Genomic DNA, 112,726 nt, shown 5'->3' with positions numbered 1-112,726 from the left:
GAATGCGCGCCATATCGAGGTCCTGCAGCGTGACACTCATGCCACGATAGGCACACCAAGCCGCAATATCGCCGCCCATGACACCCGCGCCGATGACATGCACCCGCGAGAACTTTGCGCCCTTCAAACCCTGCTTCTTCAGCCCCTCGGACATGAAGAACACACGCCGCAGATTGGTGGCCGTCGGCGAGCCCATCAGCGGCACGAAGGCATCGACCTCCCCGCGCACCATGGCCTGCCAGTCATTGCCGTGCTGCTCGAACAGCTCGATCAGCGCATAGGGTGCGGGATAATTGACGCGATTGGCCTTCTTGCCGACCTCTTCGCGCATCTTGTTGGCGACATAGTCACGCAACAGCGGCCCAGCCATGGCGCGCTTGCCAAAACCCGCCGGCTTTGACTTGCGGTTTTGCAGCACCGCCTTGCGCCCTTCCCAGCGCAGCATGTCGCGATGCCTTACGAGCTTGTCGACGAGATTGAGCCCCCGCGCTGCTCCAGCCTTCAGCATCTTGCCGGTGAGCATGATCTGCATCGCATCGACCGGACCCGCCTGACGGATCGAACGCCCCGTGCCGCCAAAGCCCGGGAAAATCCCGAGATTGACCTCTGGAAATCCGATGCGGGTTTTGTCGTCATTGACCGCGATGCGGTAGTGGCAGGCCAAGGCCAGTTCGAGCCCGCCGCCGAGACAAAACCCGTGAATACCGGCAACGAACGGAATTTTGAGATTCTCGATCCGGGCGAACAGCGCATGCGTGCGCCGCAGCGCCTCGGGCAGCACCGAAAAGTCGCTCATCGCATCGAACTCGGAAACGTCGGCACCCGCGATAAAGCCACTCTCCTTGCCCGAGAGCAGCACCACGCCGACCAGTTCCTTGCTGTTGGCAAGGTCCTCGAACCGCGCCACCAGCGTTTCGAGTTCCATGATGGCTTCGCGGCTCAGCACATTCACCGGTCCGCCAGGCGAGTTGATCGTGAGCCAGCCGATATTCTCGATATCGGTATGAAAACTCCAGTGCTTGGTCTCGGTTGCCTGTGGGGCGATCATGCTTGCTCCTCGGTATTCCCTGTCGATCCGCCGGCTTCTTATTCGGCTGCCGCGCGCGGCTCGGTCTGTTTCAGGATGTCCTTGTCGAAATCATCGACATGCACAGCCCGTTCCGTCGCCTCATCCGCCGCCCGCATGATCCCGGCCTCGTTGTCATTGATGACCCCGGCCTTGACCGCGTCGACGATGGCATCCCGATCGAGCCGCCGTTCGAACACGCCGCGGCGCGACGCCTTGATGAACCGCGCCTCGATATCCTCGGCCTCCGTCACCTTGATGAAGGCATCTTCGAGAACGCCTGTGACATCATTTGGGTCCGTCGTGACATAGACGCCTGTCGTCAACCGGTCGCGGAAAGCACCCGGCCGCAGCACGGCGCGCACGAAGCGATAATTGACCCGATCACTGGCGCGCTTGGCATGCCGCCCCAGCGGGAAGCAGAGAATCCGCATGGCCCAGGCAAAGAAGGGATTGGGGAAGTTGTCGAACACTTCGCCAAAACTCTTTTCGATGGAGGCGATCCGGTCGGCCATGATGGCTTCAACCAGTTCCTTGTCCTCGGCAATCCGCCCCTCTTCGTCAAAACGCTTCAGCGTTGCCGACATGAGGTAAAGGTCGCCCAGAAGATCAGCCATGCGCCCCGAAAGCTTCTGCTTGCGCTTCAGCGCACCGCCCAGCACCACCGTGGTCCAGTCGGCCACCAGCGCAAAATCCTGCGAATAGCGATGCAGCTTCCGATACCACCCAGCCATCGGCCCATCATTGGGCGAAGAGGCAAAGGCGCCATTGGTGAGGCCATGCAGAAAACTCGCCACGATATTGCGCAGCATGAACGCCGTATGCCCGCCAAAGGCCTTGTCGAACGCGTCGATGCCCGCCTTGCGATCCCGATTCTGCGCCGCCTCAACTTCCTTGAGCAGGTATGGATGCGCACGCAACACGCCCTGCGCAAAAGTCATCAGCGTGCGCGTCAAAATGTTCGCGCCTTCCACGGTGATGGCCACCGGCAGCGCCTGATAGGCACCAAAGAGATAATTCCCCGGCCCATCCTGAATGGCACGGCCACCCTGAATATCGAAAGCATCGTCCATGCTGTCGCGCATGGCTTCCGTCGTCGTATATTTCAGCAATCCCGCTATCACCGCCGGACGCTGGCCTTCATCGACCATCGACGCCGTCAGCCGCCGCGCCGCCTCAAAGCTATAGGCACGCTTGATCATTTCGCCGAGCGGCTCGGCCACGCCTTCCATGATCCCGACCGGAATACCGAACTGCCGGCGCACACGGGCATAGGCCGAGGTGGCGCGCAGCGTCGCCTTGATCGAGATCGAGCCAATGGCCGGCAGCGAAATGGCACGGCCGGTGGCGAGGCACTCCATCAGCATGCGCCAGCCCTGCCCGGCATAATCGGTGCCACCGATGAGATAATCGATCGGCACGAACATATTGGTGCCGCGCACCGGACCATTCATGAAGGCCTGCCGCGCCGGATAGTGCCGGCGCCCGATATCCAGCCCCGGATGATCGCTGGGAATAAGCGCCAGCGTAATGCCGATATCCTCGCCACGCCCCAGCAGATTGTCCGGGTCCTTGAGGATGAAAGCCAGACCCACCAGCGTCGCAATCGGTGCGAGCGTAATATAGCGCTTGTCGAAGGTCAGGTTGACGCCGAGCGTCTCCTGCCCGTTCCACATGCCCTTGGTGACAATGCCGATATCGCGCATGCCACCGGCATCGGAGCCGGAATGCACGCCGGTCAGCGCAAAGCACGGAATGTCTTTACCGGTCGCCAGGCGATGCAGATATTTTTCCTTCTGCGCCGGCGTACCGTATTTTTCGAGCAGTTCGCCCGGCCCCAGAGAATTGGGCACCATGACGGTAATGCCCGCCGCCACCGAGCGGCTGGCGATCTTCGACACGATCATCGACTGCGCCTGCGCGGTAAAACCGAGGCCACCATGCTCCTTGCCGATGAGCATGCCCAAAAATCCCTTGTCGCGCAGGAACTGCCAAAGCTCGGGCGACAGGTCCGCACGGTTGTGGCGGATATCCCAGTCGTCGATCATCTTGCAGGCGGTTTCGGTCTCGTTATCGAGAAAGGCCTGCTCTTCCGCCGAAAGCGTCAGCGGCCGGATTTTCGTCAGCTTGTCCCAGTCCGGCCGCCCCGAAAACAGTTCTGCGTCCCAACCCACAGTGCCGGCATCGAGCGCCTCCTGCTCCGTGCGGCTCACCTTGGGCAGGATGGATTTGACGGCCCCAAAGATCGGCGTGACCAGCACGGCCTTGCGTATCGGCTCAAGGCTGAGCGCCAGCATCACGACGCCGAGGACGATAAGTACCCAGCTCCCAAAGCCCAGACCATAGGTCGCTCCGCTGGTCGCAAACTGCACGCCCGACAGAAGACCAATAGCGATTGCCGCCGCGCCCCATTGCCAGAGCGGGCTCTCGCGCATGGCCAGCGTGGCGAACACCGCAACGGCAATCAAGATAAGCAATAGGGTCACTGCACTGTCCTCCTCGAACGGCGCGACACCAAGATTGGAGGCGTCGCCCGCCATGCCAAACCGCCGGACCGATCTGAGCGGAACCAGCCCTTATGCCTCACGTCACCCTAGACCATGACGCAGCATTTGTTGACTGCACTCTAGCAAGCTTTACGTAAACGTCAACTAAACGCCGCAAACGTCCACTTTGGGCCGATGCGAGGCCTATCCCAGGCTCAGCATGCGCCCTGGTTCTTTAGGCGAGGTTTCCCACCGCAGCATTGGCGTTAAATCGTTCGCGATAGGCCCCGACCCCGAGCCCGGTAATGCGCTGGAACACCCGCCTGAACGCGGCAGGGTCCTTGTACCCGACATCCCAGGCGATCTGTTCCACCGAGTCCCGGCTGAATTCGAGTTTTTCGCGGGCCAGCGCCACGCGCAGGTCCTGCACATATTCGGTCGGCCTGACCCCGGTCGCTTTCTGGAACCGGCGCAAAAACGTCCGCGTTTCGAGCCCAGCCTCAGCGGACATGGCCTCCACGGACACTTCCTTGCCCGCCCGTCCCTGCAGCCAGTGCTGCACCTTCAGGATCGCCTTGTCGCCATGCGTCAGATTGGGCGCAAAGCGTGAATAGTGCCGCTGCTCCCGCCCAGCAGGATCGACCAGCAAAAACTTCGCCGTATCCGCCATCACAGTCGGTCCGAGAATCCGATGCACCAGCCGCAGGCCGAGATCGGTCCAGGCGAGCATGCCGCCGGCAGTGATGATGTCGCCGTCTTCGACGATGATGTCGCCCGGGGTCATATCGACATCGGGAAAGGCGGCCCGAAAGGCATCGGCATAAAGCCAGTGTGTCGTCGCCCGGCGGCCCGAGAGGAGCCCCGCATGGCCGAGCATGAACGCGCCCCCGCAGATGGAAGCCAGGGTCGAGCCGGCCTTGTGACGCTCATGGATCCAGGGCACGAAATCGGTGACCTCGTCGGCTCGAAGGGCATCGGCGAGACGGCCAGGAATAATGACGATCACCGGCTGCCCCCCGGCCTCCGGTGCGCTGTCAAAAGTGCGCGAAAAACCCCCTTCGCCCAGCTTCCAGTGCGTGGTCCTGATGCGCTCGGGCCCGCCATGCTGGCGCGCATAGTCATTGGCGACCTCAAAGGCATCGGTGAGGCCGTGGACCGAGGCCATGGCGCAGCCGGGGTAGAGCATGAGGCCAATTTCGGTGTGTCGAATGGCGTCCAGTTTCTTTGTCACTTCCGGACCTGATTCTGTCACTTGCGACAATCGTCGCTCGCCTTGGACCACTCTAAGTTCAACTCATCACAGCGAACAAGGGGTTCGCCAAACACTGAGGAGACTAAAATGACCAACACGATCGTTCTTATCCATGGCGCCTGGCTCAATGCTCTTTCCTGGGAAAAGGTGAAGGCCCGCTACGAAGCCCAGGGTTTTAATGTCATCGCCCCCGACTGGCCGTTTGACAATCGCACCCCGGCCCAGCTCCGCGCCGCCCCGGCCAAGGAACTCGCCACCCTGAGCCAGAGCAGGATTCTCGACCACTACGAAGCCATCATCCGCGCTCTTCCCGAAAAGCCGATCCTGATCGGTCACTCGCTCGGCGGTGTCTTCGTGCAGCATCTACTGTCCCGTGGTCTCGGTGTTGCCGGCGTCGCCATCAACCCCGCTCCGACACCCGGCGTGCCGCTCGGACCCCAGGCCATCGTCTCGGCCCTGCCGGTCTTCTCCGATCTCTTCTCGTGGAAGAAGGCCAAGGTGATGAGCCGCGATTTCTTCGCCAGCCGCTTCGCCCAGACCCAGGATATCGCCGATGTCGATGCAAACTACGATCACTACGTCGTCCCGACCCCCGGCCGGGTCTACTGGAACGGCGTCGTCAACCCGATCAAGATCGACTGGGCCAAGCAGAACCGTGCTCCGCTCCTCCTGATCGGCGGCGGCAAGGACCTGATCGCCGATGCCTCGATGACCCGGGCCATCTACAACAAGCAGCGCAAGGCCAGGACGCAGACCGACCTCCACATCTTCGAGGATCGTTCGCACTGGACGCTGATGGACAAGGGTTGGGAACAGGTCGCCGACATGGCTCTCGACTGGGCCGTGGCCCAGGCTGCCGACGGCAAGCCGCAGCTCCGCGCCGTTGCCTGAGGTTTCCGCCTCATGCAACGAACAGGTTAAGGGCCCCGCTCCAGCGGGGCCCTTTGCCGTCAGGCCGGCCCCACGACCATGATGATCTCCAGCACGCCACTTTCGGGAATGGAGATTTTCTTGCGCACCGCATCCTTGAGCGGCAGCAGATAGCCCCCCTCCTTGGGAAAAAGCGAAGTGCGAAACGTGACCTCGCCGATCACCGCCTCGACCGGAATGACGCCCCAGCCATAGGACACAGCCTTGGCCATCTCCCCAACTTGCCGCGCCACCTCTTCCGGCAGCCGCGCAAAGTAGAACGGCGCCGGCCCGCGCCAGTGGATGACTTCGGCCTCGAAACGAAATTCCGACACGTTTTGCCTTCCCTCCGCATTGCTCAGATCAGTGGGGAACGCAGGTACCCCAAAGGCAGTTGTTTGACGCTAACGTAAAGCCGTGAAATAGTTCTTCCTGCATGCTGGCGGAGGAAGCGACGGAACATACCGCGCTGCCGGCATCACGAGGAGGAAACAAGGCATGTCGACCGAGACTCATTCGCCCGACCGCGTTCGTCCCTGGCTCGCCAGCTACCCCGAAGGGATCGAGTGGCAAACCGAGATCGACACGACCCCGGTGCATGAACAGGTTCTGGCCGCCTGTGCGCGCAACCCTTCCGCCGTGGCCCTCGACTTCCTCGGTGGCACCACCACTTTCGGCGACCTGGCGAAGAAGATCGTCGCCTTTGCCGGCGCCCTCCAGTCCCAATATGGCGTCAAGAAGGGCAGCCGCGTCGCGCTCATGCTGCCCAATACGCCCTTTTATCCCATCGCCTATTATGGCGTGCTCCGCGCCGGCGGCACGGTGGTCAATTGCAACCCGCTCTATACCGTTCCGGAACTGAGCCACATCACCAAGAATGCCGGCGCCGATATTCTGATCACGCTCGATCTCAAGCTGATCTTTGAAAAGGCCGAGGCGCTGCTCACCGCCGGCCACGTCAAATCGCTGGTCGTCTGCCATTTCCCCGACGCCCTGCCGCTGGCGAAAAAGGTCCTGTTCTCGCTCTTCAAGCGCAAGGACCTCTCCAATCCCTCGCGGTCCGTGCATGTTGGAAAAATCCGTGCCTTCGATGACCTGATTGCGGCGAAGGAGACCCCGAGCGCCGTCCATATCGACGCCAGGACCGACATCGCGGTGCAGCAATATACCGGCGGCACCACCGGCATCCCCAAGGGCGCGCTGCTGACCCATGCCAATATCGCGGCCAATATGAGCCAGATCGACAAATGGGGCTGCGGGCTCTTCTACCCGCCCTCAAAGGTCGTGGCTGTCCTGCCCTTCTTCCACATCTTTGCCATGACCGTCTGCATGAACGTGCCGCTCTGTAATGGCACGCAGGTGATCATGCTGCCGCGCTTCGAATTGAAGGCCCTGCTCGATCTTCTCATGCGCACCAAGGCCAATGTCCTGCCCGCCGTGCCGACCCTGCTCAATGCCATCGCCCGCGCCGACACGGCCACGGCCGAACACCTGGCAAGCCTCGAAGTCGCCATTTCCGGCGGCGCGGCGCTACCCGATGAAGTCCGCCACGCCTTCGCAAAAAAATCGAAAGCCATCCTCGCCGAAGGCTATGGCCTCACCGAAGCCTCGCCCGTCGTCTGCTGTGCCGCCCTGCGCGTGCCCTCAAAGCCCATGTCCATCGGCCTGCCTCTGCCGGGCACCGATATCCGCTTTGTCGATGTCGACAAGCACAAGGAAGTCGGCATCGGCGAAAACGGCGAATTGCAGGTCAAAGGCGCCCAGGTCATGTCGGGCTACTACAACAATCCCGAAGCATCGGCCGAAGCCTTCGATGACGGCTGGCTGCGCACCGGCGATGTCGGCCATGTCGATGAAGACGGCTATGTCTTCCTCGTCGACCGCATCAAGGACCTGATCATCTGTTCCGGTTTCAACGTCTATCCGCGCACCATCGAGGAAGCGCTGATGACCCATGAAGCGGTCGAGGAAACCAATGTCATCGGCGTGCCCGACGACTATCGCGGCGAGGCGCCGGTCGCCTATGTAAAGCTCCGCGAAGGCAAAACGGTCAGCGAAGCCGACCTCAAACATTTCCTTGGCGACAAGCTCAACAAGATCGAGATGCCCAAGGAAATCATCTTCAAGGACGCGCTCCCCAAGACGCTGATCGGCAAGCTCAGCAAGAAAGAGCTGCGCGAAGAATATGCCCAGAAGAAAGCCAAAAAGCAGTGACTTCCTCCGACGCCGATAGCCCGGATCTTTATTCCATCGCCGATCTCGCCCGCGAATTCGGCATCTCGACCCGGGCCATCCGCTTCTATGAAAGCAAGGGCCTGATCGCGCCCGAACGGCTGGGCGCCACCCGCGTCTTCCGCCGCCGCGATCGCGCCCGGCTGATCCTGATCCTGCGCGGCAAGCGCCTCGGCTTCTCGCTGCGCGATATTTCCGACTATCTCGCGCTCTACGACGCCGACCGTGGCCAGCAGGTCAATCTTCTCGCCGAAAAGGTCGACGAGCGTCTAAAATTGCTTGAACAACAATTGGCAGACCTGCAAACCACGATTGCCGAACTGCAAGAAATCCGCAAACTTGCCCGGACACGAGTCTCCTCTGCGAGTTAGGCCATGTCAGAATTGTTCGCGTCCCTGACAGACGGTATCGGCCATCCCAATCGCTGGCCCTGCGCCATGCTGGTCTGCAGCCAGACCGAAGCCCGTCGCAATGGCGTCGAATGGGCCCCGAGCCACATCATCTCCATCTATGGCCCGGAAAGCCGCTATCTCGGCCTGCCCGATTTCGATCAGACCCGCCAGCTCCATGCCCGCTTCGAGGACGTCGCCGATCCCGCCGCCCCAGGCGCGCCGACCCGCACCCATATCGAAGAGATCATGGCCTTCGTCGATGGCCTGCCAAAAGACGCGCGTCTGATGATCCACTGCCTGCAAGGCAGCACTCGCGGCGCCGCTACCGCGCTCGGCATTCTCTCGCGCTATCTGCCCGCCGATAAAGCGGGCCAAGCGATCTTCAAGACGTTTCCAAACGTCGCGCCCAGCCCACTCGTCATCGCGCTCTGGGACAAGGTCCTTGGCCTCGATGGCAAGCTGATCAAGGCCGGCCGGAAATTCCCGACCTCGGGCCTCCGCCGCGCCGTCGCCTGAACCAGACCATTCAGGCCGTCATCGAAAAGAGATTGCCCGACGCCGCCTGGCCCGCCCCAATGCTGGCCATGTAGGCACCGCGCGCCTGATCGAGACGCCGCACGGCGCTCTCGATCTTGTCGCCGGTCAACGCTTCCTCGCTCCCCAGCATTGTCAGGATGGTCGAGATGCCTTCAGCGACGCGCAGGCCCACTGCGCCGCTGGCGCTGAGGTCCTTTTGCGCGGCCGTGACGAGCTTGGCCAGCGTCTGCCTTAGTGAAACCTGCTTGGTGCGCAGTTCAAGATTGTCGGCCGCGCCCGCCACAACCACGCGATCATAGCCAACGATCACGGACTCAAAGCCATCCTCAACCAGCTGCGAACCGTTGACATAGCTTTGTTTGCCGGTCTCAACCTGTTCAGAACCCACCTTCACGCGCTCGCTGCCCACCACGACCGTTTCGGTTCCGGTTAGCACCTCTTCGGTGCCGGTCTGTTCGGAAACCGTACCGGTCTGCTGGGCCGTCGTTTGTCCGGCGACGAAGCCGAGCTTATCGAGCGCGGTGCCCGATACATCGAGAAAGCCATTGGGCACTTCGGCCAGCGTCAGGCTCTGGGCATTGTCGGTCGACAAGATGAGCTTTCCGCCCGCCCCGATCTGCGCCTCGACATGGTCGATACTGCCCAGTGCCGAAGTCAGTGCCGTCTGGAACGATCCGGCCATGGCGGTATAGGCAAAATTCTGCGTCACCCCATTGGAGGTCACCGCAATATTGGTCCCGGTGAATTTTACCGTGGAAGCGGCCGCGCCATCGACCTGCACCGAAAAGTCGGCTTTTTCATCAAGCCCGGCCGTCGCCGCCGATGCGAAGCCGCTGATGTCTCGCGTGCCTGTCACCTTGGTTTCATAGACCGCGCGCTGCGTATAGACCGGCCGCGTCTCATAGACATTGCGCTCTTCCGTAACGTCCCGATCTTCGAACCGATCGCGCGTCACATAGATTGGGCGGCTGGCATAGAGCGGCTGGCTGGAAAATTTGATGCGCGAGCCATAGCGCGCCTCAAAGCTCACCTCTTCGCGCGCCGCAGGCTGCTGCACCACGGTTTTCAACGCCAACAGGCCCTGCCGCGCGGATTGAAACCGCGACGGTACGCTTGGCTGGTTGTAGCTGTCAGCGGTAATGGCCATGAGGATCCCCGATCTCGATCCTCTATCCCGGCGCTCGCTAAACGAGCCCCAAGAATTTGCCCTGCATTTTATCGACCGACGCGGTCACCCATCCGACGCGCCGACGAAGGCATCCATATCCTCGAGCCGCGCCGCCTCCTGCGCCGGCTTGTCCCACCGGATCCTGCTTATCCGCGGAAACCGCAATGCCACGCCCGATTTGTGCCGCCCGCTCTTTTGCGCCGAGTCAAATGCCACCTCGAAAACCAGCTCCTTCTTCACCTCGCGCACCGGCCCGAAACTGCCCGTGGTATTGGCGCGGATCCACTTGTCGAGCTGCTTCAGCTCTTCATCGGTAAAGCCGAAATAGGCTTTTCCGATCGGCACGATCTCGTTCCCCTTCCAGACCCCAAACGTGTAGTCCGAATAATAGGAACTGCGCTTGCCATGCCCGCGCTGCGCATACATCAGCACCGCGTCAACGACATTGGGATCGCGCTTCCACTTGAACCAGAACCCCTTGGGCCGCCCCGGCACATAGGGCGCCGTCCGGAGTTTGATCATCACCCCTTCATGGCCATGCTCGTCGGCGCCCTGCCGCCGCAGTTTTCCAAGGTCATCCCAATCCCCGAACGGCAGCACCTCGGAGAGATCGAGTCGCGTCTGTGGATTTTTGCCAAACCAGGCCTCGAGCCGCGCTCGCCGCCCCTCCCAGCCCAGCGCCCGAATATCCTCCTCGCCATCAAAGAGCATGTCGTAGACGCGCACAAAGGCCGGTAGCTCCTGCATCTGCTTGGTCTGAGCCACCTTGCGGTTCAGCCGCTGCTGCAGATCGTTGAAACTCCTCGCTTCGAAGTCATGCCCGACCAGCAATTCGCCATCTAGCACCGCCCGACCCATGACATTGTCCACGACATCAGGAAAAGAACCGCTGATCTCGTCGCCAGTGCGCGAAAACATCGACACACCCTGCGCACCCATCACCAGCTGCACGCGAATGCCGTCCCACTTCCACTCGGCCGAAAAATCTCTGGGATCGAGCTTTTCGAAATCCTTCTCCTCGATCGGATTGGACAGCATCAGCGGATGAAACCGCGCAGCATTGTCGATATCCGGCCGCCCCGCCTTGCCTTCGAGCCAGGCAAAAAGATTGGCATAGGGCGGCTTCAGCCCATGCCAGACCTCCTCGATATCCTGCAGCTCGACCCCGCTCATTTCCGCCAAAGCGGTCTTGGCCAACCGCGCCGAAACACCAATGCGCAGCGCCCCGGTCGCCAGTTTTACCAGTGCCCACCGCTCATGAATGGCGGCCTGACTGAGGAGCCCGCCGATCACCCTCGGCAATTCCGCCTTGCTGGTGTGGTTGAGCAAATCGACGAGCTCGGAAAGCCCCGGCAAGTCCCCCTCGGCCTTGTGCGGCCAGATCAGCGCAATGGTCTCCCCGAGATCGCCGACATAATCGTAGCTCAGCGCAAACAGCGTTGGGTCGACCTCGGCCAGCACCGTATCGCGCAGCAAAGCCGGCTTCACATTGCTGATGTCCATTTCGCTTGTGAGAACCGCCAGCGCGATACCGCGATCGGGGTCCGGCACTTCGGAAAAATACCGCTTCAGCGCCTCGATTTTTCGCCTCCGCGACGGCGTCAGGGCGAGGAGTTCCAGAAGATCGGCGAACCGCTTCATTCCCCGCCCTCCCCGCCATCGTCATCGAGCCCCGGCAGTGCCAATGGCTCGGCATTGAGGCCTTGGCTCTTGCACCAATAGACCAGCGCATCCTCGCGCCCATGCGTCACCCACACGGTCTCGGCCCCGCTTTCGAGGATCGAGACATTGAGTTCACCCCAGTCGCAGTGGTCTGAAATCACCAGCGGCAATTCCACCAGCGCCTGCCTTGCCCGTTGCTTGACGCTCATCCAGCCCGAAGCCTGGCACACCACCGGATCGGGAAAGCGCCGGCTCCAGCGATCGCGAATGGCCGAAGGCGGCGCAATGACGATCTGCCCCATCATCTCCGCCCTCCCCATGCCCGTCGCCGGCAGGAGCTCGCCAAGCTCGACGCCCAGCGATTGATAGAGTTCGCAAAGCCTGATCATCGCGCCATGCAAATAGATCGGCTTGTCCCAACCGGCATCGCGCAACAGCGCAATCACCCGCTGCGCCTTCCCCAGCGCATAACAACCAATGAGATGGCTCCGCTCCGGCTGCGCCGCGACCGATTTCAGCAGTCGCGCAATCTCATCCTTGGGGTCAGGATGCTGAAAGACCGGTAACCCAAAGGTGGCCTCGGTAATAAGCAGGTCACAGGAAACCGGCTCATAAGGCTGCGCCGTCCGATCCCGCAGCCGCTTGTAGTCTCCTGTGACCACCGCCCGCTGCCCCTCGGCCTCGATAAGCACCTGTGCCGAACCCAGAATGTGCCCCGCCGGAAACAACGTGACCGTCGCCCCATCAATCTTCAGCGGGTCACGAAAATCCAGCGCCTCAAACCGCCCGGCACAATCCTCGCCATAGCGCACCTTCATGATCTCGATCGTATCTGATGTCGCGAGCACCGCCCCGTGACCCGATCGGGCATGGTCGGCATGCCCATGGGTAATGATCGCCCGCGCCTTCGGCTCGGACGGATCGATCCAGGCGTCGATTGCGGGCACATAGAGATTGCGGTCGATAACTGGCTTGTCCATCAGACTCTCCACAACGGCAAAATCGGCAGCCCGGTTCAGGCAACACGGCAATTTCGGCACGGCAGGTTCTGCCGTGAGGCAACACCAGCGCCCGCCAACCCACAAAATCCCCAGGAGTCGCGGCCTCCCGGCGCTGGCAAGCTCCTTGCATTGATTGAGACACCATCCCTCCTGTCATGGTCTGTCATGATCACCTCCGCCTTGAGCTCCATCTCCCTGATCAATTCCCCGCTCACCATGAGCTCGGGCAAGGTCACCAATCAGATCAAGCCCAGCGCCGAGGAAGAATTCCTCGAAATCGCCCGCATGTCCCCGGCCGAACGCCTGCGCATGCAGATTCTGGAAAGCATGGGCATGAGCGAAGACTCCGTCGCCTCAATGGATCCAGAGGCCCGCGATGCCATCGAGGACGAAATCAGCCGCCGCATGATGCAAGCGCTGACCGGCAAGGACGATGCCGAACCGGGCTCGCTCGTCGACATGATGGCCTAAAACCTTGCCAAGCCGGACGCCAACCGGCAAACCGGGGGCCAGGCCAACATTCGGGAACACGCCATGCGCCGCACGACCCACGCCCCCGGCACCGTCCATCGCTTGACCATCGACAGCAAGGCCCTCGCCGGCAATCGCCTCGGCGACCCGACAGCGCGCCTTGTCGACGTCTACATCCCCGCCGACCACACCGGTGAAGGCCTGCCGCTGCTCGTCGACCTCGTCGGCTACACCGCCGGCGGCCCCGCCCATACCGCCTGGAAGAATTTCGGCGAAAACGTCCCCGAGCGCCTCGATCGCCTGATCGGCGACAAGAAAATGCCGCCCGTCGTCGTTGCCTTCCCCGATTGTTTTTCCCGCCTCGGCGGCAATCAATATGTGAACAGCCCCATTCTCGGAAATTATCAGGACTTCCTCACCGCCGAAATGGTCCCCTTCGTGGAAGAAAAATTCTCCTGCGGCGGCAGTGGCAAGCGCGGCGTCTTCGGCAAGTCCTCGGGCGGCTTCGGCTCGCTGGTCCATGCCATGCTGCACGCCGATTTCTGGTCTGCCGCCGCCAGCCATTCGGGCGATGCCGGCTTTGAAAATCTCTATATCCCGGAATTCCCCAACAGCCTGCGGGCCCTCGCGAAATCAGACAATTCCATCGAAACCTGGATGCGCGCTTTTGAAGCCAAGCAGAAGATCGACGGCAAGGACACGCTCCTGCTCATGATCCTCGCCCAGGCCGCCAGTTTTGACCCCGATCCGGAGCCGAGCACCTTCCTCGGCCTCCGCCTGCCCGTCACTCTGGACACTTGCGAGCTGATCGAAGAGCGCTGGGCCAATTGGCTCAAATGGGATCCGGCCCGGATGGTCGAAACCCACGCAAAATCCGTCGCCAAACTGAAGGGCTTTTACTTCGATTGCGGTACCGAGGATCAATACAACATCCTCTACGGCTCCCGCCGCATCCACCGCACGCTCGAGCAGAAGGGCATCGCCCACCGCTACGAGGAATTCCCGGACAATCATTCCAGCGTCGATTATCGCATGGATATCAGCCTGCCATTTCTGGCCGAGACGCTGTCACGCTAGCCGGCCCGGGCTTCACTCCGGGCCATCCTACCCACACGGTGTCATGCCCGCGAAAGCGGGAATCCCTGTTCCGACACCAGAACGGGTGAGCAAGAATCAGTAGTGCGGCGGCGGCTTTTCGCTCGACGGATCAGCGATATAGCCGCCGCTGCGCACCTGCTCTTCCATGACTTCGATCTTGCGCCGCAGCTGCTCGATCACGGTCCACTGCTCGGTAATGACGGCGTTGAGATCCTCGATGGTCTGATCCTGGAAAGCCACACGGCTTTCGAGGCGCTCAAGCCGCTCGTTCTGATCTTGATCTGCCATGGCCGCTTCCTTGCAAAGACCGGCCCCAGATAGTCCTCGCCACCGCCCTCCGCAAGTTATCCCTACACGGGAGAGTGTTAACCCAATGGGGAACCTCTCACCCTCCAGAGCCATTGACTCCCCGACAATGAACAGCGGGAGCCGCAAATGGCGACCTTGACGGCGAAAGAAAATAGCCTGCATCCGACCGCTCACGCGGTCGATTTCGGCGCCTTGGCACGCCTGGCGCTCTCAGCCGTTCTGCCGCTTGCCGCCTTTGGCGCCGCCAATTTCCTGGCCGAAGCTGCCGGCCTCCAGCCGCACTTCTTCTCGCCTGCCGGGCTTCCGGGCTGGGCCGGTGCCGCCATTCATCTCGTCCTGCTGTTTTCCGTCGGTCTCGCCAGCGGCCTTGCCGCGAACAAGAACGGCAATGTCCTCCCCTGGGGCATCGCGCTCGTCGCTGCCATGATCGCATTCCCTTTTCCCGCTGCCGCGCTCGATTCCCTTGCTCTGGCGCTGGTCATGACCACGGTCCTGCTCCTCGCCCTGGCCACCAGCCTCCGCGTCGCCACGGCCTCCCCTCTTGGCGGCTGGTTGATGCTGCCGCTCCTTGTCTGGGTCGGCTTTGGCGCCGCTCTCGGCCTTGCTGTCGCTGCCGCCTGGAGCCCGCCCTTCGCCTTGATCAACGCGCAAAATCCGGCACCGGCAGCAAGCTAGGTCAGTTACCGCAAAGTGCCTTCTTGCGAGCCGCGCCTCTGCGTTCCATGTGAGGGCAATCTCATCTACTGGAGCGCAAGATGGCTCGCTTGCTCAAGATCGATGTCTTTACCGATGTCGTATGCCCCTGGTGCCTCGTCGGCTCGGCCCGTCTGGACCAGGCCCTCGCCAAACTCCCCGAAGACGTTGAAGTGGTCGTTGAAAACCACCCCTTCTATCTCGATCCCACCGTTCCGCCCGAAGGCGTCGATGTCGGCGAAATGCTGAAGGCCAAGTATGGCCGCGACCCCAAGGAAATGTGGGCGCGCGTTGAAGGCGAAGCCAAGAAAGCTGGCATCGATCTCGACCTCTCCCAGCAGCCGCGCATGTTCAACACTGCCAAGGCGCACACCATCACCCGGCTCTCAAAGCCCAATGGCAATCAGCACGAACTGGCCAATGCCATTGCCGAGGCCTATTTCCTCGACCACCAGCAGATCAACGACGACAACACTCTGGCCGATGTCGCGGTGAAATTCGGCTGGGATCGCGGCGACGCGCTCGACGCCATGAACGACGCCAACGAGCTCTCGATCACCGAACAGCTCGCGACCTCCGCCGCCCAGCAGGGCATTCGCGGCGTTCCCTTCTTCGTCTTCGGCGAGAAATACGCCCTGTCAGGCGCCCAGCCCGACGAGGTTTTTGCCCAGGCGCTCGACAAGACGATTTCCGAACTGTGACCCCAGGCATGTCTCCCGAAAGTGGCCACCGGTTTCGGGACAAAGACATGCTCAAAGACGCCGGGCCTGCTATAGGCTAGGCAAAGTCTGTTCGGGAACACGCCGGTGAAATTCATCCGCATCGGGGCCATTGCCCTCGTCCTCCTGGTCCTCGTGGTTTACACGGGGGCCGTGGGCTTCATGTATTTCAACCAGCGCGCCCTGCAATATGAGGCGACGGGCGAAGTAACGCCCCTCGCCGAAGCCGCACTCCCCAACGCCACGGAAATTTCCATTCCCGTCGATGGCGCCGTCATCAATGGCTGGTACCAGCCGCCCCAGCCCGGCAAGCCGCTGATCGTCTACTACAAGGGCAATTCCGGCAGCTTCTCGGGCGAACACGTCCGCTACGAACGCTTCGTCTCGGAGGGCTTTGGCTTTCTCGCCTTCGATTATCGCGGTTTTCCTATGTCTCCCGGCACCATCACCGAAGCCGGCATTTTAGCCGACGCCATCGCCGCCTATGACTGGGCCGCGACGCAAAACGTTCCCATCGTCATCTGGGGCCGCTCGCTCGGTACGGGCCCGGCGACCTATGTCGCCAGCGAGCGGGACGCCAAGGCGCTGCTGCTCGAAACGCCCTTCCTTTCCGCCGTCACCGTTGCCGCCGAACGCTATCCCATTCTTCCGGTGAACTGGGTCATGCTCGACCAGTTCCGCTCCAATGAGTGGATCGCCGATGTCACCGAGCCCGTCATGGTCGCCCACGGCACCGGTGACCGCACCATCGACGTCTCCAATGGCGAACGCCTCTATGCCCTCGCCCCCAATCCCGACGAACTCTGGATCGTCCCCGAAGCCGGCCACTCCGACCTCTGGAAAGCCGGCATCTGGGACAAGGCCAGGGCCTTCTTCATCCGCGCGGGCGCAGTGAACTGACAAAGCCTATCTAGACCAATGACCGACCAGTCCAGCACAGTTTCCCCCGCCATGTCCGGCCGTCGCACGGCCATCATCGGCGGCCTCATGGTCGCCACCGGCCCCCTGAGCCTCACGCTCTACGCCCCGGCCCTGCCCTCCCTCGTCACCGATCTCGGCACCACCGATGCCGGCGGCAAGCTGACCCTCACCGTCTATTTCGCCGCCTTCGCCCTCGCCCAGCTCATCTGCGGCCCGCTCTCCGATCGTTTTGGGCGCCGCGCCATCGGCATCGCCTTCTTCGCCATCTACGTCCTCGGCGGTCTTGTCGCCACCTTCGCCCCGAGCCTCGAAGTCCTGCTCCTTGGCCGCGTGCTGCAAGGCTTTGGCGTCTCCGCCGGCGTCGCCCTGTCGCGCGCCATGGTGCGCGATCTCTTTGTCGGCCGCGAAGCCATCGGCATCCTTACTCTCATCAACCTCGTGCTGACCGTCGCGCCCGCCGTCGCCCCGACCCTCGGCAGCGTCATCATGCTCGTCGGCACCTGGCACATCATGTTCGTGATCATGGCCGGTTTCGGCCTCGCCATCATCGCCCTGCTCGGCTTTTCCGCCCGCGAAACCCTGCCCGAAGACCGACGCGTCCCCCTAAAACCGTCCACCATCATCGGCAACTACGGCCGCCTGCTGCGCGCCCCAGCCTTCCTCCTGCCCGCCGGCACCCTCGCCGCCGCCTTCGGTGGCTTTTACGCCTCGGCCGCCCTGCTGCCCTTCGTGCTCATCGACCAGATCGGCCTGACGCCCTTCCAGTTCGCCATGGCCATGCTGATCCAGACCGGCTCCTTCATTACCGGCAACCTCATTGCCGCGCGCCTCTCAAAGCATCTCGATGGCTGGCAACTGGTCGCCATCGGCCTCGTGCTGATCGCCCTCGCCGGCCTCGGCTACGCCGTGGGTCCGCGCCTCTGGCCCAATGAGGTCCTGGCCGTAATGATCCCGGTCGGATTCTGGATGCTCTCGCTCGCCTGCCTCAGCCCCAGCGCCACCGCCGCCGCCATGTCCGGCTTCGGCGAAATCGCCGGCTCTGCCGGCGCGCTGACCGGCTTCTTCCAGATGGGCGGCGGTTTTCTGGCATCCCTCGCCGGCACGCTTCTCTTCCCCGAAGCCCGCACGGCCCTCGTCACGCTCATGCCCGGCCTCGCAGCCCTCGCGATCGCTCTCGCGCTGACCGACCTCTGGCGCCTGCGCCGGGCCTAGAGCCAGCGCCCATCGCCCCCTCCATCGTCATTGCCGGGCTTGTCCCGGCAATCCATCTCGCCTCCGCTGGGGACCACCGGTGACAAGTCCCGTGGTGACGATCGTGGGGAAATACAAAACCCCAAAACAAAACGCCGCCCCGAAGGACGGCGTTTTCAAATTTCTTGACGCTTCGCGCTGACTAGCTGCGCGGCGCTGGAGCGGCGATCAAGCCTTCGCGCTGTGCGCGCTTGCGAGCCAGCTTGCGGGCGCGACGAACGGCCTCGGCCTTCTGGCGAGCCTTCTTCTCAGAGGGCTTTTCGTAGTAGTTGCGCAGCTTCATTTCGCGGAAGACGCCTTCGCGCTGCAGCTTCTTCTTCAGGGCGCGCAGCGCCTGGTCTACATTGTTATCGCGAACGACTACTTGCAAAGGTCAACTGCCCCTTCAAAGCTTTGGCAAATTGTTTTGGATAGGAGCGAAACAGCCATAACAACCACTTCGCCGACCAGCCGAGCCGGTCACCGTGGCGCGCTATATAGCTCGCCTCTTGGGACTTGTCCACATGCGAGTCAGGAAATTCGGCGTATTGCCTGAATTTCCGAAGCGGTCTACCGCTTCTTTACTGCTCTCAAGAGGTTGGACCCGTGCTCACCCCCATCGTCCTCCTGCCTGGCCTGCTTTGCGATGCCCGCCTCTGGCGCGACGTAGTCCTGCCCCTGCGCGACACTATCGCGCCCATGGTCGCCGACCTCACGCTCGATGAATCCGTCGCCGCCATGGCAAGCCGCACTCTCGCGGCAGCGCCGCCCAAATTTGCCCTGGCCGGCCTTTCCATGGGCGGCTATGTCGCGCTCGAAATCATGCGCCAGGCGCCCGACCGCGTCACCCACCTTGCCCTTCTCGACACCTCCGCCCGACCAGACAGCGACGAGCGCCGCGAGGCCCGGCGCAAGGGCATCGAGAACGTCAAACTCGGAAAATTCATCGGCGTCTCGCGCAGCCTGCTGCCGAGCCTCGTCGCCAAGCGCAATCTCAACACGCCGCTCGCCGAGGAAGTGCAGGCCATGGCCGAACGCCTCGGCCAGGACGCCTATATCCGCCAGCAGCAAGCCATTTTGGGCCGTCCCGATTCCCGCCCCGACCTCGCCGGCATCAAGGTGCCAACCCTGATCGGCGTCGGCACTGAGGACGTCCTCACGCCCATGGAGCTGGCCGAGGAAATGGCCGCAACCGTCCCCCATGCCGACATCGTCCGCTTCGCCAAAAGCGCCCACCTGCCGACCATGGAAAACCCCAAAGCCGTCGCCGACGCTTTTGGGAACTGGCTCGCCCGCTAGTTAGTCAGGCCGCGTGATCCGGTTAATGTGCCCCATCTTCCGCCCCGGCCGCGCTTCCGCCTTGCCGTAAAGATGCGGCTGGGTATCGCCGTCGATGCCGTCAGGCACCACGTCCACTTCGTCACCGACAAGATTCTGCATCACCACATCGGCATAGCGCCGCGGGTCGCCCAGCGGCCAGCCGGCCACCGCCCGCATGTGCTGCTCGAACTGGTCGGTAAGGCACACAGCCTCCGTCCAGTGCCCCGAATTGTGCACGCGCGGCGCGATCTCGTTGACCACCAGACTTGGCCGCTCTCCACCGAGCACGAAGAATTCCACGCCAAGAACCCCGACATAGTCGAGCGCCACGACAATCACCTTGGCGAGCATTGCAGCTTGCTTGGCAAGGCCCGGCGCAACATCGGCCGGCACGGTCGAAGTGTAGAGAATATGGTGTCTATGCACATTCTCGGCCGGATCGAACGCCCGCACCGAACCATCGGCCCCGCGCGCCACGACCACCGAAATTTCCTTCTCGAAGGGCACGAACCCTTCCAGCACCAGCGGATGCGGTTTCAGCTCGGCAAACGCCGCCTCGGCATCGCCCGGTTCGCGCAGCACCCGCTGCCCCTTGCCGTCATAGCCAAGCCGCGTCGTCTTCAGCACCGCCGGCAGTCCCAGCTCCGCCACCGCCGCCTTCAAATCATCGAGCGAATGCACCGCCCGATAGGGGGCCACTGGAATATTCTTCGAGGCCAAGAATCCCTTTTCGGCCAACCGGTCCTGCGAGATCGCCAGTGCATTGGCGCCCGGCCGCAGCGGCTTCAGGGCGCCCAAGATTTCCGCGGTCGCCGCCGGCACATTCTCGAATTCATAGGTGATGACATCGACCTCAGCCGCAAATTCACGCAGCGCCGCCTCGTCATCATATGCCGCCACCGTCTTGAACGGCGTCACATCAAATGCCGGGCTCTGCGGGTCCGGGCAATAGATATGGCTCTTCAATCCCAGCTTGGCGCCGGCCAAAGCCAGCATGCGGCCAAGCTGCCCGCCCCCCAGAATACCGATGGTGGAACCAGGACGCAGCGAGACGGATGAATCGGACAAGGCTCTACTCGGTATCGGAAGGAAATTGCGGGACGGAGGCTGTCTGCCGCGCGCGATGCGCATCGAGCCGGTCGGCCAGTTCATCATCGTTGAGGGCAAGGACGGCAGCCGCCAGCAGCGCCGCATTGATTGCGCCCGGCTCGCCAATGGCCAGCGTCCCCACGGGCACGCCGCCCGGCATCTGCACGATGGAATAAAGACTATCCATGCCGCTCAGCGCCTTCGAGCGCACCGGCACGCCGAACACCGGCAGCGGCGTCAACGCCGCGATCATGCCCGGCAGGTGCGCGGCGCCCCCGGCCCCGGCAATGATGATCTTAAAACCCTCGGCCTTGGCGTTCATGGCGAAATCGACCATCCGCTCGGGCGTACGATGCGCCGAGACGATCCGCGCCTCATATTCCACTTCGAGATTTTCGAGGGTTTCGGCGGCCAGCCGCATGGTGGGCCAGTCCGATTGGCTGCCCATGACAATGGCAACAGGTGGCTTGAGCATGGCGAGTTCTCCCCCTGCCGCTCCGCAAAGCGCGCATCTAGCCTAAAATGCGGCAGCGCTCAAGGCGTGAGCCGCCAAAAGCGTCAGGCGATAATGTCGGGAAGCAGGAAGCTTTCAAGCTGCACGATGCGATCTTTCAGCGCCAGCTTGCGCTTCTTGAGCCGCTGCACCAGCATCCGGTCGGCAAATTGCGATTGCGTCAAGGTATGGATGGCGGCATCGAGATCCGCATGTTCCTGGCGCTTTGTCGCCAGCTCCAGCCCAAACTGGGCTTCCTGTTCCTTGTCGAGCTGCAACATCCACGAAACCGGCTAGTCGTGCATCAAGTCACACTTGGTTAACGCATCGCATCACGATTTGCATCTCAATTCGATCACCCCCTTTTGAGGCGGTCGACAAAGCGTGAAAGATTTGTGACTATGCCTTCGTCCACGATGTCGAAGGAGTTGTCTATGACCACTGAAGGCCACATCGCAGCGCTGGAAAGGCGCCACCAGGAACTGGACCGGCAGATTCAGGCAGAGATGCAGAATCGCCAATATGATGACCTGATGGTCTCAACGCTGAAACGCAAAAAGCTGGAAGTAAAAGACGAAATCACCCGCTACAATGTGATGGAGCGGAACTAGTCTGGTTGGACGACCAAAGGTTCTGAACTCAGGGGGTCACGGAATTTTCCGCGGCCCTTTTTATTTGCCCTGCCGTGCGCGGCAACGTAGACCAATTCATTAGGATTAACACCCTCTTAAGTCCCTTTCCTCATTCTCTCCCAAAACGGCACACCCGATTCGTGCCGAGCAACGAATTGAACTTGGGATAGGTATGACGCGCGTTCTTGTGGTCGACGACGATCCGGTGCAGCTGCGCCTGACGGCTGAAATTGCTAACCGTGCCGGCTTCAAGCCGCTGACCGCCACCGGCGGCGAACAGGCGCTCGCCATTCTGCGCGACGACCGCCAGATCGGCGCCATGATCCTCGATCTTGTCATGCCCGATCTCGACGGCATGGGCGTGATGGCCGCCATGCGCGCCGAGGGCCTGACGACCCCCGTCATCATCCAGACGGCCAACTCTTCGCTCGAGACGGTCATCTCCGCCATGCGCCAGGGCGCGGCCGACTATTTCGTCAAGCCCGTCTCGCCGGAACGCCTCGTCGTCTCGCTGCGCAATGCCCTCAAACTCGACACGCTCGAAGCCGCCATCCGCTCCGAACACGCCCGCCGCTCCGGCACGTTTTCGCCATCGGACATGATCGCCAGCGCTCCGGCCATGGCTCGCGTGCTCTCGCTCTCTGCAAAGGCGGCCAAAAGCCCGATCCCCGTCCTCATCGAGGGCGAAACCGGCGTCGGCAAGGAACTGGTCGCCCGCATCATCCAGGGCGGTTCGGACCGCGCCGGCAAACCCTTCATCACCGTCAACTGCGGCGCCATCCCGCCCAATCTCGTCGAATCCGTCCTCTTCGGCCACAAGAAGGGTGCCTTCACCGGCGCCATTGCGGATCAGCCGGGCAAATTCGCCGAGGCTCACAATGGCACCCTCTTCCTCGACGAAGTCGGCGAGCTGCCCCTCGAAACGCAGGTGAAACTCCTGCGCGCCCTCCAGGAAGGCGAGATAGAACCGGTCGGCGCTACTCGCCCCGAAAAGGTCAATGTCCGCCTGATCTCGGCCACCAACCGGCGCCTCCTCAATCTCGCCAAGTCAGGCGAATTCCGCGAAGACCTGTTCTATCGCCTCAACGTCTTCCCCATTTACGTGCCGCCCCTGCGCGAGCGCCTTGAAGATCTGACCGCCCTTACGTCCCACTTCATCGCCCGCTTCGCCGCCGAAGCCGGCAAGCGCGTCCTGGGCCTCACGCCCACGGCGCTCGACCTGCTCGCGTCCTACGACTGGCCGGGCAATGTCCGCCAGCTCGAAAACGCCTGCTATCGTGCCGTGGTGCTGGCCGACGCGGCTTTCCTCGAAGTCGAGGATTTCCCGCAAATCCTCGCCCAGGCCGCTGGCCGCGAAGAGGCCGTCCGCGCCACCGAACAGGCCGCGGTTCTTGCCGCACCGATCCACATCGACAGCGCCCCCGCGCGCCTCCGCGCCGAACCCGCGCCCCAAACTATGCAGGATCGTTTCCTCAATGCCTCGGGCGACCTGCAGGCCCTCTCCGATATCGAGCGCGAAGCCATTGCCTTTGCCATCGACTATCACGGCGGCCGCATGTCCCGCGTCGCCCGCGCCCTCGGCATCGGCCGCTCGACGCTCTACCGAAAACTTCACGAATACGGCATGGCCGAAGGCCTCATCAACGACGCCGCCTGACGCTTTTGCCTTTTGGCATAGCCGATGTGCCCGCGCGACGCTTGCGCCGCGCGGAGGACAATGCTTTAGGGGCGGCTCGTCTCAATTGAGCGGGCAGCCTGACCAGACGCCCCACCCTCGATTGTCACACCGGCGAAGGTCGGGATGACAAACGTTGCAGTGGCAGCGGCACGGATGCCCGCGTGTCTGAAAGCCCAAAAAATGATCCGCCTCGAAAGCATCGGCAAGCAAAACGGCAAGCAGATTGTCTTCATCGAGGCATCGGCAACCCTGCTCAAGGGCGAAAAGATCGGCCTCGTCGGTCCCAATGGCGCCGGCAAGACCACGCTTTTCCGCATGATCACCGGCGAGGAACAGCCTGACGAAGGCCAGGTCTCGGTCGAGCGCGGCACCACCATTGGCTATTTCAGCCAGGATGTCGGCGAAATGTCCGGCCGTAGCGCGGTCACCGAAGTCATGGATGGCGCCGGCCCCGTCAGCGCCATCGTCGTCGAAATGCGCGCCCTCGAAGCCGACATGGGCAATCCCGACAAGGCCGATGAGATGGACGCCATCATCGAGCGCTATGGGGAAATCCAGCACCAGTTCGAAGAACTCGACGGCTATTCCCTCGATGGCCGCGCCCGCGAAGTGCTTGATGGTCTCGGCTTCTCCCAGGAAATGATGGACGGCGATGTCGGCGCGCTTTCGGGCGGCTGGAAGATGCGCGTGGCCCTGGCCAAAATCCTCCTCATGCGTCCTGACGCGCTCCTCCTCGACGAACCCTCCAACCACCTCGATCTCGAAAGCCTGATCTGGCTCGAGGCCTTCTTGCAGAACTATCAGGGCGCCCTGTTCATGACCTCGCACGACCGCGAATTCATGAACCGCATCTGCACCAAGATCGTCGAAATCGACGCCGGCTCGCTCACCACCTATTCCGGCAATTACGAATTTTATCAGCAGCAGCGCGCCATCGCCGAAAAGAACCAGCAGGCCCAGTTCGAGCGCCAGCAAGCCATGCTCGCCAAGGAGCTCGACTTCATCGCCCGCTTCAAGGCCCGCGCTTCCCACGCCGCCCAGGTCCAGAGCCGCGTCAAGAAGATCGAAAAGATCGACCGCGTCGAACCGCCCAAGCGCCGCCAGACCGTCGAGTTCGAATTCCGCCCCGCCCCCCGCTCGGGCGAAGACGTGGCCCTACTTAAAGGTGTCTCCAAGAGCTACGGCTCCCGCTCCATTTATGACGGCCTCGATTTCCACGTCCGCCGCCGCGAGCGCTGGGCCATCATGGGCATCAACGGCGCCGGCAAATCGACTCTTTTGAAACTGGTCACCGGCACCACCGAACCCGACCAAGGCACGGTCTCGCGCGGCCCTTCAGTAAAAATGGCCTATTTCGCCCAGCACGCCATGGATGTGCTCGATGGCGACCTGACCGTCTTCCAGCAGCTCGAATATTCCTTCCCGCAGGCGGGCCAAGCCCCGCTCCGCGCCCTTGCCGGTTGCTTTGGCTTCTCCGGCGATGAAATCGAAAAAAAGTGCCGCGTCCTCTCGGGCGGCGAAAAGGCCCGTCTGGTCATGGCCATGATGCTCTTCGATCCCCCGAACTTTTTGGTCCTCGACGAGCCGACCAACCACCTCGACATCGCCACCAAGGAAATGCTGATCACGGCGCTGAGCCAATATGAAGGCACCATGCTCTTCGTCAGCCACGACCGCCACTTTCTCGCCGCGCTCTCCAACCGCGTGCTCGAGCTGACCCCCGAAGGCGTCCACGCCTATGGCGGCGGCTACACCGAATACGTCGCCTCCACCGGCCGCGAGGCCCCGGGCCTGCATAGCTGAGCTAACACCCCTTTGCGCCACCCACCGGGCGGCGTCTCCAGTGCCATATCAGCCATCGTCACCACCGGGCTTGTCCCGGTGGTCCACGCCATCCGCAGGATGGCAGGCCTCCCCGAGATGGATTGCCGGGACAAGCCCGGCAATGACGACGAATTGAAAAAGCCGGAAAGCCTTGGACTCCCTAACGCCACCTTTCACAAATCGATAAAACCCGGTGCGTTAACCTTATTCCTTACCCGATCATTAAGACCTTGAGACGATTTTGGGCCTCATGTTTAGGCGCATATCGACGAGGCCAAAAATGAAGCGTTCCGCCATTGTGATTTCTGCTCTCCTGACGCTGACGGCGTCGGCAGGAGCCGCCGATCTGGGCTGGAACAGCGCCCCGGCCACTTCCCCCATGTATTCGTCCACCTCGGTAGTCGACTGGAACGGCTTCTATGCCGGCGTCAACGGCGGCTATACCTGGGGTACGACGACGGTGAACCCAGCCATCGTCAACACCAACAATAACAGCTCGGGCTGGACCGCTGGTGCCCAAGCCGGTTTCAATGCCGATATGGGCGGCCTCGTGATCGGCGCCGAAGGCGACCTGCAATGGGCCAACCTCGCCTATAGCGAGCCCAACAACCCGGCCCCGGGCACCTTTGAAGCCAAGCTCGACATGTTCGGCACCGTCCGTGCCCGCGCCGGCGGCACTTTCGGCCAGGTCATGCCCTATGTGACCCTCGGCGCCGCCTTCGGTCGCGGCACCGCACAGATCGTCAATGGCGGCGTCACCACCTCGCAGTCGGCCACCCATTTCGGCTGGACCGCCGGTCTCGGTATCGAAGCCAAGGCCACCGATAATATCTCGGTCAAGGCCGAATACCTCTATGTCGACCTCGGCAGCCAGAACTATAATGGCCCCGGCATCGGCCGCGACATCGGCCACAAGTTCAGCGTCATCCGCGCCGGCGTGAACTACAGCTTCTAAGGTTTTGGCCGCAAGGCCACCTTCTCAAAGCAAGAGGCCCCGTTCCACATCGGACGGGGCCTTTTGCTTATCCGCACTGGCGCAGCACTTTGCCGATAGCCGCATTCGACCCCCGGGCGCCAAATTCGTGCCCGTCGAAAACTTCCAGTCCGCCCTGCGCCTTGTGCCGCACGAACCCGACGCGGATCAGGTCGGCGGCGCCTTGCGCGATCGCGGCCCATTGCCGGGCGACCGGCCCACGAACCAGGATCGAGCTGCCATCGCTGTGGATGAGTGGAAAATCCTGCGCGAAAATTGTGCCGCCCGTTGCGGCAAGGCTGCCGGATGCCGTTCCGCTGGCATTGATCGCGAGGCTCAGGGTCGCCGCCCCGGCCACTTCCTTGCTCGGCTTGCGCACCCAATAGGCCATGGCGAGGTCTCCGCCGCGGCAGGCGAACTGGAATTGCGCATCGCCATTGTCGAAATAGGCAATGGGCACATTGCCGCCTTCATATTTCCAGTCCGCGGCGAAGCTGGGCGTTGCCAACAACAGGCACAGCGCAATGGAAAAGGGTCTCAGCATCGCGCTTTCGGCCTCGCCTCAAGAAAACGTCACGCAGCTTTCGCTGCTCCGCCACCTTGAGGCGCGCTGGTAAACGCGTCCCTAACTCGTCCCTATGCCCTGGGCCCCATGCCCGCAAAAGCCGCCTCGTCGCAGAACACGGTCACGTGAGCATGCTGCTGCAAGGCAGAAGCCGGACAGTCCACATCCATCGGCGCCAGAAAGGCCCGCGCCAAAGCCTCGGCCTTGGCTGCCCCCGTCGCCACCAGCACGACGGCGTGCGCATCAAGGATCGTACCAATCCCCATGGTGATCGCTTCAGGCGGCGGCAGTTCGCCGGGCGGAAAATCGCTGGTATTGGCAGCAATCGTCGATGGCGTCAGTCGCGCCACCTGGGTGCGGCCATCAAAGGCCGAACCGGGTTCATTGAAGCCAATATGCCCATTGCGGCCGATGCCGAGCAGTTGCACATCCACGCCCCCGCGCGCGGCAATCGCCGCCTCATAGGCGCGGCAAGCCGCTTCCGCATCGTCACCGGCCTCGGGCAGCAAGGCCCGATCCGCCGGCAAATCGACATGGCGGAAGAAATGCTCTTCCATATAGCGCCGGAACGAGGCCGGATGGCCCACGGGCAGCCCGACATATTCATCGAGATTAAAACTCGACGCCTCGGCAAAGGAGAGGCCGGTCTCCTCGCCCACCCGCACCAGTGCCTCATAAATCGACACAAAAGTCTTGCCGGTGGCAAGGCCAAGCACCGTTTGCGGGCGCGCCCGAACCACCTCCGCGATATGGGACGCAACCGCCTGGGCAACGAGCTCCGGCGACGAAAAAACCTGAAACTGAGCTTTGGTCATGGGTCTCTATGTAGAAAAGATCAGCTCGCGCTGCGAATGCTGCCGGTACCGCCCGAAGCTTGCACCGAGCGGGTGCCAGCCTCGATAGCGGCCGTCAAGGCCGAGCGATTATCCGCACCATCGAGCCAGGCATGGATGAAACCGGCATTGAAGGCATCGCCCGCCCCGGTCGTATCCACCACCTCGACCCGCGCGCTCGGCAGGTCGATGATCTCGTCGCCCGCTGCCAGAATAGCGCCCTCGCCACCCCGCTTCAGAGCCACGACGGGAAAATGCCGTTGCAGCACCGCCAACGCGGCGCCCGGATCGGTCTTGCCGGTCAGCGCCTCGGCCTCTTCCATATTGGGCAGGAAGACGTCGGTCCCCGTCGTCCGTTCGAAAAACAGCGGATCCCGGATAAGATCCGCGTCCCAGCTCGGATCGAGCGACACTGTCAGCCCATGGCTTTTGGCCTTGGCAATGGCATCGGGCATTTCGTGCAGCGTCGCATATTCGGCGATATGCAGATGCGCGACTTCAGGCGAAGCCAGTGCCGCCTCGAACCCGGCCGGCCGCGCATGGCCAGCCCGGCGCGACAGGAAGGCGCGATCCCCATCATGCACCATGACCACGGTCAGCTGCGGCCCCGCCGTCTCGTGCCGATCGAGAAACTGCAGGTCGAGCCCCAGTTCATCGATCTGCTCGGACAGTGCCGAAGACAGCGCATCGGTACCAAACCGCGCCAGGAGCGCTGAGTGGCGGCCGAGCGCGGCCAGATGCGCAGCGGTAATGAGCGCGCCGCCGCCCGGCGTCAGGGCGAATTCGCGGGCAAAAAGCTCGCGCCCCAATTGGGGCATGCCGTCGAGCCCGCGAAACACCATGTCGCAATAGATGCGGCCGAGATTGAGCACAGCCCCGGCGCGTGGAATAGAAGATGTCATGCGCGGCCCAGAGCCTTTTCGCTGACGGCATCGAAGAGGTAAAGCGAGCCGGCCCCGGCATGCACCGACACCGTGCTGCCGATGGCCGGAACGACGCGACCAGGCGCCGTGGCAATGACCTGCGCCTTGCCGACATTGAGATGCACCAGCGTTTCAGAGCCCAGCGGCTCTACCGCCTCGACCGTGCCCGTGGCCGAAAGCCCCGCGCCCGTCGCATCGCCGACCACCAGGTCATGCGGCCGAACGCCGATCAGCGCCTTGCCCTGATGCGCCGGCAAAGCCAGCCCCGAAATCGCCGCACCGTCCACGCTCAGATTGCCGCCAGAAATCGTGCCCTCAACCATGTTCATCGACGGGCTGCCGATAAAGCGCGCGGTAAAGACATCGACCGGGTTTTCGTAGAGATCGGTCGGCGAGCCCACCTGCAGGATATTGCCGTCGCGCATGACGACGATCTTGTCGGCCATGGTCATGGCTTCGACCTGGTCGTGCGTCACATAGACGATCGTGGTGCCAAGCCGGCGATGGAGGCTCTTGATCTCCATGCGCATCTGCGAGCGCAGCTGCGCGTCGAGATTGGAAAGCGGTTCGTCAAAGAGGAAAGCTGCGGGATCGCGCACCATGGCGCGCCCAATGGCAACGCGCTGACGCTGACCACCGGAGAGAGCCGCCGGCCGCCGATCGAGCAGCTTTTCGAGCCCCAGGATCTTGCCGGTTTCCTCGATCCGCTTCTGCTTTTCTGCCTTCGACAGCTTGGACGTATAGAGCCCAAAGCCGATATTCTGGCCCACGGTCATATGCGGATAGATGGCGTAGTTCTGGAACACCATGGCGATATTGCGCTGCTTGGGCTCGCGCTGGTTCACCACTTCGCCGCCGATAAGAAGATTGCCGCCCGAAATATCCTCGAGCCCGGCAATCATGCGCAAGGTGGTGGATTTGCCGCAGCCCGAGGGGCCAACGAACACCACGAACTCACCATCCTCGATGGTGAGATCAATGCCATGCACGGCGCGGGTCTTGCCGTATTCCTTGACCAGTTTCTGCAGTTCGATCTTGGCCATTAGACGGTTCCCTTCAATGCGCCGAAGCGCTCTTTCAGCATGCGCGCGGCATCAGCCTGGCGGCGCAGTATTTTTCCATGATTTTGAGCAAGCCGCTCAGCGTCGTGCCGGTAACCGGCGATGGCAGCGTTGAGCGGTTCGGGCGCCGGCCCGCCAAAGCGAGTACGCACGGCAACGAAATATTCCGGCGAGACGATTTCAGCAAAGCTGGTCTCATCGAGCGACGAAGGACGCCCTGTCGCCTTCTCGAAAGCAGCAGTGAATGGCCCAAAACCGTCAGTGACGAGATCGCCGCCCATAGCGACCACCGCCTTGGCGACGGACGCCGCAATCTCATGCCCTTCACGGAAGGAAAGCCCTTCCCGACGCACAAGCGAGTCAGCCAGCTCCGTAATCGTGATGCAAGAGCGCGAAATATTGTCCCGCACCCGCTTGGGATCGATACGAATCTGCTGCACCAGCGCCGCCAACAGGTCGAGCACGCGATAGGCACTCGCAAAGGCCTGGTAGCCCATGGCCTGCGTTTCGCCCTCGCTGTCGTTCATGTCGGTAAAGGGCGTATTGTGCATCACCGTGAGCATGGAATGCGCCCGCCCTGCCGTCTGGCTCGCGAGATGCCGCAGATGTTCGATCGGCACCGGATTGCGCTTTTGCGGCATGATCGAGGAGATCTGTACGAGGCTATTGGGCACATAGATCTGCCCCACCTCGAAGCTAGTCCAGACCTGAAAGTCCTGGATCGGACGCCCAAGGTGCAGGAACATCAGTTCCACGGCCGAATAGGTCGAGGTGATGTAATCCACCCCGGCTATGCACGAATAGGAGTTCTGCAGCGGCGCCGCAAAGCCCAGCAGCTCCGCCACCCGCGCCCGATCCGTCGGGAAACCCGTGGTGGTGATCGCGGCCGCGCCCATGGGCGAAAGCTCGACGATCCGATAGGCCTCAAACAGCCGCTCGATATCGCGCCCAACGAACTCGACGATGGCCGAGAGGTAGTGCCCAAACGTCGTCGGCTGCGCCGGCTGCCCATGCGTATAGGCAACGATCAGCGTGTCCTTCTCGCGCTCCGCCGCATCGATCAGCGTCGCATGCAGCTTCAGTGCCTTCTCAATAAGAACATTGAGCCGCTCGCGCAGCCCGAGCTTGAAGAGCGTATGGTCGATATCATTGCGCGAGCGCGCCGTATGCAGGCGCCCACCAAGATCGGGCCCAACGCGCTTCTTCAGTTCCTTCTCGATGAGGAAGAAGAAGTCCTCCACCTCACCTGTATAGACAAGCTTCGACGGCTCAATTTCCGCATCGATGCTGTCGAGCGCCACGGCAATATCGCGCGCCTGACCGGCATCCAGAATGCCTGTCTCGGTGAGCATCACCAGATGCGCGCGATCGATGGCCCTAAAGCCTTCGACATGGTGGTCCTTGGCGCCATCGAACAATGGCGCCAGGACAGTTTCCTTATAGACCGGATCGGGAAAGACCGAACTGTCGGAAGAACGGGGATCGGTCATGGCTTAACCCTTGAGACCGGCCAGCATGACGCCACGGACGATGTAGCGCTGCAGAGCGAGGAAGACGAGAAGCGTCGGAATGGTGCCGATGGCGGCGCCCGTCATGATCAGTTCCCACTGAATGGAAGCCTCCGCCGAGAAGCTCGAAATGCCGACAGGCAGCGTATAGAGCTCCTTGGAGGTCGTGACGATCAGCGGCCAGAAGAAGGCCGTCCAGTTGCCGAGGAAGGTGAAGATGGCGAGCGCCGAGATTGCCGGCACCACCATGGGCATGGCGATCTTCCACCAGATGGTGAATTCGTTGAGCCCGTCCACGCGTGCTGCTTCAAGGAAGTCGTTCGGCACGCCCTCAAAGAACTGCTTCATCAGGAAGGTGCCAAAGGCCGTCATCATGCCCGGGAACATGATGCCCCAGTAGGAATTCAGCCAACCGAGCTGGCTCGACATCAGATACCACGGAATGACAAGCATTTCGGTGGGGATCATCAGGGTCGAGAGGATCGCGAGGAAGATGAAGTAGCGGCCCCGGAACTCGAATTTTGCTAGCGTATAGCCCACGAGACTATCGAAGAAGACATTCGACAGCGTCACGGTGAGGGCGATCAGGGTCGAGTTGAAGAACCACTGCATGAAGCGGCCGTCACCGAGCACCTTGATATAGTTGTCGAGCGTCGGCGCAGCCGGGATCAGCCGGAGATCATAGACCTGCCCCGACGTCTTCAGCGAGGTCGAGAACATGAACAGCAGCGGGGTGATCATGATCAGCCCGCCGATCAGCAGCAGGGTCCAGGTAATGATGCGCCCGGGGCGAATATCGCGGCGATTGGCCGCCAGCTCTTTGGTCGAGGCCATGGTCATTTCTTTTCCCTCAGCACATAGAGCTGGAGCAGGGACACGATGAGCAGGATGGTGAAGAGAACCACAGTCTGCGCTGCGGCATAGCCCATCTGGTAGGACGAAAAGGCGGTCTGGTAGATCATGAGCACCAACGGCTTGGTCGCATTGAGCGGCCCGCCCGGATCATTGGTGGTCATGTTGTAGACCTGGTCGAAAATGCGCAGGAAGCCGATGGAAGAGAACACGACGAGGAACACGGTGGTGGGCTTCAGGAGCGGAATGGTGATCTTCCGAAGGATCGCCCATTCCCCGAGCCCGTCAATACGCGCAGCTTCATAGAACGTGCCGGGAATGGCGCGCAGACCCGCCATGAAGATGATGATCTGGAAGCCAAGCCCCGCCCAGATCGCCGGGATCAGGACCGAGAACAGCGCCTGATCGACCGAGCGCAGAAACGGCTGCTGCGCAATGCCGATGGACGACAGAAAGCCATTGATCACCCCGATCGGCACCGGCTGGTAGAACCAGCGCCAGACCCAGCCCATGGCCGCGGCCGTGGTGAGAAACGGCAGGAAATAGAGGGCGCGGATAAAGCCGTGCATGATGCGGACGCGATCGAGATAATAGGCGATCACGAAGGAGACCACGAGGCTCACCGGCGTGCCGATGATCAGGTAGAGGAACGTGTTCTGGAACACTTTCCAGAAGATCGGATCGGCGAACATTTTCTGGTAGTTCGCAAAGCCGATGAACTGGGCCGGCCGCAACAGGTCCCAATTGGTCAAAGACAGCCAGAAAGCCTGGAATGTCGGGTAAAACCGGATGCCGGCGTAAAAGATGATGGGCACGGCGAGAAACGCCCAGGCCCAGATGACCCGCTTGGTGCTGATATTCAGGCGGTCCCAGAAGCGAACCGGGCCTGTCTGTGGAAGTGCGTTCGCCGACGCCATGTTCGCTCCTCATGCTTCGCATATGGCCGGCGGCGATGCTATCGCCGCCGGCCACGTCGAAACTAGTCCTGTGCGGTCCGACAGAAGTGGGCGTCACTTCTTTGCGTCGGAGCCGCGACCAATATGATGATTACTGACGGCCCTGATCGATGATCGCCTGTTCGGCCGCAGCCGCCTGGGCGATCGAGTCTTCGATCGACTGACCTTCGAGCAGCACGCGGTTGACCATGTCGATCGAGGTCTGGCGCTGTGCGGCTTCATCATAGAACTGGGTGGTGTGAGCGTATTCGAGACCCTTGAGGAACGGCCCGCGGATCGGATCCGCCAGGTTCGCTTCGGTCAGGGCCACGTCACGACGTGCCGGCAGTTCGCCGACCGTGCTCAGCCAGATTTCCATCGCTTCGGGCGAAGAGATGTACTGGAGGAACTTCTGCGCAGCGGCGAGTTCTTCACCCGTCGAGGTCGCGCCGATACCATTGGCGAAGTAGCTCGAATAGTTCGAGCGCATTCCATTGGCGTCAGCCGGCAGTTCCACCACGCCCCATTCGAACGGGTTGTCGGCAAAAGCACCGAGACGGAACGTGCCGTCGATGGTCATGGCAGCCATGCCAGCGCGGAACGCGGCCTGGCCTTCATCCATGAAGCCGACGAGGCCGACATTCTTTTCAGTCTGCAGGTCCGTGTAGAACTTCAGCGCCGCAGCGCCGGCAGCGTCGTTGTAAGCAACATTGCCTTCGGCATCATAGGGCACGCCACCGTTCTGGCGGATCAGCACTTCGCGCCACCAGTGGTGATCCTGGCCGGCCATGTCCATGGTGATGCCGGCGGTCGTGATATTGCCGCTGCCATCGCGCTTGGTGGTGGCTTCGGCAGCCGCCAGCAGCTCTTCAAGATTGGTCGGCGGCTCGATGCCGGCTTCGGCAAAGATCGCCTTATTGTAGAACAGGGCCAGCGAACGCACGGCGGTCGGCAGGCCATAATAGCTGTCACCGCGCTTCATCGCCGAAACGATCGGGAAGAAGTCGGATTCGATTTCGGCATGCGGGAACACGGCCGGATCGAGCGGCTGGATCAGGCCACCGTTCACGAACTGGTCGGTCCAGCCGTAGAACAGCTGCACCACGTCCGGACCCTGACCGGCAACCTTGGCGGCGACAACGCGCGTCTGGTAGTCCGCATAGGGGAAAGTGGTCTGCTTGACGGTGATATCCGGGTTCGCGGCTTCGAATTTCTCGATCAGCTGGTCCATGGCCTGGACGCGGCTGTCGAAGACATACTGCCAATATTCGATTTCCACGGCCTGGGCAGCGCCCATTGCGATGAAGCTGATGCCGGCTGCAAGCCCGGCCACATATGCCTTACGCATAAAGTCCCTCCATTGGAGCGTCGACCCTCCGACAGCTCTCTCATGTCAAAAACACGGCCCACGCCGCCTGACAGGTCTCCAACGTCCAATATGTGACAGTGGCTTGTCAATAACATAATCTACTTGCGTTATCTTGTTCCCCGGCTAGTCTCCTCCTCCATTGCCGTGCTAGCCAGACATATGGGGGAGGCGACGAATTGAACGGCCGCAGCAAGAAAGAGCTTCGTCAGCGTGTCGCCATCGGGTCCAACCCCGAGCGCAACCGCGCGCATAACCGGCGCGTGGTGCTCGAGGTCATTCGCTTCCACGAACATCTCGGCCGCACCGAGATCGCCCGCCGCGCCCAGCTCACGCCCCAGGCCGTCGCCAATATCGTCGATGAACTCCTGGAAGAGGGCCTCCTCGTCGAACTCGGGCGCCTCCGCTCCGGCCGCGGCCAACCGCCGATCCAGTTCGCCGTCAACCCCAATGGCCCTCTTACTGCCGGCGTCGAAATCGCCGCCGATCACATGGTCACGGCCCTTCTCGACCTTTCAGGCGGCGTCCGCGCCAAATCCATCCTGCCGCTCGAAGCCACCGGCCCCGATACCGTCCCCGACAAGGTGACCGCCGAAGTCCAGCGCCTTCAAGCCTCGCTCGGCGCCGACCGCAGCAAGCTCCTCGGGATTGGCGTCGTCATGCCCGGCCCCTTCGAAGTCGAAGGCATGAGCTCGGTCGGCCCCGCCACCCTCCCCGGCTGGACCGGCGTTGATGCCGCCGCACTTTTTGCCAAGGCCACTGGCCAGCATGTGGTTGTGGAAAACGACGCCACCGCCGCCGTCGTCGGCGAGCGCCTCTATGGCGCTGGCCGCCAGCTCGGCAGTTTTTGCTATCTCTATTTCGGCGTCGGCCTCGGCCTCGGCGTCATCCAGGAAGGCCGGCCCCTGCGCGGCGCCTTCGGCAATGCCGGCGAAATCGGCCATGTCGGTCTCGTCCCCCGCAAGGGCAAGGTCCATTACGGCCCCGCCGGAGCGCTCGAACGCTTCGTCTCGGTCTTTGCCCTGCGCGAACGCCTCGCCATGGCCGGCATCTATGCCGCCACCGTCGAGGACATCCAAAAGCTCCACGACGAGGCCAATCCGACCCTTGCCGAGTGGATCGAAATGGCCGCCGATTATCTCGCGCCCACCGTCGCCATGCTCGAAAACATTTTCGATCCCGAAACCGTCATCTTCGGCGGCGGCCTCCCCGATTCCGTGCTCGAAGCGGTCATCTCGGCGCTCGATCCGCTTCCCGTTTCCGTCGCCACCCGCCAGAAGCGCACCCTACCCCGCGCCATTCGCGGCCAGACCGGCCAGCTAACGGCCGCCCTCGGCGCCGCCGCCCTGCCGCTCCTCGACACGGTCTCCCCCCATCTCAGCGTCTCCGACCCCGTCGCCTGAGGCGCTTTGCCATGCACGCATTCGCCGGCGCTTTTCTCATCCACGGTGTCATTCCCGCGAAAGCGGGAACCTCTGTTTTAGAACCGGGATTCCCGCTTTCGCGGGAATGACACGGTGAGTGTTGAGAGGCCGAACACGCCCCCTATCAGCACCCACTTCGCCCAACGCCTACACAACTGGACTTGCCATGCTTACCGCCCCCGAACGCCTGCGCCGTCGCGCGGCACAACCACGTCTCGTCACCCTCGCCCGCGCTCTCAGCCGCCTCAAATCCACCGTGACGGTGATGAACACCGGCGCCCATCCCGATGACGAGCACAACGAAATGCTCGCCACGATGCGCCACGAGATGGGCATGCGTATCGTCGTCGCCTGCTCGACCCGCGGCGAAGGCGGCCAGAACACGCTCGGCCCCGAACGCGGCGGCGCCCTTGGCGTCCTGCGCTCGCGCGAAATGGAAGAAGCCGCACGCGCCCTCGATGCCGATGTCGCCTGGCTCGGCCACGGCCCCGACGATCCCGTCCACGATTTCGGCTTCTCCAAATCCGGCCCCGACACGCTCTCGCGCTGGGGCGAAGACCGCACCATTGACCGCCTCGTCCGCGCCTATCGCGAATTCCGCCCGGATGTCGTCATCCCCACCTTCCTCGACGTCCCCGGCCAGCACGGCCACCACCGCGCAATGACCGAGGCTGCCGAACGCGCCCTCGCCCTCGCGGCAGACCCTGCTTACGAAACCGACGGCCTCGCGCCCTGGACCGTCACAAAATTCTGCCTTCCCGCCTGGTCCGGTGGCGGCGACACCTATGACGACGAAGTCCCGCCCCCGCCGGCAAACATCACCATCCGCGCCACCGGCAACGACTTCGCCACCGGCATGCCCTTCTGGCAGCTCGGCGAAGTTTCTCGTGCTTTCCACGCCAGCCAGAACATGGGCCACTGGCGCCATCCCGGCGAAACGCAGTGGCAACTCCACCGCGTCGGCGCCAATGCGCAAAGCGAACTCCTCGACGACCTGCCAAGAACCCTGGTCGACCTCGGCCCCTCGCCTTTTCTCGCCGCCGCCGACGCCGCCTTGGCGCAGGCCATAGCCGCCTTCCCCAATAGCGCGGCCATTCTCCCCGCCCTCAGCATCGCCCGCCGCGCCATCCGCGGCGCACAGCAGGATATCGCTCCCGAACACGCCCACCGGCTCACGCGAAAGCTCGAAGAACTCGACACCGCCACAGCCGTGGCCGCCGGAATCGAAATCTACGCCTCGGTCTCCTCAGCCAGCATCGCCCCCGGCGAAACGGTTGATCTCATCGTTGAGGTCGAACGCGGCACCGCCCAAACTATCCGCGTAACGCCGATCACCTCAGCCACCTTCGCCCCCACCGATTCGGCAGAAATCTCAGGCGACCGCCTGACCATCTCGCTAACCGCCCGCCCCGACGCAAAAATTGACAACGCCTTTCGCCCCGATTGGCAAACCCTCGGCAACAACGGCAACATCTCGCTCCTCATCGAAGCCGAAGTGAACGGCGAACTGATTCGCTTCACCCGCAACACCGAAGAAGACGTCCAGCTCGCCCCCGCCTACACCGTCGCGATCAACCCCGACGCGCTGATTCTCCCTCTGTCGGCCCCGGTGACCAAAACCGTCGCCATCAAAGCCGACATCGCCCTCGATCGCATCGCCATCCCGAGCGCCCCCAGCCTGACCATCGAGCGCCGCGAAAACACCTTCGCCGTCACCTCCGACGTGCTCCTCACCGCCGGCCGCCACAGCCTGCCCCTTCGCGTCGATGGCGCCCCCGCCTATGGCATCACCCCCATCGCCTATCCCCATATCGGCCACACCCGCTTCGCCCGCCCCCTGTCGCTCGACATCCTGGCGTTGAACCTCACGGTCCCCGATACCAGGATCGGCTATATCGGCAGCGGCTCCGACCGCGTCGGCCTCTGGCTCCACCGCATGGGCGTTGATGTCACCGAACTCGACGCCGAAGCCCTTGCCGGCGATCTCTCCGCCTACGACACGATCGTCATCGGCATCTTCGCCTTCGGCCTCCGCCCCGACCTCAAGGCCGCAACCCAAAAACTCCACCTCTGGGTCGAAGCCGGCGGCCACCTCGTCACCCTCTACCATCGCCCCAGCGATGGCTGGACACCCGGCACCGCCCCGCCCCGCCCCATCACCATCGGCAGCCCATCGCTGCGCTGGCGCACCACAAATCCCGCGGCCGAGGTGACATTCCTCGACCCCGACCACCAACTCTTCGCCGGCCCCAACCGCATCACCGCGGAAGACTTCGCCGGCTGGGACAAGGAACGCGGCCTCTATTTCGCCTCCGCCTGGGACAGCGCCTATGTGCCTCTCCTCGCCATGAGCGACGCCGGCGAAAAGCCCCTCACCGGCTCCCTGCTCTCGGCAAAAATCGGCGCCGGCCGCCACACCCACACGAGCCTCGTCCTCCACCACCAGCTCGACAAGCTTGTCCCCGGCGCCTTCCGCCTGATGGCCAACCTCCTGCAGTCCGCCTGACATGCAGACCACACAATCGCGAGCCGGCTTTGCCTGGCTCGCGGGCGACATGGTGTTGGTCACGGTCATGACCGTGTTGGTAAAACTCGGCGGCGCCAGCTATCCCGCCGTGCAGATGGTCTTCATCCGCTCGCTGATCGGCCTCGTCAGCGTCCTCCCCCTCGCCTGGCGCCACCGCCGGGCGCTGCGAGAGACAAAGCGATGGGGTCGCCACGCCTTCCGCGTGCTCTGCAACACGCTCGCCCTCAATGCCAATTTCGCCGCACTCACCGCCCTGCCCCTGGCCCTCGCCAATGCCATCGGTTTTATGCGCCCGCTCGTCGTCCTGGCGCTGGCAACCGTCCTCCTCGGCGAACGCTCCGGCCCCTGGCGCTGGATCGGCGCCACGATCGGCTTTGCCGGCGTCCTCATCATGGTCGCCCCCGGCGAAGTCACTTGGAATGTGGGCATCCTCGCCGCTCTCGGCTCCGTCCTTTTCGGCTCCCTCGCCACCGTCCAGACCCGCGCTCTGGCCAAAGAAAACACCACCGTCCTGATGGTCTTTTACACCGTCGGCCTGACCCTTTTCACCGCCATCCCCGCAGCCTTCTCCTGGCAGCCGGTGGCCTTGACCGACTGGCCCCTCCTCCTCGCCATCGGCGTCCTCGCCCAGATCGGCCAATACTGTTTCCTCCGGGCCTATCAATCGACCCCGGCCAATCTCCTCGCCCCCATCGGCTATCTCTCCATCGTCCTCGCCACAACAGCCGGCTTCCTGGCCTTCGGCGAAGTGCCCGCCCCCACAACGCTCATCGGCACCGCCATCATCATCGGCGCCCTCATCCTGACGACCCGCCTCGACCGCCCAAGGCGGTAATCTCCTCCTCCGGCGCCCCAAGCCTCCCCGCCCTCCCACCATCGTCATTGCCGGGCTTGTCCCGGCAATCCATCTCGCCTCCGCCAGCCATTCTTACGAATGGCTGGGGACCACCGGGACAAGCCCGGTGGTGACGATCGGGTGGAGGTTCGCATTCCAAAAAGCCCCAAAACAAAAAAGACCCCCGGCCGGGCATGGCCGAGGGCTTCGCCGCATCAGGAGGTTGCGGCAACGGCTCGCGTTGGGAGTTCACGCGAGCCGGATGTTTTTGGCCTTAGCGCTTGGCCTTCTGGATCAGGTTGGCCATGATGCGGAAGGCACCTGGCGTCAGCTTGTCGAGCTGGTGATGCAGCACGAGGCTGGTATGGGTGTGCCGTCCTTCGCCGATCTCGGCCGAGAGCAGCGAACCCGTCAGCGGCTCTTCGCCCGCATCGGCCATGGCGAGCAGCGGCACATAGGCCTCGTCCCATTCCGAAGCGAAATAGAGCCCACGCTCCTTGTCCCAATTGTCCCAGTCCTCCTGGGTAATGGCATTGGGGTAGTTGAGCAGCGGGTGGTCGGGCTCGAGCACGTCCACCGCCGACTTGGCATCGGTCACGCGATAGCGGATCGAGGGCGAGCCGATCTGGAGGAAGGCCAGCGGCACCGTCGCCGGATCCCAGCCGTCCGACGGACGGTGGTAGAGCGTCACGAGATGCCCGCCGTTCTTGACCCATTCATGCACGCCCGGCAGCGCCGCGACGAGATCCTGTCGACGACCGAAGGAGAAGATGCCCACGACCAGCGTATCGAGATCGCGATAGGCACCCGCTTCCATATCGGCGGGGCTCAGTTCCTTGAGATCGACGCCGAGGCGCTTGAGCCAGATAGCAACATTGTCATTGCCACCACCGATATAGCCGATCTTGCCCTCTGGAATAACCGCACCAACCGACTGCACCGGCACCGCCACTTCCGTCGGCACCACCGATCGCCCGATATGGGGATAGGTGAAGACGTTAATGGCATAGGCTTCTTTGCCCAGCAGCGTCGGCGCAATGGTGATGCGCTCGGTGCCAAGGTCTGCCGGCGGCGTCAGTTCGAACGTGCCCGCTTCGAGGCCCGTGTCGCCCTTGGCCGCCATCAACCAGCCTTCCGGCAGTTTGAAGTCGAGATCGGCCGTCGTGCCGCCCGAAACCACGGCAGTGAAGGCAACCGGCGAGATCTCGCTTTCGGTGTTGAACACCACTGCATCCGGCTTCAATTCAAGCGAAGCTTCCGGCAGCACGCGCAGCGCGTCTTCGAGGTCCACGTCGAGCACGGCCTTGTGGCCGGCAATCGTCGCCGTCAGACGCACAAAGGCATCGCCATTGCCGCCCAGCGGATCGAATTGTTCGGTCAAGGGATTGGTCAGCGCCGCATCTGCGGCCACGCTCACCTTGACGCCATCCTCAGCCGCTTCGCCGGTAATACCAGCGCGCGCAATCACCTCCACCGAATCCACGGTGATAGTATCAGGCGCATCGACCATTGCCTTGACGATGATGTCCTGGCCCGGATGCAGATCGGTACCGTCGGTATAGGCGCGCACCTGCATGCCCGCCGCCGTTGCGAGCGCGAGGTCAACTTCCTTGATCTTGCGATCAAGGCGATGCGCCACCTGGTCTTCCAACTCGGACGGCAGCGTGGAACGGGCTTCCGCCACGGCCTTGCCAATTTCCACTAGGCGCTTCACCACCTCAACCGGATCGCCATAGTCAGCCAGCGCTTCGTCGATCAGCCCCTGCGCATTGCGCAGCGCGTCGGCGGAAGCGGCCGGCATGCCGTCGAGTTCGGCAATGTGGCCAACGGTGGCAATGAGGCCATCGCGAATGTCGTTCTCGGCCTTGCCGGCTTCGCCATTGGCGGCCCAGGACAGGTTGATCGGCCATTCGGTCTGCGGCTTTGGCTGCCAGCGGCCCATGCCCTGCGTCAGGTGGCAGGAACGCGACCATTCGCCCATCTGCGGGAAAGTGGCGCCCGAAATCGGATCGCGCTCGGGTGCACGCACCACCAGCGTCGTCGGCGGGGGCGGAGTTTCGTCATCGTAGACGCCGCCGCCACCGCCCCATGCCGGCTGATAAATCTTCGGCACGGTCCAGGTCTTCAAGCCGGCCGCGATCTGGTCCGGGAATTCCTCGGCATTGCCGGAGATGCCCGCCACGATAAACGTCGCCACATTCGCCGCACGATGGTGGCCATGCTGCCCGCCAACGTCGAGGAAGCAGTTCATGATCACGTCGGGCTTGTACTGGCGCACGGCCCAGGTCATGCGCTCGATTACACGGTCGCGGCCCCAGCGGTCGATCGTCTGGTTCGGATCCTTGGAGAACCCAAAGTCGTGCATATTGTCGTGGTGGCCTTGGCTACCAAAGGCCAGCGACGCGTCGAGCGAACGCGATGCCTCGGTGATTTCGCGCGTCCGCAGCACGCCCAGCACCGAACCGCGTTCCGGCCCGATGGCATTCTGCCCGCCTTCACCGCGCGTGATGCAATAGAGCACCGGACGAATGCCATAGACATGGCGGAGTGCCGCCAGCATGCCGCTCGGCTCGTCGTCGGGATGCGCGCCGGTGGTCATGAAAGTGACCGTGGAGGTCAGGCGTTCGAGCTGGCGATAGAGTTTTACGATTGCCGGCTCACCCTTCTGCGCCGCAATCAGCTCCAGATCGGAGGCGGGAGCCGCCCAGGCGGGAATCTGCGTGGCAGCCAGCAGCGGCGGCACCGACGCAATGAAAGTTCGACGGGTCAAACGTGGCATAAACTAGGGTCCTCTCCTTGATCTGTCCTCGTCACCGACCCCTCCGGCCGGCCGATATGACAGCTTCAAGACAGGACTATGTGAGCCCGATTAACTTAACTCAAGTGTGTTAATCGAGATTTTTGGAACGAATTTTTGATCAAGCTGCGTGCTTTAGGATGCACTCGCGCCACGGGACGTTCTCCCCAGGCGCCGTACATGGCAACCTTCGGCCTCTTCGCACGGCCGATGCCATGAATCTAAAATTGACCAGCATGAAAGAACAAAGTACCATCATTCAAACTTTGGATGGCAATTTGTTCCTCAAATGACGAACCATTTAGAACACAAAGAATCCTGGATCAGCCGAGCCATTCGCATGCTCGAAGCCGACGCCCAGCGCTCCGCCGATTCCCATCTCATCCCCGTGGCACTGCCCGGCTTTCCCGCCGTGGATTTTTACTTCAAGGACGAGTCCTGCCACCCCACGGGCAGCCTGAAACATCGCCTGGCGCGTTCGCTCATCCTTTACGGTCTCTGCAACGGCGTCATCGGCCCTGATACGGCATTGGTAGAAGCCTCCTCCGGCTCCACCGCCGTCAGCGAGGCCTATTACGCCCGCCTCCTCGGCCTCAAATTCTACGCCGTGCTGCCGCGCACGACCTCCTGCACCAAAATTGAAGCCATCGAGCAATATGGCGGCCAGTGTGTCTTCGTCGACGAACCCTCGGCCATTTACGACGAGGCCAAAAACCTCGCCGCCCGCATCGGCGGCCACTATCTCGACCAGTTCACCTTTGCAGAGCGCGCCACCGACTGGCGCGGCAACAACAACATCGCCGAGTCGATCTTCCGCCAGATGGCCATGGAGCGTCACCCAATCCCCCGCTGGGTAGTGATGAGCCCCGGCACCGGCGGCACCTCAGCCACCATCGGCCGCTACATTCTCTACAAGAGCTTTTCGACCGAGCTCTGCGTGCCCGACCCGGAATTCTCCGCCTTTTACGAAGGCTGGACCCAGACGGACACGGCCTGTCGCTGCAAGCGCGGCAGCCGCATCGAAGGCATCGGCCGCCCCCGCATGGAAGCTTCCTTCGTGCCCAACGTCGTCGACGCCATGCTCAAAATCCCCGACTCCGCCTCGATCGCCGCCACCCGCGTGCTCTCAAAACGCCTCAGCCGCCGCGTCGGCGGCTCCACCGGCACCAATTTCATCGGCCTCCTCTGGGCCGCCTCAGAAATGGCCAAGCACAACGAAGCCGGCTCCATCGTCACCCTGATCTGCGACAGCGGCGAACGCTACGCCCAGACTTATTTTTCCGATGAATGGCTGAGCCAGCAAGGCATCGACATCACCGAAGACATGGCCCGCATCGAGAAGGTCATCGCGACAGGACAGTTCGACCCCGACCTGCTGATCGCCGGGCAGCGCAGGGAACGGGTCTAGCACCACTTCTCCGCCCACCCACAGTGTCATCCCCGCGAAAGCGGGGATCTCTGTTTCAAGCCCGGGATTCCCGCTTTCGCGGGAATGACATCGAGTGATGGGAAAAACTCCACCTCACACTCGATGCAACACCTCCCCCTTGATGGGGGAGGATGGGAGGGGGTGGAGCCACACCCACCCAGCCGTGGCAGCCCTCAGGCCCGCGCCACCCGCGAAAATTTTACCGGCACGTCCGGATGATCGCTCTCGGCCGCAGCCTTCGCAAAAATCCGCCGCACCGTATCCTCGCCCTCGGTCACCTGGCCGAACGCCGCAAAACCCTGCCCATCCGCATTGCGCTTGCCGCCAAAGTCGAGCTCGGGCTGATCACCGATACAGATGAAGAATTCCGAAGCCGCCGAGCCCGGCGCAAAGCGCGCCATCGAGACGGTCATGTTCCTGTGCTTGATCCCGGTCTTGTCATTGGTCTCGTGCGCAATCGGGGCAAAAGGCGTGGGCTTCTCATCCGAAACCCCATAACCCCACTGCACCACCTCGATCTTGATCGGCTTCTGCGGTTCGTTGGTGTCGGTCACGATGCGATAGGCCGTCGCGTCGTTGAGATAGCCGCCATCGACATAGGCGAGGAAATTCGCAGCCGTGACAGGCGCGTTCTTTTCGTCGACTGCGATGGTGAAATTGCCGAGTTCAGTTTCGAGAATGACAGGGATGGTCACGTTAAAAGTCCAGACATGAAAGAGAGCTCCCGCCGGACAACCCGGCGGGAGCGATTCAATTATTCTGCGATCTGAGCGTCGCGGAAATAAGGCACGTTGAGCGGCGAACGCCAGAAGCCGGTCACTTCTGGGCTCATCATCATGTAGTTGTAGCGGTGATACTGCGGCAGGATGACGTGGTCGTTCATCATGATCGCCTCGGCCTTGCGCATTTCATCGCGCGAAACCGCTTCGTCGCTCGCGGCCTTGGCCGCTTCGATTGCCGCGTCATAGTCGGCATTCGACCAGTTGGCGAGATTGTTGGCGCTGCCGGTGACAAAGTTGTCGAGGAAGGTCATCGGGTGCGGATAGTCGGCGCCCCAGCCCATCTGTGCGATCTGGTACTCGACCTTCTGCACTTCGGGATAAAAAACCTGCCATTCGGTGGCCTGGATCTCGACGTCGATATTGAGGTTTTCCTTCCACATCTGCTGGATGGCTTCGAGCAGCTTTTCGATCGGCGGGGAGGAATAGGTCACATAAATGGTGGAAGGGAAGCCTTCGCCATTGGGGTAGCCGGCCTCGGCCAGTTCCGCCTGCGCGCCTTCGACATCAGCCGTTTCGGAGAGACCAAAGGTATCGCGACCCTCGGTGAAATCCTCACCAGCGAGGCTCATGCCCGGCGGCACGAGGCCGAGAGCCGGCGTGTCAGCCGATTGCAGCACGAATTCGATGATTTCCGAACGGTCAATCGCCATGGACAACGCCTTGCGCACATGGAGATTGTCGAGCGGTGCCTGGTGCGGGTTAAAGAAGCCATAAGTCGTGCCCAGAGCCGGCACGATCATGAAGCCAGGGGCCTCAACCGAGAGACGAGGAATTTCTGGCGCCGGCACGGCTTCGATGCCGTCCACGTCGCCCGCTTCAAACGCGGCCAGCGCGGTCGCGGGATCGGGGATCAGGCGGAAGGTCAGCTTGTCGAGGCTGACGGCATCGGCGTCATAATAGTTCGGGTTCTTTTCAAAGACGACCGACTCGCCCTGGTTGAACGCCGTCACGCGGAACGGGCCGGTGCCGATAAAGGTCGCGGGGTTACGCGTCCAGCCTTCGGGATCGGCCGAAACCACATCCTCGCGCACCGGATAGAAGGTCGGGTAGTTGAGGAGCTGCAGCATATAGGGCACGCGCTGCTTGAGCGTGAACGTCAACGTCTTGTCATCAGTCGCCGACACGGCAATCGCCGAAGCGTCCCCACCGCCGAAAGCCTCTTCGGCGCCGACAATGTGATAGAGCATCTGCGAGTTCATCGCGCCGGTCGCCGGATCAAGCACGCGCTTCCAGGCATAGACGAAATCCGACGCCTTTACCGGCTCGCCATCCGACCATTTCGCATCGCGCAGGTGGAACGTATAAACGAGGCCATCCTCGGAGACGTCCCAGCTTTCGGCCAAGGCTGGCACGACTTCGCCCTCGGGGCTCAGGCGCACCAGGCCTTCAAACGTGTTGCCGATGATCGGGGAAGCAAAGGTCTCGGCCGTGGTGCCGGGATCGTACTTGGCGCTTTCATTGTTGACCACATAGGTCAATTCGCCGGCGGCAAAGGCCGAACCGGCCGAAGCCAGCAGCGCCGCCGTTATGAGCGGCAGAACCAGTCTCTTCATTGCACTCTCTCCTGTAGCGGGGCCCTTACCCCGTTTGCTTGTTGCGCCAGTTCCCCGGCGAAGTGACAGGCGGCCAGATGCCCCCCACCAATATCGGTCAGCTGCGGCTCCACTTTCGCGCAAAGCTCGGTGGCGAGCGGACAGCGCGTACGGAAGCGGCAACCAGATGGAATGTCGATCGGGCTCGGGATTTCCCCCTGCATCGGCTCCACGGCCCGCGCCGCTTCCGGGTCCGGCACCGGAATGGCCGAGAGCAAGGCGCGGGTATAGGGGTGCGACGGCCGATGATAGAGATCGGCGCTAGTCGCCAGCTCGACGATCTTTCCGAGATACATCACCCCAATCCGATCCGAGATATGCCGGACCATGGAAAGGTCATGGGTGATGAACAGATAGGTCAAACCGAGATCAGCCTGCAGGTCCTCAAGCATGTTGACGACCTGCGCCTGCACCGACACATCGAGCGCCGAAATCGGCTCGTCGCAGATGACAAGATCGGGCTCCAGAGCAATCGCCCGCGCAATTCCGATACGCTGTCGCTGCCCCCCGGAAAATTCATGCGCAAAGCGCTGAGCCGAGTCACTCGGCAAACCCACGCGATCTAGCAGCCCCGCCACTTTCTTGCGCCGCTCCGCCGCCGTCCCCACTCCGGCAATCTCGAGCGGCTCGGCAATCAGGTCGCCCACACTCATCCGCGGATTGAGGCTGGCATAGGGGTCCTGAAAGATCATCTGCACCCGCCGCCTGAAATTTCCCAGCAGCCCCTCGGGCGCTTTCCCAACTTCCTGCCCGTCAAAAACAATGCTGCCCGATGTGGGTTCGTGCAGACGAATAACCGTCCGCGCCAGCGTCGATTTTCCGCATCCGGATTCGCCCACCAGCCCCAGCGTCTCGCCCTTCATCAGGTCAAGATCAACGCCATCCACCGCCCGCAAAATCGGCTTCGGCGCAAACGGCGCGGCCGGCAGCCGGAAATGCTTGTGAAGGTCGCGCAGTTGCAAAAGAGGCTGGGTCATGCCGCCACCTCATGCACCGCGTCCACCTTTGGCGCCTCGGGATGTTGCAACCAGCACCGCGACTGATGAGACGCACCAAACAGCGGCGGCAGTGCCGCCATGCATTGGCTCATCGCATGCGGACAGCGCGGCGCAAAAGGACATCCCGGCGGCGGCGCCAACATATTCGGCGGGCTGCCCGGAATAGGCGTCAGCCGCCGATGCGTATCATCCCGCAAATCGGGCACGGCCCCCAGGAGCCCCACCGTATAAGGATGCGCCGGCCGGGCGAAGAGATCGCGCACCGGCGCCGTCTCCATGATCAGCCCGCCATAAAGCACCAGCACCCGATCGGTGACCTCGGCAATGACGCCAAGGTCATGGGTGATCAGGATGACGGACATGCCGAGCCGCCGCTGCAAATCCTTGAGCAGCGCCAGGATCTGCCGCTGAATGGTCACATCCAGCGCCGTCGTTGGCTCATCGGCGATCAGCAGTTTCGGATCGCAGGCCAGCGCCATGGCAATCATCACGCGCTGCCGCATGCCGCCCGAAAATTCATGCGGATAGGAATCGAGGCGTTTTGCTGCCGACGGAATCCGCACCAGCTCGAACAGCTCCACCGCCCGCGCCCGAGCTTCCGCCGCGCTCGCCTTGCGATGCCGCCTTACCGCTTCAATCACCTGCTCGCCCACGGTCAGCGTGGGGTTGAGCGAAGTCATCGGGTCCTGAAAAATCACCCCGATCCGATTGCCCCGCAGGTCCGACAGCGCATCCTCATCGAGCGAGAGAATATCGGTCCCCTCAAAGGTCGCCGAACCCGCCTTGATTGTTCCGCCGGCCTTTAACAGCCGCAGCACCGACATGCAGGTGATCGATTTCCCCGACCCGCTCTCACCGACGAGCCCGAGCATTTCGCCTTCGTGCACGTCAAAACTGACGCCGCGCACCGCCTGCACTTCGCCGCGCCGCGTGAAAAACGAGGTCGTCAAATCCCGAACCGAAAGAATTGGCTGGTTCATCGTCCAACCCTCGGATCAAGCGCATCGCGCAGCCCGTCGCCCAGGAAGTTGAAGGCAAACATGGTCAGCGATATCGCCGCCGCCGGGAAGAAAAGCTGATGCGGATAGGCGCGCAAAGTCTCGACCGCCTCCGAGGTGAGCGAGCCCCAGCTTGCCAGCGGCGGCGTCACGCCGAGCCCGATAAAACTCATAAAACTCTCGATGAAGATGGCCGAGGGGATCAGCATGGTGAGGGTAACAATGATCGGCCCGATCGAATTGGGCAGCAGGTGCCGCGTCAGGATGCGCGCCGGCGACGCCCCCATGGTCCGCGCCGCCGCCACATAATCCTGGCTCTTGAGGCTTAGGATCTGCCCGCGCACGATCCGCGCCATATCCACCCAGAATACCGAACCAATGGCGACAATGATGGACAGGAGGCCAGAGTCAAAAACCACCATCAGCAGCACGACATAGAGTGTCAGCGGAATGGTCGAAATGATTTCGACAAAGCGCATCATCACCGCATCGACTTTTCCGCCGATATAGCCGGCAATGCCGCCATAAAAGACGCCGATGAAGAAGTTCACCAGCGTCGCCACGAAGGCCACGGTCAGCGAAATCTGCGCCCCATAAAGCTGGCGCACCAGGATGTCGCGGCCCAATTGATCGGTGCCGAAAAGATAAGTCCGGTTCCAGCTCCAGCCGCTTGGGCGCACCTCGCTGCCATCTTCGAGCAGCAGCCGCACCGGCAGCTTTGAATAGTCGAGCGTCAGCGTCTGGTCGCCAAACTCATAGGGCTGGCTCTTCTTGATCATGTCCTTGCGGCCACCGCGCAGGAGCCCGAGCATGTTTCCCTCAGCATCGACCTCATAGAGGTTGAAATTCGACGCATTGAGGAAAAACCGCGTCGTTTCCCCTGCCCCATCCGTCACCGCATAGGTCTCGAAGAACGGCGGAATATTCGCCAGCTTCAGGTCCTGCTTGAAATAGGTGTGCGGCGAAAAATACGGCCCGAAGAACGCCGCGATCACCAGGAGAACAATGAAGACAATGCTGACCACAGCCGGCTTGTTGGCCCAAAGCCGGCGCCGCACTTCCTGCCCATAGGTCGGGGCGGGCGGTGCAACGGGCGCCACCTTCTCCGCAGCCGGCACCTTGGCCCACATTTCCGGTGAAATATCGGTCATGCGGCAGCCTTGGTCAGTTTGATGCGCGGATCGAGCCACACATAAAGAAGGTCAACGATCAGGATCATCACCATCAGAATCGCGGCATAGAAAATGGTGATGCCCATGATGGCGGTATAGTCGCGATTGGTGATCGACAGCACGAATTGCCGCCCGATCCCCGGCAGCGCAAAAATCTGCTCGATGACAAAGGAACCGGTGATCAGGTTCGCCACCACCGGCCCCAATACGGTCACCACCGGCAACAGCGAATTGCGCAGCCCGTGCTTGAAAAGAATCTGCCCCTTGCGCAGCCCCTTGGCCCGGGCCGTGGTCATATAATCCTGCTCCAGCGTCTCGAGCAGCGACGACCGCGTCAGCCGCGAAACGAACGAAATCCAGAAGCCCGACAGCGCAAAAACCGGCAGAAAATAGCCTCGCCAGTCATCAAGCCCAAAAGTCGGCACCCAGCCGAGCCGCAGCGCAAAAACGTAGATGGAAACCGTCGCGATCACATAGCTCGGGATCGCGACGCCAAGCGTTGCGATAAACATCACCGTCGTATCCGGCCAGCGATTGCGATTGAGCGCCGCAATCACCCCCAGCGGCACACCCAGCGCTACGACGCAGATCACCGCAAGCAGCCCCGTCTGCAGCGTCACCGGCAAGCCCGCCGCGATCATCGAATTGATCGACACACCCGGATACTTGAACGAGGGCCCGAGGTCGAAGGTCAAAATCCGCCCGAGATAATTGAGATATTGCTGCCAGATCGGCAGATCGAGCCCATACTTGGCATTGAGCGCCGCCGCGATCTCAGGCGCCAGCATACGCTCGGAAACGAACGGCCCGCCCGGCACCGCATGCATGAGGAAAAAGGTCAGCGTCACGATCGCCCAGAGGGTGACGAGCATCATGCCCAGACGATTGAGGATATAGGTAAACATCAGCTACGCCGCCTCAGGAAAGCCGTGCTGAAGATCGACGCGGTTTCGAAACATAAGTCTATTGCATCACCAAAATGACGCAATATCAATCCGATAGAGGCGAGATCACAGGGCATATTTGCTAAGCTTCAGCCGAAACGAAGGGCGACCGCGAAGCCGCCCTTCATCCTGGAACCTATTTCAGGCTTTCCGCAAAAAAGTCGGCAAAGGTCGTGTCGACAAGTGTCGTCACGTCAGGCTGGTCGCTATAAAAACCATAGCCATGATCCGCCTCCGGCACGACCACCAAACTCGCCTCGGGATAGGCGGCAATCACCGCTTCATTGACCGCCGCCGGCACGACAACATCCTTGTCGCCATGCACCACGATCATCGGCCCCTTATGGCTGCCCGCCAGCTCCAGCGGTTTTGACGCGATCATGTCGTCAAACCACTGCCGGCTCAACTGCTGCACCTGTCCCCATTGGGTCGTGAACTCGGCATAACCCTTGTCCCCGCCGGATTCCGCATAGAGCCGGTCATACTCGGCCTGCCCGCCGAGGAAGCCCACCATCATCTCCTGCCCCCAGTCCGCCGAAGGCGCCAGGAGCCCGATGGCCTTATAGGGATTGTCGCTTCCCGCCCCGATAGTCAGCGCAATGCGCCCGCCCATGCTGTAGCCAAAGATCCCGAGCCGATCCTTCTCGACGGCATAATTCTCCAGAATGTAGCCAAGGCTCGCATTGGAATCCGAGATCATATTGGTGAGATAGCCCTCGGTGAACGGCTCCTTGCTGTCGCCCGATCCGGCAAAATCCATGCGAATGGTCAGAATGCCCTTGTCGGCCAGCGCCTTGGCAATCCTGCCAAAGCCGCCATTCTCCTGCCGCCCGCCGCCATGCCCATGGTTCATCACCACGGCCGGAAACGGCCCTTCCCCATCGGGCACCACGACCGTCGCCGGCACGGCCCGCGCGCCGTTCTGCACCGTCACCTCATTCACCGTCTCTGCCCTCACAGCGACACTTGCAGCAAAAATCGCGACGCCGGCCACAAGCAGCGACGATCCCAAACGTCTGGCTTTCATGTTCTTACCCTCTACCGGCGATGACCGCTGGGGCCACCACCCAAGATCGCCCAACCGCGATCATGACGAGTGTATGACGCGCATCGCCCTTGTCCATAGCCTCTCGCACCCCCAGCGGGCGCCCCGGCCCATCACAAGACCGGCGAAAAAGCCTCTCCCCTGACCGCGATCTCATCGACCACGAAGTCGACAAAGGCGCGGATCTTGGGCGAAAGCTGGCGGTTGCTCGGCCAGACCAGCGCCAGCGAACCGAGCGGCACCATATGAGCGGTGAGCACCGGCACCAGCGACCCGTCCTCCATATGCGGCCTCGCGACATAGACCGGCAGATGGGCAAGACCCAGGCCGTCGCGCGCCGCCCGCAATCCGGCATCGGTATTGTTGAAGGCAATGGTGCGCGGCAGCAGCATCCGGTCATGCGGCGGCGCAAAGGCCCACTGCGCCAATTGCCCGCTTGAAGGATATTTGAAGCGAATACAGGCATGCCCAAGCAGGTCGTCCGGCGCCTTCGGCACGCCTCTTTCCGCAAGATAGTTGGGGCTCGCGCATACCACGAAATGCTGCCGCCCGATCTGGCGGGCGATCAGCCGGGCATCGCTGAGCTCGCCACTCCGCACCACCACATCAAACCCCTCGGCCACGATATCGACCACCCGGTCTTCAAATTCGAGATCGAGTTCGATCTCGGGATAGCGCGCCATGAAGGCGGGCAAGTGCGGCATGAACAGGTGATGCCCGACAATATGGGGCAGCGACACGCGCAATCGTCCCCTCGGCTCAGCGCGGCTGTTCAGAATGGAGGTCTCGGCGTCCCTGACGTCATCGAGAATGCGCCGATACCGCTCATAGAGCATCGTGCCTTCCTCGGTGAGGCTGATGCTGCGCGTTGTGCGGTTCATCAGCCGCGCGCCCAGCCGGCTCTCCAGCCGATGGATCGCCTTGCCGATCGCCGAGGGCGACACACCCACGATCCGGGCGGCGCCGACAAAACTCTGCTGCTCCACGGCATGAACAAAGGCGGCAATGCTGGCAAAGCTTTCCATGCCCCGCTTATTGCAGATTTTTTGTCCGTAATGAAGCGATATCAGCCGCAATTATCCGCCTCTCAGGATGTCATATCTTCAAACGCACGAGTTCAGTGCACACATGCGGCCCGCCGTCCGGGGAGGCGATCATGAGCGACTACACCAGAAATCTGCCAGCGGCCGACATCTGCCATCTCGGGCCAAACGACCTCTTCGTCGAACTCCATCGCGGCAAGCGATCGGCCGACGAGCATAGCAATCGCCCACCCCTTCTCTTCGTCCACGGCGCCTTCACGGGCAGCTGGATGTGGGCCAAATACATTCCCCACTTCATCGCGCACGGCTCGGACTCCTTCTATCTCAACCTGCGCGGCCATTACAAAAGCCGCTCGGTCGATCTCTCGCGCGTGGTCTTTGCCGATTATCTCGCCGACATCGAGCTCGCCATCGACACCATCGTCGATGGCTACCAGGTCGCCCCAATCCTTGTGGGTTTCAGCATGGGCGGGCTTCTCAGCCTGAAAACAGCGGAAAGCACGTCCCTTTCGGGCCTGGTTCTCATCGATTCCAGCATTCCGAGCCAGGTGCATGCCATGGTGCCCTACGCTCACCCGCCCTCCCCGATTACCGGGCTGGTGGTTCCCGCGCCGCTCCGCCCCGAAAACAGCAGCCTAGACGAAACGCTTGAGGACATCGCCTTCCAGCGCAAATACCTTTCGCTCGAAGCCGCAAACGTCTTCCGCAATCTCGCCCGTCCCTATGGCGAAACCGGCATCTCCGTGGCGGGCGAAAATATCACCTGTCCCTCCCTCGTCATCAGCGCCATCAACCATCCCGACGATGACCTGCGCGGCCAGGCTCTCGCCCTGCACACGCGCAGCGAGTATTTTGGCCTGCCCGGAACCACCCATACCGGCCTTCTGGTCGGCCAGCGATATGGCGAAGTCGTCACCCGGATTTTGGCCTGGCTGGACAGCCGGCCCACCTGAACGGTGGACCTTTCGCTCTGGACTCATCTTGTTGCCGAGGAACGCACTTGCCTCGACGACACGGCTCCTTCGTCTCCCTCCCCCTTGTGGGGAGGGATTAAGGGTGGGGGTAGCGACGCGTCGTAAGTGCACTGCCCCCGACAAGCTTCAAAGGGATCAAGGGGCAAATTTGACATGTGCATATGCACGACCTAAATCAGCGCCCATGGAGTACGCGCTCAACGACTGCCTGATCATGAATACGCGCAAAGCGGCGCGGGCTTTGACCCGTCGCGCCGATCACCAATTGCGCAGCGTCGGCATCACCGCCGCCCAGTTCAATATCCTCGGCACACTGAGCACCAATTCCGCCGCCTCGATCACCGAGATGGCGAACTTTCTCGCCGTAGACCGCACAACCCTGTCGCGAAACCTCGCCGTACTGGAACGCCGCAAACTGGTCTCCGCCGGCCCCGGCGACCTCGCCCGCATGCGCCGCATCACCCTCACCCCCGAAGGCCGAAAGGTCTTCGATGCCGCCGTGCCCATTTGGCGCCAGGCCCAGGACGAACTACGCTCCCTGCTCGCCGACCCCGACTTCCAAACGACACTTACCGGCCTCCGCCACCTCGCCAAACTCTAGGCCCAAGACCCTCAATTCGCCCCAATTGCACATCAAATCGTGCATATACACAGGAGACAAAGACATGCTGCGCCCCGATCCCCAGGACCCCATCGTCGTTACCGGCATGGGAGTGGTGAGCCCTCTCGGCGTCGGCGTCGAAACCAATTGGCAGCGTCTCCTCGCCGGCCGCAGCGGCGTCGTCCGCAATGACCGCTTCGACACCACCGATTTTGTGTCCCACATTGCCGGGCTCGTCCCGTCCAAGGCCAATGACGAAGCCGGCTTTGATCCCGCCGATCATATCGACGGCAAGGACATCAAGAAGATGGACGTCTTCATCCAATATTCCATCGCCGCCACCGCCGAGGCTCTCAATCAGGCCAACTGGCACCCTGAAAACCCGGCAGACCAGGCCGCCACCGCCACCATCATCGGCTCCGGCGTCGGCGGTTCCCCGGTCATGGCCCGCGCCGTTGAAACCATCAACACCAAGGGCCCACGCCGTCTCTCGCCCTTCACCGTTCCCTCGTTCCTCGCCAATCTTGCCGCTGGCTGGCTCTCGATCATCCATAGTTTCCGCGGCCCCATCGGCACCCCGGTCACCGCCTGCGCCGCCTCGGCCCAGGCCATCGGCGATGGCATGCGTCTGATCATGACCGGCGAAGCCGAAGTGGCCGTCGTCGGCGGCGCCGAAGGCTCGGTCGATCCCATCTCCCTCGGCGGCTTCGGCGCCTCCCGCGCTCTTTCGGCGTCCCATGCGGATAATCCCGCCAAGGCATCGCGCCCCTTCGATAGGGGTCATGACGGCTTCATTCTCTCCGAAGGCGCCGCCACAATCGTCATCGAGAAGCTCAGCCACGCCCGCGCCCGCGGCGCCAAGCCGCTCGCCGTCCTTGCCGGTTACGGCACCTCGGCTGACGCCTATCACCTGACCGCCGGCGCACCCGACGGCGCCGGCGCCCAGGTCGCCATCCGCAACGCGCTCTCCATGGCCGGCCTCGACCAGTCCCAGATCGGCTACGTCAACGCCCACGCCACGTCCACGGCCGTCGGCGACCAAGCCGAAATCGCCGCGCTCGCCGCCGTCTTCACCGGCCGCGGCAAGGATCTGTCCATCTCCTCGACCAAGTCGGCGACCGGTCACCTCCTCGGCGCTGCCGGCGCCCTCGAAGCGGTCTTCTCCATCAAGGCTCTCGAAACAGGCCAGCTCCCGCCCACCATCAATCTCGAAGACCCGATCGAAGAAGCCGCCCCCTTCGACCTCGTCCCCAACCAGCCTCGCGCCAAAGAACTCGACTATGCCCTTTCCAATTCCTTCGGTTTTGGTGGCGTCAACGCCGCGCTGATCTTCGGCAAGGCCCCGAGGGAATAGAACGAGCTAGGCGCTCGCGCTGAACGTCATCCTCGGGCTTAACCCGAGGACACTTCACTTCGCTATTGCGCAGCGAGTAGAGAGCCCTCGGTTCAAGCCCGAGGGTGACGATCTGCAAGGACGAGCCCACAACGACGACAGCGAAAATGTCCGTCCACATGGACGCAGGCCGCCCTGTTCTATTGCGGCAGGGCGGCCCGCCTTTCCCACGAACCCACGACAAAACAAGGGCTTGGAGAAAACTCTCTCCCACGCCCCTCCCGCCCGCGCGTTGCCTCTCGGCCACAGATGAACATCACGTTTATGGGAGCGATTGCTCCCGTTAAGGTTTCATGAGTAATGAATTTACTCCAGTTGCGCCCGAATCTCTTGGATTCGCAGGCGTTTCCGGCGTGATTAGGAGCGAAGATGCGTAAGCTATTGGTCAGTCTCGTTGCAGTGCTTGCTGCGACCTCTATTGGCCATTCGGCAATCGGCCAGGAAGTGGCCGCCCTTGCCATTCAGCCCGTGGTCATCGCTCCGCCGCAGAACGATCTGGCCCGCACCATCAAGACCGGCCTCTCCTCTGCCTATGGCTCGGCCAAGACCGGTTCGCGCGCCTATGAAGAAGCGCAAAAGCTCTATTTCCTCTACGGCGAGCGCCACTTCGAGCCGATCTGGCTCAGCGAAACCGCCGGTGGCAAGGTCACCTTCTCGCCTGCCGCCCAGAAGATCATCGCCCTCTTTGAACAGGCCGATACCGAAGGCCTGCGCCCCAGCGATTATCTGACGCCTGATATCGACCTCGCCCGCGCCAGCAGCACCGACCCGCTTGCTCTTGCCGGCCTCGAAACCGCCTTTTCCGGCGCCGTCCTGCGCTATGCCAACCATCTCTACAATGGTCGCATCCGTCCTCAGTCGGTCAGCGAAAACCTCGACATCCAGCCAAAAACCCTCGACCAGGCAGCCCTTCTCGAGCGCCTCGCCCAGAGTCAGGACCCGGCCCCGATCCTTGCCGAGCTTGAGCCAAAGCATCCCGAATTCCTGGCCCTCAAGGCGGCCCTTGCCAATTTCGAGGCCAGCACCACGGCCCGCCCCGCGCCCATCGACGATGGCCCGGTGCTTCGTCCCGGCGGCACCGATGCCCGCGTGCACGCCATCCGCGCCCGGCTCGAACTGCCCGCAGGGGCCTCAACCCTTTATGACGATGCCCTCGTCACCGCCGTCGAAACCTTCCAGGAAGGTGTCGGCCTCGAAGTCGATGGCATTATCGGGCCGGCAACCATCGCCGCCTTCAATGGCGGCAATGCCACGCGCCGCGAAGACATTCTGGCCAATATGGAACGGTGGCGCTGGATGCCGGCCGACCTCGGCCAGTTCAACGTCTTCGTCAACATCCCCGAATTCCGCCTCTCCATTCAGCGCAATGGCGTGGAGGAATACGGCACCCGCGTCGTCGTCGGCACCACCAAGAACCAGACCCCGATTTTTTCGGACAATATCCGGCACCTGGTCGTAAATCCCTATTGGAACGTCCCGTCCTCGATCATCAAGGGCGAGATCGCCCCGGCCGTTTTGCGCAATCCGGGCTATACCGATAGCCACAATATGGATCTGCTCTATAACGGCACGCCGGTCAGCCCCTGGCAGGTGGATTGGTCGCAGGTTTCCACGTCCTACTTCCCCTTCAAGGTCCGCCAGCGCCCCGGCGCCGGCAATGCCCTTGGCCAGATCAAGTTCCTCTTCCCTAACAAGCACGACGTTTATCTGCACGATACGCCGTCTAAGTCGCTTTTCGCCCGCTCCTTCCGCGCCTTCAGTCATGGCTGCATCCGCGTCGAAAACCCGTTCGAATTTGCCGATGCACTGATGGCCAATGAGGCCAAGATCAGCCGCGCCTCGCTCGAAGCCATGTTCGGCCCCTCCGAGCGCTGGGTGAACCCGGAAACCCAGATTCCGGTGCACCTCGCCTACTTCACCCTGCGCGTCGGCACCGACGGGGCGATCCGCAACTTTGGCGACGTCTACGGTCACAATGAAAAGCTGATCGAAGCCATGGGCCTTGCCAATTCCGCCCCGCCCACCATCGTGGCCGAGGTCGAGAGCGTCCCCGAAGAGCTCTCTCCGTAACCAAATGTGTCCGCGGCTGCGCTCGACGGTAACAGTCTGTTAGCATTTTCGCCTTGGTTGCGCCCGCTTTTGCCCTTAAATAACGAAGGCGTGAGGGGGCCTACGGTCGGTTCACAACTGGTTAGCGTTAATAAAATCGAGCGATTTTTGCGCTAGCGTCGAACGATACTGGCATTGAACCGGGCAGAGTTAGGCGTGACGGGGATTTCCTTTTTGCAGCGTGGTGTTTTTCTGCGTTATGTCGCAGCGACGCTTGTAACTATTTGTTTGACCGGCATTTTTGCCGTGCAACCGGCGCTGGCCGCGACCGAGCGCGCGCTCTATCTCTACTATACGCACACCAAGGAAACCTCGCGCATCGTCTTCAAGCGCAATGGTCAATATGTGCAATCGGGCCTTAACGAGCTCAACCAGTTCCTGCGCGACTGGCGCCGCAACGAACCCACCAAGATGGACCCCCGCCTCTTCGACCTGATTTGGGAGGTTTATCAAGAGGTTGGCGGCTCACAGCCGATCAACGTCGTCTCCGCTTACCGCTCCCCCGCCACCAATGCCATGCTGGCCGACAAGTCTTCGGGCGTCGCCGACAATTCCCAGCACATGCGCGGCACTGCGATGGATTTCTTCATCCCCGGCGTGCCGCTGGCAAAATTACGTGCTGTGGCAATGAGTAAGCAGGTCGGCGGCGTCGGCTTCTACCCAACCTCGGGCAGCCCCTTCGTCCATCTCGACGTCGGCTCGGTCCGCGCCTGGCCGCGCATGACCCGCGCGCAATTGAAAGAAATCTTCCCCGACGGCCGCACCATGCACCTGCCGACCGACGGCAAGCCGCTCTCGCAGGAAGGCTACAACATCGCCCTCGCCGAGTGGAAACAGTGCCACGCCTATCCCTGCAACGGCCGCGGTTCCTCAGGCACCATGGTGGCCGATGCCGGCGGCGGCAATGGCAAGACGCTGATGGACGTGCTCTTTGGCGGCAAGCCGGGCAGTGCCCCCGCCCCCGTCGCTGCAGCAGCCCCTGCCCCGGTTCAGGTTGCCGCCGTGGCGCCGCAAACTGCCACCTCCGATCTTGCTCCCGTCCCCGCCCCGCGCCCGGCCAGCATGATGGTTGCTGCGGCTGCACCGCAGTCGGCCGCCGTGGCCCCGGTCCCGGCCGACCCCGCTTTCATGCCCTTTTCGACCGTCGGCAGCGCGCCGCTCGATGCCGCGGAACTGACAACGCCCGTGATGGCGCCGATCCCGGCGATGAAGTCCGAAACCCTGCGCGTCGCCACCGCCTCGGCTCTGCCGGCCGGTGATGCGGTAACGGCCCTCGCCGCGCTCACTGAACCGCCGACGCCCATGCCGCCGCTCCGCGCGGCCGAGCCAGAAGTCACGCTCACGGCCTATGCAGCCGCACCCACCGGCCTCGGCCGTCCGGTGATCGCCTCGCTCGGCCCGACCGTGACTGGCTCCATCCCGGCAACGCCCGCCGCCTCGCGCTCCGTTCTGGCTTCCGTCGGCACCCCAATGCCGACCGAGCTGACGGCGCTGCCGCCCTCCCAGAACGAGATGGCCAACCTCTTCTCCGGCACCTTCACCGCTGCCGAAGCGGCCCAGGAAGCCGATCTCGTCGCGGCCCTCACCAGCCACGTCTCGCGCCCGGTTGCCGATGGCATGCGCAAGCCGGATCTTGTCGCCCCCGATTTCGAGCACGTCGCCGACGTTTTCGCCGCGCCCGCCAGCCTCAGCTCGAACCATTTCGCCGTGATCTTTGATCGCGACGAGGCCGATTTCGACCCGACCCCGGAAATGGGCCGCTATGTCATCGTCATGGGTGCCGGCGAAGACACGACCATGGGCGGAAATCGCCGTTTCGCACCGGCGACCAACTAAAACGCGGCCAGGTGCCGCATCCGCGCCACTTTCTTTGATTTCAAGCGTTTGATGTGACCGGCGCCGCGTGGTGCCGGTCCTTGCATTGGCACAGGCACGCGCCTAAAGAACTCGTGTTGCCGCCGCTTCCCAAGGAGCCCCCGCTTGGCCGAAAAGCCGCAAACTCCGTTGCTCGACACGGTCCAATCGCCCGCCGACCTGCGCGCCCTTCCTCGCGAGCAGCTGCGCCAGCTTGCCGATGAACTGCGCACCGAAATGGTCGATGCGGTTTCCGTCACCGGCGGCCATCTCGGCGCCGGCCTCGGCGTGGTTGAACTGACGGTCGCCCTGCACGCGGTTTTCGACACGCCGCACGATCGCATCATCTGGGACGTCGGCCACCAGGCCTATCCCCACAAGATCCTGACTGGCCGCCGCGACCGTATCCGCACCCTGCGCCAGAAGGATGGCCTTTCCGGCTTCACCCGCCGCGCCGAAAGCGAATACGACCCCTTTGGCGCCGGCCACTCTTCCACGTCGATTTCCGCGGGCCTCGGCATGGCCGTCGCCAGCGAGCATCTCAGCACGCCGCGCAATGTCGTCGCCGTTATCGGCGATGGCGCCATGTCTGCCGGCATGGCCTATGAAGCCATGAACAATGCCGGCGATATGGATGCCCGCCTCGTTGTGATCCTCAACGACAATGACATGTCGATCGCGCCGCCGACCGGCGCCCTGCGTGCCTATCTCGCCCAGCTCGTTTCGAGCCCGGCCTATCGCGGCACCCGCGACGCAGCAAAATCCATCGTCAGCAAGCTTCCAAAACCGCTACACGAGCCGGCCCGCAAGACCGAAGAATTCGCCCGTTCGTTCTTTACCGGCGGCACGCTTTTCGAAGAACTCGGCTTCTACTATGTCGGCCCCATCGACGGGCACAATCTCGACCACCTGCTTCCTGTGCTCGACAATGTGCGCGAGATGGAAAAGGGCCCTGTGCTGATCCATGTCGTGACCAAGAAGGGCAAGGGCTATGCCCCTGCCGAAAACTCGGCCGACAAATATCACGGCGTCTCAAAGTTCAACGTCATCACCGGCGCCCAGACCAAGGCGCCGTCCAATGCGCCCTCCTATACCTCGGTCTTTGCATCGAGCCTCATCCAGGAAGCCGAGGCCGACAAGCGCGTCGTTGCCGTCACCGCCGCCATGCCCAACGGCACTGGCCTCGACAAGTTCGCTGAACTCTTCCCCACGCGCATCTACGACGTCGGCATTGCCGAGCAGCACGCCGTCACCTTTGCGGCCGGCCTTGCCAGCGAAGGCATGCGCCCCTTCTGCGCCATCTATTCGACCTTCCTGCAGCGCGCCTATGACCAGGTGATCCACGACGTCGCCATCCAGGGCCTGCCGGTGCGCTTTGCCATCGACCGCGCGGGCTTTGTCGGCGCCGATGGCCCGACCCATGCCGGCAACTATGACAATGCCTATCTCGGTGCCATTCCCGGCATCGTGCAGATGGCCGCATCAGACGAAGCCGAACTCCGCCATATGGTTGCGACCGCCGCCGCCTATGATGCCGGCCCGATCAGCTTCCGCTATCCGCGCGGCGACGGCATGGGCGTCGACATGCCCGCCCGTGGCGAGATCCTGCCCATCGGCAAAGGCCGCATCGTGCGCCAGGGCAGCACCATTGCCCTCCTCTCCTATGGCACGCGCCTTGGCGAAGTCATGGCCGCCGCCGACAAGCTCGCCGCCCTCGGTCTCAACCCGACCGTCGCCGATGCGCGCTTCCTAAAACCGCTCGACGAAGAACTGACCGCCCACCTGGCGCAGACCCACGACGTGCTGATCACGACCGAAGAAGGCGGCCTCGGCGGCTTTGGCAGCCATGTCGCAACCTTCCTCGCCTCGAACGGCTTCCTCGATGGCAAGGTGCGCTTCCGCCCGCTGATGATCCCGGATCGCTTCGACGAGCATTCGAGCCAGTCCGACATGTACGCCGCCGCCGGCCTCGACCGCCACGGCATCGTCCAGACGGCACTGACCGCCCTCGGCTACGACGAAGCCGCCATGAAGGCGGCCCTCGCACAGGCCTAGTCCGGTCCCAAAAAGCGCACAAAAAAATCCCCGCTCGCGCGGGGATTTTTGCTTGGGGTGAAGCCCTCGCCTTACTTCCAGGTAAAGGCGCGAGTCACGGCATAGTTGAACACCGAGCTCATGATCGCGCCGGAGAGGCCCGCCACAAAAGTCTGGTGATCCCACTGGTAGATCGCATTGGCGACCGAAATATTGGCAATGCCACCCAGCGCGCAGATCGCACAAAAACTCAAAAAGCCCGTGACCAGCCGCGTGCCCTTCAGCTTGCGATCGGCATAGGTCAGGTTGTTGTTGAGCACGAAATTCCAGCCCATGGCGATCAGCGTCGCCGCGATCTGCGACACTACAAAGCCCTGACCAAAGATCGAGGTGAAGAGCGCCAGCGCCGCAAGGTGCACCACCACGCCGGTGCCTCCCACAAGACCGAACAGCAGGAAGCTAGGCGGCAGCGCGCCGGCCGTCATTTTCGAGACCCAGAGACCGAGATACTGGATCACGATCAGCGGGTTCATCTTGCTCTCGCCCGCATGGCGCGGACGGAACGTATAGGGCACTTCGGCTATTCTGAGCGGCTTGCCCATGCGGGCCGAGGTCACGATCAGATCGATGAGAATCTTGAACCCGTCGCTGGCGAGTTTTGGCGCCGCTTCCAGTGCCGCCTCGCGGCGCATCAGGAAAAAGCCGCTCATCGGATCGCTGACCGCCTGCCCGGCAATCATGCCGGCAAGGCGATTGGCAAGATTGCTGCCCGAAAGGCGCGTCGCACTGAGGCCATCGCCGGCCGAGCCGCCCTCGGCAAAGCGCGAACCGACGACGAGATCAGCGCCATTGATTGCCTCAGCCAGCATCTTGGGAAGGATGGTTTCGTCATGCTGATGGTCGGCATCGATGACAGCCACATAGGGCGCCGCGGTAACGGCCATGCCTTCGACACAGGCCGAAGCAAGGCCCCGGCGGCCAAAACGCCGGACGCAGCGGATATTGGCGTAGACCCGGCTCAGCTCATTGACGACGTCAGCCGTCCCGTCGGGGCTATTGTCGTCGACGACGATCATTTCCCAGGGCGTGTCGCCCAGCGCCAGCGCGACTTTTTCGTAAAGCAACTCGATATTGCCCCGCTCATTATAGGAGGGGACGATGACAGCAAGCTGCGGGGGACGGAAATTGGTATGAAGTGCGACGCTGGCTTCTTGGATGGGGCCGTTCGACATTTTTTCTTGAGCACTCTGGCTGCGGGGCATTTCCCTTAAAAGCACGCCGCGCACTTAAAGTTGCGTGGGATAGATTTCATAGCAGGGTTGCGCCCAGCGCAGATGTGGCCCGCAGCGCTTTGTGCCAATCCACACATTCCCCTCATGGCTGGAGGCGCCGTGCATTCCCCCAGTACCGATTTCAGGCAGGACCGACCCACTGCGATAGTCCTGCTTTTGCCGCTCATCTTCGTGCTGAGCGGCACGCTGATCCGCTTCCTCGCCTTCCGCTATGCCGAGCCTGACACCGAATGGACGCAGTATTTCGACGCGCTCTGCCGTTGGGATTGCACCTGGTACATCCGCATGGCCGAAACCGGCTATGACACTTTCCCGGTGCCCTCGCGTGTCTCCGCGGGCAATTGGGCCTTCTTCCCGTTCTACCCGATCCTCGTCGGGCTGATCGGCAAGCTTATCCCGCTTCCCACCATCGTGCTGGCAAGCCTGCTCTCGATTGCCACGGCCTATGCCGCCGTCGTCGTCGCCTGGCCGCTCCTCGGCCGAAACATCAGGGCCTACACGCTCTATGCCGCCTTCATGCTGTCCGGCCCGGTCTCATTCTATTTCACCACCTTCTTCACCGAGGTGATGTTCGTCCTCCTGACGACCCTGGTCTTCCGCTTCCTCGGCCGCTCCGACTATCTCGGCGCCGCCGCCTCCGCAGCCCTGCTCTCTGGCACGCGCATCGTCGGTGTCTTCGCCTCGCTCTCCATCGGCGTGAAAGCGCTGATGGATTACCGGCAGGACAAGGGGACGTGGCGCGGCATTGTGGGCGGCCTTCTCGGGCAACCGAAGCTCGTCCTTGCCATCTTCATCTCGCCGCTCGGCTTTTTCACCTATGCGGCCTTCCTCAATTACTGGATCGGCGATGGCCTTGCCTTCAGCCACACCCAGCGCGCCTGGGGCCGCCAGATTGCCAATCCCGCGACCTATCTGTGGGAAGGTCTCGTCAATTGGCCGAATGGCGGCGCCCTGCTGAGCAATTCCCAGATCCTCGCCCTCGCCGCCGTCACCGGCCTCGTCATCACCGGTGTCCTCGCCTGGCGCAAGCAGTGGCCCGCCGTGGTCTTCTGCCTCTTCTGCATCATCATCCCGCTCGCGGCCGGCCTTGCCTCCATGCTGCGCTTCATGGCCGGCTTGGCGCCGATCACCATCACAGCGGCAACGATCCTGGGCAAAAACCGCGTGATTTTCGCCATCAGCCTCATCGGCCTGATCATCGGCGCCTGGTTCGTCACCCTTGCTTGGCTCGGAGGCAATGTTGCGCTTGTCTGATCGCTCGCCGCTGACCCTCGGCGCCTATGCCCTCGCGGCCATCCTCGCCCTCTTCGAGCTCGCCGTCCTCTGGCAGGCGCTGCATCCCAATGTCTCAGCCGACTATCGCGCCTACTATATCGACCGCACCACCACCTGCCTGCCGCAGCCGGTTACGGGAGAATATGTGCTGGGTACGGAACTGAATTTCCGCTCGGAAGGCGACGAAACGCGCGAACTTCGCCCCTGCGGCTGGACTGGCCCCGCCGGCGACGGCACCCATTCGGTCGGCGAAACCTCGCGCCTGCGCTTTGCTATCGACGCAAAGGGCCCGCTGACCCTGATGCTGGAATTGACCGGCGTCACCCTGCCGGGGCCCGCCCAGCAGCGTGTTCTCATCTCGGCCAATGGCCATGACATCGGCGAAGTCGCGGTAACGCCCGACCAGACCGAGCGTTTTGTCATTTCAATCCCGGCAGGTGCTTTGGATGATGATGGCTTTGTCGACCTGAAATTCGACTATCCCGATGCCATCTCGCCGGGAAAGCGGGTTTCGAACACCTATTGGCGCTCGGTAAAACTCACCGCTGCGTCGCTCAGCCCGGCTTGACCGGGCTGAGCCGCAAAAGCCTTAGTGGTCGGAAGCGCCTTCGATCATGCCGAGCGCCGACATGTAGAGCTCGAGTATGGCTTCCTGCTCCATACGCTCATTGGCGTCCTGCTTGCGGATCGTCACGATCTTGCGCAGGATTTTCGTATCAAAGCCGTTGCCCTTGGCTTCGGCGTAGATTTCCTTGATGTCAGCCGCGATAGCGGCCTTTTCTTCTTCCATCCGCTCGATGCGCTCGATAAAGGCGCGGAGCTGGTCCTGGGCGACGCTGTCTTCGACGGCCATCGTAAACCTCTTTTTGTTCTGGCTGTCTTGAACCCCATGGGCTCGCGCGGTTCAAGCCCTTGACTGGCCGATTCTCTACAGATCACCGCATTGCATGCCCGCAATTCCGTCAAATCCCGTCATTAGCCATTGACCCGACTTGTCGCATCGGCTCAAACACTCCCGGTATCTCCCATGACCAATGGCCCGCTCTTGCACCGCTTCTGCCTCGGCTCGACGCTTTTGCCGCTTCTTGCGGGTGGCTTTTTTCTAAGCCCGGTCGCGCCGGCCTATGCGGACCTCCGCATCTGCAACGAGACCGCCAATATCCTCTCCGTGGCCCTTGGCTATCGCGCCGAACGTGGCTGGATGAGTGAAGGCTGGTGGCAAACCCCGCCCGGTGATTGCCGCACCCTCTATCAAGGCGACCTGCAACGGCGCTTTTATTACCTCTATGCCGTCGACGATATTGGCGGCGGCGCCTGGGACGGCCAGGTGTTCATGTGCACGCGTGATGAAACCTTCACAATATTCGGGGTTGAGGATTGCCTCGCGCGGGGCTATGAGCGCACCGGGTTCTTTGAAATCGATACCCAGAACCGGACGGACTGGACGCTGCAGCTGACCGAAAGCGCGGGCGCGCCCAATGTGGTCGGTCCGGACGCCGGTGAAGATCTCGAAGAGCCAGCCTTCCTGGTTGACCCCGAAAATGCCGATCAGGTGGTACCCCTTCCGCCACCACCACCAGACAGACAGAGCACGGATACGCAATGAGACGGATCAGACGCGCAAAGATCCTCGCCACCCTCGGGCCCGCAAGCAACGAGGAAAAGATGATCGAGGAACTGGCAAAGGCCGGTGCGGACGTATTCCGCATCAATATGAGCCATGCCAGCCACGAGCTTCTGCACCAGACCGTTGCGCGCATCCGCAATGTCGAAGCGCGCCTGAAGCACCCGCTCGGCGTGCTGGTCGACCTGCAGGGCCCCAAGCTCCGCGTCTGGAAGTTTGCCGAAGGTTCGGTCAACCTGGTCCAGGGCCAGAAATTCACGCTCGACAGCGACAAGAACGACAACGGCAATTCCGAGCGCGTCTACCTGCCGCATCCGGAAATCATCGAAAGCGTCTCTGTCGGAGACCGCCTCCTTTTGGACGATGGCAAGCTCCAGCTCAAGGCGACTAAAGTCGGAGGCGGCGTCATCGAGACCGAAGTCATCTATGGTGGCAAGCTCTCGGACAAGAAGGGCGTTTCCCTGCCCGATACGCTGCTCCCGACCGGTGCGCTCACCGAAAAGGACCATGCCGACCTCTTGGAAGGCCTCAAGGCCGAAGCCGACTGGATCGCCCTCTCCTTCGTGCAGCGTCCTGAAGACATCATCGACGTGCGCAAGATCGTCCAGGGCCGCGCCGGCGTCATGGCCAAGATCGAAAAGCCCCAGGCTATCGATCGCCTCGAAGAGATCGTGAAGCTGTCCGACGCCATCATGGTCGCCCGCGGCGACCTCGGCGTCGAACTGCCGCTCGAAACCGTTCCGGGCCTGCAGAAGCGCATGATCCGCATGTCTCGCCGCTATGGCAAGCCGGTGGTCGTCGCAACGCAGATGCTCGAATCCATGATCACTGCGCCCGTCCCGACCCGCGCCGAAGTGTCGGACGTGTCCATCGCCGTCTTCGAAGGCGCCGACGCTGTCATGCTCTCGGCCGAGTCAGCATCGGGCCAGTACCCGATTGAAGCCGTCGCGACCATGAACAAGGTGGCCGTTGCCGTCGAAAGCGACGCCAACTACCGCAACATCATCCGCGCGGCCCAGACCGAACCGGAAGCAACCGCCGCCGACGCCATTTCGGCTGCGACCCGCCAGGTCGCCGAAACGCTCGATCTTGCTGCCATCGTCACCTACACGGCCTCGGGCTCGACCGGCATCCGCGCCGCCCGCGAGCGCCCCAGCAAGCCCATCATCGTGCTTTCGCCCAATATGCGCACCATCCGCCGCATGTCGGTGGTGTGGGGCGTCCATTGCGTGCAGACCGAAGATGCGGTCTCGCTCGAAGACATGGTCGATCGCGCCTGCGTCATTGCATACCAAGAGGGCTTTGCCCGCCCCGGCGACCGCATCGCCATCACCGCCGGCATCCCGCTCGGCACCCCTGGCGCGACCAACATGCTCCGCATCGCCTTCGTCCGCCAGGACGGCGCCGGTTCGAGCTAAGGCAAGCTGCCACCTGAATATAAGAAAGGGCCCCGATCACTTCGGGGCCTTTTCTATTTTGTGGGATAGCCGACCTGACCGAAGGGCGAGAGGCGACCCCATGGCGGTCCTTAGCAGCAAAGCAGTGAGTGCCGGAAAGCTGCCGTTGCCCGCCCCAGCCGACAACGGCGCTCTTCAACTAACCTTACAAACGCTTCTTAAGAACTATGCGAACGAAAGGCCTCCAATCATCCCCCTGGAGTTGTGTCCATTCGCCCTCTAGCATCCTGCCGTTGTCAGAGAAATGCCCTGAGAAGCGCTGGACCTTGCCGATAATTGTGTAATTGAGGCCCTCGATCCTGGAGACAAAATCGTTTGTGCTGCCATCGGGGTCGTAACTCCGGCTAAAGAACGCGCCCGATGCTTGGTCAACGCCAAAGATTTCGGTCGATTGCACATGTTGGGCTCCCATCATCGCGTCGACATCATGGACGAGGAAGTATCCGTTTGGCATCCATGCATAGATGTCGCTGGCCTGCGAGGTGCCGCCTTCTGTACCGTCGGTTTCTATCATGGTGATCGAGGTGTCCCAGCTACCAGCAAGGACGTTCAGGCGGCGGTGATGCTCGGAGGGAAAGTTGGCCTGCGTCATAGATGCTCCTTTTTGTTCCAAACTGTAGACGAACGAACCTATGATACCTCGACACAACCCAGAAAATTTTGGTCGGTCTAAACGGCAGCTTTCTTGGCTGACCGCGTACCGGATTGAATGGCGGTGCTCCCAACTCGAAGTGCCCCCTCGCCGCCAGCACCTCCAAGACCGCTCTTGAGTTCAAAGGCATTAGCAAGCGCCATGGCGCTGCAGCCACTACACTTCAATGACTTCGCTGATCTGCACGACGGGGGCGATATCCGTATAGTTGGCAACGTCCGCGGCGATCTCGGCGCGATGGGGCCCCAAAGCCTCCTGGAATGTCGCCAAACTCGGCGAGTAGACGTGGCACGCGGCGACGAACTCCGGCGCGCTTCCAGGTTCGCGGCCCGCAAGGCCCTTATCGATCTCGTAGCGCAGGCAGGCAGCGCCGAGCCGTTGCTGGAGCAGTGGCATATGGCGGGTGCTGTAGTAGTCGTGATCGAACTTCGAGCCGCCATCGGCCGGATAGTAGACACTCATCTTGATCATGTTGGGGCTCCTGCCTGAACGCCTCTCCAAGCGTTCGAGGGGCCTATGTAGCGCGGAAGATTATTTTAGTATAGATATTTTAAAATAAGCACATTAGAAAAGTGATATGGGACGTAGGCGGACATTCGACGAAGAAGCAGTGATGGCCGGAGCGATGATGGCTTTTCGTGAGCACGGTTACGCTGGTCTCACAGTTAAAGCGCTTGAAGCCGCCACGCAGGTCAGCTCGGGTAGCCTCTATAACGCCTACGGTGACAAGGAAGGGCTGTATGCTGCAGTTTGCGATTTTTACTTCCGGAAGGTCATCGATCCGCGCATCGGTTCCGCCCAGACGCTCGATGATCTGGAGAAAGTAGCTCTCGATCTCTTCAATCCGCCGTTCTCGGACGGGTTCGGCTGTATGGTGACAAATGCCGCTATCGAATTTGGTGCCTCGGCGGGAGTCGGTGGCGCCTTCGCGGGGCGCGGGCTCCATACCATTGAGGCAGCCGCACGTCGGGCCATCTACGCTGAGATGGGCCCTGGAAATGAACATGCCGCACTACGGGTCGTGCTGCTTTACCAAGGCCTGCTGGTGCTAACGCGCGCCGGACGGCTATCGGACTCCTATAAAGCCGCTGTGACAGCCGAGTTCGACCATCTGCGCTCCCAAAGCGATTCACGTCCCCAAACATAGGAGAACAGAATGCACAAGGCCGTCAATCCAGCGAGCCTGTCCACCCCGCCATACTACAGCCAGGCGATAGAGGTGTCCGGCTTTTCCAGAACCCTTTACGTGTCCGGACAGGTCGGGGTCGCTGAAGATGGCAGCGTTCCACCTGATGCTGGCCAGCAGGTTAAATTAGCGATCGCCAATCTTAATGCGGTTCTTGCCGAGGCCGGCATGGACAGGAACAATATCGTGAAGAATACGATCTATCTCACCGACCCTTCCCACGTGCAGGACTTCATGGCGGCGGGTGGCGAACTTTTGTCCTCACCGCCCGCCGCCTCGACACTGCTGATCGTCAAAGCACTGGCGAGTCCTGCGCTGCTAGTAGAAATTGAGGCGGTTGCTGTAGCCTAACGGCTGTGTGTCCACATCGAACGGCTGCTAACTTGACGTAAGGCTGAGAGATAGCGCCTACCGCGACCAACGTATCTGTCAGTTGGCTAGACGTCCGCTCATTGAAATCTTCGCCTTGAAAGCAGACCGTCTCCTTCCCACCCCTCAGCCGCCAAAAACAACAAGGCCCGCATTCGCATGCGGGCCTTGTCGAAACTTTGCAAGGCGTGAAACGCTTAGCCCTGGCGGGCCTTGAAGCGCTTGTCCACCTTGTTGATGATGTAGACACGACCGCGACGGCGGACGAGCTTGTTCGCGCGGTGGCGCGTCATCAACGCCTTCAGCGAGTTGGTTACCTTCATCGGTCTAATTCCCTGGTCAAACAAAAGGGGCGCCAAGGCGCCCGAAAACTGCGCTCTTCATAGGGAAAAGGCTGGGCTCTGTCAACGCGCCTGAGCAAGAGTTTTCCCCGTTTCGACGCCCGGCCTCACGAGGCTCCGTTAACCGGCAGGTCAGCCTTATCAGGCTAGAGTTTCCGCCGGTTCCAGGGGGCTGGGAATGGATAAAATCGTCAAGCACGGCGTCGTGATCGCCGATCCGGTGGAAAACATGGCCTCGCTGATCGCGGCCATGGTGCGAGGCCTCGGCCATCGCATGGTTCTGGAAATTACGAACCCACGCGAGTTGAAGGCCGTGCTCGACAGCCGTTCCTATAGCCTCATCATCCTCGATGACATGATGGGGCCACCGGACGCCGTCGAAATGGTGCGCCAGATGCGGACCGATGTCGACAGCCCCAACCGCACCACATCCGTCATCATGATGTCTTCAGCGCCCGATATTGCGCGCATTGCCGAAGCCCGCGATGCCGGCGTCAGCGAATTTCTGAAAAAGCCATTCTCGGCGACCGACCTGCAAAAGCGCATTGCCGGTCTCGACATCAAACCGCGCGAATTCATCGAGGCCCCGGAATATGCGGGGCCCGACCGGCGGCGGCGCAAGCTCACCGCCGGCATTGCTGATCAGCGCACAGTCTCTGAAACTGAGACCTAAGCGCGCGGCTTGGGCGCATTCCGCGGCGGCATGTCGTTCGAATAGATATTGTGCAGGCCGACATTGAGAATGTCGCGCTCGCCGCACAGCGCCATGGTCGTGTCGAGTTCCTTGCGGATGATTTCGAGCACGCGCGTCACGCCCGCTTCCCCGCCGGCACCCAGGCCATAAAGCATGGGCCGGCCAATAAAGGTCGCCTTGGCGCCATAGGCCAGCGCCTTGATCACGTCCTGGCCCATGCGAATGCCGCTATCGAGATAAACCTCGGTTTTGTGCCCGACCTTGTCGACGATCTCGGGCAGAACCCGAATGGTCGACGGCGCACCATCGAGCTGGCGACCGCCATGATTGGAAACAACGATCGCATCGGCGCCATTGTCGATGGCCGCCTGCGCATCATCGGCATCAAGCACGCCCTTGACGATCACGGGACCACCAAAGCGTTCCTTGATCCAGCGCACATCGCCCCAGTTGAGCGTCGGGTCGAACTGGCTGGCCGTCCAGGCCGAGAGCGACGCGAGATCATGGTCGCCGCTGACATGGCCGACAATATTGCGGAAGGTGTGTCGCTTGGTGCCCAGCATGCGCGCACACCAGAGCGGGTGCTGCATCATCTGCCAGATCGAATAGGGCGTGAACTTTGGCGGGGTCGACAGCCCGTTCTTGATGTCCTTGTGGCGTTGCCCAAGGATCTGCAGGTCCATCGTAAGCACCAGCGCCGAGCACTTTGCCGCCTTGGCGCGGTCGATCAGGCGATTGATGAAGTCGCGATCGCGCATCACATAGAGCTGGAACCAGAACGGCGCCGTGGTGTTCTCGGCAATGTCTTCGATCGAGCACACGCTCATGGTCGAGAGCGAAAAGGGAATGCCGAACTTTTCGGCCGCCTTGGCCGCCTTGATCTCACCATCTGCCGTCTGCATGCCGCCGGTTGCCGCCGGGGCGATCGCGACAGGCATGGTGATTTCCTTGCCCAGCATCTTGGTCTTGAGGTTGCGCCCCTCAAGATTGACCGCCACCTTCTGGTTGAGCTTGATCTTGTTGAAATCGCTCTCGTTCTCGCGATAGGTGCCCTCGGTATAGGAACCGCTATCGGCATATTCGAAGAACATTTTTGGCACGCGCCGGCGCGCCACCCGCATCATTTCGTCAACGGTGAGAATCTTGTCGATGGCGGTCATGGCCGAGGCTCCGAAAGCGCGTTCGACCTGCCCTAGCAACTAACATGTTAGTAGTCAATGTGACTAGAAAACGGTCTACGACATTGGCTGGGCTACCTTGCGCCCCAGCACAAGCGTCGAGAAAATCACGAGGAACGCAAAAGCCACCATGCATCCGGCCACAACATGCGCCTTTTCCCATTCGAGCCGCTCGACAAAGTCATAGATGGCAATGGACAACACCTTGGTCTGTCCCGGAATATTGCCCCCGATCATCAGCACCACGCCGAACTCGCCCATCGTATGGGCGAAGGCCATGATCGAGCCAACGAGATAGCCGGGCATGGCGAGCGGCAGCGCCACGCGCACAAAGCGCTGCCTTGCCGAAGCCCCCAGCGTATCGGCGGCCTCCATCACGTCTTCATCGATAGCGGCAAAGGCATTGCGCAGGGGCTGCACCATGAAGGGCAGCGAGGCAATGGCGGCCCCGATGACGAGGCCCCCAAAGGAAAAGGCCAGGGTACGCGCGCCCCAAAGCCCGGCAATTGCGCCGCCCGGACCATTCGGCCCGAGCGCCAGCAACAGATAAAAGCCAAGCACGGTCGGCGGCAGCACCAGCGGCAGCGAGACGACGGCGCCCACCACTTCCTTGCCCCGCCATTGGCTACGCGCCAACCACCAGGCGAGAGGCGACCCGACCACCAGCAAAGCCCCGGTGACACTGGCGGCCAGCGCCAGCGTCAGCAGAACGGCCGAGAGAAGCGGGTCGCCACCGATCATGGCACCGAATAGCCAGAGGCTTCGATCACCGCGACGGCTTCATCGGACTTGAGGAAATCAAGGAAGGCCAGGGCCGCCGGATTGGTCTCGCCGGTCTTGAGCAGCACCGCGCCCTGGGCGATCGGCTCATGCAGTTCGGCCGGCACCAGCCACTGGTCGGCCTTGCCGAGCACCTGGCTTGCCGCAACAAAGCCCAGTTCGGCATTGCCGCTTTCGACAAATTGCAGCGTCTGGGAAATGTTTTCGCCCTGCACCAGTTTCGGCGTCAGCGTTTCAAGCAGACCAAGCGCTGTCAAGGTTTCCACCGCCGCCTTGCCATAGGGCGCAGCCGCCGGATCGGCAATGGCGAGCTTGTTGAAGTCGCCCTTCAGTGCCGCCTCGCCATCGGTCACGTCGCGACCCGGCGCATAAAGCACCAGTCGGCCTTCGGCATAGATGAAAAAGGTCCCATCGACCGCAAAACCCTCGTCGATTGCCTTTTGCGGACGGGCATCATCGGCTGCAAGGAAAATGCCGAAAGGCGCCGCCTGTGTGATCTGGGTATAGAGCTGCCCGGTCGCGCCAAAGCTCAGTTCGACCTGATGCTCACCCTTGGCTTCAAAGATTTCTGCCAGCTGTTCGGCAACCGCGGTGAAATTGGCCGCCACGGCGACATTGACGGTTTCGGCAAAGGCCGGACTGGCCGTGGCAGCGACAACGGCGAGAGAAAGCAGCAGACGGGACAAGGAAGCCTCCGATATGTTTGATCGACCATATCGATGGCCGAAAGCCATTTGCCACGCAAGCGATATGTTTACTTGGATATATCGGAAATCAGCCGCCGCAAAACCGCGACATCATCGGCGATAGCGGCCTCTGTCGCCTTCTGCATCGCGCGATAGCGGCCCAGCACTTCTTCCCCGAGCGGGGTAAGAAACGCCCCGCCCTGAGCCGCCCCGCCCCGTGCCGTCTCCACCAGCGGTCGACCAAAACCTTCATTGAGCGCCTGCACGAGCCCCCACGCCCGCTTGTAGCTCATGCCCATTTCCTTGCCGGCGGCAGAAATGGACCCGGTCCGGGCGATTCCCTCCAGCAGATCGGCACGGCCGGGCCCGACATAGGCCTTGTCGTTGAGGACGATCCGCAGATGGCCGAGGCCGGAGGCATTTGTGCTCATCGCCCCCCCTCCCCAACCCTCCCCGCAAGGGGGAGGGTGTCGCATCGTATTTGAGGCACGATCTCGTCAAATTCACCGGCCGAGCACCCTCCCCCTTGCGGGGAGGGTTGGGGAGGGGGGCTCCCGCGACGGCTGCTAGGCCGCCGCTCCAGCGCCGCCACGAGCGCCTCATGGACGCCATCGGGGTGGTTCAGCACGTCTTCATTGGTGAACCGCAGCACGGCAAACCCTCGCTCTCGAAGATAGCGGTCGCGCGTCTCGTCGTTTCGTTCAACGCGTCCGATGCTGTGCGTGTCACCGTCAATTTCGACAACCAGGCCAGCATGAAGGCACGCAAAGTCGACATAGTAGGCGCCGAGTTGCACCTGCTTGCGGAAGTGCCAGCCGCCTGTCCGGAGTGGAAAAATAAGGCGCCAGAACCGAATTTCGGCGACAGTCGGTTGGGCTCTCAGTTTTCTTCGCAGCGCCTTGCCCAACGTCCCCCTCCCCGTCCCTCCCCGCAAGGGGGAGGGTGCCGCATCCCGGCTCCCAGTCTTTGAAGACTAACCCTTCAGCGCGCTCGCTTCCTTGGCCAGTGCTTCGATGCGGGCAAAATCGCCGCTCGCCAGCGCGTCGGCCGGCATGATCCAGCTGCCACCGACACAGATGACATTGGGCAGGCTCAGATAGGTCTTGGCCTTGACCACGTCGATGCCACCGGTCGGGCAGAAGGTGATATCGGGCAGCGGCGAGGCAAAGGCCTTCAAAACCGGCGCGCCACCCAGCGCTTCGGCCGGGAAGAATTTCAAGAACGAATAGCCCCGCTCGGCCGCCGCCATGGCTTCCGTCGGGGTGCCAATCCCCGGCAGCAGCGGAATGGCAACATCGTCTGCCGCATCGAGCAGCCGCGGCGAAGCACCGGGCGACACCATGAAGCGGCAACCGGCATCGACCGATGCCTTCATATGCGCGGCATGGCGCACGGTGCCCGAACCGACAATGGCGCCGGTCACCTTGGCCATCTCTTCCATGACCTTCAGCGCATTGGGCGTGCGCAGCGTTACTTCCAGCACCGGCAAACCGCCGGCCACCAGCGCCTCGGCCAATGGCCGCGCCTGGGAGACATCATCGAGGATGATGACGGGCACGACGGGCGCCAGCGAGAGAATGGAACGAATGGCGTTTGCGTCCTGCGGCATGAGCATCACTTCCAAAAAGGCTGCGAAAAAGTTCGTCGAAGGGTTAGGCCCAAGGCCTCTTTCCTGCAAGCCCGCCACGCAAAAAAGCGCATCGAGACCATGCAAGGTTGCCTATGTCGCTGAGCGACCGTACATATTGCCGGGCCCGCAAGAGGAGATCGCATCATGGAATTCGACGGCTTCACTCTCGATGGCCTCAGCGTCACGCTGATCGGCCTCGGCATCCTGCTTATCCTGGTGCTCTTTGCCGGCGCCAAGACCATCCCGCAGGGCTACAATTACACCGTCGAACGCTTCGGCAAATATACCCGCACCCTCAAGCCGGGCCTCAACCTGATCATTCCGTTCATCGACACGATCGGCAAGAAGATCAATGTCATGGAACAGGTGCTCGACGTTCCCCATCAGGAAGTCATCACCCGCGACAACGCCACGGTGACCGCCAATGGCGTGACCTTCTACCAGATCCTCGATGCTGCAGCGGCCGCCTATGAGGTGACCAATCTCGAAAACGCCATTCTCAATCTCACCATGACCAATATCCGTACGGTCATGGGTTCGATGGATCTCGATGAGCTTCTGAGCCATCGCGACGAGATCAACGAACGCCTGCTGCGCGTCGTCGATACGGCCGTTTCGCCCTGGGGCGTGAAAATCACCCGCATCGAGATCAAGGACATCGATCCGCCCAAGGATCTCGTTGAATCCATGGGCCGGCAAATGAAGGCCGAGCGCGAAAAGCGCGCCACCATTCTCGAAGCCGAAGGCAGCCGCCAGGCCGCCATTCTCAAGGCCGAAGGCGAAAAGCAGGCCCAGGTGCTCGAAGCCGAAGGCCGCAAGGAAGCCGCCTTCCGCGATGCCGAGGCGCGCGAACGCTCCGCCGAGGCCGAAGCCAGGGCCACCCAGATGGTTTCCGACGCCATCGCCTCGGGCAATGTCCAGGCCATCAACTATTTCGTCGCCAACAACTACATCGAGGCACTGGGCAAGATCGCGACCTCGCCCAACCAGAAGGTGCTGATGCTGCCGGTCGAAGCATCGAGCGTCATCGGCGCCATTAGCGGCATTGGCGAAATCGCCCGCGAAGCTTTTGGCGGCGGCGGCCCGACGGCAACTGCCCGCCCGACGTCGCGTCCGCCCACGGCCGGCCAGCCGCCGCGCGAACCCGGCCAGTTCTAACCGAGGGGCGATCCATGGTGCTCATCGAGTTCCTCGCCGCCAACGCCCCCTGGGCCTGGATCATCGCCGGGCTCATTCTCCTCTCGCTCGAGCTCGTCGTGCCTGGCGGTTATCTCCTCTGGTTGGGCATCGCCGGGCTGATCACCGGGCTGGTGGTCCTGTTCCAGCCGATCGCCTGGCCCTTCCAGTGGCTGATGTTCGGCGTCCTGGCCCTGGTCGCCATCGTCCTCTGGACACGCTGGAGTCGCAGCCGCCCCCGCCAGTCCGACCGCCCCTATCTCAACCGCCGCGGCGACAGTTTCGTCGGCCACGAAGCCGTGCTCGAACAGCCCATTGCCGGTGGTTTTGGCCGCCTGACCCTGGGCGATACCATCTGGCGCATTTCCGGCCCTGACCTGCCGGCGGGACAACGCATCCGCATAGTCGGTAGCGAAGGTGCGGTCCTGCTTGTCGAAGCGATTTGAAACACAAGGCAAGCATTCGTTAACCATAAGCTGAAAGGATCGCGCGCGGGGCACCTGTCCGCCCCCAGTCCTTTCGGAGCGCGGTTTGCCTTTGTCGCAGCACACCATGAGCCTGGCCCTGGGCCTGGTTGTCGGCCTCATGGCCGGCACGGCTTTTGCTGCGCCTGCCTTGGTTGCGACCGATCCGGTTGACGAGACCACCTCCGCCAGTGTCACCGCGCCCACGCGCCAGACCGTTTCCGACCCGACCCTGGCCAATGCCCGCCTCCGGCCGGGCGTTTACCCGGCCCAGCCAGTCCCGCCCGAATTTGCAGTTGGCCCCGAAACGAGCGAAAGCGCCCCGCTCGACTGGTCCATCGGCCTGCGCGGCACCTATCTCAATTCCAACGGCACGGGCAGTTTCGTCACCCACCTCTTGCCGCGCTTCAGCTATACCCATGCTGGCGGCATCGCCACTATCGTGGTCGATGGCAGCGCCGATATCGCCAAGACCGGCGGCCAGAACCTGCCGACCCTCGCCTCGGGTACCCTGTCCATTTCAGGCTCCGCGCCGATCGATTCGGTCACCACCGCCTCGGCCTCCGCCAATATCGGCCTCACCCAGGACCTGCCGGGCACAGCTGGCCTCTCGCCCTCGATCATCACCCCGCCGCAGGTCTTCACCGGCGGCGCCGAGGTCGGCGTCACACGCCAGTTCGGAAGGTTCAATCTCGGGCTCGGCGCCGGCGTGCAGCGCACCTCCTATGGCCCGACCAACCGCACCGATACCGGCCTCACCGACAATTCCGAGCAGAACTACTGGGCCGCCAGCACCAATCTCCGGCTCGGCTACCAGATCACGCCCATTCTCGAGGTTTTTGGGGAAGGCGAAGTGCAGCGCGACATTTTCGATTCGCCGACGGCCAGCCTCGGCACCTATCCCAACGCCACCAACCGCTCGCTGCGCGCCGGTGTCGCCGGCCAGTGGAACAATATCTGGTCGGCCAATGCCTCGGTCGGCATCGGCGAACGCATCTTTGACGAAGCCACGCTCGGCGCCATCCGCGCCCAGCTCTATGGCGCCGAAATCAGCTATACGCCTGATTCAACGGTGACAGTGACTGCCGGCCTCGAAACCGCGCTGGCCCCGGCCGGCGCTGACAATCCGGGCAATGCCCGTATCCAGTACACCGCATCCACCAGTGCCCAATACACGGTCAACACCTGGCTGCGCCTGCGCGCCTCGGCCAATTGGAGCAATTCCGAACTCGTCGGCACCGGTACCACCGAGCGCCGCCTCGGTCTCGGCGCAGGCGCCGACTATGTCTTCAATGCCCATACGAGCCTGAATGCCGATTACGGCTACGGCAATACCGACAATTCCAACGGCAACACCCAGACCCATCAGGTGAGCCTGGGCGTCACGATCGCGCGTTGATCGCGCTCAGAGCTGCTCTTCGAGGTCGAGCTTGCGCAGTTCCCGAATAAAGCCGGGGCGAATGTCGTCACGCTCCAGCGCGTAGACGACGTTTGCCGTCAGGAAGCCGATCTTCGAGCCGCAGTCAAAGCTCTTGCCGACATATTTGACGCCGGTAAAACTCTGCTGGTGCATCAGGGTTTGCATGGCGTCGGTGAGCTGGATTTCCCCGCCCGCGCCCTTGGTCTGTTCGGCCAGCAGCGAGAAGATTTCCGGCTGCAGGATATAGCGGCCCGAAATGATCAGGTTCGAGGGCGCGTCTTCCTTCTTCGGCTTTTCCACCATCTCCGTCAGCTTGAAACCCGTATCCGGCCCCTCGCCACGCCCGATGACGCCATAGGACGAGACCTCGTCATGCGGCACTTCTTCCACCGCGATGACATTGCCGCCGGTTTCCTCATAGGCATCCATCATTTGCTTCAGGACGCCCGGCTCACCCTTGAAGAGCATGTCCGGCAACAGCAGCGCGAAGGGATTGTCCCCAACGATATCCCTGGCACACCAGACCGCGTGCCCCAGGCCAAGCGGCTCCTGCTGGCGGGTAAAGCTGGTGCGTCCGGCAGAAGGCAGATCCTTCTGGAGTTCGCGCAGGGCTTCGTCCTTGCCGCGCACTTCCAGCGTCGTTTCGAGCTCGAACTGACGATCGAAATGGTCCTCGATGACGCCCTTGTTGCGGCCAGTGACGAAAACGAAATGCTCGATCCCTGCCTCGCGCGCCTCATCCACCGCATATTGGATCAGCGGCCGGTCCACCACGGTCAGCATCTCCTTCGGCATCGCCTTGGTGGCAGGCAGGAAACGGGTTCCCAGGCCGGCGACAGGAAAGACGGCAGTGCGGACGCGTTTGGACACGGATTATTCCCTTGCTTGGTTATTCGGAACTTAGGCGTAGACCTAAATCGACATCTGTTACATATCCTTGCACAACAAAAGGGCTTTTGCGGCGGGAGTACGGCCAATGACGGTTTTGGTCACAGGTGGAGCAGGTTACATCGGCAGCCACATGGTTCTCAATCTGGCCGATGCCGGACAGGACGTGGTTGTCCTCGACAATCTGGTCACGGGCTTCGACTGGGCCATAGACGGCCGGGCACAATTTGTACAAGGCAATGCAGGCGATATCGACTTCGTCGTCAGCCTTATCGAAAAATACGGCATCACCGAAATCATTCATTTCGCCGGTTCGATTGTCGTTCCTGAATCGGTAACCAATCCGCTAAAATATTACGCCAACAACACCGCCACCTCGCGCAATCTTATCGAGGCAGCCGTCAAGGGCGGCGTCAAGCACTTCATCTTCTCCTCGACCGCCGCCGTTTACGGGATGACCGGCCTCGCACCCGTGGTGGAAGACACCCCCCTCAACCCGATGTCGCCCTATGGCCGCTCCAAACTCATGACCGAGTGGATGCTGGCCGACGTGGCCGCAGCGCACCCCATCACCTTTGGCGTGCTGCGCTATTTCAACGTCGCCGGTGCCGACCCACAAAAACGTTCGGGCCAGTCGACCCCGCTCGCCACCCACCTCATCAAGGTCGCCTGCCAGACCGCGCTCGGCCAGCGCGAAAAGATGGACATCTTTGGCACCGACTACGAAACGCCCGACGGCACCTGCGTGCGCGACTATATCCACGTTACCGACCTGATCGCCGCCCACGCCCTCTTGCTCAACCATCTGCGAAAAGGCGGCGAAAGCACCACGCTCAACTGCGCCTATGGCCAGGGCTATTCCGTGCGCGAAGTGGTCGAGACCGTCCGAAAAGTCTCGGGCATCAATTTCCGCGCCGATGAAGGCCCGCGTCGCGCGGGCGACCCCGCCTCGATCACCGCGACCGGCCAGAAGGTCCGCGCTCTCCTTGGCTGGAAGCCCCAGCATGACGATCTCAACGAAATCGTCGAAACCGCCTATGCCTGGGAACGCCATCTGATGACCCGCAACCGCTGAGGTTTTTCTATGCGCCCCTTCGCCGCCCTGCTCGTCTTGCTGATGACCAGCCCGGCACTGGCGCAGTCCGACTTTTCCGGTTTTCTGGCGAGCCTCAAACCCGAGGCTGTCGCATCGGGCGTCAGCGCCTCAGCCTATGACGCGCTGACAACGGGCCTCACGCCCGATCCGCGTGTCCCAAAACTCGTCGAAACCCAGCCTGAATTCACCACCCCGGTCTGGGACTATATCGAAACCCGCGTCAATTCCGGCCGCATCTCCCGCGGCCAGGCCGCCCTCGAGCGCAACGCCCAGCTCTTTTCAACCGTGGGCCAGCACTTTGGCGTCGATCCCTATCTCCTCGGCGCCATCTGGGGCATCGAGACCGATTATGGTGCCGTCCTCGGCAATGCCGACCTGATCCGCCCCATCGTCCGCTCGCTGGCAACTGTCACCTTCCAGCACCGCAGCCGTTATGCCGAAGACAAGGCCGATTTCTTCGCCGCCCTGCGCCTTGCTGAACGCAACGGCGGCACCTCCCCCATCGGCTCCTGGGCCGGCGCCATCGGTCACCTGCAGGTCAACCCCACCAATGTCATCGCCCATGGCGCCGACGGAGATGGCGACGGCCGCGTGGACCTCCACAATTCCCTCGCCGATGCGCTCGCCACCTCGGCCAAATTCCTGCTCGACCTCGGCTATCAGCCCGGCATGGATTGGGGTTTTGAGGTGGATGTCCCCCAAAACTTCGACTACCTCCTCGCCACCCGCGACCAGCCCCGCCCCATCAGCTTCTTCGCCGAACGCGGCATAACCCGCGTCTCCGGCCGTCCCTTCGCCAATCCCAATACCCTGGTCTTCCTCTACGTCCCGACCGGCCATACCGGCCCCAAATTCCTGATGACCGGCAATTATCTGGTCCTGAAGGGCTATAATTTCTCGGACAGCTACGCCATGGCGGTCGCCCATCTGACGGATCGCCTCAAGGGCGGCGGCGGTTACGTCACGCCCTGGCCGCGCGATACTGCCTTCCCCAATATTGCCCAGCGCCAGTCGATCCAGCAGTCGCTCAAGGCACTCGGGCTCTATGACGGCGCCGTTGATGGTCGTCTCGGCCCGATTACCCAGGCCGCCTATGCCCGCTTCCAGGCCGCCCGCGGCGAGATCGCCGACGGTTTTGTTACGCGCGCCGCGGCCGAGGCACTGGCCTCAGCCACACGGTAACGCCATGGCGAGCGCATGGTTTTGTTGACCTCTGTCTGTTAGGGTTTGGAGGGTTTCACGTCAGGACGAGGCGAAAGCGTCGGTTTTCGAGAACCGGCGCGCAGCGTACGTTTGGTACGTGAGCACCGGAAGCGCAGAAAATCGGCGTTTGCAGCCCGTCATCACGTGAAATACTCAAACCCTAGACCGGAAGAAGATTTCGGACCGTGCCATGAAGCGTATTTTTGCCCTTTTGCTGATTGCCCTCTTCGCCACCGTGGAAGTGGCGCCGGCTTTCGCGCAGGCAGAAACCCGCATCGAGGTCGCCCAACAGCAGAAGCGCCGCACCCTGTTCGACGTTCTCTTCGGAGACGAACCTCAGCAGGTCCCGCCCCCGGTGCAGCAGACCCAGCCGCGCCAGGCCGCCCCCGCCGCCCTGCCCCCGCCAAAGCCGCAGGTGGAAAAAGCCGAGAACGCCACGCGCCTCGCCGTCTTCGGCGATTCCCTCGCCGTCGACCTCGCCAAGGCGCTCGAACGCTTTTACGCCGAAGACCCAAATCTCCTGGTCCTCAACCAGGGCGTCGGCTCCTCGGGCTTCGTGCGCGACGACTATTTTGACTGGAACAAGACCATCGGCGAACAGATCGCCGCCGACAGTTTTGATCTCGCTATCGTCATCATCGGCGTCAATGACCGACAGGAAATCAGGGTCGGCGGCGCCTCATACAATTCCCTCACACCGGAATGGACTGCCGCCTATCAGGCCCGCCTCAACAGCTTCCTCGGCCAATTGCGCAGCGCCCGAAAACCGGTGATCTGGGTCGGCCTGCCACCCATGTCGAAATCGGAATATTCCGCCGCCATGAGCCAGATCAGCGCCCTCTTCAAGATGGCCGCCTTTTCGGGCGGCGCCGAATATCTCGATATCTACGAGCGTTTTCTAGGCGAAGACGGCAAATATTCGTCCCAAGGCCCCGACGTGAACGGCCAGAACGCCCGCATGCGCAAGGATGACGGCATCCATTTCTCGACCGCCGGCGCCGACAAGCTGGCTTTCTATATCAGCCAGTCCATCCGCACCTTCTATCGTGGCGGCGGCATCACCGTTGCCGTAGCCGACCCCCTCCTCGGCACCGATGCAGCAGCCATGCTCCGCCCGCCCTATCAGGGCCAGGGCCAGACGCGCCTGCTCGAAGTCGCGGGCGCCGTCGTCCCGATCAGCCGCGCCCCGCAGCGCGCCGCCGACCTGCTTGTGGCCGCGCCGCAGCCAGCTTCGGACACCGGCTTCTCACTAGAGCAGCTGATGGCCGCCCCAATCGGCCGCGTCGACGCTTTTGGCGTCGGCATCGACCCCAGCGCCGAACCGGCAAACGAAGGCGAGCAGTAGCTCGCTACCTCCCGCTCGGCGTCATTCCCGCGAAAGCGGGAATCTCTCTTTGATCGTCCGTAACGGAGATTCCCGCTTTCGCGGGAATGACACCGTGATCGAGTGGGCTATCGGGTAAGGACGGGGCCCTACATCACCGCCCCAACCTGCCAGGGCACAAATTCATTGTCCCCATAGCCAAGCTTTTCCGACTTGGTCTGCTCGCCCGAGGCAACGCGCAGCATGAGATCGAAAATCTCCTGCCCCTTGTCCTCGATGGAAACGCCCTCGACGATATCCCCGCAATTGACGTCCATATCGTCAGTCATGCGGCCATAAAGCTCGGAATTGGTGGCGAGCTTGATCGACGGCACCGGCTTGCAGCCATAGGCCGAGCCGCGCCCGGTCGTGAATGCCAGAATATTGGCGCCACCCGCCACCTGTCCCGTCGCAGAAACCGGATCGAAGCCGGGGGTATCCATGAACACAAAGCCCTTCTCATTGACCGGCTCGGCATATTCATAGACCGCCGTCAGTGGCGACGTGCCGCCCTTGGCGGCCGCACCCAGCGACTTTTCAAGGATGGTGGTCAGCCCGCCCGCCTTGTTGCCCGGCGAGGGGTTGTTGTTCATCTCGCCACCATTGCGCTGGGTATAATCCTCCCACCACTTGATACGCGAAATCAGTTTTTCGCCGACTTCGCGATTGACCGCGCGGCGGGTAAGCAAATGCTCGGCGCCATAAATCTCCGGCGTTTCCGACAGGATCGCCGTGCCGCCATTGCGCACCAGAATATCGGCCGCAACACCGAGCGCCGGATTAGCCGTAATCCCCGAATAGCCATCCGAACCACCGCATTGCAGCGCCAGCGTCAGTTCCGAAGCCGGAATGGTCTCGCGCCGCGCCTTGGCGGCGATCGGCAGCATTTCCTTGATTTTTTCGACACCCCATTCGATCATCTTGGCCGTGCCGCCGATCTCCTGAATGGTCATGGTGCGGAACGTATCCGTTTCCGTCATGCCATAGGACTGCTTCATCCGCTCGATCTGGAACACTTCGCAGCCCAGGCCAACCAGCAGCGCCGCCCCGAGATTTGGATTGGCCGTATAACCCCACTGCGTGCGCCGCAGGATCTGATAGCCCTCACCCTGGTTGTCCATGGCGCAACCGGTGCCATGCACGAACGGAATGATGCCGTCGATCTCGGGATAGTCGTCCAAAACGCCCGAATTATTGATCGCCTGCGCCATGAATTTTGCCACGGTCGCCGAACAATTCACCGAGGTCAGGATACCGATATAGTTGCGCGTCCCCACCTTGCCGTTGGACCGGCGGAAACCCTGGAACGTCGCCTGATTGGCGCCAGTCAGAAACTCGACCGGCACCACGCCCTGGGCAAAAGCATAGTCATGCTCCAGCGTGCCGTCCGGCCCGCCCATGCCGCAATTATGCTCATGCACCCAATCGCCGGCCGGAATGCCTTCCTTGGCAAAGCCGATGATCTGCCCGAATTTGACAATCGCCTCACCCGCCGCAATCGGACGCACCGAAAACTTGTGCCCGCGCGGCACGCGCCGGACGATGGAAACGCCCTGCGCCGTTTCCGTGCCGACATCGAGATTGGCCAGCGCCACGGCGATATTGTCGGCGCTATTGAGCGTCAGGGTCTTGCCTTGCGGGCGGGTCATGGTCTCGGACATCGGCGTCATTCCGGCGGTATGGGGTCTCAACTCGTGCTTTACGCCGTTCCGCATCGCAGTCAGATTGGGGCCATTGCGGTACGGCTGCACACTAACTAACATGTTAGCATGAACAACCATACAAGTTCCTATTCTTTTTTGACACGGCCTCCGACCCTGACGCGCGGCAATGTGACCGCCGAGGTCACCCAGGCCTTGCGTCAGGCCATCGTCACCCTGGCCTTGCCGCCCGGAGCGGTCCTCGACAAGTCGGCCATCTGCGCCCAGTTCGAAGTGTCCCGCTTCCCGGTCAGCGAAGCCTTTGCGCGCCTTGCTGAAGAAGGCCTTGTCGACATCGCCCCCCAGCGCGGCTCGACCGTGTCGCTCGTAAAGATCGCCGATGTCCGCGAATACATGCTGATCCGCAAAGGCCTAGAAAGCGAGGCCCTGCGCGTTCTCATCGGCAAGCACGATGCCGAGGTGATCGAGGCGCTGCACGCCAATATGGCCGAGCAGCGCGATGCCGCCGCCCGCGACGATGCCGAAACCTTTCACCAGATCGACGTCGCCTTCCATGACATCATCTTCCGCACCATGCGCATGACTAAGGTCAAGGCGATCATCGACAAGGCCCGCGCCAATCTCGACCGCGCCCGCCGCATGATCATCACCCCGCGCCGCCTCGCTTTGACCATCGCCGAACACCAGGCGATTCTCGACGGCATCGTCGCCGGCGACACGCCCCAGGCCATTGCCGCCATCCGCGCCCATATCGACGCCGTCATGGTCGAGCTTTTTGCCTTCGCCCAGGACAATCCCGGCATTTTTGCCGACGGCGCCGAAACCGTGCTCGACGCCGATTATTTCCCCTTCGGCTGATCCCTCTGGAGACCAAAATGCTGAAAAACATTCCGCCGCTGCTCGGCCCGGAACTCCTCGCCACCCTGCGCGCCATGGGCCATGGCGACGAGATCGTCATTGCCGACGCCAATTTCCCCGCTGAATTCCTTGGGCCCCAGGTCCACCGCGCCGACGGCATTTCGGCCACCGACCTGCTCGATGCCGTGCTCACCGTCATGCCGCTCGATGATTTTGTCGATCAGGCCGCCATCGGCATGGCCGTCGTCGGCGATCCCCATGCCCGCCAGCCCATCTACGACGACTTCCAGGAGATCATCACGCGCCACGAGCCGGCGATGCACTTTTCGACCGTGGAGCGCTTCGCCTTCTACGACCGCGCCAAGAAGGCCGCCGCCGTCATCCAGTCCGGGGAAACCCGCCTCTACGGCAATATCCTGCTCAAGAAGGGCATCATCCGCCCAAAATCCTGACAAGCGAACGGGATCGGCGAAAGTCGCACTCGACAGACTAACATGTTAGCCTCTATCAGCGAGGCCAGAGAAAGAGGAGCCCTGCCCCATGAAACTGCTTCGCGTTGGCCCAAAAGGGTCGGAAAAGCCCGCCATCATCGCTAGGGATGGTTCCATTCGTGACCTTTCCGGCGTCGTCGCCGATATCGGCGGCGCGACCCTGCTGCCGGAGGGCCTCGCAAAGATCGCTGCGACCGACATCGACCTCCTGCCCAAGCTCGACGCGTCCGAACGCATCGGCCCCTGCGTCGCCAATGTCGGCAAGTTCATCTGCATCGGCCTCAACTATGCCGACCACGCCGCGGAGACCGGCGCGCCGATCCCGGCCGAGCCGATCATCTTCATGAAGGCCACCAGCGCCATCATCGGCCCCAATGACGATGTCATCATCCCCAAGAACGCCATCAAGCCCGATTGGGAAGTCGAATTGGCCATCGTCATCGGCAAGGAAGCCCGCTATGTCGAAGAGGCCGATGCCTTCGACCACGTCGCCGGCTATTGCGTCTGCAACGACGTCTCCGAGCGCCACTTCCAGACCGAACGCGGCGGCACCTGGGACAAGGGCAAGGGCGCCGACACCTTTGGGCCCATCGGCCCCTGGCTCGTCACAAAGGACGAAGTCGCCGATCCGCAGAACCTCTCCATGTGGCTCGAAGTCGACGGCCACCGCTACCAGAACGGCTCCACCAAGACGATGATCTTCGGCGTCGCCAAGGTCGTCTCCTATGTCAGCCAGTTCATGAGCCTGCAGCCCGGCGACGTGATCACCACCGGCACCCCTCCCGGCGTCGGCATGGGCATCAAGCCCGAGCCGGTCTGGCTCAAACCCGGCAATGTCATGCACCTGGGCATCGAAGGCCTCGGCGAGCAGAAGCAGAACGTGAAGGCCTACAGCGCCTGATCTCCAAAAGGCCCTCTTACAGGAGGGCCTTTTTCATTCCGCCATCAGATACGTCGCCACCGCATTCAGATCCTCGTCCGTCCAGAACGAGGTCGAATCCGCGATCACCTCGCCCATCGGCCCGCCGAGCACGTCAAACCCCGGCGTAAAGCCGTCCTTCAGCGTCTGCGCCAGCATCGCCACGTCGTACCCCTCCGCGACCAGTGCTTCGCGCGTCAATGGCGGAGCCTTGCCACCCGTGCCCCCGGGCGAGCCTGCAAAGGCCTGATCCCATTCGAGCGCCCCAAGCGCATTGCGCGGCGTATGGCAGGCAACGCAATGCGCCGGCCCCATGGCGAGATATTTGCCGCGATTATAGACCTCGTCCTTCCCCGCTTCGGGCTCGAACCGGCGCGGCGAGAAAAAGAGATTCTTCCACCCAGCCATGATCAGCCGCACATTGAACGGAAACGGCACCGAACTTTCGGCTGCCGGGGCCGGAGACGGCTGGGTCTTCATCAGCGCCGCATAGAGATCGACCACATCCTGGTCGCTCATCAGCGCATAGTTTTCATAGGGGAAGGCCGGATAGAGATGCCCCTGCGGCCCCATGCCATTGCTGAGCGCGTCCGAAAACTGCTCCAGCGTCCAGGTGCCGATACCGGCCTTCGGGTCGGAAGTAATATTGGGCGGCACGAAGGTGCCAAAAGCCGTTTCGAGCCCCGCCCCGCCGGCCAGTTCAATTCCGCCCGCCGCAGCATCGGTGTGGCAGGCAACGCAACCTGCCAAACGCATCACATAGTCGCCGCGCGTCGCATCGCCCACCAGCGTCAGGTCCCGCTCGGGGCCCGCCACCGGCTTGAGGAAATAGACCGCCGTCGCCGCGCCCACCAGGGCGACAACGACCAAACCAATCCAACGCTTCTTCATCACACTTCCCCGACTGGCGCGGCGCGATCACACCAGAGCCAGGAGGAAACCGCAACGCCGGAACCGGTCAACTGCTTGCGAGGACAGCATCCACCTGGGCGCGCGTGGGGGGCTTGCAGCCCTTTTCAGCGCAATTGAGCCCAGCGACCACGGCGCCAAAGCGCAAAGTTGTTCGCAGCGCTGCCGCATCGAGCGTGCCCAGCTTCCCAAGTTTCAGCGCGCCGGTTTCGTTGAGCCAGGTGAGAATGCCCGCCATCAGGCTATCGCCCGCGCCCACGGTGTCCCCAAACACCGGCGGCGCATAAATGCCCGCCTGCGCATTGGCCACATTGGAAAAAGCGCGCGAGCCATGCTCGCCCAGCGTCACCACCACCAGCTCGCAATTGGGCCGATCGAGCAGCAGCTGCGCATGCTCCTCAATGGTCACGCCCGGCTCGAGCCATTCATGGTCTTCTTCGGAAAGCTTGATGACATGGGCCAGATCGAGAAAGTCCGAGAGGCGCTGGCGATAGCCATCCTCATCGTCCACCAGCTTTTCGCGCACATTGATGTCGATAGAAATGGTCGCGCCGCGCCCGATGGCAGCCTTCACCACCGCCATCCACTTTTCCGCGTCTTCAGGAAGAATCGGGGCAAAGCCACCGACCTGATAAAGCTCCACCTGCCCCGGCAGCGCTGCAAGCAGGCCCTCGCGCGTAAAAGCGTGATCCGCCCCGCGCTCGAACACATAGCTTGCCTGCATCTTCTCGTTGAAGGTGACGATGGCCTTGGTCGTCGGCTCCGGCACGCGCTCCTTGAGCAGCACGTCCACACCGGCCGCCTGGAGCGGCGCCAGCAGCAGGTCGCCATGTTCGTCCTGGCTGATCGGGCACAGGAACCCGGTGGGATTGCCCAGCTTTGCCAGAGCGATCGCACAATTGAACGGCGAACCGCCGGCAATCGCCTGGCGCTCGGCGCCCGGGGCCGACGAAACCGGCACCAGATCGATCAGGCTTTCCCCACCGACAACGAACATGCTTTTCTCCCTCGCTGTTCCGGGTGAGCCCTTAGCATTTTCGTGCCCCCGCCCGCCAGCCGTGCGGGCGCTTTACTCGCAAGTCGCTGCGTGTATTGTTTCATCTAGGGCTGGCAGGAGGATAGCCGGCCCCATTGAGGGAGAATCATTTTGGATCGTCGGAAATTCTTTTCCAAGGCCGGTGCCGTCGGCGCCGGCGCCGTTGCTGCGTCGACCGGTCTGGCCATGCCGGCCATTGCCCAAAGCCAACCCAAGATCACCTGGCGCCTGGCTTCATCCTTCCCGCCCGGCCTCGACACCATTTATGGCGGCGGCGAAACGCTGGCCAAATATGTAAACGAAGCCTCGGACGGCAATTTCACCATCGACGTCTTCGCTGCGGGCGAACTGGTCCCCGCCTTCGAAGTGGTCGACCCGGTTTCCGAAGGCTCGATCGAAATGGCCCATACTGTGGGCTACTATTTCTCGGGCAAGGACGTCGCCTGGGCCGCCATGGCCGCCATTCCCTTCTCGCTGAATGCCCGCGGCATGAGCGCCTGGTATTATTATGGCGGTGGCCTCGACATCACCAACGCGTTCCTTTCCAACTACAACATCGTCGGCTTCCCCTGCGGTAATACCGCAGCACAGATGGGTGGCTGGTTCCGCAAGGAAATCAACTCCGTCGCCGATTTGCAGGGCCTCAAAATGCGCGTCGGCTTTGCCGGCACGATTCTCTCCAAGCTCGGCGTCATCCCGACCCCCATGCCGGGCGGGGAAATCTACAATGCGCTCGAAAAGGGCACGATCGACGCGGCCGAATGGGTCGGCCCCTATGACGACGAAAAGCTCGGCTTCCAGAAGGTCGCGCCCTATTACTACTATCCCGGCTGGTGGGAAGGTGGCCCGACCGTCCACGCGCTCATCAACAAGACCAAGTTCGAAGAGCTTCCGGCCAATTACCAGTCGCTGCTGAAAACCGCCTGCCAGGCCACCAGCGCCGACATGCTCGCCAAGTACGACTATGTGAACCCCACCGCCATCAAGAAACTGGTGGCCGCCGGCGCGCAGCTCCGTCCCTTCAGCCCTGAAATCATGGAAGCCAGTTTCAAGGCCGCCCACGAAACCTATGCTGAACTGTCGGCTTCCAGCCCGCATTTCAAGACAATCTGGGATTCGATCACCGCGTTCCGCAAGGACCACTACCTCTGGAACCAGATCGCCGAACTCAACTACGACGCCTTCATGCAATCCCAACAGCGCGCCAACGCGCTCTGATTTTGTCACCTGAATGCAGAACCCCGGGCTCGCGCCCGGGGTATTTGTTCCCCACTGCTCGTCACCCTCGGGCTTGACCCGAGGGCTCTTCACTTGACGATCTCGTCCCACAGATCGCGCCAATCAGGATTCTCCTCCTCGATCAGCGTCTCCTTCCATTGCCGGTACCATCGCTTCATTGAGGTCTCCCGCTGAATGGCAGCCTCGATCTCGTGGTGCTCCTCAAAATAGACCAGCCGCTTGATCTTGTTCTTCTTCGTGTAGCCAGCGACGACGCCCTCGCGGTGCTCGTAGACGCGACGGACAAGGTCATTGGTGACGCCGATATAGGTCCGTCCGCGCCGAAAATCGGCGAGTATGTAGACATATCCGCCCATACGCCCCCCCGAAGTGCAACGTCCTCGGGTCAAGCCCGAGGATGACGGCCTGCTAGAGGAGGCCGAATCCAATACCCACATTCGTCACCCTCGGGCTTGACCCGAGGGCTCTTCACTTCCTGCTCAATTAAAACTCGGCGCCGGTGGCGTCTCAAACGTCGGCGCAGGCGGCGCGCCAAAACTCGGAGGCGGCGGTGCGGTGAAACTCGGCGTCGTCACCTCGCCCCCGCCAACCGGCGGCAGCACGATCTCTACCGAATTGATATCCACCTCCGGCCCCTTGTCGAGGAAGAAGGTCACCAGTTCCGGGAAGGCGATCAAGAGGCCCACCAGGATCAACTGCAACACCAACCAAGGGATCGCGCCCATATAGATATCAGTCGTCTTCACCTTGTCGCGCGGCACGATGCCCCGCAGATAGAAGAGCGCAAACCCAAACGGCGGATGCATGAAGCTCGTCTGCATATTCGCGCAGATCATCACGCCGAACCAAACAAGGTCGATCCCGAGCGAATCCGCCACCGGCGCCAACAGCGGAATGACGATGAAGGCGATCTCGAAAAAGTCGAGAAAGAACGCCAGGATAAAAACGAAGATATTGACGAAGATCAGGAAGCCCACGACCCCGCCCGGCAGGTTCGACAGCAATTCCTCGATCCAGTGACCGCCGCCCACGCCCTGGAACACCAGCGTGAAGACGCGCGCGCCCAGCAGGATGAAAACCACCATGGCCGTCAGGCGCATGGTGGAGACCATGCCATCCCAGGTCACCTTCCAGCGCAGGCGTCCGTTCATCCAGGCCAGCAACATGGCGCCCACAACGCCCATGGCCCCGGCTTCCGTCGGCGTCACCAGCCCGAGGAGGATCGTGCCGAGCACGATAAAAATCAGCGCCAGCGACGGCACCGTGCCGCGGATGATCTTGGCCCAGAGCGGCCAGCCGCGCAGCGTCCGTGCCTCGGGCGGCAGCGCCGGCACGTGTTCGGGCCGGATGATGGAGAGGATAAAGACCCAGCCCATAAAGAGCAAAACCTGGACGATCGAAGCACCCGTCGCCCCGATATACATTTCGCCCGGAGAGCGCTGTAGCTGGTCGGCCAGAACTATCAGCACCAGCGAAGGCGGAATGAGCTGGGTAATGGTGCCCGAGGCCGCAATGACGCCGGTCGCGTGCCTGACATTATAGCCATAGCGCATCATCACCGGCAGCGAGATCAGGCCCATGGCGATCACCGAAGCCGCCACCGTGCCGGTAATGGCCCCCAGGATCGCGCCGACAATGATCACGGCATAGGAAAGCCCGCCGCGAATACCGCCAAAGAGCTGCCCGAACCCATCGAGCAGATCTTCGGCCAGCCCACTCTTTTCGAGAATGACACCCATGAAGGTGAAGAACGGAATAGCCAGCAGCAGCTCGTTCGAGAGCACGCCATAGAGCTGATAGGTGAGGTTACCGAGGAAAGTGGGGGCGATCAGCCCCAGCTCGATGGCAACGAGCCCACCAAAAAGCCCCACCGCCGCCAGCGAAAAGGCGGCGGGATAGCCGATGAGCAGGAACAGCACCAGCCCGCCAAACAGGATCGGCGCCATGTTCTCGCGAATAAGATCGATCATTGGACGGGTTTCTCATAGGCGAATTCGCGGACGTAATTGGTGGTCAGCGCCAGGATGCATTTGATGATCTCGGCAATGCCCTGCAGCATCAGCACGGCAAAACCAACCGGCAGCATCAGCCGTACCGGCCAGCGCGGCAGCCCGCCCGCGGCATTGGAGGTGATGTTCTGCACCCAGGCCTGCACAAACCATGGCCAGGTGAAATAGATCAGCAAGATACAGAGCGGCATCAGGAAAAAGAGCCCACCCAGAAGGTCGATCCAGGTGCGCGTGCGTTCGCTCACCGCGCCATAGAGCAGGTCAACCCGCACATGCTCGTTCATCTTCAGCGTCCAGGCGCCGCCGAGCATCACCATGCCGCCGAACATGTACCAGACACTCTCGGAGAGCACGTTGGAATAGTTGGTATAGATCCAGACCATGCCGCCAAAAACGCCGCCGCCAATGCTGCGCTCAAGCGAGATCATGGCGCTAACCGAATAGCGGAAAACGGCGTTGAAGGCGCTGACCAGGGCCGAGAACAGCACCAGCCACACCGCGACCAGTCCCACCCGGCGGCTGATCTCGTCGATCACCCTCGTGACACGCAAGGCAAATGACACGCCCGACCCTCCCCTGTCGTTCGTAAGCGCATCAGTTGAGCGCAGTTCGCCTTAATTTGGCAAGAACCGAATTATCGTCCAACCCGGCTTCCAACAGATGCCTCTGCAGGAACACGCCTACGTGCCGGGCTAGGGCCGCCGCGCCACGAGATCGATTTCGACCAGCGCACCCACCGCCAGCCCGGTGACGCCCACCGTCGTGCGCGCCGGCAGTTTGCCGGGCTCGAAGAAACTGGGCCAGATGGCGTTGAGCGCGGCATAGTCACGGTCGAAATGGGTGAGGTAGATGCGCGCCATGGTGATGTCGCCAAGCCCAAGGCCAATTCCGCCCAGCACCACTTTCAGGTTGTCGATCACCCGTCGCGTCTGCGCTTCGACACCCTCGGGGAGCGGCGCATCCGGAGCCATGGGATCGGTGGGCATCTGCCCGGTTACGAAGACGAACCCACCCGCCTCTACCGCATGACTGAAAGGCGCCACCGGCCGCGGGCCGGAGGAGACCATGTGGTAGATCAGATCATTCATCGCTTCGCTTTCCCATAGAATCTTCGCCGGCCAAACATGACGAGCATGTCACTGCTGTCAATCGCGCTCAGGCTTGCCGCCACACACAGAAGGCGTAAGCTCGCCGCATGCGCCCCTTTGTCCGCCCCCTGCTTGCCGCCTTGCTGCTGGCCGCGACGCCGGCCCAGATGGTGCTGGCCCAATCAAGCTTCTGGAGCGCCGACGAACAGGCAAGTTTTGACATCCTCTTCGAGCATCTCAAATCCGCGCCCGACGAAGCCACGGCCCGCGCCATTGCCGAGGAAATCTGGGCGCTCTGGACTAAGCCCGACGACAAGATCGTCGCCGCCCGTTTTGCTGCAATCCTCAACCAATTCGCTCTCGGCGGTCCCGCGGCGCAAATGCATCTCATCGATGCGTTGATCGCCGACTATCCCGACTATCCCGAAGGCTGGAACCTGCGCGCCACCGCAAAATTCTTTGCCGGCGACTATGAGGGCTCCCTGGCCGACATCACCGAGACCCTGGCCCGCGAACCCAGACACTTCGGCGCCCTCGCCGGCCGCGTCCTTATCTTCCATACGATGGGCCGCAGGGAAGAAGCCCTGACCGCGATCAGGGCCGCCCTCGAGGTCCATCCGTTCCTTTCCGAACGGGGCCTCTTCCCCGAACTGTCGCGCTAGTAGCGGAAGAAATCCGAATCCTCGGAAATATAGGGCGCCAGCTTTTCAAGGCTGATCCGCGCCGTCGGCGCCCCATAGGCATAGGCCGACACTTCATAGGGCTGGAATTGCAGGATCAGCGCATAGGGATCGGACAGGTCCCAACGCTCGGGATCAACGACGGAATCGGCAATGTATTTGGTGTCGTCGAGCATCAGGGCATCGCCATGCTCGGCTTCGAGCGCCTCGACGGCCAGATCGAGCAGCGCGGCCTGCCAGCGCTTGCCCGTAAAAATATCGCGCGCCGCCAGCGCCCGATCTTCCTCGACGAGATAGTGCAGGTAGCTCTTGGACCAGTTTCCATGCGCGGCCCCATGGCCATACCAATAGGTCCCAACATTGAGGTCTATCCGGCTGCCATTGGCCTCGGCCACGCTGATCGAATTGCTGGTATCGCTCGATCCATCCTCAAGCACATCCGTCGGCCCGCCCTGCGCGCCGAAAATGTTGGACAGCTTCAGCGCCTCCGCCTCGACATAGGCATTGAATGCCCCGGCAAAGGGCTCGGTCGAATCGAGCTGCACATAGCTCAGCTCATGCTGGGCCACGGCCCAATAGGAATCGGCCTCGGCTTCCGGATCCGGCATGGAAGCAAACCGCGCCCGCGTATAAAAGCGCATGCCATTGATCATGCGGCTGTCTTCGAGCGTGGAACTGCGGCTGTTGAAGAGGTTGATGAGGCAGCGCGTGCGATCTTCGTCGTAGCTGCCGCTCGTCATCGGCTTGGCATCGGGCGCACAGGCGCGCCCCGCAAAGTCGAGCCAGGCCCGCTGATCCCCCCGTACCGCAGCCAGTGCATTTTCGGAAAGCCCGCCAATGGCCGTCTGATAGGTCTTGGCCAGCCGGTCATCAGCCGCCGAAAGCTCCGGGCTGTCACAGATCGCATGCTCGAAGGGCGTTCCGGCCTTGGCGCAGTCAAAACTCGCCGCCGCAGCAGGCAGGCTCAGACTCGTGAAGAAGGCCAGAACGAACAGCAAGGCGAAGCGAAACATCTCTCATCCCTTCAAAATTCGAAATTGCCCGATTGGCCTCAATCGGAACTCGACCGTCAAGCTTTGATGGATATGTGCAAAGGTCAGGCGACGTTGCGACGCGGGTCCGGCCGCATATCCTTGTCGAAGATCACGACCCGGCCACGCCCTGCCTGCTTGGCGGTATAGAGCGCGGCGTCAGCCATATCGGTCGCCACTTCGAGCTTGTCCCCGCCTTCGGCCAGACACGCCCCGATGCTGAGCGACACCACGATCGATCGTCCCGGCGCCGTCGCAATCGGCTCGCCGATCGCCGCGCGCATGATGTCATGCGCGCGAGCCCGCAGTTCCTTGGGCCCGCATTCGGGCAAGAGCACGATGAACTCGTCGCCACCCCAGCGCGCACAGGCGCCCTCGGCGCCCATCGTCTCCTGAATACGTCGCGCCACGGCGACAATGACCAGGTCGCCGGCCGCATGGCCGTGGCTGTCATTGATCTGCTTGAAATGGTCGACATCGACGAGAAGGATGCCATAGCCGGCGCCGCTGGCCGCGATATCGCCATGCGCCACCGCAAAACCGCGGCGATTGAGAATGCCCGATTGCCCGTCGCGGAACGCCAGGCTTTCGAGTTCCTGCGTGCGCTCGCGCACCCGGGTTTCAAGAAGCCGCGTATGGTCGTCGACGCTCGCCGCCATCTGCGTCAGCGCCGAGGACAGCCGCCCGATCTCGTCCTGCCGGCCCGCGCCCATGCTCAGGGCCGGACCATAGTCGCCCGCGCGCGCCTTGCGCACCACATGCTCGAGCCTCGTCAGCCGGTCGAGCACCTGGTTCCTGAACATCAGCACCAGCACCACCGCGACCACCACCATCATGGTGGCCAAGAGGAACCCGATGGGCACGAACAGCCGCCGGTCGATAATGGTATCGACGTCCATGAAGGTGACATTGTACCAGCCGAGCTTGTCGAGATAGCCGATGCCCACCAGCGTCTCTTTGCCATTGACCGTGACAAAGGCGGAATCGGCAAGCATGTCGCCCCCGGTCACATCGTCGAACAGCCGGCGCAGCGTTGCCGCGTCGCCCGACCCCGATACCAGCGAAAAGACCGAGCGCTTGCTATCGAGCCCGTCGCCGAAATTGGCCAGGCTCACCAGCGTCTCGTCGCGATGCGCCTGGATCATGCCCTGCCGGTCGACAAACATGGAGGTGACGCCGCGCTGCGGCACATTCACCACTTCCTGGATGAAGGAAGTGAGGTCGATCCCGGTCCCCAACAGCCCCAGAACCTCGCGTCCCTCGCGGATCACGCAGTTCATCCAGACTTTGGTGACCTTCAGATTGGCGTCATTGTTGACGTTGAGATGGCACCCCTCGCCCAGGGCCAGGGTCGAATAATACCAGGCATCATCAGGGTTTTCCTGGTTCAACCTGTAGCGATACTGATTGCCCGCATAGGCATTGGCGCTGTCGTTGAAATAGTAATTGCCCGAAGCCGCCACGACGAAAAAATAGGAGCCATCGGCGAAATAGCGCCGATAATGCTCGAGTTCGGCAATGCCGCGCGCTCTGCGTTCCGGGTTGGTCTCGTCCAGCGCCCAGTCGCGGATCGCCTGGCTGCCCGCCAGCGCCTCGGCCAGCGACACCTCGCGCACCAGCGTGCCCAGCCCGCGATGCCGGTCATAAAGCACCTGCTTTTCGGCAAAGAGCGTGCCCAATTGCACGACGGTGGAATTGACCACCCACTGAAACGCAAAAAAGGCCGGCACGGCGACGCTGGCAAAACCGAGCAGCACCAGCAGCAGCACGCGGGCGCGCAAACTGTCGGTGAAGAGGCGAAGAAGCGACATATGCGGCGACCCATGGCGGCAGAAGGGCAGAGGCCCACCCCCGCCACTATCGGGGCGCGGGCCTCTAGACTTCGTTAATAGGCCAATAGGACAGGAAAAAACAAATCGTTAAGCGGAAAGAAAGGCCCGCGCCGCCAGGAGCTCTTCCTGCCGGATTTCGTGACCACCATTGTGCCAGACAAGCTCTGCAACCGCTCCATTGGCACTAAAATAGTCAGCCAGCGTCTGGCTCGCCTTCGCGGGTGCTATGGGATCATATTGCCCCGCCGTCACCAGCACTTTCCGTCCACCGAAGGCGGCCGCCGGCGGCGCAAAGGGAATGAGCGGATGCATCAGTACGGTCGCGTCGAACAGCTCGGGCGCGCCGAACTGCACCGAGGCCAGGATGTTGGCGCCATTGGAATAACCCAGCCCCAGCACTTTTGAGGGCTGCCGCCTGGCCACTTCGGCGCGCAAAAAATCCGCCATTGCTGCGGTTCGCTGCTTCAGGTCCGCCATGTCATAGACGCCCTCCGCGGTGCGGCGGAAATAGCGCAAGGCACCGTGCTCGCTGACATCACCGCGCGGGGCGACGCGCGTCGCCCCGGGTGCCAGTTCGGCTGCGAGGTCAAAGAACTGGTTTTCGTCCCCACCCGTCCCGTGAAACAGGAAGATCAGCGGGGCATTGGCACCCGCGCCTTCGGCAGAACGGAATTGATATGAGGCCATAACTCATCTCCTTGCGCTTGATCCCAGCGATATCGGCATGCCCCATGCAAAGGCAATCGCTCATCCCCGCCACGCTCTGTTGCCAGTTTTGAAACAATGCCGAGAGGCCAGTTTGCAGCCCGCCTCATGCTCGCTATGATGGGGCATGTTCCTGTCTGTCTTTGACGTCTTCAAGATCGGTATCGGACCATCGAGTTCCCACACCATGGGCCCGATGTCGGCAGCCGGCCGTTTCCTCGATGAATTGCGCGCCGGCACCTGGCCGCGGGCCCGCCAGGCCCAGCCTGCGGCGATCACCGCCAGCCTTCATGGTTCCCTCGCCTATACCGGCATCGGCCATGGCAGCGACCGCGCCGTGATCCTCGGCCTTGGTGGCGAAAATCCGCGCGATATCGATCCCGACCAGATGGATCCGATCGTCGAAAAAATCCGCGAGACCGGCCGCATCGAGCCGCCCGGCCACCCGGCCTATCGCTTCCGCCCCGCTGTCGATCTCGTCCTCGATACCAGAACACCCCTGCCCGGCCACCCCAATGGCATGCAGTTCTGCGCCTGGGATGGCGACGGCCAATTGCTGCTGCGCCGGGTCTATTTCTCCATCGGCGGCGGCTTCGTCGTCAGCCAGGACGAGTTGACTGCCCTCAAGGATGCCCCCTCAATCAAGCAGGATGTGCCCTGGCCCTTCGCCAATGCCGCCGAAATGCTCGACATGGCCAAGCGCTCTGGCCTCTCCATTGCCGCCATGAAGCGCGCCAATGAGGAAGTCCGGCTCTCGCGTCAAAAACTCGACCGGGACCTCGACGAGGTCTGGACCGCCATGTCCGGCTGCATCGATCGCGGCCTCACCCAGGACGGGCAATTGCCTGGTGGCCTCAAGGTTCGCCGCCGCGCCAAGGCGCTGCACGAGCACCTGTCGGAAAAATGGCGCCGCAACGAGATCGACCCCTTGAGCGGCAATGATTGGCTCAGCCTCTTTGCCATGGCGGTCAACGAGGAAAACGCCGCCGGCGGCCGCGTCGTCACCGCGCCCACCAATGGCGCTGCCGGGGTCATTCCGTCGGTCCTGCGCTATGCCACGCAATTCCTGCCGGGCATGGGCCGCGCCGCCGTGCACGATTTCCTCCTCACCGCCGCCGCCATTGGCGGCATCCTCAAGCACAATGCGTCCATCTCAGGCGCCGAAATGGGCTGCCAGGGCGAAGTCGGCTCCGCCTCGTCCATGGCCGCCGCCGGCCTCTGTGCCATTCAGGGCGGCACGCCCGAACAGGTCGAAAACGCCGCCGAAATCGCGCTCGAACATCACCTGGGCATGACCTGCGATCCCGTCGGGGGCCTCGTGCAGATCCCCTGCATCGAGCGCAACGCCTTTGGCGCCGTCAAAGCCGTCACCGCCGCCTCGCTGGCCCTCAAGGGCGACGGCATCCACGCCGTCCCGCTCGACGCCTGCATCGAAACCATGCGCCAGACCGGCAATGACATGAGCGAAAAATACAAGGAAACGAGCCAGGGCGGGCTGGCGGTCAACGTGGTGGCCTGCTGAAGCGCCGCATCAGCGCTTCCCATTTTGCACGGTGTCCTTCCCGCAAAAGCGGGAATTCCTGTTTCACAAACGAAGATCCCCGCTTTCGCGGGGATGACGCTGTGTTTGGAAATCAACGTAGTGAAGCTGATCAGCTCCGTCCGAACTCATCCTCGATCCGGATAATATCGTCTTCCCCGAGATAAGACCCGGTCTGCACCTCAATCAGCTCCAGCTCGATCTTGCCTGGATTGGCCAGCCGATGCGTGCAACCGAGCGGCAGGTAGATCGACTGGTTCTCGGTCAGCATGGTCACCTGACCATCCACCGTCACCTCGGCCGTACCCCGCACCACGATCCAGTGTTCGGACCGGTGATGGTGCTTCTGCAAGCTCAGCTTCTTGCCCGGCTTCACGAAGAGCTTCTTCACCTGGAACCGGTCGCCCATGAGAATGGACGAATACCCACCCCAGGGCCGGTATGAGGTCTTGTGCGTCTCTGTCAGTGCCCGCGTCGCGGCATCCGCCTTCAGCGACTTGGCAATCGCCCCGACATTCTGCGCCTGGCTCAGCCGCCCGACAAAAACCGCGTCTTCCGTAGCGATAACAGCCACATCGTCGAGCCCATCGACCACCACATGCGCCGTCTCGGTCACGATGAGCGAATTGGTCGAGTTGGAAATCAGCGCCGGCCCGGAAACCGCATTCCCGGCCGCGTCCCGGTTCTGCCCCTTCCACACCGCGTCCCAGGCGCCGAGGTCAGACCATTCGAACGACACGGGCAGCACGGCGGCCTTGTCGGTCCGCTCGAAAATCGCATAGTCGACCGAGATATTGGGCGAAGCTGCAAAAGCTGCCTCGTCGAGCCGGATGAAATCGAGATCCCGCTTGGCCCCGGCCACCGCGCCGCGCGCCGCGGCAAAAACCTCCGGCGCCAGCTTCTCGCATTCAGCGAGGAACAGTTTTGCCGGCAACATGAACATGCCCGAATTCCAGGCAAAGCCGCCCTGCGCCAGCATGGCCTCGGCCTTTTCAAGATTGGGCTTTTCGACAAAAGCCCCAACCCTGTGCGCGCCATGGCGCAGGGCATCCCCGATGGCAATATAGCCATAGCCGGTTTCCGGGCGGTCAGGCGTGATCCCGAAGGTCACGAGATGCCCGTCGCGTGCCGCCAATGCGGCATTGTCCACCGCACCAAAATATTCGGCGCTGGCCGGGATCAGATGGTCCGAGGCCAGCACATGAATGACGGCATTCTCGTCCTGGCTCACCGCCACCTGCGCCGCCGCAGCAATCGCCGCCGCCGTGTTCCGCGCCACGGGCTCCAGCAAGATCGCCCCCAGCGCAATGCCCCGCTCCTGGGCCTGTTCGGCGACAAGGAAGCGATATTCGGCATTGGTGATGACGATCGGCGCCTCGTAGCGCCCGGCATCCTTCACCCGCTCCAGGCTCTGCTGGAAGAGACTGGTCTCCCCCACAAGGTCAATGAACTGCTTGGGCCGCGCCGAACGCGACTTCGGCCACAAACGGGTCCCCTGACCCCCGGCGAGAATGACAGGAACAATGGATGACAAGGAACTGACCCGCGCTAGCACTCGAGATTACTCATCCCTTAGCCGAAGCAACCGGGCTTTGCCACAGAGCAGCGAAAGCAAAGACCAAAAAGGTAAAGGCCCACAAGACGAATAGTCTTGTGGGCCTTTATTGGTTGCGGGAGCAGGATTTGAACCTGCGACCTTCAGGTTATGAGCCTGACGAGCTACCGGGCTGCTCCATCCCGCGTCAATCACTGCGCCTCGGCGCGGTGTGAGGGGTATATAGGGGGTAGTGCCGAAGACCTCAACCCCCAAAGCGGCGCGGGTGACGGTTTTTTGACATCCGACGCCAACATCAGGAAAATCAGGGCTTTGCGGCGCAAGGCATGTGGAAAACTTCGTCTGAAGCCGTTCCCGTCTTTTCCCCTTCGTGTTGAACGGTCTACCGTCCGGCGCGCTGGACAGTCTACTGTCCCGCTCGCTGGAATTTGAGGATTTGGGGCGCCCACCATGGAAATGAAGAAACTCGGCCGCACGGGCATTGAGGTCACCGACATCTGCCTCGGCACCATGACCTGGGGGAGCCAGAACACTCAGGATGAAGGCCACGCCCAGATCGCCATGGCCCGCGATGCCGGCATCAATTTCATGGACACCGCCGAACTCTATGCCGTGCCGGGGAGCCCTGAAACCTCGGGCCGCACCGAGGAAATCATCGGCAACTGGTTCGCCACTCACAAGGATCGCGAAAACTGGGTTCTTGCCAGCAAGATCGGCGGCGGCGGCAATGCGTTCCTCCGCGAAGGCAAGCGCGCCGACGGCGCCTCGATCCGCGTGGCCGTTGACGGCAGCCTGAAGCGTCTCAAGACCGACTATATCGACCTCTACCAGATCCACTGGGCCAGCCGCGGCCACTACCATTTCGAAAATTACTGGCGCTATGCCCCGCACAAGCAGGACACCGCCGACATCCTCGCCAATCTCGAGGACATGCTCGAAACCCTCGGCGACCTGATCGGCCAAGGAAAAATCCGCGCCATCGGCGTCTCCAACGAGACGACCTGGGGCATTACCCAGTGGCTCCGCATCGCCGAAGCCAAGGGCTTTCCGCGCCTCGCTTCCGTGCAGAACGAATACAATTTCCTTCGCCGCCTCTTCGACCACGACCTGGCTGAATTGAGCCACCACGAAGACGTCGGCCTCCTTGCCTATTCCCCGCTCGCCGCCGGCATGCTGACCGGCAAATATCTCGAGGGCGCGACGCCCAAGGGCAGCCGCAAGGACTACCAGAAGGGCTTCTGGCGCCAGAACGAGTTCTCCGAAGCCGCCACCCGCGACTATCTGGCCCTCGCCCAAAAGCACGGCCTCGATCCCGCCCAGATGGCCATTGCCTTCTGCCGCACCCGCCCCTTCATGACCTCGACCATCATCGGCGCCACCAGCACCGAACAATTGGCCGTCGACCTCGGCGCAGTAAACCTCACGCTCTCGTCCGAAGTGCTCGGCGAGATCGACGCGCTCTTCCGCCGTCACCCGCGCCCGCTATAAGTTGAAATGGAACGCTTCGGGGGCCCGGCATGACGGCAACGCTTTTCACTTCGCTTTTTCCGCTCCTCGCCTATTACGTCTATAATCTCATCGTGCCGCTGATCGAGCGCCGCCGCCCCTCGCTCTCGACCATCATGAACATGCAGCGCCGTCGCTGGGTCACCAATGCGACGCGCCGCGAAAGCCCGTTCGATGCCATTCTGTCTGGCAATATCATGGGCTCGGTGAGTTTTCTGGCTTCGACCTCGGTCCTCTTGGTCCTGGCGGTCTTTGCCGTCTTCGGCCAGTTGCCGACCCTGATGGACACTCTGGGCACGATTTCGGTCGATAGTACGTTCACGATTGCCGACGTGCAGATCCATCTCATCGTCATGCTGGCCATGTTCGTGATCGCCTTCTTCGCCTTCACCCTGTCGCTGCGCCAGTTCAATCACTATTGCATCATGCTCGGCGCCCTCGAGCACGACCGGGTCACCTCGGAAGAAGAAATCGACGCCATCACCCGCATGAACGCGCTCGGCGCCAAGAACTTCAATTCCGGCATCCGCGCCTATTACTTTTCGGTCGCAACCGTCGCCTGGTTCATTTCCGAATGGCTGGCGGTCGCCACCTGCCTTGCCACCATCCTCGTCGTCGCCCATCGCGAGTTTTTCTCGACCGCGCACCGCACCGCCGCCTCCGCGGCCGTCATCGCCGCGCGGCACCGGAAGAAGCTGGCTGAAAGCGACGTGAAAAAAGAAGAGGGCCCCGGCGAGTTCTAGCCAGGGCCCCCTTTCGATTTCTGCAAAAGCCTATTTCGACTTGGTCTTGCCGCCGGTCGAGCTGCTGCCGCCATTGTTGAGCCGCGCCAGGTTATCGACGGCGAGCTGGTAGCCCAGATCCGCCGACTGCTGATAGTAGCTCTTGGCCAGCTCAAGATCGACGTCGACCCCCAGCCCATTCTCGTAGATATGGCCCATATTGTTGAGCCCGATCGGCTGGTTCTCCTCGGCCGCCATCTCGGTCCACTTCAGGGCCTCGACATAATCGACCTCGGTTCCGAGCCCATCCATGTAGAGGAGGCCGAGATTGACCGCGGCGCGCATCTCCCCGCCCTCGGCGGCTTCCTTGTAGAGCTCCAGCGCCTTGGCATAGTCCTGCTTCACGCCGCGGCCGTCCTCATAGAGCAGGGCCAGATTGTGCTTGGCTAGTGCCATGCCCTGATCGGCGGCGAGCTCATAGAGCTCGGCCGCTTCCGCCACGTCCTGTTCTACGCCCTCGCCGTTTTCGAGCAGGAATGCGAGATTGTTCTGCCCATACATATCGCCCTGGTCGGCGGCGAGCCGATAGAGTTCGACGGCACGCTCCATGTCAACGTCCTGGCCCAGTCCGTCCTGCAGCACCTTGCCCAGGTTCACCTGCGCCGACACATCGCCCTGTGCCACGGCCTTTTCGAACCAGGCCGCCGCCGCCACATAGTCGAGCGGCACCCCGAGCCCTTCCTGATACATCAGCCCCAGATTGGACTGCGCCTTGGCCATGCCCTGCTCGGCCGCCGCGCGATACCAGCGTGCCGCTTCGTTATAATCCTGCTCGACGCCCTCGCCGAAATCATAGGAAAGACCAATGGAGTTCTGCGCCAGGGCAAAGCCGGCTTCGGCGCCCTCGAGCAGCAATTGCGCGCCGCGCTCCATATCGGTCTCGACCCCGTCGCCGGTCGTCAGCATGTCGCCATAGATGGCAAGCGCAATCACATGCCCGCCCTCGGCCGCCTCCTCAAAGAGCGGCACGGCGGTCTCGGTATCGCCATCGGCAAAATAGGCGCGCGCCAGCCAGCCCTTGAGCTGGACGGAATCGGGTTCTTCCTTCAGCGCTTCGCTACAGGCCTTGATCGCGGCTGCCGTGTCGATGTCCCAGGTTTCCCGGCCGATCGATTCAAACCCCACCTCATACTGGCTCGCAGCCTCCGCGGCGCAGGCGTCAAAAGCCGGCCCCGCCCAGGCTGGCGCCGCCGGCAGAGCCAGAACCGAGGCGGCGGATGCCATGACCAATACGGCTCGTCTCGATGAACGGATCGGTTTCATTGCTCTCTCCCAAAAGACTGCACATTGAGGCCGCAGACCGATGTTACCCCAGCCTTTGCGACCAACAAAAGACTTGCAGCAAACAAATGCTTGAGCGTGGTCAACGCCGCAGTCATTGCCGAGCCCAGGCCCCTCGACTATCACTGCGCCATGGCCCGCCTCATCCTTCTCAACAAGCCGTTCAACGTGCTCTCGCAATTTTCCGGCGGTGAGCCGGGCGAAACGCTTGCCGATTTCGTCAAAGTGCCCGAGGTCTATCCCGCCGGAAGGCTCGACAAGGATAGCGAGGGCCTGCTGCTGCTCACCGACGACGGGCGCCTGCAGGCCGAGATTTCCTCGCCCCGCTTCAAATTGCCCAAAACCTATCTGGTTCAGGTCGAGGGCATCCCCACCGAAGAGGCTCTCAAGAAGCTCCGCAACGGCGTCACCCTCAACGACGGCCCCACCCGGCCCGCCGAGGCAAAGCTGATCGATCCCCCCGAGCTTTGGGAACGCAACCCGCCGGTGCGGTTTCGCAAAAGCGTGCCCGACAGCTGGATTTCCCTCACCATCACCGAAGGCCGCAACCGCCAGGTCCGCCGCATGACCGCCGCCGTCGGCTTTCCCACCCTGCGCCTTGTCCGCTGCCAGATCGGGGACTGGACCGTGGATGGCCTCGCCCCCGGCGAGTGGCGAGACGCTCCCGGTCCCCTCACGTCGGCTCGGAAGCCTTCTCGCGCGTAAACCACTTCATTTCGCGCCATTCGCGCACGGTTATGCTGATCTTCTCTGCACTAATGTCGATCAGGTTATAGGCATTGGGCTCGCCGCGCAGCCGCGTCGAAATGGCCGAAGAAGCCTGGGCCACCAGAATGGGCGCGGCCGCCGCGGTCCGCATGCCGGTCGGCGCGCCTTCCTTGATATCGCCGGGATGCTCGTGCTTGCGCACATAGGACAGGTGAAAGTGCCCCGACAGCACCAGCCGCACGCCAAGCCGCGAAAACGTGGCGAGTGCATCGTCCGCCCGTTTGACGAGTTTTGTGCGCTGCACCATGGCCTCGGTGGGAAACATCACGGGGTGATGGGCAACGATGACCCGCAGCGCCTCCGGTGACGCCTTGGCAAAGCGGCTTTCCAGATGCTCGAGCTGGTCGCGCGAGATCGTCCCATGCCCCCAATTCCATTCAAGCCGCGCCCGGCGCGAAGTCTTCATCCCCACCAGCGCCACCCCATCCATTTCGAGGAATGGCTCCAATTCCCTCGCAATATAGCGCCTATAGAGCCCATAGGGGTCGAACAGCCTTCGAAACACATTGATCGCCGGCACATCGTGATTGCCCGGCACGGCAAAGACCGGCGCTGTGAGCGCATCAAGAAATTCCCGCGCCGCGATGAATTCGGCCTTGGTGCCGACCTGCGTGAAATCGCCGCTCGCCACGATCAGGTCCGGCTTCTGCAGCTCGATATCCTGCGCCAGCCCCGCCGACACCGCCGGATCGTGATGGCCGAAATGCAGGTCGGAAATGTGGACGATCCTCATGCAGCAGCCCCCTCCTGGCTCTCCTCGGGTCCTGCAGGCACCAATACGGTCAGCGCCCGCGGCCGGATCTGAAACCGCAGCGGACTATGCAATGTCTCCACCTCTCCGTCGAACATGACCTTGAGCAGTTTCCTGCGGCTGCGGATGGTCACACCAGCAGAGGATTCGATGCTCAACGCTGGCGCATCCTGCCAGGTCCCCAGCACCATGCCGCTGGCCAAGCGCACGAAGTCACCAATCGTCAGCGAGGTCAGTGTGTAGATCGTCAACCGCCCGCCATCGAGATTCTGTCGCGAAAACACCTTCCCCAAACCCTGCTCATATTCGTTGCATGCGACAGCGACGGCCTTGGCCCGCACGATATGCTCGGCGCCATCTTCCGGGTTGATCGCCACGGCCATGCGCCGCGCCCTCGATAGCCGATGCACCAGGAAGCGCATGAAGGCAAATTTGGAGGCCCAGGTGCCCTGCCCCCGAATATGTTCGCGCGCTGCCGCCAGCGACGGGATTACGCCGATGACGACCTTGTGGAGAAAGACGCGCTCATTGACCTCCCCCACATCGATCCTTCGGGGCACGCCGGTCGCCAGCGCCGCTATCGCTGATTTCACCTCGAGCGGTATGCCAAGATCCTTGGCCAGCGCATTGACCGTACCGAGCGGCAAGATACCCATGGCCCTCTCGGTTCCCGCCAGCGCCCCCGCCAAGGCCGTGATCGTGCCATCGCCACCCGCCGCAACGATCACCTCGGCCCCGCCATCGACCGCCCGCTTCAGCCGTTCATTGAGCGGGATGTCCACATCGCCGTCGACCTCAGCATTGAGCCCCGCTTCCGCGCAAAGCGCCTCAAGTGCTTCGACGGTAATGCCGGTCGCGAGGACCGTTCCGGAATTGGCATTGAGGATGATGTGAAAACGGTGCGGCGCTGTCTCTTGCATAAGTGCCCGTCGCGAAAGCCGAAATTGACCCCTCTTTAACGGGCCCGCGGCCCGGGGGTTGCCAACCGGTCGAAAAACGCCGGGCCGGAGCCCTCTCGCGTCCCAGGCGCGGCAATTTATGATGTTGACATTCAACTATGGTGAGCGTTTATTGCCGCCCGTTGAGACGACTTTCCGGCCCGCCAATGCTTGTCTGCCAGTGCAATATGATCACCTCGCAAGAGATCGAGGACATTGTTCTGGATCTTCTCAAGGCAGACCCCTGGCAATTGGTGGTTCCCGCGAAGGTCTATTCTGAGCTCAACCGACGTGCGAAATGCGCGGGCTGTGTGCCGAATGTGGTGGACATTATCGTCCAGGTCACAGAGAATTATCACGCCCAGCATGCCCATCCGCCTGGGGACGTTCTGACGTTCCAGACTGGGCTGGAGAAGCTTAAGCAGCAACGCAGTGGAGTACGTCGTGAAAGGCGAAGCACAAGTCATCGAGCGGCTTAACGAAGCCCTTTTTCTCGAACTCGGCGCCGTCAACCAGTATTGGGTGCATTTTCGCCTGCTGGATGATTGGGGCTATAAAAAGCTTGCAGCCAAGGAACGCGCTGAATCCATCGAAGAGATGCATCACGCCGACCGGCTGATCGAGCGCATCATTTTCCTTGAAGGTCATCCCAATTTGCAGCGCGTGGCCCCGCTGCGAATCGGCCAGACCATCAAGGAAGTTCTGGAAGCCGACCTTGCCGGCGAATATGACGCCCGCGCCGCCTACAAGGCGAGCCGCGAGCTCTGCGAACAGCTTGGCGACTATGTCTCCAAGAACCTGTTCGAGGCCCTGCTCACCGACGAGGAAGGTCATATCGACTTCCTCGAAACCCAGCTCGATCTTCTCGAAAAGATCGGCCCGGAAAAGTACGGCCAGCTCAATTCGGCCTCGGCCGACGAAGCCGAATAGTTTTTTGCCCCATAGGCATCGCGGAAAAGTGGAAACCGGTTTTCCCCTCAGCGATGCCCAACATGCCCCTGGAACGCCCGGCTCGTCCGGGCGTTTTGCTGTCCGGCACCAGTCGCGGTCCCCCTCGACTGTCACCCCGGCGAAGGCCGGGGCCCATCTTGAGATCAACCGGATGGCATTGGCGCACCAGGTTCGCCAATGCCTCGCCAGCGCGAAGGGATAAAAGATGGCTTTCCACACCGGCCGCTTGATCGACCATGTGCACCTCAGGGCACATGATTTCGAGAAAACCCTCAAATTCTACAAGGCCGTGTTGGCCGTCCTCGACATTCCCATCACCGCCTCGGGCAAGAACTGGTTCCAGGTCGATGAACTGTTTGTCGACGAGACCGAGGAAAACATTCTCCCCAGCCACGTCCATCTCGCCTTCCAGGCCAAGGACCGGGCCACCGTCGACGCCTTCTACGCGGCAGCCCTCGCCGCCGGCGGCAAGGACAATGGCGCCCCCGGCGAGCGCGATTATCACCCCGGCTACTACGCCGCCTTCGTCACCGACCCCGATGGCAACAATATCGAAGCCGTCTTCCACGGCCCGGCCAAGCGCTCGGCGGCCTCTGTCGTCATAGAACCCCAGACTTAGGCGAGCGGCTTCAGCCGAATTGCCAAGTTTCTACCACCGGCCTAGCATCGGCCATGGGTAAGCTATCGCCGGGGGGATGAAATGAACGCAATTCCGATCAACTATTGGGCCGTGCTCGTGGCGGCAGCGCTCCGCATGGCCGTCGGCTTCGTCTGGTATTCGCCCCCGGTCCTGCTCAAGCCCTGGCAGGCGCTGACGGGGATAACACCGGAAACCATGCGCGCGGGGCTGACGAGGGCCATGGTGGTCGACGTCATCGCCTCGCTGATCATGGCTTTCGCCCTCGCCAATATCATCGGCGCTTCCGGTATCACCGACTGGCTCAATGGCGCCCTGGCCGGCTTCTGGGTCTGGCTCGGTTTCATTGCCACCGTGCTGGTTTCGCTCTGGGGCTATGAAAACCGCTCACTCAAGCTCATCGGCATCAATCTGGGCAACAATCTCATAGCCCTCTTGCTCATGGGCGCGCTGCTCGCCGCCTGGCGCTGAGCCCTACAACCACGCGCCGCCTGCGCCTTTCGCGCAGGCGACTACGCCTCGCGGCTCAGTCCTCGATCGGCTGGAACATCGAATTGAGCTGCGACACGATCTGGTCCATCGGCGCAATCGCTTCCGGCAATTGTTCCGGCGCTTCCGGCGTCGCGACGAGATAGGGCACCCCGCTCGGAAAAGCCCCAAAGCGCTGGAAGAAGCCCACCATGTCCTCGAGCACCGGCATGCGCCAGCGCCAGAGCGCGCCCATGGCGATCACCGGCTCCATATGCCCAAAACCTTCATAATATTGCGTCGTTACCCACACCCCCTGCGCCCGCAGCCGCTCGGCAAAGTGATTGGTGTTTTGCACGCGCACGATAGGATCGGTCGTACCGCTCGCCAGATACATGGGCGGGGCGGAAGAGGTGATCAGGTTGATCGGCTGCGTGCCCTCAGGGTTCGGCGCGCTCCCAAACGCGTCCTTCACCTCTCCATATTCAAACGGATAAAAATCATAGGGGCCCGAAAGCGCCGCCACAGCCAGGATCGGCATGGTGACCCCAAATTCCTGCCGATAGGACGGATCGAGCGCCAGCATCACTGCATTATAGGCACCGGCCGAATGCCCGGCGAGAAACAGCCGGTTCGGGTCGCCGCCATAATTGGCGATATTGTCCTGAACCCAGCGCATCGCTGCAGCGCTGTCATAGAGGAAATCGGGAAACCGCACTTCCGGGACCAGGCGATAGTCGGCGATGACGGTAATAAACCCGCGCGAAGCCAGCGCCCGGCCGACAAACTGATAGTCGCTCCGCTCGCCCCGATTCCAGCCGCCGCCATAGATGAAGAACACGACCGGCGCCGGCGCACCGCGCTGCTCGGGTCCATAAATGTCGAGCTTGTGCCGCGGCCCATCGGCATAGGCAATGCCATCCCCGATCTTGGACGTACCGGCATCCATCGATGTCGGCAGGTTGAACGGGTCCATCATCGACAGCGCGAAGGCCGGCACCGGCAGGAGCGAAACGAGAACCGCTAGGGCGGCAAAAATACGAAGTCTGGTCATTGCGGAACTGATGGTGGTTGGGAGGGTGCGGGCACTATGGGGAGCAATGCCGGACAATTTGTGACGTGACGTACTAGGTGCCCAGAATGGGCGAGGGCAGGCGCACCGTTCTTGGCGCTGGCCTGCCCTCTACTTAAGCGCCCCGAGTCTGCTCCCCCGGAGGTTAACAATAAGTTAACGCACAATCACGCTTTTGAGCGTTCCCGGCCGGCCTCAGCGCTTCAATCGATCGAGCAGCAGCCCCGAAACATGGCCGTCGGCAGGCAATCCGGCACGCGCCTGAAAGGCCATCACCGCAGCCCGCGTCTTCGGCCCAACGACGCCGTCCGGCGTCCCCACATCATAGCCGGCGCGAGACAGCAGGCTCTGCAATTCCGTCCGCTGCGCCTTGCTCAGCGCATAGTCCCCAGCTGGCCATGGCGTCGCAAAATCGCCGCCACCGATGATCCGGTCCGCCAGATGCCCGACGGCCAGAGCATAGCTGTCCGAATTGTTGTAGCGCTTGATCACATCGAAATTGGGCAGCAGCAAAAAGGCCGGGCCCGAAGCACCCGCCGGCATATAGAGCCGAGCCACATCCCCCGCCCGCGGAAAAGCCCGGCCGGACACGCGCGAAATCCCCATCTGCTGCCACTGGTTCAGCGGCGCCTTTTCCATCTGTCGGGCCCGCGCAAAATCAAAGCCGGACGGGATCTTGACCTCATAGCCCCAGGTTTCGCCCGGCCGCCAGCCAAAGGCGTTGAGATAATTGGCCGTTGAGCCCAGCGCGTCCGGCACCGAGTTCCAGATATCCTTGCGCCCGTCGCCATTGTAGTCGATCGCGTAGCGCATAAAACTCGAAGGCATGAACTGGGTATGCCCCATGGCCCCGGCCCAGGAGCCGACCATCTGGTTGGGCGCAATATGCCCATCCGAAACGATGCGCAGCGCGGTAAGCAGTTCCTTGCGGAAGAAGTCGGCGCGATAGCCGTTCTCCGTCAGCGTCGCCAGCGCGTGGATGGTATTATTGCCCCCCATGAAGCCGCCGAAGTTGGTTTCCATGCCCCAGATGGCCAGCACCACTTCCGGCTGCACGCCAAAGCGCTGCTGCGCGTCGCCCAGCGTCTGCGCCCATTCCCCGCGCATCGCCGCGCCCTTGCTGGCCTGGGCCGCGGTGACGCGCTTGTCGATATATTGCTGCACGGTCTGGGAAAATTCAGGCTGCTTTCGCGTCAGCTCCATCACCTTGGAGATCGGCGAGTAGGATGCAAAAGACGCATCGAACGCCTGCCGGCTCACCCCGATGGCCTGTGCATCGGGCCACAGGCCGCGCACGAAATCGGCGCTATTAGCATGGGCTGGCGCCGCCAGGCCCATAACAAGGGAAAGAGCCACAATGGCTTTGCCAAAGGCAAAAAGTCCGCTGGATCGGATCATGTCGAGCCTCGTGATACGCGCTACCTGAAAGTCACGAGCGCGCCGGCTGAACAGCATCGGGCGCGCGTATCAAATAATTAACGCACCCGATTAAGATCACCTTAAGGCAAAGGCCTTGGTCCGATCACGATGATTTCATGCAGGCTCGTCACCCATTGGCGGCAGCTCGGGCACGGTTTTCCCACCCTTGCCAGGCACATAGCGCATCTTTGGTGTCGGCGTTTCAATGCCGCGCTCGCCAAAAAGCCGCATCAACGTTTCGCTATAATAGCGTCCCGCACCCCACTGCTTGCCCGCCAGCGTTTTTATGCGCGAGCGCAAGGTCACGGAAGCCGGCGTGATCGCGATCAGCCCCTGCAGGTCAAGGTCGTCGAGAATGACGTTCTTGTAGTCCGGATGCTCCATCACCACGGCGAAGGCATCGCGCATCGCCTGCTTGGCACCCTCGATATCGCTGTCATAGGCAATCTCCACCTCCGACACATAGAAGGAGAAGCCGCGCATCATGTTGGACACCTGATCGACCGACGAGAACGGAATCAGATGCACCGTCCCCGTCATGTCCCGGATGGTCACCGAGCGGATCGTCAGCTTTTCAACGACGCCCGTACGCCCCGCCGCCTCGACGACATCGCCTTCGTTCATCACGTTCTCGAACTGGATGAAGATGCCGGTGATAATGTCCTGCACCAGCTTTTGTGCCCCAAAACCGATGGCAAGACCAACCACACCGGCACCGGCCAGGAGCGGGGCTATATTCACCCCGATCTGCGCCAGCGCCAGCATCACGCCAAAGATCACTAGCGCCACGGTAAAAGCGTTCTTGAACAGATTGAGCAGCGTCTTTTCGCGCGGCGTCGGCGCCTTGCCCGAGCTCGAACTCAGCCGATATTCCACCCAGGACGCCACGACGACATGCAGCACGATGGCGATGAGCACGATCAGCGCCGCCGACACCACTGAGCCGGCCACACCCAGCCCCTCGTCGCTGCCGATCCAGCTGGCGAAGTCAAACAGCTCCCAGGCCTGGCCAACAGAAATGACCACCCCGGCGATCACGACCCAGCGCACCACGGCCATGACAGCCGGCACGAAAGCCTGCAGCCGGTGTTCAAGCAGCGGCAGGCGCTGGCTGATATCGGGCGGCAGCCGCAGGCCGACATTGACGAAGCGGCTGATGAAACCAACGATCAGCGACCCGATCACAATGGCCAGCAACGATTGTACCGTCGCCCCCAGCATGAAGGGCAGCGCCTCTTCGGGATTGGCGAACCAGACCACCAGCAGCGCAAACAAATAGACGATCGCCAAGACATGCCACTGCTGCCCCACGGCCGCCAGCACGCGCCAAAGCCCGGCATTGCCCCGCCGCACCGCCAGTTCCGAAAGCCAGACCCGCACGTCGTCCTTGTTCTGCAGCACAATGATCACGCCCACGGTCACCGCCGTGATCATGATCAGCACCTGAACGGCAGTCGCCGCCGCCGGCGAGATCGCCGAGGCGAGCATGGGCGAGACGAACATGAACGTATAGCCGAGCAGCGACACCAGCCGCGCCAGCCAGAACGACCAATAGGCCGCGTTGTCATCAGTGACGGGCAGGAAACGCAGACTCGTATGCCGCGGCGCCAGCAGCACCCGCACACCCAACTTGCACAATTCCACCACGAGGAAGGCATTGAGCAGCAGGCTCTGATTGATCCCCATTTCGCCGCGCGGCGTGGTGCCAAAGTTGAGCGCCAGCACATAGCCAAACGCCCAGGCCACGATCACGCTCAGCGTATCAACCAGCGTCCCCGCGGCGATAGTCCCCAATTTCTGCCAGATATTGCGATTGGCCGCCCCCCGCGAGATACGCGCCAGGAGCGGCTGCGTCAGCAATCGCAACAACCAGAAACTGCCGAACAGCCCCGCAAGCACGATCCCCAGATTGAGCGCCAGCGCACCCAGCACGTCGTAGTCCGCATTGAGCGTCCCATCGACGGCCTGCCGGAAATTGACAAAAATCCCGCCAACCGCCCGAACCGTCGCCGAAGCCCCCTGCGCCACGCTGCGCGTATATTCCGCCAGTTGCCGCGCAATGCTGAGATCGGGCAGGATTTCCTCAGTCGCCGTCTCTTCCGCTGTCGCTGGTGCTGCTTGCTTGAGCCGCTCGATCAACGCTGCCCGCGCCGTATCGTCCTCGAGAATGCGCACGAGATCATCGACAGCCTGGCTCGACCCAGCTGTCGCTGCCTCATTGGCAGGTGCACTGACACCAGGCACCTGCGCGAAAGCGGGCGTTGAAAGCAGAAACAGAACGAGGAGAAGGCGGATGATGAGCTGCATAAGCACCGCAAGTGACCAAGAAAATTGGCCTCAACATGGCGCCTGCACATCTGAGGTCAAGCCCGGATCGTTATGCGAGCCTATTTCTACGCCGGACAAGCAGCATCCGAAGAAGCAGAACACCTACGCAGGTGATGATCTCCCGACTATGCGGCGATCGCAGATCTCAATCTGCGAAGGTATTCCCGGCAGGCTTTAAGCGACCGGCTTGCCGCGTCCGCGATATCCTCGCGGCGGCTATCCGCATGCGCCGATAGCTCTTCAAGCAAGGCAAGACGCTCGTTATGCAAGGCCTCGCCGATGTCGAGTTCGGCTGCCGTCACCAGCGCCCTACGCATTTCCTGGAGGCGCAGCAGCAGCGAGAAGCTGGCATAGAGCCTGCGCGCTATGGCGGGGTCCCGGCGCCAATTTTCAGCTGCGAAGATGGCCGATGCCCTCTGCCCTGCCCCGAGGCAATCGAACTCCTCGCAGCCATCATAGCCGAGCTCTTCGCGTCGGGCATGAATGGTGCAGCGAAAGTCGTTTCCGAGGTGATGACAAGGCTGGCCGGCCGCCTTGTCGTGGCCGAATTGCCGGTCGCGTTCGAAAGAAAGCGCCGTGCAGCAGAGCGCAAAGCATTTGCCGCAGTCGGCGGAAAAGTCGGTTTCCACTTCAGCTGGTCCTTTAGAGCGACGGCCTGTTATGGCTTTTGTGTTTTGCGTTTAGAACGCAGAAAGCCCCGGCTCTTTCGAACCGGGGCTTTATGATTTGATTATCGTATTGAGACTTAC

Annotated in this window: 109 protein-coding genes and 1 tRNA gene (1 of these 110 cut by a window edge); 50 read left to right on the top strand and 60 right to left on the bottom strand. The window is 62.2% G+C overall.

The genetic code is table 11. The features are described from left to right. The 3 genes from ACSQ2A_RS07575 to ACSQ2A_RS07565 all read right to left on the bottom strand — a co-directional run. Positions 1–1,048, bottom strand: the 5' portion of a protein-coding gene (locus ACSQ2A_RS07575) for a 3-hydroxyacyl-CoA dehydrogenase NAD-binding domain-containing protein (RefSeq protein WP_436071723.1). Its footprint begins 914 nt before the window's first position; 1,048 of the gene's 1,962 nt are visible here — the first part of the coding sequence; its start codon is at positions 1,046–1,048; the stop codon falls past the left edge of the window. 38 nt (positions 1,049–1,086) lie between these two features. Beyond that, positions 1,087–3,552 (bottom strand): acyl-CoA dehydrogenase, encoded by a 2,466-nt coding sequence (locus tag ACSQ2A_RS07570; protein ID WP_436071722.1) that lies wholly within the window; start codon positions 3,550–3,552, stop codon positions 1,087–1,089. A gap of 235 nt (positions 3,553–3,787) precedes the next feature. Further along, complete coding sequence (locus ACSQ2A_RS07565; protein ID WP_436072269.1) at positions 3,788–4,738, bottom strand: GlxA family transcriptional regulator; 951 nt, start codon at positions 4,736–4,738, stop codon at positions 3,788–3,790. A gap of 153 nt (positions 4,739–4,891) precedes the next feature. Between ACSQ2A_RS07565 and ACSQ2A_RS07560 the strand changes: the two genes are divergently transcribed. Beyond that, complete coding sequence (locus ACSQ2A_RS07560; protein ID WP_436071721.1) at positions 4,892–5,695, top strand: alpha/beta hydrolase; 804 nt, start codon at positions 4,892–4,894, stop codon at positions 5,693–5,695. Positions 5,696–5,754: 59 nt separating this feature from the next. Here the strand turns inward: ACSQ2A_RS07560 and ACSQ2A_RS07555 are convergent, their stop codons facing one another. Next, complete coding sequence (locus ACSQ2A_RS07555; RefSeq protein ID WP_436071720.1) at positions 5,755–6,048, bottom strand: DUF1905 domain-containing protein; 294 nt, start codon at positions 6,046–6,048, stop codon at positions 5,755–5,757. Positions 6,049–6,211: 163 nt separating this feature from the next. Here ACSQ2A_RS07555 and ACSQ2A_RS07550 point away from each other — a divergent pair, with 163 nt between their 5' ends. The 3 genes from ACSQ2A_RS07550 to ACSQ2A_RS07540 are packed head-to-tail and all read left to right on the top strand — an operon-like array spanning position 6,212 to position 8,853. Beyond that, positions 6,212–7,927: a long-chain-fatty-acid--CoA ligase gene (locus tag ACSQ2A_RS07550; protein WP_436071719.1), complete on the top strand. Its 1,716-nt coding sequence runs from the start codon at positions 6,212–6,214 to the stop codon at positions 7,925–7,927. Continuing rightward, positions 7,924–8,316: a MerR family DNA-binding protein gene (locus ACSQ2A_RS07545; protein WP_295414541.1), complete on the top strand. Its 393-nt coding sequence runs from the start codon at positions 7,924–7,926 to the stop codon at positions 8,314–8,316. Before ACSQ2A_RS07550 ends, ACSQ2A_RS07545 begins: the two co-directional genes overlap by 4 nt. 3 nt (positions 8,317–8,319) lie before the next feature. After that, positions 8,320–8,853, top strand: coding sequence for a phosphatase (locus tag ACSQ2A_RS07540; RefSeq protein WP_436071718.1), 534 nt, complete (start codon positions 8,320–8,322; stop codon positions 8,851–8,853). 10 nt (positions 8,854–8,863) lie between these two features. Here the strand turns inward: ACSQ2A_RS07540 and ACSQ2A_RS07535 are convergent, their stop codons facing one another. The 3 genes from ACSQ2A_RS07535 to ACSQ2A_RS07525 form a co-directional block, all read right to left on the bottom strand. Beyond that, the gene (locus tag ACSQ2A_RS07535; RefSeq protein WP_436071717.1) at positions 8,864–10,021 is read right to left on the bottom strand and encodes a hypothetical protein; all 1,158 of its coding nucleotides are present in this window, start codon (positions 10,019–10,021) and stop codon (positions 8,864–8,866) included. An 84-nt stretch (positions 10,022–10,105) separates the two neighbouring features. Then, positions 10,106–11,683, bottom strand: a complete 1,578-nt coding sequence (locus ACSQ2A_RS07530; RefSeq protein ID WP_436071716.1) for a cisplatin damage response ATP-dependent DNA ligase — start codon at positions 11,681–11,683, stop codon at positions 10,106–10,108. Next, positions 11,680–12,684 (bottom strand): ligase-associated DNA damage response exonuclease, encoded by a 1,005-nt coding sequence (locus ACSQ2A_RS07525; RefSeq protein WP_436071715.1) that lies wholly within the window; start codon positions 12,682–12,684, stop codon positions 11,680–11,682. Before ACSQ2A_RS07525 ends, ACSQ2A_RS07530 begins: the two co-directional genes overlap by 4 nt. Before the next feature lie 186 nt (positions 12,685–12,870). On the opposite strand from ACSQ2A_RS07525, the gene ACSQ2A_RS07520 reads away from it, so the two are divergent. Then, positions 12,871–13,176 carry a hypothetical protein gene (locus tag ACSQ2A_RS07520; RefSeq protein ID WP_436071714.1) on the top strand — a complete coding sequence of 102 codons (306 nt, stop codon included), beginning with the start codon at positions 12,871–12,873 and terminating at the stop codon, positions 13,174–13,176. Positions 13,177–13,239: 63 nt separating this feature from the next. After that, a complete protein-coding gene (locus ACSQ2A_RS07515; protein WP_436071713.1) occupies positions 13,240–14,253 on the top strand; it encodes an alpha/beta hydrolase in 1,014 nt (337 codons plus the stop codon). A gap of 96 nt (positions 14,254–14,349) precedes the next feature. Here the strand turns inward: ACSQ2A_RS07515 and ACSQ2A_RS07510 are convergent, their stop codons facing one another. Beyond that, positions 14,350–14,562 carry a SlyX family protein gene (locus ACSQ2A_RS07510; protein WP_295414551.1) on the bottom strand — a complete coding sequence of 71 codons (213 nt, stop codon included), beginning with the start codon at positions 14,560–14,562 and terminating at the stop codon, positions 14,350–14,352. Positions 14,563–14,709: 147 nt separating this feature from the next. Here ACSQ2A_RS07510 and ACSQ2A_RS07505 point away from each other — a divergent pair, with 147 nt between their 5' ends. From ACSQ2A_RS07505 to ACSQ2A_RS07490, 4 genes are all read left to right on the top strand, one after another. Then, positions 14,710–15,258: a tryptophan-rich sensory protein gene (locus ACSQ2A_RS07505; RefSeq protein ID WP_436071712.1), complete on the top strand. Its 549-nt coding sequence runs from the start codon at positions 14,710–14,712 to the stop codon at positions 15,256–15,258. 80 nt (positions 15,259–15,338) lie between these two features. Beyond that, a complete protein-coding gene (locus ACSQ2A_RS07500; RefSeq protein ID WP_295414554.1) occupies positions 15,339–15,977 on the top strand; it encodes a DsbA family oxidoreductase in 639 nt (212 codons plus the stop codon). 105 nt (positions 15,978–16,082) lie between these two features. Then, a complete protein-coding gene (locus ACSQ2A_RS07495; protein ID WP_436071711.1) occupies positions 16,083–16,895 on the top strand; it encodes an alpha/beta hydrolase in 813 nt (270 codons plus the stop codon). Between the two features lie 18 nt (positions 16,896–16,913). Next, positions 16,914–18,128, top strand: coding sequence for a multidrug effflux MFS transporter (locus ACSQ2A_RS07490; RefSeq protein ID WP_436071710.1), 1,215 nt, complete (start codon positions 16,914–16,916; stop codon positions 18,126–18,128). A 181-nt stretch (positions 18,129–18,309) separates the two neighbouring features. On the opposite strand, the gene rpsU is transcribed toward ACSQ2A_RS07490, so the two are convergent. Beyond that, positions 18,310–18,537 (bottom strand): 30S ribosomal protein S21, encoded by a 228-nt coding sequence (gene rpsU / locus ACSQ2A_RS07485; RefSeq protein WP_035086964.1) that lies wholly within the window; start codon positions 18,535–18,537, stop codon positions 18,310–18,312. Positions 18,538–18,752: 215 nt separating this feature from the next. On the opposite strand from rpsU, the gene ACSQ2A_RS07480 reads away from it, so the two are divergent. Next, positions 18,753–19,445, top strand: coding sequence for an alpha/beta fold hydrolase (locus tag ACSQ2A_RS07480; protein WP_436071709.1), 693 nt, complete (start codon positions 18,753–18,755; stop codon positions 19,443–19,445). On the opposite strand, the gene ACSQ2A_RS07475 is transcribed toward ACSQ2A_RS07480, so the two are convergent. The 3 genes from ACSQ2A_RS07475 to ACSQ2A_RS07465 all read right to left on the bottom strand — a co-directional run bounded on the left by ACSQ2A_RS07475 (position 19,446) and on the right by ACSQ2A_RS07465 (position 21,329). Next, a complete protein-coding gene (locus ACSQ2A_RS07475; protein WP_436071708.1) occupies positions 19,446–20,534 on the bottom strand; it encodes a 5-(carboxyamino)imidazole ribonucleotide synthase in 1,089 nt (362 codons plus the stop codon). A gap of 4 nt (positions 20,535–20,538) precedes the next feature. Beyond that, on the bottom strand, positions 20,539–21,030 hold the full coding sequence (gene purE, locus ACSQ2A_RS07470) for a 5-(carboxyamino)imidazole ribonucleotide mutase (protein WP_436071707.1): 492 nt from the start codon (positions 21,028–21,030) through the stop codon (positions 20,539–20,541). Positions 21,031–21,113: 83 nt separating this feature from the next. Then, positions 21,114–21,329: a YdcH family protein gene (locus ACSQ2A_RS07465; RefSeq protein WP_056312046.1), complete on the bottom strand. Its 216-nt coding sequence runs from the start codon at positions 21,327–21,329 to the stop codon at positions 21,114–21,116. Positions 21,330–21,482: 153 nt separating this feature from the next. On the opposite strand from ACSQ2A_RS07465, the gene ACSQ2A_RS07460 reads away from it, so the two are divergent. The 4 genes from ACSQ2A_RS07460 to ACSQ2A_RS07445 all read left to right on the top strand — a co-directional run bounded on the left by ACSQ2A_RS07460 (position 21,483) and on the right by ACSQ2A_RS07445 (position 26,137). After that, entirely contained in the window at positions 21,483–21,659 is a 177-nt protein-coding gene (locus tag ACSQ2A_RS07460) for a YdcH family protein (protein ID WP_295414566.1), read from the top strand. Between the two features lie 193 nt (positions 21,660–21,852). Then, the gene (locus tag ACSQ2A_RS07455; RefSeq protein WP_436071706.1) at positions 21,853–23,337 is read left to right on the top strand and encodes a sigma 54-interacting transcriptional regulator; all 1,485 of its coding nucleotides are present in this window, start codon (positions 21,853–21,855) and stop codon (positions 23,335–23,337) included. Positions 23,338–23,538: 201 nt separating this feature from the next. After that, positions 23,539–25,161, top strand: coding sequence for an ABC-F family ATP-binding cassette domain-containing protein (locus ACSQ2A_RS07450; RefSeq protein ID WP_436071705.1), 1,623 nt, complete (start codon positions 23,539–23,541; stop codon positions 25,159–25,161). Positions 25,162–25,462: 301 nt separating this feature from the next. After that, positions 25,463–26,137, top strand: a complete 675-nt coding sequence (locus ACSQ2A_RS07445) for an outer membrane protein (RefSeq protein ID WP_295414570.1) — start codon at positions 25,463–25,465, stop codon at positions 26,135–26,137. Positions 26,138–26,204: 67 nt separating this feature from the next. Here the strand turns inward: ACSQ2A_RS07445 and ACSQ2A_RS07440 are convergent, their stop codons facing one another. From ACSQ2A_RS07440 to ACSQ2A_RS07405, 8 genes are all read right to left on the bottom strand, one after another. Continuing rightward, complete coding sequence (locus ACSQ2A_RS07440; protein ID WP_295414572.1) at positions 26,205–26,699, bottom strand: hypothetical protein; 495 nt, start codon at positions 26,697–26,699, stop codon at positions 26,205–26,207. Positions 26,700–26,791: 92 nt separating this feature from the next. Further along, complete coding sequence (locus tag ACSQ2A_RS07435) at positions 26,792–27,535, bottom strand: glucosamine-6-phosphate deaminase (RefSeq protein ID WP_436071704.1); 744 nt, start codon at positions 27,533–27,535, stop codon at positions 26,792–26,794. Between the two features lie 20 nt (positions 27,536–27,555). Further along, complete coding sequence (locus ACSQ2A_RS07430) at positions 27,556–28,455, bottom strand: carbohydrate kinase family protein (protein WP_436071703.1); 900 nt, start codon at positions 28,453–28,455, stop codon at positions 27,556–27,558. Beyond that, positions 28,452–29,519: an ABC transporter ATP-binding protein gene (locus tag ACSQ2A_RS07425; protein WP_436071702.1), complete on the bottom strand. Its 1,068-nt coding sequence runs from the start codon at positions 29,517–29,519 to the stop codon at positions 28,452–28,454. The genes ACSQ2A_RS07430 and ACSQ2A_RS07425 overlap by 4 nt, the downstream gene beginning before the upstream one ends. Further along, positions 29,519–31,027: an argininosuccinate lyase gene (gene argH / locus ACSQ2A_RS07420; protein ID WP_436071701.1), complete on the bottom strand. Its 1,509-nt coding sequence runs from the start codon at positions 31,025–31,027 to the stop codon at positions 29,519–29,521. Before argH ends, ACSQ2A_RS07425 begins: the two co-directional genes overlap by 1 nt. Before the next feature lie 3 nt (positions 31,028–31,030). Further along, positions 31,031–31,879, bottom strand: a complete 849-nt coding sequence (locus ACSQ2A_RS07415) for a carbohydrate ABC transporter permease (RefSeq protein ID WP_295414577.1) — start codon at positions 31,877–31,879, stop codon at positions 31,031–31,033. Between the two features lie 2 nt (positions 31,880–31,881). Beyond that, positions 31,882–32,814, bottom strand: coding sequence for a carbohydrate ABC transporter permease (locus ACSQ2A_RS07410; RefSeq protein WP_295414578.1), 933 nt, complete (start codon positions 32,812–32,814; stop codon positions 31,882–31,884). 130 nt (positions 32,815–32,944) lie between these two features. Beyond that, positions 32,945–34,180, bottom strand: a complete 1,236-nt coding sequence (locus ACSQ2A_RS07405) for an extracellular solute-binding protein (RefSeq protein ID WP_295414581.1) — start codon at positions 34,178–34,180, stop codon at positions 32,945–32,947. A 197-nt stretch (positions 34,181–34,377) separates the two neighbouring features. Here ACSQ2A_RS07405 and ACSQ2A_RS07400 point away from each other — a divergent pair, with 197 nt between their 5' ends. From ACSQ2A_RS07400 to ACSQ2A_RS07390, 3 genes are all read left to right on the top strand, one after another. After that, positions 34,378–35,601: an ROK family protein gene (locus ACSQ2A_RS07400; RefSeq protein ID WP_295414582.1), complete on the top strand. Its 1,224-nt coding sequence runs from the start codon at positions 34,378–34,380 to the stop codon at positions 35,599–35,601. A 187-nt stretch (positions 35,602–35,788) separates the two neighbouring features. After that, complete coding sequence (locus ACSQ2A_RS07395; protein ID WP_436071700.1) at positions 35,789–38,128, top strand: PIG-L family deacetylase; 2,340 nt, start codon at positions 35,789–35,791, stop codon at positions 38,126–38,128. Between the two features lies 1 nt (position 38,129). Continuing rightward, complete coding sequence (locus ACSQ2A_RS07390; RefSeq protein ID WP_436071699.1) at positions 38,130–38,984, top strand: DMT family transporter; 855 nt, start codon at positions 38,130–38,132, stop codon at positions 38,982–38,984. A gap of 274 nt (positions 38,985–39,258) precedes the next feature. Here ACSQ2A_RS07390 and ACSQ2A_RS07385 read toward each other — a convergent pair whose 3' ends face one another. After that, positions 39,259–41,763 (bottom strand): PIG-L family deacetylase, encoded by a 2,505-nt coding sequence (locus tag ACSQ2A_RS07385; RefSeq protein ID WP_436071698.1) that lies wholly within the window; start codon positions 41,761–41,763, stop codon positions 39,259–39,261. Between the two features lie 358 nt (positions 41,764–42,121). Here ACSQ2A_RS07385 and ACSQ2A_RS07380 point away from each other — a divergent pair, with 358 nt between their 5' ends. Continuing rightward, a complete protein-coding gene (locus ACSQ2A_RS07380) occupies positions 42,122–43,189 on the top strand; it encodes a PLP-dependent cysteine synthase family protein (protein ID WP_436071697.1) in 1,068 nt (355 codons plus the stop codon). Between the two features lie 194 nt (positions 43,190–43,383). On the opposite strand, the gene ACSQ2A_RS07375 is transcribed toward ACSQ2A_RS07380, so the two are convergent. The 8 genes from ACSQ2A_RS07375 to ACSQ2A_RS07340 all read right to left on the bottom strand — a co-directional run bounded on the left by ACSQ2A_RS07375 (position 43,384) and on the right by ACSQ2A_RS07340 (position 51,766). After that, on the bottom strand, positions 43,384–43,905 hold the full coding sequence (locus tag ACSQ2A_RS07375) for a peptidylprolyl isomerase (RefSeq protein ID WP_436071696.1): 522 nt from the start codon (positions 43,903–43,905) through the stop codon (positions 43,384–43,386). Between the two features lie 59 nt (positions 43,906–43,964). Next, positions 43,965–45,545, bottom strand: coding sequence for a peptide ABC transporter substrate-binding protein (locus ACSQ2A_RS07370; protein WP_436071695.1), 1,581 nt, complete (start codon positions 45,543–45,545; stop codon positions 43,965–43,967). Beyond that, positions 45,542–46,561 carry an ABC transporter ATP-binding protein gene (locus tag ACSQ2A_RS07365; RefSeq protein ID WP_436071694.1) on the bottom strand — a complete coding sequence of 340 codons (1,020 nt, stop codon included), beginning with the start codon at positions 46,559–46,561 and terminating at the stop codon, positions 45,542–45,544. Before ACSQ2A_RS07365 ends, ACSQ2A_RS07370 begins: the two co-directional genes overlap by 4 nt. Continuing rightward, positions 46,558–47,562, bottom strand: coding sequence for an ABC transporter ATP-binding protein (locus ACSQ2A_RS07360; protein ID WP_436071693.1), 1,005 nt, complete (start codon positions 47,560–47,562; stop codon positions 46,558–46,560). The genes ACSQ2A_RS07365 and ACSQ2A_RS07360 overlap by 4 nt, the downstream gene beginning before the upstream one ends. Beyond that, positions 47,559–48,731 carry an ABC transporter permease gene (locus tag ACSQ2A_RS07355; protein WP_436071692.1) on the bottom strand — a complete coding sequence of 391 codons (1,173 nt, stop codon included), beginning with the start codon at positions 48,729–48,731 and terminating at the stop codon, positions 47,559–47,561. Before ACSQ2A_RS07355 ends, ACSQ2A_RS07360 begins: the two co-directional genes overlap by 4 nt. Next, complete coding sequence (locus ACSQ2A_RS07350; RefSeq protein WP_436071691.1) at positions 48,728–49,657, bottom strand: ABC transporter permease; 930 nt, start codon at positions 49,655–49,657, stop codon at positions 48,728–48,730. The genes ACSQ2A_RS07355 and ACSQ2A_RS07350 overlap by 4 nt, the downstream gene beginning before the upstream one ends. A 175-nt stretch (positions 49,658–49,832) precedes the next feature. Continuing rightward, entirely contained in the window at positions 49,833–50,723 is an 891-nt protein-coding gene (locus ACSQ2A_RS07345) for an alpha/beta hydrolase family protein (protein WP_436071690.1), read from the bottom strand. Positions 50,724–50,854: 131 nt separating this feature from the next. Continuing rightward, a complete protein-coding gene (locus ACSQ2A_RS07340; protein WP_436071689.1) occupies positions 50,855–51,766 on the bottom strand; it encodes a LysR family transcriptional regulator in 912 nt (303 codons plus the stop codon). 131 nt (positions 51,767–51,897) lie between these two features. Here ACSQ2A_RS07340 and ACSQ2A_RS07335 point away from each other — a divergent pair, with 131 nt between their 5' ends. The 6 genes from ACSQ2A_RS07335 to dxs all read left to right on the top strand — a co-directional run bounded on the left by ACSQ2A_RS07335 (position 51,898) and on the right by dxs (position 60,770). Next, positions 51,898–52,737: an alpha/beta hydrolase gene (locus tag ACSQ2A_RS07335; RefSeq protein WP_436071688.1), complete on the top strand. Its 840-nt coding sequence runs from the start codon at positions 51,898–51,900 to the stop codon at positions 52,735–52,737. A gap of 235 nt (positions 52,738–52,972) precedes the next feature. After that, positions 52,973–53,359: a MarR family winged helix-turn-helix transcriptional regulator gene (locus tag ACSQ2A_RS07330; protein WP_436071687.1), complete on the top strand. Its 387-nt coding sequence runs from the start codon at positions 52,973–52,975 to the stop codon at positions 53,357–53,359. Between the two features lie 64 nt (positions 53,360–53,423). Further along, positions 53,424–54,713 (top strand): beta-ketoacyl-ACP synthase II, encoded by a 1,290-nt coding sequence (gene fabF / locus ACSQ2A_RS07325; RefSeq protein ID WP_436071686.1) that lies wholly within the window; start codon positions 53,424–53,426, stop codon positions 54,711–54,713. 408 nt (positions 54,714–55,121) lie between these two features. Further along, on the top strand, positions 55,122–56,822 hold the full coding sequence (locus ACSQ2A_RS07320) for a L,D-transpeptidase family protein (protein WP_436071685.1): 1,701 nt from the start codon (positions 55,122–55,124) through the stop codon (positions 56,820–56,822). Between the two features lie 195 nt (positions 56,823–57,017). After that, a complete protein-coding gene (locus ACSQ2A_RS07315; protein WP_436071684.1) occupies positions 57,018–58,697 on the top strand; it encodes a DUF882 domain-containing protein in 1,680 nt (559 codons plus the stop codon). Between the two features lie 144 nt (positions 58,698–58,841). After that, positions 58,842–60,770, top strand: coding sequence for a 1-deoxy-D-xylulose-5-phosphate synthase (gene dxs, locus ACSQ2A_RS07310; protein ID WP_436071683.1), 1,929 nt, complete (start codon positions 58,842–58,844; stop codon positions 60,768–60,770). 71 nt (positions 60,771–60,841) lie between these two features. Here the strand turns inward: dxs and ACSQ2A_RS07305 are convergent, their stop codons facing one another. Then, positions 60,842–61,981 (bottom strand): glycosyltransferase family 2 protein, encoded by a 1,140-nt coding sequence (locus ACSQ2A_RS07305; protein WP_436071682.1) that lies wholly within the window; start codon positions 61,979–61,981, stop codon positions 60,842–60,844. A gap of 159 nt (positions 61,982–62,140) precedes the next feature. Between ACSQ2A_RS07305 and ACSQ2A_RS07300 the strand changes: the two genes are divergently transcribed. Further along, positions 62,141–63,295, top strand: a complete 1,155-nt coding sequence (locus ACSQ2A_RS07300; protein ID WP_436071681.1) for a hypothetical protein — start codon at positions 62,141–62,143, stop codon at positions 63,293–63,295. Next, complete coding sequence (locus ACSQ2A_RS07295; RefSeq protein WP_436071680.1) at positions 63,288–63,884, top strand: hypothetical protein; 597 nt, start codon at positions 63,288–63,290, stop codon at positions 63,882–63,884. The genes ACSQ2A_RS07300 and ACSQ2A_RS07295 overlap by 8 nt, the downstream gene beginning before the upstream one ends. A 21-nt stretch (positions 63,885–63,905) precedes the next feature. On the opposite strand, the gene ACSQ2A_RS07290 is transcribed toward ACSQ2A_RS07295, so the two are convergent. Continuing rightward, positions 63,906–64,169, bottom strand: a complete 264-nt coding sequence (locus ACSQ2A_RS07290; protein WP_295414621.1) for a DUF2312 domain-containing protein — start codon at positions 64,167–64,169, stop codon at positions 63,906–63,908. A 174-nt stretch (positions 64,170–64,343) separates the two neighbouring features. Between ACSQ2A_RS07290 and ACSQ2A_RS07285 the strand changes: the two genes are divergently transcribed. Both ACSQ2A_RS07285 and pyk read left to right on the top strand, forming a co-directional pair. Next, positions 64,344–64,922 (top strand): DUF1036 domain-containing protein, encoded by a 579-nt coding sequence (locus ACSQ2A_RS07285; protein ID WP_295414623.1) that lies wholly within the window; start codon positions 64,344–64,346, stop codon positions 64,920–64,922. Beyond that, a complete protein-coding gene (pyk, locus tag ACSQ2A_RS07280; protein ID WP_295414624.1) occupies positions 64,919–66,358 on the top strand; it encodes a pyruvate kinase in 1,440 nt (479 codons plus the stop codon). The genes ACSQ2A_RS07285 and pyk overlap by 4 nt, the downstream gene beginning before the upstream one ends. A 184-nt stretch (positions 66,359–66,542) precedes the next feature. Here pyk and ACSQ2A_RS07275 read toward each other — a convergent pair whose 3' ends face one another. Beyond that, the gene (locus tag ACSQ2A_RS07275; RefSeq protein WP_436071679.1) at positions 66,543–66,989 is read right to left on the bottom strand and encodes a DUF1579 family protein; all 447 of its coding nucleotides are present in this window, start codon (positions 66,987–66,989) and stop codon (positions 66,543–66,545) included. A gap of 216 nt (positions 66,990–67,205) precedes the next feature. Next, positions 67,206–67,520 (bottom strand): EthD family reductase, encoded by a 315-nt coding sequence (locus tag ACSQ2A_RS07270; protein WP_436071678.1) that lies wholly within the window; start codon positions 67,518–67,520, stop codon positions 67,206–67,208. A 142-nt stretch (positions 67,521–67,662) separates the two neighbouring features. On the opposite strand from ACSQ2A_RS07270, the gene ACSQ2A_RS07265 reads away from it, so the two are divergent. Further along, positions 67,663–68,196 carry a TetR/AcrR family transcriptional regulator gene (locus ACSQ2A_RS07265; RefSeq protein ID WP_436071677.1) on the top strand — a complete coding sequence of 178 codons (534 nt, stop codon included), beginning with the start codon at positions 67,663–67,665 and terminating at the stop codon, positions 68,194–68,196. Between the two features lie 9 nt (positions 68,197–68,205). After that, the gene (locus ACSQ2A_RS07260; protein ID WP_436071676.1) at positions 68,206–68,586 is read left to right on the top strand and encodes a RidA family protein; all 381 of its coding nucleotides are present in this window, start codon (positions 68,206–68,208) and stop codon (positions 68,584–68,586) included. Between the two features lie 215 nt (positions 68,587–68,801). Here ACSQ2A_RS07260 and ykgO read toward each other — a convergent pair whose 3' ends face one another. Beyond that, positions 68,802–68,927, bottom strand: coding sequence for a type B 50S ribosomal protein L36 (gene ykgO, locus ACSQ2A_RS07255; protein WP_046144158.1), 126 nt, complete (start codon positions 68,925–68,927; stop codon positions 68,802–68,804). A gap of 196 nt (positions 68,928–69,123) precedes the next feature. Here ykgO and ACSQ2A_RS07250 point away from each other — a divergent pair, with 196 nt between their 5' ends. Further along, complete coding sequence (locus ACSQ2A_RS07250) at positions 69,124–69,618, top strand: response regulator (protein WP_295414631.1); 495 nt, start codon at positions 69,124–69,126, stop codon at positions 69,616–69,618. Here ACSQ2A_RS07250 and ACSQ2A_RS07245 read toward each other — a convergent pair. The 6 genes from ACSQ2A_RS07245 to eda all read right to left on the bottom strand — a co-directional run bounded on the left by ACSQ2A_RS07245 (position 69,615) and on the right by eda (position 73,892). Continuing rightward, complete coding sequence (locus ACSQ2A_RS07245) at positions 69,615–70,799, bottom strand: alpha-hydroxy acid oxidase (RefSeq protein WP_436071675.1); 1,185 nt, start codon at positions 70,797–70,799, stop codon at positions 69,615–69,617. The genes ACSQ2A_RS07250 and ACSQ2A_RS07245 overlap by 4 nt on opposite strands. A 75-nt stretch (positions 70,800–70,874) precedes the next feature. Next, complete coding sequence (modB, locus tag ACSQ2A_RS07240) at positions 70,875–71,558, bottom strand: molybdate ABC transporter permease subunit (RefSeq protein WP_436071674.1); 684 nt, start codon at positions 71,556–71,558, stop codon at positions 70,875–70,877. Further along, positions 71,555–72,283: a molybdate ABC transporter substrate-binding protein gene (modA, locus tag ACSQ2A_RS07235; protein WP_436071673.1), complete on the bottom strand. Its 729-nt coding sequence runs from the start codon at positions 72,281–72,283 to the stop codon at positions 71,555–71,557. The genes modB and modA overlap by 4 nt, the downstream gene beginning before the upstream one ends. Positions 72,284–72,351: 68 nt before the next feature. After that, on the bottom strand, positions 72,352–72,714 hold the full coding sequence (locus tag ACSQ2A_RS07230; RefSeq protein ID WP_436071672.1) for a winged helix-turn-helix domain-containing protein: 363 nt from the start codon (positions 72,712–72,714) through the stop codon (positions 72,352–72,354). Next, a complete protein-coding gene (locus ACSQ2A_RS07225; protein WP_436071671.1) occupies positions 72,711–73,190 on the bottom strand; it encodes an endonuclease domain-containing protein in 480 nt (159 codons plus the stop codon). Before ACSQ2A_RS07225 ends, ACSQ2A_RS07230 begins: the two co-directional genes overlap by 4 nt. Before the next feature lie 66 nt (positions 73,191–73,256). After that, positions 73,257–73,892, bottom strand: a complete 636-nt coding sequence (gene eda / locus ACSQ2A_RS07220; protein WP_436071670.1) for a bifunctional 4-hydroxy-2-oxoglutarate aldolase/2-dehydro-3-deoxy-phosphogluconate aldolase — start codon at positions 73,890–73,892, stop codon at positions 73,257–73,259. A 165-nt stretch (positions 73,893–74,057) separates the two neighbouring features. Here eda and ACSQ2A_RS07215 point away from each other — a divergent pair, with 165 nt between their 5' ends. The 3 genes from ACSQ2A_RS07215 to ACSQ2A_RS07205 all read left to right on the top strand — a co-directional run bounded on the left by ACSQ2A_RS07215 (position 74,058) and on the right by ACSQ2A_RS07205 (position 76,952). After that, positions 74,058–75,071, top strand: coding sequence for an SPFH domain-containing protein (locus ACSQ2A_RS07215; protein ID WP_436071669.1), 1,014 nt, complete (start codon positions 74,058–74,060; stop codon positions 75,069–75,071). A gap of 14 nt (positions 75,072–75,085) precedes the next feature. Next, positions 75,086–75,535, top strand: a complete 450-nt coding sequence (locus ACSQ2A_RS07210; RefSeq protein ID WP_436071668.1) for an NfeD family protein — start codon at positions 75,086–75,088, stop codon at positions 75,533–75,535. A 106-nt stretch (positions 75,536–75,641) separates the two neighbouring features. Next, positions 75,642–76,952: a DUF5777 family beta-barrel protein gene (locus ACSQ2A_RS07205; RefSeq protein ID WP_436071667.1), complete on the top strand. Its 1,311-nt coding sequence runs from the start codon at positions 75,642–75,644 to the stop codon at positions 76,950–76,952. Between the two features lie 6 nt (positions 76,953–76,958). On the opposite strand, the gene galU is transcribed toward ACSQ2A_RS07205, so the two are convergent. Beyond that, positions 76,959–77,843 carry a UTP--glucose-1-phosphate uridylyltransferase GalU gene (gene galU / locus ACSQ2A_RS07200; protein ID WP_436071666.1) on the bottom strand — a complete coding sequence of 295 codons (885 nt, stop codon included), beginning with the start codon at positions 77,841–77,843 and terminating at the stop codon, positions 76,959–76,961. A 106-nt stretch (positions 77,844–77,949) separates the two neighbouring features. Here galU and galE point away from each other — a divergent pair, with 106 nt between their 5' ends. The 3 genes from galE to ACSQ2A_RS07185 all read left to right on the top strand — a co-directional run bounded on the left by galE (position 77,950) and on the right by ACSQ2A_RS07185 (position 81,505). Beyond that, a complete protein-coding gene (galE, locus tag ACSQ2A_RS07195; protein WP_295414646.1) occupies positions 77,950–78,936 on the top strand; it encodes a UDP-glucose 4-epimerase GalE in 987 nt (328 codons plus the stop codon). Positions 78,937–78,945: 9 nt separating this feature from the next. Next, on the top strand, positions 78,946–80,139 hold the full coding sequence (locus ACSQ2A_RS07190; RefSeq protein ID WP_436071665.1) for a lytic murein transglycosylase: 1,194 nt from the start codon (positions 78,946–78,948) through the stop codon (positions 80,137–80,139). 211 nt (positions 80,140–80,350) lie between these two features. Then, complete coding sequence (locus ACSQ2A_RS07185; protein ID WP_436071664.1) at positions 80,351–81,505, top strand: SGNH/GDSL hydrolase family protein; 1,155 nt, start codon at positions 80,351–80,353, stop codon at positions 81,503–81,505. Between the two features lie 128 nt (positions 81,506–81,633). Here the strand turns inward: ACSQ2A_RS07185 and ACSQ2A_RS07180 are convergent, their stop codons facing one another. Continuing rightward, positions 81,634–83,184, bottom strand: coding sequence for a UxaA family hydrolase (locus ACSQ2A_RS07180; RefSeq protein WP_436071663.1), 1,551 nt, complete (start codon positions 83,182–83,184; stop codon positions 81,634–81,636). Positions 83,185–83,322: 138 nt separating this feature from the next. On the opposite strand from ACSQ2A_RS07180, the gene ACSQ2A_RS07175 reads away from it, so the two are divergent. The 3 genes from ACSQ2A_RS07175 to ACSQ2A_RS07165 all read left to right on the top strand — a co-directional run bounded on the left by ACSQ2A_RS07175 (position 83,323) and on the right by ACSQ2A_RS07165 (position 85,434). After that, positions 83,323–84,042, top strand: a complete 720-nt coding sequence (locus ACSQ2A_RS07175; RefSeq protein WP_436071662.1) for a GntR family transcriptional regulator — start codon at positions 83,323–83,325, stop codon at positions 84,040–84,042. 17 nt (positions 84,043–84,059) lie between these two features. Then, a complete protein-coding gene (locus tag ACSQ2A_RS07170; protein WP_295414654.1) occupies positions 84,060–84,494 on the top strand; it encodes an RbsD/FucU family protein in 435 nt (144 codons plus the stop codon). 88 nt (positions 84,495–84,582) lie between these two features. Next, positions 84,583–85,434, top strand: a complete 852-nt coding sequence (locus tag ACSQ2A_RS07165; RefSeq protein WP_436071661.1) for a fumarylacetoacetate hydrolase family protein — start codon at positions 84,583–84,585, stop codon at positions 85,432–85,434. A gap of 33 nt (positions 85,435–85,467) precedes the next feature. On the opposite strand, the gene ACSQ2A_RS07160 is transcribed toward ACSQ2A_RS07165, so the two are convergent. Both ACSQ2A_RS07160 and ACSQ2A_RS07155 read right to left on the bottom strand, forming a co-directional pair. Further along, the gene (locus tag ACSQ2A_RS07160) at positions 85,468–86,343 is read right to left on the bottom strand and encodes a c-type cytochrome (protein ID WP_436071660.1); all 876 of its coding nucleotides are present in this window, start codon (positions 86,341–86,343) and stop codon (positions 85,468–85,470) included. A 67-nt stretch (positions 86,344–86,410) separates the two neighbouring features. Further along, positions 86,411–87,358: a carbohydrate kinase family protein gene (locus tag ACSQ2A_RS07155; RefSeq protein ID WP_436071659.1), complete on the bottom strand. Its 948-nt coding sequence runs from the start codon at positions 87,356–87,358 to the stop codon at positions 86,411–86,413. Between the two features lie 150 nt (positions 87,359–87,508). Between ACSQ2A_RS07155 and ACSQ2A_RS07150 the strand changes: the two genes are divergently transcribed. Then, a complete protein-coding gene (locus tag ACSQ2A_RS07150; RefSeq protein ID WP_436071658.1) occupies positions 87,509–88,615 on the top strand; it encodes a TRAP transporter substrate-binding protein in 1,107 nt (368 codons plus the stop codon). An 89-nt stretch (positions 88,616–88,704) separates the two neighbouring features. Here the strand turns inward: ACSQ2A_RS07150 and ACSQ2A_RS07145 are convergent, their stop codons facing one another. The 4 genes from ACSQ2A_RS07145 to ACSQ2A_RS07130 form a co-directional block, all read right to left on the bottom strand. Further along, positions 88,705–88,992, bottom strand: a complete 288-nt coding sequence (locus ACSQ2A_RS07145; protein WP_436071657.1) for a GIY-YIG nuclease family protein — start codon at positions 88,990–88,992, stop codon at positions 88,705–88,707. A gap of 123 nt (positions 88,993–89,115) precedes the next feature. After that, positions 89,116–90,606 carry a TRAP transporter large permease gene (locus tag ACSQ2A_RS07140; protein ID WP_295414663.1) on the bottom strand — a complete coding sequence of 497 codons (1,491 nt, stop codon included), beginning with the start codon at positions 90,604–90,606 and terminating at the stop codon, positions 89,116–89,118. Then, positions 90,603–91,208: a TRAP transporter small permease subunit gene (locus ACSQ2A_RS07135; RefSeq protein ID WP_295414665.1), complete on the bottom strand. Its 606-nt coding sequence runs from the start codon at positions 91,206–91,208 to the stop codon at positions 90,603–90,605. The genes ACSQ2A_RS07140 and ACSQ2A_RS07135 overlap by 4 nt, the downstream gene beginning before the upstream one ends. 129 nt (positions 91,209–91,337) lie before the next feature. Beyond that, positions 91,338–91,712, bottom strand: coding sequence for a RidA family protein (locus ACSQ2A_RS07130; protein ID WP_436072268.1), 375 nt, complete (start codon positions 91,710–91,712; stop codon positions 91,338–91,340). Between the two features lie 128 nt (positions 91,713–91,840). Between ACSQ2A_RS07130 and ACSQ2A_RS07125 the strand changes: the two genes are divergently transcribed. After that, positions 91,841–92,395: a tetratricopeptide repeat protein gene (locus ACSQ2A_RS07125; RefSeq protein ID WP_436071656.1), complete on the top strand. Its 555-nt coding sequence runs from the start codon at positions 91,841–91,843 to the stop codon at positions 92,393–92,395. Here the strand turns inward: ACSQ2A_RS07125 and ACSQ2A_RS07120 are convergent. The 3 genes from ACSQ2A_RS07120 to ACSQ2A_RS07110 all read right to left on the bottom strand — a co-directional run bounded on the left by ACSQ2A_RS07120 (position 92,392) and on the right by ACSQ2A_RS07110 (position 95,963). Then, positions 92,392–93,426, bottom strand: coding sequence for a DUF3298 domain-containing protein (locus tag ACSQ2A_RS07120; protein ID WP_436071655.1), 1,035 nt, complete (start codon positions 93,424–93,426; stop codon positions 92,392–92,394). The two genes, ACSQ2A_RS07125 and ACSQ2A_RS07120, sit on opposite strands and share 4 nt — an antisense overlap. Positions 93,427–93,509: 83 nt before the next feature. Continuing rightward, a complete protein-coding gene (locus ACSQ2A_RS07115) occupies positions 93,510–95,255 on the bottom strand; it encodes a sensor domain-containing diguanylate cyclase (protein WP_295414671.1) in 1,746 nt (581 codons plus the stop codon). Positions 95,256–95,363: 108 nt separating this feature from the next. Next, the gene (locus ACSQ2A_RS07110; RefSeq protein ID WP_436071654.1) at positions 95,364–95,963 is read right to left on the bottom strand and encodes an alpha/beta hydrolase; all 600 of its coding nucleotides are present in this window, start codon (positions 95,961–95,963) and stop codon (positions 95,364–95,366) included. 145 nt (positions 95,964–96,108) lie between these two features. Here ACSQ2A_RS07110 and ACSQ2A_RS07105 point away from each other — a divergent pair, with 145 nt between their 5' ends. Next, entirely contained in the window at positions 96,109–97,503 is a 1,395-nt protein-coding gene (locus ACSQ2A_RS07105; RefSeq protein WP_436071653.1) for an L-serine ammonia-lyase, read from the top strand. Positions 97,504–97,633: 130 nt separating this feature from the next. Here ACSQ2A_RS07105 and ACSQ2A_RS07100 read toward each other — a convergent pair whose 3' ends face one another. Together ACSQ2A_RS07100 and ACSQ2A_RS07095 are read right to left on the bottom strand one after the other, a co-directional pair. After that, positions 97,634–99,055: a mannose-1-phosphate guanylyltransferase/mannose-6-phosphate isomerase gene (locus tag ACSQ2A_RS07100; protein WP_436071652.1), complete on the bottom strand. Its 1,422-nt coding sequence runs from the start codon at positions 99,053–99,055 to the stop codon at positions 97,634–97,636. A 131-nt stretch (positions 99,056–99,186) separates the two neighbouring features. After that, positions 99,187–99,263, bottom strand: a tRNA-Met gene (locus ACSQ2A_RS07095). Positions 99,264–99,526: 263 nt separating this feature from the next. Here ACSQ2A_RS07095 and ACSQ2A_RS07090 point away from each other — a divergent pair. After that, a complete protein-coding gene (locus tag ACSQ2A_RS07090; RefSeq protein WP_436071651.1) occupies positions 99,527–100,564 on the top strand; it encodes an aldo/keto reductase in 1,038 nt (345 codons plus the stop codon). A gap of 29 nt (positions 100,565–100,593) precedes the next feature. Beyond that, on the top strand, positions 100,594–101,325 hold the full coding sequence (locus ACSQ2A_RS07085) for a DUF599 domain-containing protein (protein WP_436071650.1): 732 nt from the start codon (positions 100,594–100,596) through the stop codon (positions 101,323–101,325). A 30-nt stretch (positions 101,326–101,355) separates the two neighbouring features. On the opposite strand, the gene ACSQ2A_RS07080 is transcribed toward ACSQ2A_RS07085, so the two are convergent. Then, positions 101,356–102,627: a tetratricopeptide repeat protein gene (locus ACSQ2A_RS07080; protein ID WP_436071649.1), complete on the bottom strand. Its 1,272-nt coding sequence runs from the start codon at positions 102,625–102,627 to the stop codon at positions 101,356–101,358. 96 nt (positions 102,628–102,723) lie between these two features. On the opposite strand from ACSQ2A_RS07080, the gene ACSQ2A_RS07075 reads away from it, so the two are divergent. Then, on the top strand, positions 102,724–103,350 hold the full coding sequence (locus tag ACSQ2A_RS07075) for an rRNA large subunit pseudouridine synthase E (protein WP_436072267.1): 627 nt from the start codon (positions 102,724–102,726) through the stop codon (positions 103,348–103,350). On the opposite strand, the gene ACSQ2A_RS07070 is transcribed toward ACSQ2A_RS07075, so the two are convergent. Together ACSQ2A_RS07070 and ACSQ2A_RS07065 are read right to left on the bottom strand one after the other, a co-directional pair. Beyond that, a complete protein-coding gene (locus ACSQ2A_RS07070; RefSeq protein ID WP_436071648.1) occupies positions 103,319–104,146 on the bottom strand; it encodes a metallophosphoesterase family protein in 828 nt (275 codons plus the stop codon). The genes ACSQ2A_RS07075 and ACSQ2A_RS07070 overlap by 32 nt on opposite strands. Beyond that, on the bottom strand, positions 104,143–105,084 hold the full coding sequence (locus tag ACSQ2A_RS07065) for a diacylglycerol/lipid kinase family protein (protein ID WP_436071647.1): 942 nt from the start codon (positions 105,082–105,084) through the stop codon (positions 104,143–104,145). The genes ACSQ2A_RS07070 and ACSQ2A_RS07065 overlap by 4 nt, the downstream gene beginning before the upstream one ends. 462 nt (positions 105,085–105,546) lie before the next feature. On the opposite strand from ACSQ2A_RS07065, the gene bfr reads away from it, so the two are divergent. From bfr to ACSQ2A_RS07050, 3 genes are all read left to right on the top strand, one after another. Then, the gene (gene bfr / locus ACSQ2A_RS07060; RefSeq protein WP_035086236.1) at positions 105,547–106,032 is read left to right on the top strand and encodes a bacterioferritin; all 486 of its coding nucleotides are present in this window, start codon (positions 105,547–105,549) and stop codon (positions 106,030–106,032) included. 226 nt (positions 106,033–106,258) lie between these two features. Continuing rightward, positions 106,259–106,672: a VOC family protein gene (locus ACSQ2A_RS07055; protein WP_436071646.1), complete on the top strand. Its 414-nt coding sequence runs from the start codon at positions 106,259–106,261 to the stop codon at positions 106,670–106,672. Positions 106,673–106,753: 81 nt separating this feature from the next. Further along, the gene (locus ACSQ2A_RS07050; RefSeq protein WP_436071645.1) at positions 106,754–107,161 is read left to right on the top strand and encodes a DUF1761 domain-containing protein; all 408 of its coding nucleotides are present in this window, start codon (positions 106,754–106,756) and stop codon (positions 107,159–107,161) included. A 55-nt stretch (positions 107,162–107,216) separates the two neighbouring features. Here the strand turns inward: ACSQ2A_RS07050 and ACSQ2A_RS07045 are convergent, their stop codons facing one another. From ACSQ2A_RS07045 to ACSQ2A_RS07030, 4 genes are all read right to left on the bottom strand, one after another. After that, complete coding sequence (locus tag ACSQ2A_RS07045) at positions 107,217–108,212, bottom strand: alpha/beta hydrolase (protein WP_436071644.1); 996 nt, start codon at positions 108,210–108,212, stop codon at positions 107,217–107,219. 213 nt (positions 108,213–108,425) lie between these two features. Continuing rightward, positions 108,426–109,628, bottom strand: coding sequence for a lytic murein transglycosylase (locus tag ACSQ2A_RS07040; protein WP_436071643.1), 1,203 nt, complete (start codon positions 109,626–109,628; stop codon positions 108,426–108,428). Between the two features lie 135 nt (positions 109,629–109,763). Further along, the gene (locus ACSQ2A_RS07035) at positions 109,764–111,956 is read right to left on the bottom strand and encodes a mechanosensitive ion channel domain-containing protein (protein WP_436071642.1); all 2,193 of its coding nucleotides are present in this window, start codon (positions 111,954–111,956) and stop codon (positions 109,764–109,766) included. 146 nt (positions 111,957–112,102) lie between these two features. Then, positions 112,103–112,606, bottom strand: a complete 504-nt coding sequence (locus ACSQ2A_RS07030) for a hypothetical protein (RefSeq protein WP_436071641.1) — start codon at positions 112,604–112,606, stop codon at positions 112,103–112,105. Positions 112,607–112,726 lie beyond the last annotated feature (120 nt).

The sequence above is a fragment of the Devosia sp. LjRoot3 genome, assembly GCF_964252865.1.
Classification (GTDB): Bacteria; Pseudomonadota; Alphaproteobacteria; order Rhizobiales; family Devosiaceae; genus Devosia.
The sequence above is the reverse complement of the archived record's forward strand: the minus strand, read 5'-3'. Positions and strand labels throughout refer to the sequence as shown.

Excerpts from the sequence above, each read along its gene's own strand:
- ACSQ2A_RS07305 (WP_436071682.1), bottom strand. The coding sequence starts at position 61,981 with ATGTCGAACGGCCCCATCCAAGAAGCCAGCGTCGCACTTCATACCAAT.
- ACSQ2A_RS07275 (WP_436071679.1), bottom strand. The coding sequence starts at position 66,989 with ATGACGCAGGCCAACTTTCCCTCCGAGCATCACCGCCGCCTGAACGTC.
- ACSQ2A_RS07410 (WP_295414578.1), bottom strand. The coding sequence starts at position 32,814 with ATGGCGTCGGCGAACGCACTTCCACAGACAGGCCCGGTTCGCTTCTGG.
- ACSQ2A_RS07265 (WP_436071677.1), top strand. The coding sequence starts at position 67,663 with ATGGCCGGAGCGATGATGGCTTTTCGTGAGCACGGTTACGCTGGTCTC.
- ACSQ2A_RS07145 (WP_436071657.1), bottom strand. The coding sequence starts at position 88,992 with ATGGGCGGATATGTCTACATACTCGCCGATTTTCGGCGCGGACGGACC.
- ACSQ2A_RS07385 (WP_436071698.1), bottom strand. The coding sequence starts at position 41,763 with ATGCCACGTTTGACCCGTCGAACTTTCATTGCGTCGGTGCCGCCGCTG.
- ACSQ2A_RS07415 (WP_295414577.1), bottom strand. The coding sequence starts at position 31,879 with ATGGCCTCGACCAAAGAGCTGGCGGCCAATCGCCGCGATATTCGCCCC.
- ACSQ2A_RS07105 (WP_436071653.1), top strand. The coding sequence starts at position 96,109 with ATGTTCCTGTCTGTCTTTGACGTCTTCAAGATCGGTATCGGACCATCG.
- pyk (WP_295414624.1), top strand. The coding sequence starts at position 64,919 with ATGAGACGGATCAGACGCGCAAAGATCCTCGCCACCCTCGGGCCCGCA.
- ACSQ2A_RS07190 (WP_436071665.1), top strand. The coding sequence starts at position 78,946 with ATGCGCCCCTTCGCCGCCCTGCTCGTCTTGCTGATGACCAGCCCGGCA.
- ACSQ2A_RS07160 (WP_436071660.1), bottom strand. The coding sequence starts at position 86,343 with ATGAAGAAGCGTTGGATTGGTTTGGTCGTTGTCGCCCTGGTGGGCGCG.
- ACSQ2A_RS07465 (WP_056312046.1), bottom strand. The coding sequence starts at position 21,329 with ATGTTGCAGCTCGACAAGGAACAGGAAGCCCAGTTTGGGCTGGAGCTG.
- ACSQ2A_RS07320 (WP_436071685.1), top strand. The coding sequence starts at position 55,122 with ATGCGTAAGCTATTGGTCAGTCTCGTTGCAGTGCTTGCTGCGACCTCT.
- ACSQ2A_RS07050 (WP_436071645.1), top strand. The coding sequence starts at position 106,754 with ATGAACGCAATTCCGATCAACTATTGGGCCGTGCTCGTGGCGGCAGCG.
- ACSQ2A_RS07040 (WP_436071643.1), bottom strand. The coding sequence starts at position 109,628 with ATGATCCGATCCAGCGGACTTTTTGCCTTTGGCAAAGCCATTGTGGCT.
- fabF (WP_436071686.1), top strand. The coding sequence starts at position 53,424 with ATGCTGCGCCCCGATCCCCAGGACCCCATCGTCGTTACCGGCATGGGA.
- ACSQ2A_RS07435 (WP_436071704.1), bottom strand. The coding sequence starts at position 27,535 with ATGACCAAAGCTCAGTTTCAGGTTTTTTCGTCGCCGGAGCTCGTTGCC.
- ACSQ2A_RS07080 (WP_436071649.1), bottom strand. The coding sequence starts at position 102,627 with ATGAAACCGATCCGTTCATCGAGACGAGCCGTATTGGTCATGGCATCC.
- ACSQ2A_RS07215 (WP_436071669.1), top strand. The coding sequence starts at position 74,058 with ATGGAATTCGACGGCTTCACTCTCGATGGCCTCAGCGTCACGCTGATC.
- ACSQ2A_RS07390 (WP_436071699.1), top strand. The coding sequence starts at position 38,130 with ATGCAGACCACACAATCGCGAGCCGGCTTTGCCTGGCTCGCGGGCGAC.
- ACSQ2A_RS07330 (WP_436071687.1), top strand. The coding sequence starts at position 52,973 with ATGAATACGCGCAAAGCGGCGCGGGCTTTGACCCGTCGCGCCGATCAC.
- ACSQ2A_RS07520 (WP_436071714.1), top strand. The coding sequence starts at position 12,871 with ATGATCACCTCCGCCTTGAGCTCCATCTCCCTGATCAATTCCCCGCTC.
- ACSQ2A_RS07210 (WP_436071668.1), top strand. The coding sequence starts at position 75,086 with ATGGTGCTCATCGAGTTCCTCGCCGCCAACGCCCCCTGGGCCTGGATC.
- ACSQ2A_RS07450 (WP_436071705.1), top strand. The coding sequence starts at position 23,539 with ATGATCCGCCTCGAAAGCATCGGCAAGCAAAACGGCAAGCAGATTGTC.
- ACSQ2A_RS07370 (WP_436071695.1), bottom strand. The coding sequence starts at position 45,545 with ATGAAGAGACTGGTTCTGCCGCTCATAACGGCGGCGCTGCTGGCTTCG.
- ACSQ2A_RS07290 (WP_295414621.1), bottom strand. The coding sequence starts at position 64,169 with ATGGCCGTCGAAGACAGCGTCGCCCAGGACCAGCTCCGCGCCTTTATC.
- argH (WP_436071701.1), bottom strand. The coding sequence starts at position 31,027 with ATGACCGATCCCCGTTCTTCCGACAGTTCGGTCTTTCCCGATCCGGTC.
- ACSQ2A_RS07510 (WP_295414551.1), bottom strand. The coding sequence starts at position 14,562 with ATGGCAGATCAAGATCAGAACGAGCGGCTTGAGCGCCTCGAAAGCCGT.
- ACSQ2A_RS07110 (WP_436071654.1), bottom strand. The coding sequence starts at position 95,963 with ATGGCCTCATATCAATTCCGTTCTGCCGAAGGCGCGGGTGCCAATGCC.
- ACSQ2A_RS07335 (WP_436071688.1), top strand. The coding sequence starts at position 51,898 with ATGAGCGACTACACCAGAAATCTGCCAGCGGCCGACATCTGCCATCTC.
- ACSQ2A_RS07090 (WP_436071651.1), top strand. The coding sequence starts at position 99,527 with ATGGAAATGAAGAAACTCGGCCGCACGGGCATTGAGGTCACCGACATC.
- ACSQ2A_RS07155 (WP_436071659.1), bottom strand. The coding sequence starts at position 87,358 with ATGTTCGTTGTCGGTGGGGAAAGCCTGATCGATCTGGTGCCGGTTTCG.
- ACSQ2A_RS07285 (WP_295414623.1), top strand. The coding sequence starts at position 64,344 with ATGACCAATGGCCCGCTCTTGCACCGCTTCTGCCTCGGCTCGACGCTT.
- ACSQ2A_RS07505 (WP_436071712.1), top strand. The coding sequence starts at position 14,710 with ATGGCGACCTTGACGGCGAAAGAAAATAGCCTGCATCCGACCGCTCAC.
- ACSQ2A_RS07345 (WP_436071690.1), bottom strand. The coding sequence starts at position 50,723 with ATGAAAGCCAGACGTTTGGGATCGTCGCTGCTTGTGGCCGGCGTCGCG.
- ACSQ2A_RS07130 (WP_436072268.1), bottom strand. The coding sequence starts at position 91,712 with ATGGTCTCCTCCGGCCCGCGGCCGGTGGCGCCTTTCAGTCATGCGGTA.
- ACSQ2A_RS07500 (WP_295414554.1), top strand. The coding sequence starts at position 15,339 with ATGGCTCGCTTGCTCAAGATCGATGTCTTTACCGATGTCGTATGCCCC.
- ACSQ2A_RS07185 (WP_436071664.1), top strand. The coding sequence starts at position 80,351 with ATGAAGCGTATTTTTGCCCTTTTGCTGATTGCCCTCTTCGCCACCGTG.
- ACSQ2A_RS07425 (WP_436071702.1), bottom strand. The coding sequence starts at position 29,519 with ATGGCCAAGATCGAACTGCAGAAACTGGTCAAGGAATACGGCAAGACC.
- ACSQ2A_RS07365 (WP_436071694.1), bottom strand. The coding sequence starts at position 46,561 with ATGACCCAGCCTCTTTTGCAACTGCGCGACCTTCACAAGCATTTCCGG.
- ACSQ2A_RS07395 (WP_436071700.1), top strand. The coding sequence starts at position 35,789 with ATGCTTACCGCCCCCGAACGCCTGCGCCGTCGCGCGGCACAACCACGT.
- ACSQ2A_RS07065 (WP_436071647.1), bottom strand. The coding sequence starts at position 105,084 with ATGCAAGAGACAGCGCCGCACCGTTTTCACATCATCCTCAATGCCAAT.
- ACSQ2A_RS07120 (WP_436071655.1), bottom strand. The coding sequence starts at position 93,426 with ATGTTTCGCTTCGCCTTGCTGTTCGTTCTGGCCTTCTTCACGAGTCTG.
- ACSQ2A_RS07430 (WP_436071703.1), bottom strand. The coding sequence starts at position 28,455 with ATGACATCTTCTATTCCACGCGCCGGGGCTGTGCTCAATCTCGGCCGC.
- ACSQ2A_RS07140 (WP_295414663.1), bottom strand. The coding sequence starts at position 90,606 with ATGATCGATCTTATTCGCGAGAACATGGCGCCGATCCTGTTTGGCGGG.
- ACSQ2A_RS07540 (WP_436071718.1), top strand. The coding sequence starts at position 8,320 with ATGTCAGAATTGTTCGCGTCCCTGACAGACGGTATCGGCCATCCCAAT.
- ACSQ2A_RS07115 (WP_295414671.1), bottom strand. The coding sequence starts at position 95,255 with ATGTCGCTTCTTCGCCTCTTCACCGACAGTTTGCGCGCCCGCGTGCTG.
- ACSQ2A_RS07045 (WP_436071644.1), bottom strand. The coding sequence starts at position 108,212 with ATGACCAGACTTCGTATTTTTGCCGCCCTAGCGGTTCTCGTTTCGCTC.
- ACSQ2A_RS07125 (WP_436071656.1), top strand. The coding sequence starts at position 91,841 with ATGCGCCCCTTTGTCCGCCCCCTGCTTGCCGCCTTGCTGCTGGCCGCG.
- ACSQ2A_RS07460 (WP_295414566.1), top strand. The coding sequence starts at position 21,483 with ATGACCACTGAAGGCCACATCGCAGCGCTGGAAAGGCGCCACCAGGAA.
- ACSQ2A_RS07170 (WP_295414654.1), top strand. The coding sequence starts at position 84,060 with ATGCTGAAAAACATTCCGCCGCTGCTCGGCCCGGAACTCCTCGCCACC.
- eda (WP_436071670.1), bottom strand. The coding sequence starts at position 73,892 with ATGCCGCAGGACGCAAACGCCATTCGTTCCATTCTCTCGCTGGCGCCC.
- ACSQ2A_RS07530 (WP_436071716.1), bottom strand. The coding sequence starts at position 11,683 with ATGAAGCGGTTCGCCGATCTTCTGGAACTCCTCGCCCTGACGCCGTCG.
- ACSQ2A_RS07250 (WP_295414631.1), top strand. The coding sequence starts at position 69,124 with ATGGATAAAATCGTCAAGCACGGCGTCGTGATCGCCGATCCGGTGGAA.
- ACSQ2A_RS07260 (WP_436071676.1), top strand. The coding sequence starts at position 68,206 with ATGCACAAGGCCGTCAATCCAGCGAGCCTGTCCACCCCGCCATACTAC.
- ACSQ2A_RS07380 (WP_436071697.1), top strand. The coding sequence starts at position 42,122 with ATGCTCGAAGCCGACGCCCAGCGCTCCGCCGATTCCCATCTCATCCCC.
- ACSQ2A_RS07445 (WP_295414570.1), top strand. The coding sequence starts at position 25,463 with ATGAAGCGTTCCGCCATTGTGATTTCTGCTCTCCTGACGCTGACGGCG.
- ACSQ2A_RS07490 (WP_436071710.1), top strand. The coding sequence starts at position 16,914 with ATGACCGACCAGTCCAGCACAGTTTCCCCCGCCATGTCCGGCCGTCGC.
- ACSQ2A_RS07440 (WP_295414572.1), bottom strand. The coding sequence starts at position 26,699 with ATGCTGAGACCCTTTTCCATTGCGCTGTGCCTGTTGTTGGCAACGCCC.
- ACSQ2A_RS07535 (WP_436071717.1), bottom strand. The coding sequence starts at position 10,021 with ATGGCCATTACCGCTGACAGCTACAACCAGCCAAGCGTACCGTCGCGG.
- ACSQ2A_RS07565 (WP_436072269.1), bottom strand. The coding sequence starts at position 4,738 with ATGCTCTACCCCGGCTGCGCCATGGCCTCGGTCCACGGCCTCACCGAT.
- ACSQ2A_RS07455 (WP_436071706.1), top strand. The coding sequence starts at position 21,853 with ATGACGCGCGTTCTTGTGGTCGACGACGATCCGGTGCAGCTGCGCCTG.
- ACSQ2A_RS07270 (WP_436071678.1), bottom strand. The coding sequence starts at position 67,520 with ATGATCAAGATGAGTGTCTACTATCCGGCCGATGGCGGCTCGAAGTTC.
- ACSQ2A_RS07230 (WP_436071672.1), bottom strand. The coding sequence starts at position 72,714 with ATGAGCACAAATGCCTCCGGCCTCGGCCATCTGCGGATCGTCCTCAAC.
- ACSQ2A_RS07245 (WP_436071675.1), bottom strand. The coding sequence starts at position 70,799 with ATGACCGCCATCGACAAGATTCTCACCGTTGACGAAATGATGCGGGTG.
- ACSQ2A_RS07355 (WP_436071692.1), bottom strand. The coding sequence starts at position 48,731 with ATGACCGATATTTCACCGGAAATGTGGGCCAAGGTGCCGGCTGCGGAG.
- ACSQ2A_RS07085 (WP_436071650.1), top strand. The coding sequence starts at position 100,594 with ATGACGGCAACGCTTTTCACTTCGCTTTTTCCGCTCCTCGCCTATTAC.
- ACSQ2A_RS07560 (WP_436071721.1), top strand. The coding sequence starts at position 4,892 with ATGACCAACACGATCGTTCTTATCCATGGCGCCTGGCTCAATGCTCTT.
- modB (WP_436071674.1), bottom strand. The coding sequence starts at position 71,558 with ATGATCGGTGGCGACCCGCTTCTCTCGGCCGTTCTGCTGACGCTGGCG.
- ACSQ2A_RS07405 (WP_295414581.1), bottom strand. The coding sequence starts at position 34,180 with ATGCGTAAGGCATATGTGGCCGGGCTTGCAGCCGGCATCAGCTTCATC.
- ACSQ2A_RS07165 (WP_436071661.1), top strand. The coding sequence starts at position 84,583 with ATGAAACTGCTTCGCGTTGGCCCAAAAGGGTCGGAAAAGCCCGCCATC.
- ACSQ2A_RS07360 (WP_436071693.1), bottom strand. The coding sequence starts at position 47,562 with ATGAACCAGCCAATTCTTTCGGTTCGGGATTTGACGACCTCGTTTTTC.
- ACSQ2A_RS07550 (WP_436071719.1), top strand. The coding sequence starts at position 6,212 with ATGTCGACCGAGACTCATTCGCCCGACCGCGTTCGTCCCTGGCTCGCC.
- purE (WP_436071707.1), bottom strand. The coding sequence starts at position 21,030 with ATGCTCAAGCCACCTGTTGCCATTGTCATGGGCAGCCAATCGGACTGG.
- ACSQ2A_RS07340 (WP_436071689.1), bottom strand. The coding sequence starts at position 51,766 with ATGGAAAGCTTTGCCAGCATTGCCGCCTTTGTTCATGCCGTGGAGCAG.
- ACSQ2A_RS07180 (WP_436071663.1), bottom strand. The coding sequence starts at position 83,184 with ATGTCCGAGACCATGACCCGCCCGCAAGGCAAGACCCTGACGCTCAAT.
- ACSQ2A_RS07350 (WP_436071691.1), bottom strand. The coding sequence starts at position 49,657 with ATGTTTACCTATATCCTCAATCGTCTGGGCATGATGCTCGTCACCCTC.
- ACSQ2A_RS07055 (WP_436071646.1), top strand. The coding sequence starts at position 106,259 with ATGGCTTTCCACACCGGCCGCTTGATCGACCATGTGCACCTCAGGGCA.
- ACSQ2A_RS07525 (WP_436071715.1), bottom strand. The coding sequence starts at position 12,684 with ATGGACAAGCCAGTTATCGACCGCAATCTCTATGTGCCCGCAATCGAC.
- ACSQ2A_RS07035 (WP_436071642.1), bottom strand. The coding sequence starts at position 111,956 with ATGCAGCTCATCATCCGCCTTCTCCTCGTTCTGTTTCTGCTTTCAACG.
- ACSQ2A_RS07515 (WP_436071713.1), top strand. The coding sequence starts at position 13,240 with ATGCGCCGCACGACCCACGCCCCCGGCACCGTCCATCGCTTGACCATC.
- ykgO (WP_046144158.1), bottom strand. The coding sequence starts at position 68,927 with ATGAAGGTAACCAACTCGCTGAAGGCGTTGATGACGCGCCACCGCGCG.
- ACSQ2A_RS07070 (WP_436071648.1), bottom strand. The coding sequence starts at position 104,146 with ATGAGGATCGTCCACATTTCCGACCTGCATTTCGGCCATCACGATCCG.
- galE (WP_295414646.1), top strand. The coding sequence starts at position 77,950 with ATGACGGTTTTGGTCACAGGTGGAGCAGGTTACATCGGCAGCCACATG.
- ACSQ2A_RS07205 (WP_436071667.1), top strand. The coding sequence starts at position 75,642 with ATGAGCCTGGCCCTGGGCCTGGTTGTCGGCCTCATGGCCGGCACGGCT.